This window comes from Bacillus sp. AM 13(2015) (assembly GCF_001518755.1).
Classification (GTDB): Bacteria; Bacillota; Bacilli; order Bacillales; family Bacillaceae; genus Bacillus; species Bacillus safensis.
In genome coordinates this window covers 56,890-171,845 of sequence record NZ_LKCP01000082.1, presented here as the reverse complement: position 1 = coordinate 171,845, position 114,956 = coordinate 56,890, and the positions used below count along the sequence as shown (strand labels likewise).

General features: G+C 40.6%; 121 protein-coding genes, 3 pseudogenes and 6 riboswitches (2 of these 130 only partly in view). Of the genes and pseudogenes, 30 read left to right on the top strand and 94 right to left on the bottom strand.

The window, feature by feature from the left end:
• Positions 1-177: the beginning of an ABC-F family ATP-binding cassette domain-containing protein gene (locus AOQ70_RS14510; RefSeq protein ID WP_039178203.1), read on the bottom strand. The gene continues 1,443 nt to the left of window position 1, outside the view; 177 of the gene's 1,620 nt are visible here — the first part of the coding sequence; its start codon is at positions 175-177; the stop codon falls past the left edge of the window.
• A 143-nt stretch (positions 178-320) separates the two neighbouring features.
• On the opposite strand from AOQ70_RS14510, the gene AOQ70_RS14505 reads away from it, so the two are divergent.
• Positions 321-596 carry a hypothetical protein gene (locus AOQ70_RS14505; protein ID WP_041084975.1) on the top strand — a complete coding sequence of 92 codons (276 nt, stop codon included), beginning with the start codon at positions 321-323 and terminating at the stop codon, positions 594-596.
• Positions 597-660: 64 nt separating this feature from the next.
• On the opposite strand, the gene lepB is transcribed toward AOQ70_RS14505, so the two are convergent.
• From lepB to AOQ70_RS14465, 8 genes are all read right to left on the bottom strand, one after another.
• On the bottom strand, positions 661-1,233 hold the full coding sequence (lepB, locus tag AOQ70_RS14500) for a signal peptidase I (RefSeq protein ID WP_029706712.1): 573 nt from the start codon (positions 1,231-1,233) through the stop codon (positions 661-663).
• A 211-nt stretch (positions 1,234-1,444) separates the two neighbouring features.
• Positions 1,445-3,337 (bottom strand): PTS fructose transporter subunit IIABC, encoded by a 1,893-nt coding sequence (locus AOQ70_RS14495; protein WP_059377000.1) that lies wholly within the window; start codon positions 3,335-3,337, stop codon positions 1,445-1,447.
• 13 nt (positions 3,338-3,350) lie between these two features.
• Positions 3,351-4,262, bottom strand: coding sequence for a 1-phosphofructokinase (pfkB, locus tag AOQ70_RS14490; RefSeq protein ID WP_059376998.1), 912 nt, complete (start codon positions 4,260-4,262; stop codon positions 3,351-3,353).
• The gene (locus tag AOQ70_RS14485) at positions 4,259-5,014 is read right to left on the bottom strand and encodes a DeoR/GlpR family DNA-binding transcription regulator (protein WP_039178192.1); all 756 of its coding nucleotides are present in this window, start codon (positions 5,012-5,014) and stop codon (positions 4,259-4,261) included. The genes pfkB and AOQ70_RS14485 overlap by 4 nt, the downstream gene beginning before the upstream one ends.
• 317 nt (positions 5,015-5,331) lie before the next feature.
• Complete coding sequence (locus AOQ70_RS14480; RefSeq protein WP_059376994.1) at positions 5,332-6,525, bottom strand: ABC transporter permease; 1,194 nt, start codon at positions 6,523-6,525, stop codon at positions 5,332-5,334.
• Complete coding sequence (locus AOQ70_RS14475) at positions 6,512-7,213, bottom strand: ABC transporter ATP-binding protein (protein WP_047203695.1); 702 nt, start codon at positions 7,211-7,213, stop codon at positions 6,512-6,514. Before AOQ70_RS14475 ends, AOQ70_RS14480 begins: the two co-directional genes overlap by 14 nt.
• Positions 7,210-8,307 carry an efflux RND transporter periplasmic adaptor subunit gene (locus tag AOQ70_RS14470; RefSeq protein WP_059376992.1) on the bottom strand — a complete coding sequence of 366 codons (1,098 nt, stop codon included), beginning with the start codon at positions 8,305-8,307 and terminating at the stop codon, positions 7,210-7,212. Before AOQ70_RS14470 ends, AOQ70_RS14475 begins: the two co-directional genes overlap by 4 nt.
• Positions 8,308-8,316: 9 nt before the next feature.
• Positions 8,317-8,943 (bottom strand): YIP1 family protein, encoded by a 627-nt coding sequence (locus AOQ70_RS14465; RefSeq protein WP_059376990.1) that lies wholly within the window; start codon positions 8,941-8,943, stop codon positions 8,317-8,319.
• 517 nt (positions 8,944-9,460) lie between these two features.
• Here AOQ70_RS14465 and AOQ70_RS14460 point away from each other — a divergent pair.
• Complete coding sequence (locus tag AOQ70_RS14460) at positions 9,461-9,838, top strand: Rok-like winged helix domain-containing protein (protein WP_034281609.1); 378 nt, start codon at positions 9,461-9,463, stop codon at positions 9,836-9,838.
• Between the two features lie 47 nt (positions 9,839-9,885).
• Here AOQ70_RS14460 and moaD read toward each other — a convergent pair whose 3' ends face one another.
• The 6 genes and pseudogenes from moaD to AOQ70_RS14430 all read right to left on the bottom strand — a co-directional run bounded on the left by moaD (position 9,886) and on the right by AOQ70_RS14430 (position 14,021).
• Positions 9,886-10,119, bottom strand: coding sequence for a molybdopterin converting factor subunit 1 (gene moaD / locus AOQ70_RS14455; protein ID WP_039178180.1), 234 nt, complete (start codon positions 10,117-10,119; stop codon positions 9,886-9,888).
• Positions 10,112-10,603, bottom strand: coding sequence for a molybdenum cofactor biosynthesis protein MoaE (locus tag AOQ70_RS14450; RefSeq protein ID WP_058837772.1), 492 nt, complete (start codon positions 10,601-10,603; stop codon positions 10,112-10,114). The genes moaD and AOQ70_RS14450 overlap by 8 nt, the downstream gene beginning before the upstream one ends.
• Complete coding sequence (gene mobB, locus AOQ70_RS14445) at positions 10,600-11,124, bottom strand: molybdopterin-guanine dinucleotide biosynthesis protein B (RefSeq protein ID WP_059377108.1); 525 nt, start codon at positions 11,122-11,124, stop codon at positions 10,600-10,602. Before mobB ends, AOQ70_RS14450 begins: the two co-directional genes overlap by 4 nt.
• Entirely contained in the window at positions 11,106-12,383 is a 1,278-nt protein-coding gene (locus AOQ70_RS14440; protein WP_059376987.1) for a molybdopterin molybdotransferase MoeA, read from the bottom strand. Before AOQ70_RS14440 ends, mobB begins: the two co-directional genes overlap by 19 nt.
• A 9-nt stretch (positions 12,384-12,392) precedes the next feature.
• Entirely contained in the window at positions 12,393-13,409 is a 1,017-nt protein-coding gene (locus AOQ70_RS14435; protein WP_059376985.1) for a ThiF family adenylyltransferase, read from the bottom strand.
• A gap of 31 nt (positions 13,410-13,440) precedes the next feature.
• A pseudogene (locus AOQ70_RS14430) lies at positions 13,441-14,021 on the bottom strand (molybdenum cofactor guanylyltransferase).
• An 84-nt stretch (positions 14,022-14,105) separates the two neighbouring features.
• Here AOQ70_RS14430 and AOQ70_RS14425 point away from each other — a divergent pair.
• A complete protein-coding gene (locus AOQ70_RS14425; RefSeq protein ID WP_059376983.1) occupies positions 14,106-15,023 on the top strand; it encodes a hypothetical protein in 918 nt (305 codons plus the stop codon).
• A 48-nt stretch (positions 15,024-15,071) separates the two neighbouring features.
• On the opposite strand, the gene rok is transcribed toward AOQ70_RS14425, so the two are convergent.
• The 3 genes from rok to ahpA form a co-directional block, all read right to left on the bottom strand.
• Positions 15,072-15,644: a transcriptional regulator Rok gene (gene rok / locus AOQ70_RS14420; protein ID WP_024426871.1), complete on the bottom strand. Its 573-nt coding sequence runs from the start codon at positions 15,642-15,644 to the stop codon at positions 15,072-15,074.
• A 470-nt stretch (positions 15,645-16,114) separates the two neighbouring features.
• On the bottom strand, positions 16,115-16,573 hold the full coding sequence (locus tag AOQ70_RS14415) for a TlpA family protein disulfide reductase (protein WP_059376979.1): 459 nt from the start codon (positions 16,571-16,573) through the stop codon (positions 16,115-16,117).
• Between the two features lie 82 nt (positions 16,574-16,655).
• Positions 16,656-17,198 (bottom strand): biofilm-specific peroxidase AhpA, encoded by a 543-nt coding sequence (ahpA, locus tag AOQ70_RS14410; RefSeq protein WP_003211758.1) that lies wholly within the window; start codon positions 17,196-17,198, stop codon positions 16,656-16,658.
• Between the two features lie 271 nt (positions 17,199-17,469).
• On the opposite strand from ahpA, the gene AOQ70_RS14405 reads away from it, so the two are divergent.
• On the top strand, positions 17,470-18,279 hold the full coding sequence (locus AOQ70_RS14405) for a mechanosensitive ion channel family protein (protein WP_024424726.1): 810 nt from the start codon (positions 17,470-17,472) through the stop codon (positions 18,277-18,279).
• Positions 18,280-18,301: 22 nt separating this feature from the next.
• Here the strand turns inward: AOQ70_RS14405 and AOQ70_RS14400 are convergent, their stop codons facing one another.
• The 14 genes from AOQ70_RS14400 to fadH all read right to left on the bottom strand — a co-directional run bounded on the left by AOQ70_RS14400 (position 18,302) and on the right by fadH (position 28,954).
• A complete protein-coding gene (locus AOQ70_RS14400; protein ID WP_024424725.1) occupies positions 18,302-18,544 on the bottom strand; it encodes a YkuS family protein in 243 nt (80 codons plus the stop codon).
• A 50-nt stretch (positions 18,545-18,594) separates the two neighbouring features.
• Positions 18,595-19,773: an N-acetyldiaminopimelate deacetylase gene (locus tag AOQ70_RS14395; protein WP_059376977.1), complete on the bottom strand. Its 1,179-nt coding sequence runs from the start codon at positions 19,771-19,773 to the stop codon at positions 18,595-18,597.
• Positions 19,774-19,807: 34 nt separating this feature from the next.
• The gene (gene dapD / locus AOQ70_RS14390; protein ID WP_039178160.1) at positions 19,808-20,518 is read right to left on the bottom strand and encodes a 2,3,4,5-tetrahydropyridine-2,6-dicarboxylate N-acetyltransferase; all 711 of its coding nucleotides are present in this window, start codon (positions 20,516-20,518) and stop codon (positions 19,808-19,810) included.
• A 109-nt stretch (positions 20,519-20,627) separates the two neighbouring features.
• Entirely contained in the window at positions 20,628-21,086 is a 459-nt protein-coding gene (locus AOQ70_RS14385) for a flavodoxin (protein ID WP_039178158.1), read from the bottom strand.
• Between the two features lie 16 nt (positions 21,087-21,102).
• Complete coding sequence (locus tag AOQ70_RS14380; RefSeq protein ID WP_047203683.1) at positions 21,103-21,996, bottom strand: WD40/YVTN/BNR-like repeat-containing protein; 894 nt, start codon at positions 21,994-21,996, stop codon at positions 21,103-21,105.
• Positions 21,986-22,462 carry a flavodoxin gene (locus AOQ70_RS14375; protein WP_059376975.1) on the bottom strand — a complete coding sequence of 159 codons (477 nt, stop codon included), beginning with the start codon at positions 22,460-22,462 and terminating at the stop codon, positions 21,986-21,988. Before AOQ70_RS14375 ends, AOQ70_RS14380 begins: the two co-directional genes overlap by 11 nt.
• A 123-nt stretch (positions 22,463-22,585) precedes the next feature.
• Positions 22,586-23,467, bottom strand: coding sequence for a LysR family transcriptional regulator (locus AOQ70_RS14370; protein WP_024424721.1), 882 nt, complete (start codon positions 23,465-23,467; stop codon positions 22,586-22,588).
• A 96-nt stretch (positions 23,468-23,563) separates the two neighbouring features.
• The gene (gene cbpB, locus AOQ70_RS14365; RefSeq protein ID WP_039178150.1) at positions 23,564-24,007 is read right to left on the bottom strand and encodes a cyclic-di-AMP-binding protein CbpB; all 444 of its coding nucleotides are present in this window, start codon (positions 24,005-24,007) and stop codon (positions 23,564-23,566) included.
• 146 nt (positions 24,008-24,153) lie between these two features.
• Positions 24,154-24,345 carry an antirepressor AbbA gene (gene abbA, locus AOQ70_RS14360; protein WP_003210802.1) on the bottom strand — a complete coding sequence of 64 codons (192 nt, stop codon included), beginning with the start codon at positions 24,343-24,345 and terminating at the stop codon, positions 24,154-24,156.
• A 149-nt stretch (positions 24,346-24,494) separates the two neighbouring features.
• Positions 24,495-25,010, bottom strand: coding sequence for a ribonuclease H-like YkuK family protein (locus AOQ70_RS14355; RefSeq protein WP_039178147.1), 516 nt, complete (start codon positions 25,008-25,010; stop codon positions 24,495-24,497).
• Between the two features lie 146 nt (positions 25,011-25,156).
• Entirely contained in the window at positions 25,157-25,399 is a 243-nt protein-coding gene (locus AOQ70_RS14350) for a YkuJ family protein (protein ID WP_003212254.1), read from the bottom strand.
• Between the two features lie 184 nt (positions 25,400-25,583).
• Positions 25,584-26,480, bottom strand: coding sequence for a manganese catalase family protein (locus AOQ70_RS14345; protein WP_024424718.1), 897 nt, complete (start codon positions 26,478-26,480; stop codon positions 25,584-25,586).
• A 424-nt stretch (positions 26,481-26,904) separates the two neighbouring features.
• Positions 26,905-28,125 (bottom strand): EAL domain-containing protein, encoded by a 1,221-nt coding sequence (locus tag AOQ70_RS14340; RefSeq protein ID WP_024426863.1) that lies wholly within the window; start codon positions 28,123-28,125, stop codon positions 26,905-26,907.
• A gap of 64 nt (positions 28,126-28,189) precedes the next feature.
• Positions 28,190-28,954 (bottom strand): 2,4-dienoyl-CoA reductase, encoded by a 765-nt coding sequence (gene fadH, locus AOQ70_RS14335; RefSeq protein ID WP_039178144.1) that lies wholly within the window; start codon positions 28,952-28,954, stop codon positions 28,190-28,192.
• A 138-nt stretch (positions 28,955-29,092) separates the two neighbouring features.
• Here fadH and AOQ70_RS14330 point away from each other — a divergent pair, with 138 nt between their 5' ends.
• The 4 genes from AOQ70_RS14330 (at position 29,093) to AOQ70_RS14315 (ending at position 32,365) form a co-directional block, all read left to right on the top strand.
• Positions 29,093-29,950: a metallophosphoesterase gene (locus AOQ70_RS14330; protein ID WP_059376973.1), complete on the top strand. Its 858-nt coding sequence runs from the start codon at positions 29,093-29,095 to the stop codon at positions 29,948-29,950.
• Between the two features lie 156 nt (positions 29,951-30,106).
• Complete coding sequence (locus AOQ70_RS14325; protein ID WP_059376971.1) at positions 30,107-30,604, top strand: L,D-transpeptidase family protein; 498 nt, start codon at positions 30,107-30,109, stop codon at positions 30,602-30,604.
• Positions 30,605-30,677: 73 nt separating this feature from the next.
• A complete protein-coding gene (locus AOQ70_RS14320; protein ID WP_039178137.1) occupies positions 30,678-31,955 on the top strand; it encodes an MFS transporter in 1,278 nt (425 codons plus the stop codon).
• Between the two features lie 194 nt (positions 31,956-32,149).
• Positions 32,150-32,365 (top strand): hypothetical protein, encoded by a 216-nt coding sequence (locus tag AOQ70_RS14315; RefSeq protein ID WP_039178134.1) that lies wholly within the window; start codon positions 32,150-32,152, stop codon positions 32,363-32,365.
• 179 nt (positions 32,366-32,544) lie between these two features.
• On the opposite strand, the gene AOQ70_RS14310 is transcribed toward AOQ70_RS14315, so the two are convergent.
• Positions 32,545-33,441, bottom strand: coding sequence for a DMT family transporter (locus tag AOQ70_RS14310; protein WP_059376968.1), 897 nt, complete (start codon positions 33,439-33,441; stop codon positions 32,545-32,547).
• Between the two features lie 113 nt (positions 33,442-33,554).
• Between AOQ70_RS14310 and AOQ70_RS14305 the strand changes: the two genes are divergently transcribed.
• Positions 33,555-34,472: an AraC family transcriptional regulator gene (locus tag AOQ70_RS14305; RefSeq protein ID WP_059376965.1), complete on the top strand. Its 918-nt coding sequence runs from the start codon at positions 33,555-33,557 to the stop codon at positions 34,470-34,472.
• Between the two features lie 92 nt (positions 34,473-34,564).
• Here AOQ70_RS14305 and AOQ70_RS19795 read toward each other — a convergent pair whose 3' ends face one another.
• On the bottom strand, positions 34,565-34,741 hold the full coding sequence (locus AOQ70_RS19795) for a hypothetical protein (RefSeq protein ID WP_180272404.1): 177 nt from the start codon (positions 34,739-34,741) through the stop codon (positions 34,565-34,567).
• A 235-nt stretch (positions 34,742-34,976) separates the two neighbouring features.
• On the opposite strand from AOQ70_RS19795, the gene AOQ70_RS14300 reads away from it, so the two are divergent.
• The gene (locus tag AOQ70_RS14300) at positions 34,977-35,438 is read left to right on the top strand and encodes a YkyB family protein (RefSeq protein ID WP_008356877.1); all 462 of its coding nucleotides are present in this window, start codon (positions 34,977-34,979) and stop codon (positions 35,436-35,438) included.
• Positions 35,439-35,474: 36 nt separating this feature from the next.
• Here AOQ70_RS14300 and AOQ70_RS14295 read toward each other — a convergent pair whose 3' ends face one another.
• The 3 genes from AOQ70_RS14295 to AOQ70_RS14285 all read right to left on the bottom strand — a co-directional run bounded on the left by AOQ70_RS14295 (position 35,475) and on the right by AOQ70_RS14285 (position 38,431).
• The gene (locus tag AOQ70_RS14295) at positions 35,475-36,383 is read right to left on the bottom strand and encodes a chemotaxis protein (RefSeq protein WP_024424709.1); all 909 of its coding nucleotides are present in this window, start codon (positions 36,381-36,383) and stop codon (positions 35,475-35,477) included.
• Positions 36,384-36,456: 73 nt separating this feature from the next.
• Positions 36,457-37,767: an MFS transporter gene (locus AOQ70_RS14290; protein WP_059377106.1), complete on the bottom strand. Its 1,311-nt coding sequence runs from the start codon at positions 37,765-37,767 to the stop codon at positions 36,457-36,459.
• A gap of 124 nt (positions 37,768-37,891) precedes the next feature.
• On the bottom strand, positions 37,892-38,431 hold the full coding sequence (locus AOQ70_RS14285) for an RDD family protein (RefSeq protein ID WP_058837782.1): 540 nt from the start codon (positions 38,429-38,431) through the stop codon (positions 37,892-37,894).
• A 301-nt stretch (positions 38,432-38,732) separates the two neighbouring features.
• On the opposite strand from AOQ70_RS14285, the gene AOQ70_RS19790 reads away from it, so the two are divergent.
• Positions 38,733-38,885 carry a hypothetical protein gene (locus AOQ70_RS19790; protein WP_180272403.1) on the top strand — a complete coding sequence of 51 codons (153 nt, stop codon included), beginning with the start codon at positions 38,733-38,735 and terminating at the stop codon, positions 38,883-38,885.
• Positions 38,886-38,948: 63 nt separating this feature from the next.
• On the opposite strand, the gene AOQ70_RS14280 is transcribed toward AOQ70_RS19790, so the two are convergent.
• Positions 38,949-39,833: a cation diffusion facilitator family transporter gene (locus tag AOQ70_RS14280; RefSeq protein ID WP_058837783.1), complete on the bottom strand. Its 885-nt coding sequence runs from the start codon at positions 39,831-39,833 to the stop codon at positions 38,949-38,951.
• 293 nt (positions 39,834-40,126) lie between these two features.
• Between AOQ70_RS14280 and AOQ70_RS14275 the strand changes: the two genes are divergently transcribed.
• Entirely contained in the window at positions 40,127-41,296 is a 1,170-nt protein-coding gene (locus AOQ70_RS14275; protein WP_059376961.1) for an aminotransferase A, read from the top strand.
• Between the two features lie 25 nt (positions 41,297-41,321).
• On the opposite strand, the gene AOQ70_RS14270 is transcribed toward AOQ70_RS14275, so the two are convergent.
• Together AOQ70_RS14270 and AOQ70_RS14265 are read right to left on the bottom strand one after the other, a co-directional pair.
• A complete protein-coding gene (locus AOQ70_RS14270) occupies positions 41,322-43,151 on the bottom strand; it encodes a PAS domain-containing sensor histidine kinase (protein ID WP_059376958.1) in 1,830 nt (609 codons plus the stop codon).
• Between the two features lie 156 nt (positions 43,152-43,307).
• Positions 43,308-45,431, bottom strand: a complete 2,124-nt coding sequence (locus AOQ70_RS14265; protein WP_059376955.1) for a peptidoglycan D,D-transpeptidase FtsI family protein — start codon at positions 45,429-45,431, stop codon at positions 43,308-43,310.
• Between the two features lie 337 nt (positions 45,432-45,768).
• Between AOQ70_RS14265 and AOQ70_RS14260 the strand changes: the two genes are divergently transcribed.
• The gene (locus AOQ70_RS14260) at positions 45,769-46,569 is read left to right on the top strand and encodes a CAP domain-containing protein (protein ID WP_039178119.1); all 801 of its coding nucleotides are present in this window, start codon (positions 45,769-45,771) and stop codon (positions 46,567-46,569) included.
• Positions 46,570-46,681: 112 nt separating this feature from the next.
• Here AOQ70_RS14260 and AOQ70_RS14255 read toward each other — a convergent pair whose 3' ends face one another.
• The 10 genes from AOQ70_RS14255 to AOQ70_RS14210 form a co-directional block, all read right to left on the bottom strand.
• Positions 46,682-47,554 (bottom strand): NAD(P)-dependent oxidoreductase, encoded by an 873-nt coding sequence (locus AOQ70_RS14255; RefSeq protein WP_059376952.1) that lies wholly within the window; start codon positions 47,552-47,554, stop codon positions 46,682-46,684.
• A 13-nt stretch (positions 47,555-47,567) separates the two neighbouring features.
• Positions 47,568-48,353: an SDR family oxidoreductase gene (locus tag AOQ70_RS14250; RefSeq protein WP_059376947.1), complete on the bottom strand. Its 786-nt coding sequence runs from the start codon at positions 48,351-48,353 to the stop codon at positions 47,568-47,570.
• A gap of 73 nt (positions 48,354-48,426) precedes the next feature.
• On the bottom strand, positions 48,427-50,388 hold the full coding sequence (locus tag AOQ70_RS14245) for a methyl-accepting chemotaxis protein (RefSeq protein WP_059376944.1): 1,962 nt from the start codon (positions 50,386-50,388) through the stop codon (positions 48,427-48,429).
• A gap of 116 nt (positions 50,389-50,504) precedes the next feature.
• Positions 50,505-51,533, bottom strand: coding sequence for a spore photoproduct lyase (gene splB / locus AOQ70_RS14240; protein ID WP_039178111.1), 1,029 nt, complete (start codon positions 51,531-51,533; stop codon positions 50,505-50,507).
• An 82-nt stretch (positions 51,534-51,615) separates the two neighbouring features.
• A complete protein-coding gene (locus tag AOQ70_RS14235; protein WP_044331928.1) occupies positions 51,616-51,858 on the bottom strand; it encodes a transcriptional regulator SplA domain-containing protein in 243 nt (80 codons plus the stop codon).
• Positions 51,859-51,958: 100 nt separating this feature from the next.
• Positions 51,959-53,677, bottom strand: a complete 1,719-nt coding sequence (gene ptsP / locus AOQ70_RS14230; protein ID WP_039178109.1) for a phosphoenolpyruvate--protein phosphotransferase — start codon at positions 53,675-53,677, stop codon at positions 51,959-51,961.
• Positions 53,677-53,943, bottom strand: a complete 267-nt coding sequence (locus tag AOQ70_RS14225) for a phosphocarrier protein HPr (RefSeq protein WP_003211078.1) — start codon at positions 53,941-53,943, stop codon at positions 53,677-53,679. The genes ptsP and AOQ70_RS14225 overlap by 1 nt, the downstream gene beginning before the upstream one ends.
• Positions 53,944-54,036: 93 nt before the next feature.
• Complete coding sequence (gene ptsG / locus AOQ70_RS14220; protein ID WP_039178107.1) at positions 54,037-56,136, bottom strand: glucose-specific PTS transporter subunit IIBC; 2,100 nt, start codon at positions 56,134-56,136, stop codon at positions 54,037-54,039.
• Positions 56,137-56,337: 201 nt separating this feature from the next.
• Positions 56,338-57,192: a glucose PTS transporter transcription antiterminator GlcT gene (gene glcT, locus AOQ70_RS14215; protein ID WP_059376943.1), complete on the bottom strand. Its 855-nt coding sequence runs from the start codon at positions 57,190-57,192 to the stop codon at positions 56,338-56,340.
• Between the two features lie 55 nt (positions 57,193-57,247).
• Complete coding sequence (locus AOQ70_RS14210; RefSeq protein ID WP_039178104.1) at positions 57,248-58,237, bottom strand: LacI family DNA-binding transcriptional regulator; 990 nt, start codon at positions 58,235-58,237, stop codon at positions 57,248-57,250.
• Between the two features lie 93 nt (positions 58,238-58,330).
• Between AOQ70_RS14210 and AOQ70_RS19785 the strand changes: the two genes are divergently transcribed.
• Positions 58,331-58,474 carry a hypothetical protein gene (locus AOQ70_RS19785; protein WP_180272402.1) on the top strand — a complete coding sequence of 48 codons (144 nt, stop codon included), beginning with the start codon at positions 58,331-58,333 and terminating at the stop codon, positions 58,472-58,474.
• 54 nt (positions 58,475-58,528) lie between these two features.
• Here the strand turns inward: AOQ70_RS19785 and AOQ70_RS14205 are convergent.
• From AOQ70_RS14205 to AOQ70_RS14180, 6 genes and pseudogenes are all read right to left on the bottom strand, one after another.
• A pseudogene (locus tag AOQ70_RS14205) lies at positions 58,529-59,622 on the bottom strand (M24 family metallopeptidase).
• A 103-nt stretch (positions 59,623-59,725) separates the two neighbouring features.
• Entirely contained in the window at positions 59,726-61,645 is a 1,920-nt protein-coding gene (locus AOQ70_RS14200; RefSeq protein ID WP_059376941.1) for a heavy metal translocating P-type ATPase, read from the bottom strand.
• Between the two features lie 289 nt (positions 61,646-61,934).
• On the bottom strand, positions 61,935-62,423 hold the full coding sequence (stoA, locus tag AOQ70_RS14195) for an endospore biogenesis thiol-disulfide oxidoreductase StoA (protein ID WP_039178098.1): 489 nt from the start codon (positions 62,421-62,423) through the stop codon (positions 61,935-61,937).
• 54 nt (positions 62,424-62,477) lie between these two features.
• Positions 62,478-63,794: a polysaccharide biosynthesis protein gene (locus AOQ70_RS14190; RefSeq protein ID WP_059376937.1), complete on the bottom strand. Its 1,317-nt coding sequence runs from the start codon at positions 63,792-63,794 to the stop codon at positions 62,478-62,480.
• A 112-nt stretch (positions 63,795-63,906) separates the two neighbouring features.
• Entirely contained in the window at positions 63,907-64,557 is a 651-nt protein-coding gene (locus tag AOQ70_RS14185; RefSeq protein WP_059376935.1) for a cell wall hydrolase, read from the bottom strand.
• A gap of 306 nt (positions 64,558-64,863) precedes the next feature.
• Positions 64,864-65,058 carry a hypothetical protein gene (locus tag AOQ70_RS14180; RefSeq protein ID WP_039178090.1) on the bottom strand — a complete coding sequence of 65 codons (195 nt, stop codon included), beginning with the start codon at positions 65,056-65,058 and terminating at the stop codon, positions 64,864-64,866.
• A gap of 167 nt (positions 65,059-65,225) precedes the next feature.
• Between AOQ70_RS14180 and AOQ70_RS14175 the strand changes: the two genes are divergently transcribed.
• The gene (locus AOQ70_RS14175; protein ID WP_003211747.1) at positions 65,226-65,414 is read left to right on the top strand and encodes a YkvS family protein; all 189 of its coding nucleotides are present in this window, start codon (positions 65,226-65,228) and stop codon (positions 65,412-65,414) included.
• 123 nt (positions 65,415-65,537) lie between these two features.
• Here the strand turns inward: AOQ70_RS14175 and AOQ70_RS14170 are convergent, their stop codons facing one another.
• The 6 genes from AOQ70_RS14170 to AOQ70_RS14140 form a co-directional block, all read right to left on the bottom strand.
• Positions 65,538-65,756, bottom strand: a complete 219-nt coding sequence (locus AOQ70_RS14170) for a hypothetical protein (protein WP_039178087.1) — start codon at positions 65,754-65,756, stop codon at positions 65,538-65,540.
• A gap of 259 nt (positions 65,757-66,015) precedes the next feature.
• Positions 66,016-66,513 (bottom strand): preQ(1) synthase, encoded by a 498-nt coding sequence (gene queF / locus AOQ70_RS14160; RefSeq protein ID WP_003211403.1) that lies wholly within the window; start codon positions 66,511-66,513, stop codon positions 66,016-66,018.
• A 15-nt stretch (positions 66,514-66,528) separates the two neighbouring features.
• Positions 66,529-67,260 (bottom strand): 7-carboxy-7-deazaguanine synthase QueE, encoded by a 732-nt coding sequence (gene queE, locus AOQ70_RS14155; protein ID WP_059376931.1) that lies wholly within the window; start codon positions 67,258-67,260, stop codon positions 66,529-66,531.
• Positions 67,253-67,693, bottom strand: coding sequence for a 6-carboxytetrahydropterin synthase QueD (gene queD, locus AOQ70_RS14150; RefSeq protein ID WP_059376928.1), 441 nt, complete (start codon positions 67,691-67,693; stop codon positions 67,253-67,255). The genes queE and queD overlap by 8 nt, the downstream gene beginning before the upstream one ends.
• A complete protein-coding gene (gene queC / locus AOQ70_RS14145) occupies positions 67,694-68,350 on the bottom strand; it encodes a 7-cyano-7-deazaguanine synthase QueC (RefSeq protein WP_059376926.1) in 657 nt (218 codons plus the stop codon).
• 159 nt (positions 68,351-68,509) lie between these two features.
• Positions 68,510-68,554, bottom strand: a riboswitch (PreQ1 riboswitch).
• A 71-nt stretch (positions 68,555-68,625) separates the two neighbouring features.
• Positions 68,626-69,669, bottom strand: a complete 1,044-nt coding sequence (locus AOQ70_RS14140) for a YkvI family membrane protein (protein ID WP_059376923.1) — start codon at positions 69,667-69,669, stop codon at positions 68,626-68,628.
• A 244-nt stretch (positions 69,670-69,913) separates the two neighbouring features.
• Between AOQ70_RS14140 and AOQ70_RS14135 the strand changes: the two genes are divergently transcribed.
• From AOQ70_RS14135 to motB, 3 genes are all read left to right on the top strand, one after another.
• On the top strand, positions 69,914-72,016 hold the full coding sequence (locus tag AOQ70_RS14135) for an ATP-dependent Clp protease ATP-binding subunit (RefSeq protein ID WP_059376921.1): 2,103 nt from the start codon (positions 69,914-69,916) through the stop codon (positions 72,014-72,016).
• Positions 72,017-72,395: 379 nt separating this feature from the next.
• Positions 72,396-73,190, top strand: a complete 795-nt coding sequence (motA, locus tag AOQ70_RS14130) for a flagellar motor stator protein MotA (RefSeq protein WP_024424680.1) — start codon at positions 72,396-72,398, stop codon at positions 73,188-73,190.
• Positions 73,183-73,953 (top strand): flagellar motor protein MotB, encoded by a 771-nt coding sequence (gene motB / locus AOQ70_RS14125; protein WP_039178076.1) that lies wholly within the window; start codon positions 73,183-73,185, stop codon positions 73,951-73,953. The genes motA and motB overlap by 8 nt, the downstream gene beginning before the upstream one ends.
• Positions 73,954-73,981: 28 nt before the next feature.
• On the opposite strand, the gene AOQ70_RS14120 is transcribed toward motB, so the two are convergent.
• The gene (locus AOQ70_RS14120; RefSeq protein ID WP_034281539.1) at positions 73,982-74,437 is read right to left on the bottom strand and encodes a MarR family winged helix-turn-helix transcriptional regulator; all 456 of its coding nucleotides are present in this window, start codon (positions 74,435-74,437) and stop codon (positions 73,982-73,984) included.
• Positions 74,438-74,641: 204 nt separating this feature from the next.
• Here AOQ70_RS14120 and AOQ70_RS14115 point away from each other — a divergent pair, with 204 nt between their 5' ends.
• Entirely contained in the window at positions 74,642-76,147 is a 1,506-nt protein-coding gene (locus tag AOQ70_RS14115; RefSeq protein ID WP_058838975.1) for an ATP-binding protein, read from the top strand.
• A 46-nt stretch (positions 76,148-76,193) separates the two neighbouring features.
• On the opposite strand, the gene AOQ70_RS14110 is transcribed toward AOQ70_RS14115, so the two are convergent.
• From AOQ70_RS14110 to AOQ70_RS14085, 6 genes are all read right to left on the bottom strand, one after another.
• A complete protein-coding gene (locus AOQ70_RS14110; protein ID WP_039178071.1) occupies positions 76,194-76,436 on the bottom strand; it encodes an aspartyl-phosphate phosphatase Spo0E family protein in 243 nt (80 codons plus the stop codon).
• Between the two features lie 300 nt (positions 76,437-76,736).
• Positions 76,737-77,267, bottom strand: a complete 531-nt coding sequence (locus AOQ70_RS14105) for a 1,2-dihydroxy-3-keto-5-methylthiopentene dioxygenase (RefSeq protein WP_024426834.1) — start codon at positions 77,265-77,267, stop codon at positions 76,737-76,739.
• Positions 77,268-77,283: 16 nt separating this feature from the next.
• On the bottom strand, positions 77,284-77,922 hold the full coding sequence (locus tag AOQ70_RS19980) for a methylthioribulose 1-phosphate dehydratase (protein WP_059376919.1): 639 nt from the start codon (positions 77,920-77,922) through the stop codon (positions 77,284-77,286).
• Positions 77,886-78,581, bottom strand: a complete 696-nt coding sequence (locus AOQ70_RS19975) for a 2-hydroxy-3-keto-5-methylthiopentenyl-1-phosphate phosphatase (protein WP_058838973.1) — start codon at positions 78,579-78,581, stop codon at positions 77,886-77,888. The genes AOQ70_RS19980 and AOQ70_RS19975 overlap by 37 nt, the downstream gene beginning before the upstream one ends.
• On the bottom strand, positions 78,581-79,801 hold the full coding sequence (mtnW, locus tag AOQ70_RS14090; protein WP_058838972.1) for a 2,3-diketo-5-methylthiopentyl-1-phosphate enolase: 1,221 nt from the start codon (positions 79,799-79,801) through the stop codon (positions 78,581-78,583). Before mtnW ends, AOQ70_RS19975 begins: the two co-directional genes overlap by 1 nt.
• Before the next feature lie 101 nt (positions 79,802-79,902).
• Positions 79,903-80,004, bottom strand: a riboswitch (SAM riboswitch).
• Between the two features lie 44 nt (positions 80,005-80,048).
• Complete coding sequence (locus tag AOQ70_RS14085) at positions 80,049-81,239, bottom strand: pyridoxal phosphate-dependent aminotransferase (RefSeq protein WP_039178065.1); 1,191 nt, start codon at positions 81,237-81,239, stop codon at positions 80,049-80,051.
• A 164-nt stretch (positions 81,240-81,403) separates the two neighbouring features.
• A riboswitch (SAM riboswitch) is annotated at positions 81,404-81,561 on the top strand.
• Between the two features lie 80 nt (positions 81,562-81,641).
• Here AOQ70_RS14085 and mtnK point away from each other — a divergent pair.
• Both mtnK and mtnA read left to right on the top strand, forming a co-directional pair.
• Positions 81,642-82,835 (top strand): S-methyl-5-thioribose kinase, encoded by a 1,194-nt coding sequence (gene mtnK, locus AOQ70_RS14080; protein ID WP_059377104.1) that lies wholly within the window; start codon positions 81,642-81,644, stop codon positions 82,833-82,835.
• 6 nt (positions 82,836-82,841) lie between these two features.
• A complete protein-coding gene (gene mtnA / locus AOQ70_RS14075; RefSeq protein WP_059376918.1) occupies positions 82,842-83,903 on the top strand; it encodes an S-methyl-5-thioribose-1-phosphate isomerase in 1,062 nt (353 codons plus the stop codon).
• Between the two features lie 24 nt (positions 83,904-83,927).
• Here the strand turns inward: mtnA and AOQ70_RS19775 are convergent, their stop codons facing one another.
• From AOQ70_RS19775 to AOQ70_RS14065, 3 genes are all read right to left on the bottom strand, one after another.
• Complete coding sequence (locus AOQ70_RS19775; protein ID WP_186304662.1) at positions 83,928-84,065, bottom strand: hypothetical protein; 138 nt, start codon at positions 84,063-84,065, stop codon at positions 83,928-83,930.
• 89 nt (positions 84,066-84,154) lie between these two features.
• A complete protein-coding gene (locus AOQ70_RS14070; RefSeq protein ID WP_059376914.1) occupies positions 84,155-84,646 on the bottom strand; it encodes a methylated-DNA--[protein]-cysteine S-methyltransferase in 492 nt (163 codons plus the stop codon).
• A 1-nt stretch (position 84,647) separates the two neighbouring features.
• On the bottom strand, positions 84,648-86,858 hold the full coding sequence (locus tag AOQ70_RS14065) for a PAS domain-containing sensor histidine kinase (RefSeq protein WP_039178058.1): 2,211 nt from the start codon (positions 86,856-86,858) through the stop codon (positions 84,648-84,650).
• 293 nt (positions 86,859-87,151) lie between these two features.
• Between AOQ70_RS14065 and AOQ70_RS14060 the strand changes: the two genes are divergently transcribed.
• Positions 87,152-88,171, top strand: coding sequence for an acyltransferase family protein (locus tag AOQ70_RS14060; RefSeq protein ID WP_059376912.1), 1,020 nt, complete (start codon positions 87,152-87,154; stop codon positions 88,169-88,171).
• Positions 88,172-88,198: 27 nt separating this feature from the next.
• Here AOQ70_RS14060 and AOQ70_RS19770 read toward each other — a convergent pair whose 3' ends face one another.
• From AOQ70_RS19770 to htpX, 5 genes are all read right to left on the bottom strand, one after another.
• Complete coding sequence (locus AOQ70_RS19770) at positions 88,199-88,372, bottom strand: hypothetical protein (RefSeq protein ID WP_175297136.1); 174 nt, start codon at positions 88,370-88,372, stop codon at positions 88,199-88,201.
• On the bottom strand, positions 88,365-88,529 hold the full coding sequence (locus AOQ70_RS19765; RefSeq protein ID WP_087975542.1) for a hypothetical protein: 165 nt from the start codon (positions 88,527-88,529) through the stop codon (positions 88,365-88,367). Before AOQ70_RS19765 ends, AOQ70_RS19770 begins: the two co-directional genes overlap by 8 nt.
• A 6-nt stretch (positions 88,530-88,535) precedes the next feature.
• Complete coding sequence (locus AOQ70_RS14055) at positions 88,536-89,054, bottom strand: DUF421 domain-containing protein (protein WP_039178055.1); 519 nt, start codon at positions 89,052-89,054, stop codon at positions 88,536-88,538.
• Positions 89,055-89,151: 97 nt separating this feature from the next.
• Positions 89,152-90,498 carry a TrkH family potassium uptake protein gene (locus AOQ70_RS14050; protein ID WP_082672267.1) on the bottom strand — a complete coding sequence of 449 codons (1,347 nt, stop codon included), beginning with the start codon at positions 90,496-90,498 and terminating at the stop codon, positions 89,152-89,154.
• A gap of 145 nt (positions 90,499-90,643) precedes the next feature.
• On the bottom strand, positions 90,644-91,543 hold the full coding sequence (gene htpX, locus AOQ70_RS14045; RefSeq protein WP_059376910.1) for a protease HtpX: 900 nt from the start codon (positions 91,541-91,543) through the stop codon (positions 90,644-90,646).
• 279 nt (positions 91,544-91,822) lie between these two features.
• On the opposite strand from htpX, the gene AOQ70_RS14040 reads away from it, so the two are divergent.
• The gene (locus tag AOQ70_RS14040; RefSeq protein ID WP_039178049.1) at positions 91,823-92,539 is read left to right on the top strand and encodes a DUF1836 domain-containing protein; all 717 of its coding nucleotides are present in this window, start codon (positions 91,823-91,825) and stop codon (positions 92,537-92,539) included.
• Between the two features lie 123 nt (positions 92,540-92,662).
• A complete protein-coding gene (locus tag AOQ70_RS14035) occupies positions 92,663-92,860 on the top strand; it encodes an alpha/beta-type small acid-soluble spore protein (protein WP_034281522.1) in 198 nt (65 codons plus the stop codon).
• Positions 92,861-92,896: 36 nt separating this feature from the next.
• On the opposite strand, the gene AOQ70_RS14030 is transcribed toward AOQ70_RS14035, so the two are convergent.
• The 4 genes from AOQ70_RS14030 to AOQ70_RS14015 form a co-directional block, all read right to left on the bottom strand.
• Positions 92,897-94,075 (bottom strand): anti-sigma-I factor RsgI family protein, encoded by a 1,179-nt coding sequence (locus AOQ70_RS14030; RefSeq protein ID WP_059376908.1) that lies wholly within the window; start codon positions 94,073-94,075, stop codon positions 92,897-92,899.
• Positions 94,072-94,827 (bottom strand): RNA polymerase sigma factor SigI, encoded by a 756-nt coding sequence (gene sigI, locus AOQ70_RS14025; protein ID WP_039178045.1) that lies wholly within the window; start codon positions 94,825-94,827, stop codon positions 94,072-94,074. Before sigI ends, AOQ70_RS14030 begins: the two co-directional genes overlap by 4 nt.
• A gap of 215 nt (positions 94,828-95,042) precedes the next feature.
• A complete protein-coding gene (locus AOQ70_RS14020) occupies positions 95,043-95,834 on the bottom strand; it encodes a TerC family protein (protein WP_059376906.1) in 792 nt (263 codons plus the stop codon).
• A 31-nt stretch (positions 95,835-95,865) separates the two neighbouring features.
• Positions 95,866-96,036, bottom strand: a riboswitch (yybP-ykoY riboswitch).
• Positions 96,037-96,113: 77 nt separating this feature from the next.
• Complete coding sequence (locus AOQ70_RS14015) at positions 96,114-96,728, bottom strand: DedA family protein (RefSeq protein ID WP_039178042.1); 615 nt, start codon at positions 96,726-96,728, stop codon at positions 96,114-96,116.
• A 246-nt stretch (positions 96,729-96,974) separates the two neighbouring features.
• Between AOQ70_RS14015 and AOQ70_RS14010 the strand changes: the two genes are divergently transcribed.
• Positions 96,975-99,395: a bifunctional diguanylate cyclase/phosphodiesterase gene (locus AOQ70_RS14010; RefSeq protein WP_059376905.1), complete on the top strand. Its 2,421-nt coding sequence runs from the start codon at positions 96,975-96,977 to the stop codon at positions 99,393-99,395.
• 241 nt (positions 99,396-99,636) lie between these two features.
• On the opposite strand, the gene AOQ70_RS14005 is transcribed toward AOQ70_RS14010, so the two are convergent.
• The 3 genes from AOQ70_RS14005 to AOQ70_RS19760 all read right to left on the bottom strand — a co-directional run bounded on the left by AOQ70_RS14005 (position 99,637) and on the right by AOQ70_RS19760 (position 100,816).
• On the bottom strand, positions 99,637-100,101 hold the full coding sequence (locus AOQ70_RS14005) for a MarR family winged helix-turn-helix transcriptional regulator (protein WP_095408317.1): 465 nt from the start codon (positions 100,099-100,101) through the stop codon (positions 99,637-99,639).
• Between the two features lie 356 nt (positions 100,102-100,457).
• A complete protein-coding gene (locus AOQ70_RS14000; RefSeq protein WP_024426818.1) occupies positions 100,458-100,622 on the bottom strand; it encodes a hypothetical protein in 165 nt (54 codons plus the stop codon).
• Positions 100,623-100,660: 38 nt separating this feature from the next.
• Entirely contained in the window at positions 100,661-100,816 is a 156-nt protein-coding gene (locus tag AOQ70_RS19760) for a hypothetical protein (RefSeq protein ID WP_099663201.1), read from the bottom strand.
• 192 nt (positions 100,817-101,008) lie between these two features.
• On the opposite strand from AOQ70_RS19760, the gene AOQ70_RS13995 reads away from it, so the two are divergent.
• Entirely contained in the window at positions 101,009-101,338 is a 330-nt protein-coding gene (locus tag AOQ70_RS13995) for a MerR family transcriptional regulator (RefSeq protein WP_024424656.1), read from the top strand.
• Positions 101,339-101,465: 127 nt separating this feature from the next.
• Here the strand turns inward: AOQ70_RS13995 and AOQ70_RS13990 are convergent, their stop codons facing one another.
• Positions 101,466-101,837: a cupin domain-containing protein gene (locus AOQ70_RS13990; protein ID WP_082700857.1), complete on the bottom strand. Its 372-nt coding sequence runs from the start codon at positions 101,835-101,837 to the stop codon at positions 101,466-101,468.
• A gap of 208 nt (positions 101,838-102,045) precedes the next feature.
• Between AOQ70_RS13990 and AOQ70_RS13985 the strand changes: the two genes are divergently transcribed.
• The gene (locus AOQ70_RS13985) at positions 102,046-102,909 is read left to right on the top strand and encodes a LysR family transcriptional regulator (RefSeq protein ID WP_059376904.1); all 864 of its coding nucleotides are present in this window, start codon (positions 102,046-102,048) and stop codon (positions 102,907-102,909) included.
• Positions 102,910-102,974: 65 nt separating this feature from the next.
• On the opposite strand, the gene AOQ70_RS13980 is transcribed toward AOQ70_RS13985, so the two are convergent.
• The 8 genes and pseudogenes from AOQ70_RS13980 to AOQ70_RS13950 all read right to left on the bottom strand — a co-directional run bounded on the left by AOQ70_RS13980 (position 102,975) and on the right by AOQ70_RS13950 (position 109,566).
• Positions 102,975-103,373: a hypothetical protein gene (locus AOQ70_RS13980; RefSeq protein ID WP_059376903.1), complete on the bottom strand. Its 399-nt coding sequence runs from the start codon at positions 103,371-103,373 to the stop codon at positions 102,975-102,977.
• Between the two features lie 290 nt (positions 103,374-103,663).
• The gene (gene mgtE, locus AOQ70_RS13975) at positions 103,664-105,022 is read right to left on the bottom strand and encodes a magnesium transporter (protein ID WP_059376902.1); all 1,359 of its coding nucleotides are present in this window, start codon (positions 105,020-105,022) and stop codon (positions 103,664-103,666) included.
• A gap of 208 nt (positions 105,023-105,230) precedes the next feature.
• A riboswitch (M-box (ykoK) riboswitch) is annotated at positions 105,231-105,395 on the bottom strand.
• A gap of 133 nt (positions 105,396-105,528) precedes the next feature.
• A complete protein-coding gene (locus AOQ70_RS19755; protein ID WP_180272400.1) occupies positions 105,529-105,669 on the bottom strand; it encodes a hypothetical protein in 141 nt (46 codons plus the stop codon).
• 76 nt (positions 105,670-105,745) lie between these two features.
• Entirely contained in the window at positions 105,746-106,264 is a 519-nt protein-coding gene (locus AOQ70_RS13970) for a PepSY domain-containing protein (RefSeq protein WP_039178030.1), read from the bottom strand.
• Positions 106,265-106,357: 93 nt separating this feature from the next.
• Positions 106,358-107,047, bottom strand: coding sequence for a PepSY domain-containing protein (locus tag AOQ70_RS13965; RefSeq protein ID WP_058838962.1), 690 nt, complete (start codon positions 107,045-107,047; stop codon positions 106,358-106,360).
• Between the two features lie 66 nt (positions 107,048-107,113).
• A complete protein-coding gene (locus AOQ70_RS13960) occupies positions 107,114-108,463 on the bottom strand; it encodes an ATP-binding protein (RefSeq protein ID WP_059376900.1) in 1,350 nt (449 codons plus the stop codon).
• 3 nt (positions 108,464-108,466) lie between these two features.
• Positions 108,467-109,152 (bottom strand): annotated as a pseudogene (locus AOQ70_RS13955) (response regulator transcription factor).
• A 210-nt stretch (positions 109,153-109,362) separates the two neighbouring features.
• Positions 109,363-109,566, bottom strand: coding sequence for a helix-turn-helix transcriptional regulator (locus AOQ70_RS13950; RefSeq protein WP_039178022.1), 204 nt, complete (start codon positions 109,564-109,566; stop codon positions 109,363-109,365).
• 752 nt (positions 109,567-110,318) lie between these two features.
• Here AOQ70_RS13950 and AOQ70_RS13940 point away from each other — a divergent pair.
• From AOQ70_RS13940 to AOQ70_RS13930, 3 genes are all read left to right on the top strand, one after another.
• Positions 110,319-111,278 (top strand): S8 family peptidase, encoded by a 960-nt coding sequence (locus AOQ70_RS13940; protein WP_039178019.1) that lies wholly within the window; start codon positions 110,319-110,321, stop codon positions 111,276-111,278.
• Between the two features lie 113 nt (positions 111,279-111,391).
• A riboswitch (cobalamin riboswitch) is annotated at positions 111,392-111,583 on the top strand.
• Positions 111,584-111,733: 150 nt separating this feature from the next.
• A complete protein-coding gene (gene metE, locus AOQ70_RS13935) occupies positions 111,734-114,022 on the top strand; it encodes a 5-methyltetrahydropteroyltriglutamate--homocysteine S-methyltransferase (RefSeq protein ID WP_059376899.1) in 2,289 nt (762 codons plus the stop codon).
• A gap of 139 nt (positions 114,023-114,161) precedes the next feature.
• Positions 114,162-114,632, top strand: a complete 471-nt coding sequence (locus AOQ70_RS13930) for a nucleoside deaminase (protein WP_058838958.1) — start codon at positions 114,162-114,164, stop codon at positions 114,630-114,632.
• 238 nt (positions 114,633-114,870) lie between these two features.
• Here the strand turns inward: AOQ70_RS13930 and AOQ70_RS13925 are convergent, their stop codons facing one another.
• On the bottom strand, positions 114,871-114,956 hold the final stretch of the coding sequence (locus AOQ70_RS13925; RefSeq protein WP_034281509.1) for an organic hydroperoxide resistance protein. The gene runs 331 nt beyond the window's last position; 86 of the gene's 417 nt are visible here — the last part of the coding sequence; its start codon lies beyond the right edge, outside the window; the stop codon is at positions 114,871-114,873.

Sequence of the window (114,956 nt, the reverse complement as noted above, 5' to 3'; positions counted from 1 at the left end):
ATGAACATCACCCGTTTGAGCCTCAATTTCTCCGGAAAGAATCTTTAGGAACGTTGATTTACCAGCTCCATTGGCACCAATTAATCCGTAGCAGTTGCCAGGAGTGAATTTAATATTTACTTCTTCAAATAGTTTACGATCAGCAAAGCGCAAACTAACATTATTTACTGCAATCATTTATTAATCCTCCATCACTCATTCATCATTATGAAGTATAACATGAATAACGTTTGATAGAAACGTCTCTCGCTAAGAACGAAGGCTTTTTGTCCATTATGGTATAATAAACGGGAATGATTGATTGAAGGAGTTCGGGCGATTTGAGATTACTCACACTGATGGAATACTGTTTATTGATTTTCTTTATGGGCATTTATTTATCTGCAACAGGCTTTAATGCGAAGGACTTTGGCCTTTATATTGGGCTTGTCCTCATTTACACACTGGTCCACATCTTTTCCAAACGCTTTTTACAAAAGCGTGGAAAAGAAAACCAAAAAATCGGATTGTTTCGATCCGTTTTAGCCATTACCGGATCTGTGTTCGCTTCGGTACTAGCCATTGTGATCATTGTTACAGTGCTCACGCCAAATTAAAAAACGACCCTTCTGTAAGGGTCGCTCGTTCAAGCACCTTTCTCTTGCCTCTGAGAAGGTGCTTTTATTTTGTCTGTCGAATGTCGCCAAACGGGAAGAAAACAAATTCTGATGTCCCGACAACCCGATCCTTTTCAATGAGGCCAAGTCCATTTCTGCTGTCCATGGAATTGAGTCTGTTGTCCCCCATCACAAAGTAATCGTTTTTCGGTACTTTCACTGGACCAAAATCTCCAGTTAAATGCACTTCATACTCTTTCGCATGCGCCTTGTTCTCTTTTAAATAAGGCTCATCTACTTTTTTACCATTAATGTAAAGCGTATCATCCTTCATTTCAATCGTATCACCTGGAAGGCCGATCAATCGTTTGACATAATGAATCTTCTGTCCATCTTTTCCATTAATAATCACGATGTCACCGCGTTTCACACCACCGAGATAGTTAATGGTTTTGTTGACAAACAGCTTTTCCCCGTCATGAAGTGTCGGTTCCATTGACTCTCCTTCCACCACATACGGTTCAAATATAAATGTACGGATGAGCAAGACGAGCGCAAGTGCAATTAAAATGGCTTTGATCCATTCAAACAGTGAACTTTTCTTCTCTGTTTTGGCTTGCTTCGCATCAGATTGAATTTCATTTTCGTTTTGTTTGTTTTCTTCGTTCAAAATACTGCTTCCTCCTAAGACTTTCTGCTAAAAGACTTGAAACGTGAATTGAATAACTTTACTTTATCATATGTCATTTAAAAATTCACAAGACAACCATCTAATTAGATATTTTTTCCTAATTCACTGATGATTAAACAAAAAGAAGCACCGTTTTTCACGATGCTTCTCTTCTGCATTACGCTTCTTGTTGAACCGGTTTTTTCAAAATACCCAGTAAAATCGCTGTCACAACGGCACCGATTAAGATGCTGATGATGTAAAGAACTGGATGATTTGTTACCCAGAAAACAAATAGTCCGCCATGCGGTGCAGGAAGCGTCACTCTAAAGAATTCCGTTAATCCACCAGCAACTGCTGCACCAATAACAGCTGAAGGAATCACACGAAGAGGATCTGCCGCCGCAAATGGGATCGCCCCTTCAGTGATGAAGGCTGCTCCCATGAAGTAGCATGTAACCCCTGCTTCACGGTCACGTTTTGAGAACTTATTTCTAAAGATCGTTGTTGCAAGTGCAATACCTAGTGGTGGAACCATTCCGCCTGCCATAATTGCAGCATGCGGTGCATAGTTGCCAGCAGCAATCATTGCAAGACCAAATGTGTAAGCCGCTTTGTTAATTGGGCCACCCATATCAATTGCCATCATACCAGCTAAAATAATCCCCATTAAAACAAGGTTTCCAGTACCTAATGATTCAAGCCAATGTGTTAATCCGTCCATCACCATTTTCACTGGTGTGTTGACAATATAATGCATGATAATGCCTGTAAAGAAAATACCGAACAATGGATACAGCAGAACCGGTTTAATCCCGTCGAGTGTCTGCGGTACGAATGTGAATACTTTTTTGAGCAGTACAACAATGTAACCTGCTAGGAAACCAGCAATCAGTCCACCTAAGAACCCTGCACCTGCTGCTGACGCCATAAATCCACCGACCATACCTGGCGCAAAACCTGGACGATCTGCAATACTCATGGCAATAAATCCAGCTAATACCGCAACGATTAAGGCAAGCGCATTATCGCCGCCAATTCCTTTTAAGACAGCTGCAAATGAATTAAATGAAGGGTCCTTAGGATCTGCTGAGTTAATTCCCCAGAAGAATGAAATCGCAACTAATATACCGCCTCCGACAACAAATGGAAGCATGTTACTTACACCACTCATTAAGTGCTTGTAAAATCCGCTTCTTCCTTTGCCAGATGATTCAGTTTCGTCTTTAGAAGAACTGCCGCCTGAACCTTTATAAATCGGCGCATCTTGATTGATGGCTTTTTCAATTAATTCCTGCGGACGGCGAATACCAGCTGTTACAGGGACTTCAATGACATGTTTGCCTTTAAAGCGTTCCATTTCAACTTGCTTGTCCGCTGCCACAATGATGGCTGGTGCTTCTTCAATTTCTTTTGCTGTAAGGGCATGTTTAATACCGCCAGAGCCGTTTGTTTCAACTTTAATGTCAACGCCCATTTCTTTTGCTTTTTCTTTCAAAGCATCTGCTGCCATAAATGTATGTGCAATGCCGGTTGGGCAAGCTGTTACCGCTAAAATTTTAGCAGGTTTTCCTTCTGCAGCTGGCTCTTCTTGAACTTCCTCTTCTTCTTCATCATCTTGATCATGTGTATTGATGATCTCAATGATTTCATCTTCAGTCGCCGCTTCAAGAAGCTGCTTTCGAATTTCTTCACGCATAAGAAGTGTAGATAAACGAGAAAGCGCCTCTAAGTGCGTGTTGTTTGCGCCTTCAGTTGCGGCAATCATAAAGACAAGATGACTCGGCTGGGCGTCTAGTGATTCATACTCTACACCAGCAGTTGAGCGGCCAAATGCAATGGCAGGCTCTTTTACACTTGCTGTTTTAGCGTGCGGGATGGCAATTCCTTCACCAATACCAGTAGAGCTCTGTTTTTCACGATTAATCACAGCTTCTTTATAGCCCTCTTTATCATTTAACTTGCCTGCTGTATCTAAAACAGTGACAAGCTCTTCAATGACTGCTTCTTTCTGCTGGCTGTCTAATTGAAGCTTAATGGTATGCTTCGTGAGTAGTTCTGTAATTTTCATGATGACTCCTCCTTTAAATGCGTGTGACTTTTACTTGTGGTAATAGTGTGTCGACAAGCTCTTTTGTGCCAAGCTCCTCAGAAAAGGCTGTAGCGCTTCCTGAAGTGACACCAAGCTTAAATGACTCTTCAATTGAAAGGCCTTTTGAAACGCCGGCTAAAAACCCTGCAACGACTGAATCCCCTGCTCCAACTGAATTAACGAGCGTTCCTTTTGGAACATTGGACTGATAGATTCCTTCTTTACTGAATAAGAGGGCGCCATCACCAGCCATGGAGACGATGACATGCTCAGCACCTTGTTCTAACAGCTTTTTCCCATAAGGAATGGCTTCTGCTGCTGATGAAATACTCGTCTCAAACATTTCACCCAGTTCATGATGATTTGGCTTCATTAAGAACGGTTTCATGTCTGCTGCTTTTTTTAACGCTTCGCCAGAAATATCAAGAACAACTCTTACACCTTGCTCCTGGCAAACTTCAGCAATACGCTCATATGTGTTATGAGGTAATGATGAAGGAATGCTGCCAGCTAAAACAACGACATCTCCTTCAGTCAATGAAGAAAATTGAGATAGAAACGACTCAAATTGCGCTTCAGTAATAGATGGGCCGAGTCCGTTGATTTCTGTCTCTTCACCTGTTTTTAGTTTTACATTGATCCTTGTATCTTCTGACACCTCGTGAAAGGCTGTTTGTAATTGTTCGTTCTGTAAAAAATTTTGAATATATTTGCCTGTAAATCCACCAATGAATCCAAGTGCTTTCGATTCAACACCATGACGTTTTAATAGCCTTGAGACATTGATTCCTTTACCACCTGGATATTTTTGATCATAGGTTGAACGATTTAAACCGCCGACTGCAAAATCCTCCACGTGTACGATGTAATCAACTGATGGGTTTAAAGTAACTGTATAAATCATGTTTTCACTACCTTTATAACCGTTTTTTCATGGTAATTATCGAATGAATCTTCTTTTGCGTCGTTTGTGATAATGGTGGCTTCCTGTAAACTAGCAAAGGTTGAAAACGATATTTCGCCAAACTTTGAGGCATCTGATAAGATATAGGTTTTTTTCGCCTGTTTCATGGCTCTTTTTTTCATGAGTGCTTCCTCTGGATCAGGTGTTGTAAAACCCGCCTCGGGATGAATGCCGTTTGTCCCAACAAAGCTTTTGTCAAAACGATAATTTTCCATCGCTGTTAAAGCTGCGGCTCCAACCATGGCTCCTGTTCGATGTTTCACTGATCCGCCTATCAAGTAAAAGGTAATGCCTTTTCTCATGAGGGCTTCAATGTGCATCACACCGTTTGTCACCACGACAATATCTTGATCTGGATCGATATATTCAATCATTTGCTGTGTGGTTGTACCAGCATCTAAATAAATACAGTCGCCCTGTTTTAAAAGAGATGCCGCCGCCTCTGCTACCAATGACTTTTCTTGAAGGTTTTTGGCAGATTTCTCAAATACATCTGGTTCAAGGCGAATACTCGAAATCTTGGCTGCTCCTCCATGAACCCTTTTAAGAAATCCTTTTTCTTCAAGGGCTGATAAATCTCTTCTAATTGTAGATTCAGACGCATCCGTCATCATCGTTAAGTCCTGTATTTTAATGACATCATTTTCTTCCAAGCTGTCGATTATGAGTTGATGTCTTTCCGGTGTTAACATGCGAACACCCCTTTTGAAAACGTATTCATTTTGCGCGCACCTTTATTGTAATCGCTTTTTTCAACATTATCAATACAAAACAATCAAATACATTCAATAACTATCAAAATCTTTCACCATGGTCATCTTACCTTTATATGTACCATTTGTAAACTGAAAAATATGTGACAATAAGATGAAGTCATGATATTAGCATTTCTATCATTTTTTATTTCATTCAATGGAACTAAAAAAAGCTTTTATGCGATTTGCATAAAAGCTTTTGATGGGTAATGAAGGCGAATGTAAACTGTTTGTATGCTTTTTTCCTCTCCGCATTATTCATACCTGAGCGATTCAATAGGGTCTAGTCTCGCTGCTTTATTCGCAGGAATTAACCCAAAAACAATACCAATGAGCATACTAAACAGTACGCCTCCACATACTACTTGCCAAGATACAAGAGACGGCCAGCCGGCAAATAGTGATACTAACGAAGCTCCGCCTAAACCAAGTGCAATCCCCATCAACCCGCCAATCAGTGTTAAAACGACAGACTCAATTAAAAACTGGACGAGGATTTGAGCCCTTGTTGCTCCCATCGCCTTTCGAATACCGATTTCTCTTGTCCTCTCTGTCACAGAAACGAGCATAATATTCATCACACCGATTCCGCCCACAAGTAAAGAGATCCCGGCTATTGAGCCAATGATCGTTGTCATAACGGATGTTATTTGACCAATCCCTTCTGCGATTTCTTCCATATTGATCATTTCGTAAGCATCTTCTGTCTGATGATTTTCATTTAATATGGCAGCCGCGCTCTTTCCTACTTCCTTCATTTGATCAGCATGTGCGACTTGAATAGACAACTTATCATATTCACTCATACCAAATGTGGAGGTGAGCATCGCAAATGGGACATAGATTTCATTCATATCAAATGAAAACATCCCTTTTTGTTTTGCTAACACACCGATGACTTCAACTGGCTGTCCGTTCATCCAAATCAGTTCGCCTAATGCCTTTTGTCCGTTGAATAGTTCTTTTTGTAAGCCATCTGAGATAAGAGCAGCTCTTCTGCCGCTTCTAAAATCAATATCTCTTAAATCCTGTCCTTCTGCGATTTGTAATGAATGTACATTTGTATACCCTTCATTTATACCGTTAACTGTCGCATCAACTGTCGTATCTTGAAACCTCAGCTGCATTCCTTGTGCAGTCGAGGAGGCGACCTGCTTCACCCCGTTGATTGTCCGAATGCTTTTTATGTCTTCCTCAGTAAATGCGGCTTCGAATAAGGCATTTGGATTTGCATTTAATTCTTCGTCAGAAGGCGTATATGTCATATCAATGGTATTGTTTGGACCTGAAATTGATCCTTTTAACATTTGCTCACCGCCTTGACCGATCGCCACGACTGCAATGACTGATCCAACACCAATAATAATCCCAAGCATCGTTAAAATAGAACGTAATTTATGAGCTAAAACCGAATTCAGCGCTATTTTGATATTTTCAAAGAGTTTCATTCATAGCGTCCCCTTGTATCCATCTATCTTCAACAAGCCGTCCATCTCTCACAACGACAGTCCGATTTGTATACGCAGCAATTTCTTCTTCATGGGTGACAAGCACAATCGTTGTCCCTTCCTCATTCAGCTGTGTAAACTGTTCCATAATTGAGATGCTTGTTTTTGAGTCGAGAGCACCAGTCGGTTCATCTGCTAAAATCAGCTGAGGCTTATTGACAATCGCTCGTGCAATTGCCACCCTTTGCTTTTGTCCTCCTGACAACTCACTTGGCATATGTTTCATTCGATCTGCCAAACCAACCTTCTCAAGTGCCAATTCCGCACGTTCTTTTCTTTCCTTTTGACTGATCCCAGCGTAAATCATCGGCAGTTCCACATTGCGCCTCGCATTTAACCTTGGCAGCAGATGAAATTGCTGAAAAACAAATCCAATGGATTGATTTCGAATGACCGCAAGCTCCTGATCCTTTGCTGCTGACAGCTCTGTACCTTGAAAATGATATTGTCCTCTCGTTGGGCGGTCTAAACAGCCAATAATATTCATTAACGTTGACTTTCCAGAGCCGGACGGGCCCATAATGGACATATACTCGCCTTTTTCAATGACAAGATTCATATCACTTAATACATCAAATGTTTCGTGTGCGACCTCATAGCTTTTTGTCACGTTGGAAAGCTGAATCATTCAGCATTCACTTCCATTCCGTCATACATGTCATCTGTTGGATGAGCAATGATTTGATCCTCTGCCTTGACACCTTTTGTCACTTCAAGATCATGACCTGACGTTTCCCCTATGACCACTTTTACTTTTTTCAGTTCATTTTTTCGAACAACATAAACGTATTGTCCATCAGTCTCTTTTTTTACCGCTGTTTCAGGAATTGTTTGCGCTTGGCGCTTATCTGTTTGAATTTCCATGATCATTTTAAAACCAGGCTTCGCCTCAGGTTTCTTTCCCTTTATTTCTACTTCAACAGGATATTGAACCGTTTGGTCGCTCGAAGTTGTTTCGGCTGCTGTCTGGACAGGAACAGCGCCTACTTTTTTCACGACTCCTTGCCAGCTCTTCCCGCGAATGACATCAGACGTTACCTTCACTTTTTGTTTCTTTTTGATTTTTATGGCATCATACTCTGAGATCAAACCCCGCACGATCATTTTTTTCTCATGACCAATATGGATGATCGGCTGCCTTTCTTCCGGCCCCCCTGCCCCGGTCTCTTGCTCAATGGAAATCACTGTTCCATCAATTTTACTATGTACGGTTAAGTCTTCTATTTGCGCCTTTACTTTTTCTTGGCTGATCTCTGCTTGCTTTTGTTCTAATTCAGCCGCTTTCAGTTCTAATTGAAGCTGATCTCGCTCGCTTTTGATATTAGCGCCTGCTTTTTTCTCATCTAATTCACTCAGCCGATTTTGCAATTGTTCCAGTTTTAATGTACTTGATTCAACGACTAGTGCTTGCTGCTGCTCCTCAAGCTCCAGTTCCTTATTTTCATATGTAAGAAGCGGCGTTCCAGCCTTTACCTTTTCCCCTTCTTTCACAGCAATTCCCTTCAATTTCCCCTTTTCCTCTTCTTCATAGATGAACTGCTCTTCAGAGAATGAAAGTGTCCCCGGTGTCATCACGGTAGATGTGATTTCTTTTGGCGTGAGTTTGACTGTTTTAATCGCTGCTGTAGAAACAGGCTTTGCTTGGTTTTTCGCAATATTAAATCCAATAAATAGTCCAATCACAATAATTAAAATAGATCCGATGATGATTTTCTTTCTCATAAAAACCTTCTACCCCCAGCTTACTGATATGTTAATTGCTGTTCCTACATATTGAAAAATTAACGATAAGATATAAAAAACGCCTATAATCACCCAAGAAATTCTCGGTGATATACGCCCAACTTGGATGAATAAAAAGCCAGTTAAAACAAGATTCCAGATCACAAATAGATCGATATTGGCTAACACCGCCTGCCATGGACCAGAAATTCGAATGAGCGCGTTTAACGAGGTAACCGTGATGTCTTTTGGAACATGAAAAAGGATGACTGCCAAATGAGAAATAATTGTCCCAATGATCGTAACGGGTGTAATGAACAGGACCGCTGAAAAAAGCTGCCGAAATGATGCATCACCTTTCGCTAAAAAAACGATGAACTTATATATAGCCGCATTGATGACAATTCCAAATACGAGACCAATGAGCGTCACCACATAAACAACAGGTACCGGCAAACTTAAATCTGCCCACATTCCCTTATTTACGAGCTCAGACAAATAAGTCACAACGACTGTTAAAATAAGCACACAAGATAAAGGCCACCAAACAACTGGATTTTCCCATACTCTTTTCAGGTGCTCTGATGGTCTTGTACTCACTCCAATGATCGTAGGTTTTTCCATGTTTTCTTTCATCAAATGTCATCCTCTCTATGTCAAGCAAGTATGCAAACGCACAATAACGCTCTTTTTCTTTCTATTTTATCAAAAGATTGCCAATAAGTGATCGAACATTTGATTTTCTTATTTTCGTTGAGAAAAAATTTTATCTATTATTCTATTTTCACGAAAGAAACCCTTCAAATGACCTCATGATCCGACCATATTCATACCAAGAATCGTGCTTTTACTGACCTAAAAACATTTTATTAAGTAAACAATATGTCTTTCGGAATAAATATCCTTTTCTTTTGGATTCGCATGGTCTTAGATAGACACAACAATTTTTTGTTAAAATAATCCTAGTAATTTCGACAAATCCCGGCTTTATAGGACTATGATTGGTTTCTTTTACAGAACAAATAAGTCTTTAGTATCAATACTTTCATATTAAAAAATTAAAAATAAAGGGATTTTACTTGATCAAAAGTTATTTTTTCATATAATGTAAAATAGAGGTAGGTTAAATGATAGTGGAAATGGAGTCAAGTGAATGTTAAGAGAAAAATTGAAAATGCAATTGATTTTACTGTATGAAAAGGAACAAGAAGCATGGCAATACTTTCGAAAGGAAAGAGAATCGATTTATCATGAGCTCAAATTACTTGATATGAAAGAAAGCAGACCTTCTAATGACAAAATATACTACGCTGCAAGATGTGTAGATATTATTAAAGAGAAAAAGGGAAGCATTGTGAGCACAAAAGAATTAAAAGAACAGCTTCAAGCCCAAACAGATTTCAATGTGAGACGAATCAGCGAATTGTATGATCTCATTCAGCAGCTCGATCCTCACATTTCTAAAGCAAGAAGGGGATGTTTTATTTACGAAGATCACACCCAAGTACCTCTACAAACTTTTCACACATAAAAAATTGGTTACAGCCGAGTGGCCATAACCAAATCCTCTAATATCTATTATCCACCACTTACAGGAGGAATGAGTGCAACAGTGTCCCCGCTACGCACTTCAGCATTTTCCCTCGTATATATTTCGTTGACTGCAACCATTACGTTTTGTGCAGCATCAACACCATATACCTCCTGTAATTCTATTTTAATCTCATCAACCGTTGTTTGATCTTTTTGAATGATGATTTGTTGTTTACCGGCCTTCTCAGCAAGGCCGGCGAACAATAATACATTAATCATGCTGATCACCTTCTTTCTCTGCAAGTTGAAGATTGCTAGGTTTACCTTCTGGATATGAAACCGTTTCAAGCTGATCGCCTATCCAGGCCTCTCCGTCTTCCCAATATTCTTTTTTCCAAATGGGAACGATTTCCTTGATTCGTTCAATGGCATATTCATTGGCTTCGTAGGCAGCCTTCCTATGAGGAGACGAAACGGCGATCGCAACAGCAATATCCGTTATCTCAAGTGTTCCAATCCGGTGCACAATCGCTGCTTCAGTGTCAGGCCATCGATTCTTGATTTCTTGTCCAATCTGCCTTAGCATGCTTTCCGCCATTGGTATGTATGCTTCGTAGGTTAAACGCAAAGTTTTCTTGCCGTTTGTCCATTCTCTGACCGTCCCGATAAACGTCGTAATCGCCCCTGCCTTTCGTCTTGTCACATGCTGAATCAATTCGTTTACCTCAATCGGGGTTTTTGTTATTTTAAAAAGTTCGCTCAAAACGTGCCGCCTCCCTTCAATAAGTGAAAAGCAAATGTCATCCCGCGCTTATCAAAAGCTGAAAACACAGGAAACGGGTAATTTTCGGTTAATTGATCTTCTTGAGAAAAATAAATAGCTGCTTGTATATTGGAAAGAGCGGAAAGGTCAATAAGCTCCTCTTCATTCTTTACACAAACGATTTTGCGATAAGGCGCCTGTTTGTACCCCTCTATGAGAACAGCGTCTAACGGGAGATGCTGACACATGTTGAGCAGCTGTTCTAACGTGAAGTCCTGCATCGAAAAGTGAAACTCACCTTCTCCTTCCACACCTGCGGCATAGGCACCTGCCTGAATATATCGATCAGTATCTTTTTCTTTGAAAAGACGATCTGGTGTCCCGCCATGTCCATGGTGTTTAAAGCAACCCAGCTTCAGTCCTTCACGTTCGGCCAGCTGACAGAGCTTTTCAATCAATGTGGTCTTGCCGCTATTTTGAAAACCGACCACCTGTAATATGATTAATTTGTCATCCAGCATGGAGACCCACCGCCTTTGTGCTGAAACAGCAGAACATCAACTTGATCACCTGCTTGAAAACCTCTTGTTCCCCCAGGCAGCATGATGAAACAGTCAGCCTCTGCAATAGAGGTCACTGCACTTGATTTATCAAGACCTGTCGGAGTCACACTGATCTGACTCCCAGTGAATTGAAGAGCCGCCCTGACAAAACGAGTAAACGGATTGGCTTTTGGAAAATCATGTGTGAGTTTCGCCTCTGCAAAAGCGGGAAACGGATTTTCTTTCATATACCATTTATAAATGGTCGGTTTCACAAATAATTCAAAGCCCACAAAACAGGCAGCAGGGTTTCCAGACAGCCCAAACAGCAATTGACCATTCGGCATTGCAGCCACAGTCGTCACACTTCCAGGTCTCATGGCTACTTTATTAAACAGTACCTTGGCTCCCAGCTTTTCATAAATGGCAGGCAGAAAGTCAAAATCACCCACAGACACACCGCCTGTTGTAATCAGAATGTCTACCTTGCTCATGGCTTCTTTTACTGCATGATAACTTTTGTCAAAATCATCGGAGACTCCGCCTAAATCTAGCGGATCAGCTCCGGCCTCAAGTACCTGCGCATAGACCATACTCAGATTACTATTTCTAATCTTGCCGTCTACCATGGCATCACTTACTTGAAGAAGCTCTGTGCCCGTAGAGATAATGCCAATCACCGGTTTTTTGACAACTGGCACTACCGCATATCCAAATGTCGCCAAAAGAGCCGTGACGCCAGAAGTGACAGCTGTTCCTTTTTTGACCATCACGTTTCCTTTGAGAACCTCTTCTCCTTGACGAGAAATATTGTCTCCCTTTTTCAGCGTTCTTTTCAGTGACATGAATGATTTGCCGTCTTTTTTGAAAGTCTTCGTCAGCTCGATCATGATGACGACATTTGCTCCATTTGGAATTTTTGCCCCTGTCATAATACGGATGGCCTGAAAGGGACCGATGGTTTTTGCTGAGACCATTCCTGCACCAATATGATCAATGACCTCGAATTCAACTGGATGCGCACTTGACGCTTCTTTTGTATCTTCTGCCCGAAGCGCAAATCCATCATACGGAGAACGATCAAATGCCGGAACATCATGGTCTGCCAAAATATCTTCTGCAATAAACCTTCCAAGGCTATCCTTTAAAGGGACCCATTCTATTTCTCCATGTTTTTCGTATTGGTGAACTTTCTTTATGGCCTCTTCTACTGGTATTGGCTGCCGTCTTTCCATCACACTTCACTCCTATATCCCTAGCAGTCTTGCTAGTAATGAATTGGCTTCTTTTTCATCATTTGTTCCATGGATTAATGCACGTCCTCCTTTGAAACAGACCATCCGGTAATTTTCGTAGCGTACATGGATTAAGAAGTCGTTTACTTCCACCTCACAAATAGATGAGAGCCGCTCTTTCATATGCTGAAATGAGAGTTTTGCTAAATCCTTTGAAACAATTTGAACGGTGTCACGTCCGCAAAGGACCGTCGATTTTTTACGCTGATCATGTAAATAAGGATAGGTTCTTGCGATGCCGCAAGTTGGACAGTTCTTCTCTTTAGTTAGAGATAAATCCATTTTAAATGATGTGGACTGCCAAAGATCAAACGTGACAAATTTCCGCTCGATTTGATCTTCATGCCCTGTTAAATATTTTAGTGCCTCTGTTTGCTGATAAGCAGAAACCATTTGAACAGCAGGTGAAATAATCCCCGCTGTATCACACGTCAAGCCGCCAACAGGCATTGCCGTGAACACACATGATAAACATGGCGTTTTATCCGGCAATATGGTCATATACATCCCCTGACTGCTCACACAAGCACCATATATCCACGGCGTCTTTGTTTCTAGTGATAAGTCATTCATCACCATTCTTGTCTCAAAATTATCTGTTGCATCAATGACGATATCTGCTCTCTGGAATAACGGCCTTAACAGCTCCGCCCCTGCATCTTCAATCAGAGCGTGTATGGTCACTTCATGATTGATCTGCTCGAGACGTTTTTTTGCCGCAGCTGCTTTTGGTACATGTGCCTTTGCATCATGTTCCGTGTAGAGCTGTTGCCGCTGTAAATTTGTAAATTCCACATAATCACGATCGACAATCGTAAGCGTACCGATGCCAGACCGGACAAGCCCTTCCGCAGAAGCTGTACCAAGTGCACCGGCTCCAACGATCAGCACATGACTTTCAGCCAGCGCATGCTGCCCTTTTTCCCCAACCGGAGGGAACAAGATTTGTCTTGAATATCGGTCATTCAATGCTGTTCTCTCCTCACCGTTTTTTTATGTATCATATCATACCGTTTTCAGGTAAATCGCTTCTTTTATTAATATTACGAAATTCGTTTGATGTCACGTTCAGTTCTTCCTCTGAAACGATACGCACATGAAGCTTTTGAAGCAAATCTTTAATGGCTAATTGATTCTCTTTTAAGCACGAGCGAATAAACGGCAGAGAGCGGCGGTGATAAAGTGCAAATAAAGGCTGTAATCTGCCTGAACAAGCGGGATGATGGCATCTGCGTGCTCACTGCAATAGGACGATAATACTTCCGCCGTTTTCTTCCGTATGAAAGGCATGTCACATGCCGTCACTAAATACCATTCTGCTTCTTGCTTTTGCATCGCTGTATATATGCCGGCAAGCGGTCCGCATCCGCGCACCTCTTCATCATCTAACCACACACTTTGTTCACCTCTTGCTTTGAAAAAAGGAAGAAGTGATGGATGACTGATGATGACAGTCTGCCCGTCTAAAAGCTGCTCTTTCACATGCTCATATAATGGTTTCCCTTGATACATATGACTTGCCTTTGGCTCTCCAAAACGTCTGGAAGCTCCTCCAGCTAAAATCACATTCACTACGTGCATCCTCTCATCCTCCTTTGATATGGTTGTTCTAATCGCACTCCTTTCGCATACTTTATTGGTAACATGAATAAGGAGGGTCTATCGATGAACAGGCGCCATGCTTCTCCCCTATTCCATGATCTATCTCAAGAAAATTTATACTTAAAAGCTGAAACTGCCAAATATCAACAAATGATCTCTGATTTACAGTCCTCATATACGTATTCTAAAAATAAGAAGCTAACTCAAGAATATCATGAGATGAAAAAGGATTACACGCAATTAAAACAACAACTGGATGAAATAACCAATGATCAACATGATGCTGCCTCAAAAATACAGGATCTCTCCTACAGCAAAACAGAATTGTTACATAAAATGGTCCTTCTCCATGAGATGCTGCAAAAGGAAACCTATCATAGAAGAAAAGAAACCGAAGAAAAACACAGGCTGCATTTGAAAGTTGTCAAATATAAGGAAATCTCGCAACAATTAAATGAACAGATAGAAGATCAAGATAAACGACTTGCAAAAGAGGAGAAAAAAGGAAATACTTTATCCGCAGTGATTGAAAAGCTGCAGCAAAATTTGGGCGATAAAAACGCAGAGCTCCATGTATTACAGGAAGGCGTCAGACACCTTCAAGAGCGTTTTTATGAAACGCAGGAGAAATTACTGCAAATTGAAAAAGCAAAAGAAGCGATTTTTTATGAAACGCTCACGAGCTATCAAAAACAGTTAGCAGAAAGCGAGGAATGGATCGCATCTCATTTTGCTGATATTGACCAGTCAGCACAAACAAATTCACAGCCATTCTCACGAGACCGCATCCTGCAAACGACAGAAGAAATCGAACCGATTTTGAAGAAACTCAACGAACAAGTTCAAACACTTCAGGAACAAGTCGATGCTGTGCAGCGTAATGGAGAAGTCATGACAGTCAAAATCGACGGCTTTAAAAAACAGCGTGATCACCTGCCTAAGGAACGCAAAATTGTCTATACAGTTGATCAAAAGAAGTAATTCTCGAATAAAAAAACTGCTGGCTTGACGCCCAGCAGTTTTTTTTATTTATTCGTCTTCTGTTTGAATGTCGCCTTCTAAAATATACTGTCCGCGATAAGGCTTCTTCACTTCAGGATACATTTTAATTAAGCTTTGCATAAACGTTGTCATATTTGGGATTTCAAGACCGCTCTCTTTTTCTATCTCTTTTTGAAGTTCTGAGCTTTTAATCGCTGCATTATGACGTTTTAACGTTTTAATCGCAGCTTCACGAAGCTTCGCTGCCTTTGAGCCAGGACGAGCTGTGCCTCTTCTGCGTCTTGTCGATCCTTCAGGAATACCTACAGGTGCACCGTTTAGCTGTCCTGTTCCTAAAGATGATGATTGTGGTTGTGCCGGCTGCTGGTAGCTTCTCATTTCTTGCGCAGCAAGCTCAGCTAATACAGGCAGTGAATCTGTCTTTCTTTCTGTACGTACTTCTTTTTTTGTATCTGACACTAGACCTGTTCCTTGACGGTCTAATTCTCTTAATTTTGCATAAATCGCATCGCGCTCAATTTGATATTCACGGATGACCTTTACTTCTGCCTCGTTTAATTGTTCCAATCGTAAACGTAACGCTTCCCTCTCATTAAACAATGGATTTCCCCCTCATCATATAAAAAATATTCTATAGTAAATATTAGATTAGAAAACTAATTTTATCAACTATTTTTTTATCATTTTACAGTTTGCTAACAGATAGGTATTTTCAACTAAAATTTTGCCAAGGAGGAAAAATCGGCACCCATTTCATTGACACCATAGGCTTTTGACAAACCTTAAAATATTGTAAAAAAATTGAATAAACGCTTATACTACTTGATTTATATAGTTATTTACCTAACTGAAATTTCTTTTGTGCAAAAACGTTCTGAATAGTAAAAAGTTAAAATCTTTACAATTTCATTTCAAAACAAAAATGTAAATAGGTCGTTATACCTTTTTGTTTCAGGGATATTTTTTAATAAACTCCCTCATTTTCTCTTTTCTTAGGAATAATAAACTCGTCCAGTGCAATACGCCGCCTGTTTTTGCCCATGAAAAAACCCCCATTTATGGGGGAAAGCCTATTCTGCAGCCTTTTCAGACTCAGAAAGCACTCGATTGACACGTTTTTCAAGCATTTTCATTCCGCTTCCGCCGGCTTGGAAGTGACGCAAAGCACCTGTTTTATCAAATACATAATATGCAGGTACATATTCGTTTTCAAAGGCTTCTGTTAGGTGATGATCACTGTCCACAAAGATTGGCTGCGTGATTTCATGCTCTTTCGCAACTTCTTTGATTTTTTCTAGATCTAGGTCATCTTCTGAACGAGGCATATGAACTGCTACAACGTTTAGTTGATCCTTGTACTCATCACGGAATTGATTGACTTGAGGCATTGCCTCTTTACAAAGATGACAGCTGACTGACCAGAAATGAATCAATGTTGGTTTGTCACCAATCAAATTTTCTTTTGTTACTTCTCCATTTAACCACTCTTTTGCACCAGTTAGTTCTGGCATTGGTTGACGTAATTTCATTATGAAGCGCCTCCATCCATTGTATGTGTCGAAACAAAAAGGTCTAACATCAGTTAGACCCTCCTGTTTCTTCAGTTATCAATTAAAGTGTTTTTTGACCAGGTTTCCAGTTCGCTGGGCAAAGTCCACCAGTTTGTAATGCTTGAAGAACACGTAATGTCTCATCTACATCACGACCGATATTGTTGTGGAATACTGTTTGGTATTGAAGTTCGCCTTCTGGGTTAATGATGAATAAACCGCGAAGAGCAATTCCTTCTTCTTCAATTAAAACGCCGTATTCTCTAGATACTGTGTGGTTAGTATCAGCAGCTAACGGGTATTTTAATTCACCTAGACCATTGTCTTTACGGTCTGTATTGATCCAAGCAAGATGCGTGTGGATTGTATCAGTAGATACACCGATGATTTCTGCATCTAAATCTTCGAACTCGTCATAACGATCGCTCATTGCTGTAATTTCAGTTGGGCAAACAAATGTGAAATCCATTGGATAGAAGAAAAGAACTGTCCATTTGTCATTCTTCATGTTTTCCTCTAAACTTACTTTACCAAATTCCTTGTTAGCAAGTACTGCTTCCATTTCAAAACGTGGAGCTTGTTTTCCTACAAAACGCTCTGCCATATGTAAATCCCTCCAAAAAATAATATCTTTATACAGTCTTCTTAGCTGTATATAAAATGAGAATCAAAACTTAAAATTCTCATTTAGTTAATAACTTCACAATTACAATTATAATACTTATGCGATTTTTAGTCAATATTAATTAATAATAAATTTAATTAACGATTTGTCACAATTCCTGCTTCACCTATCAAAAGTTTAACATGACTTGCAAAAGGGAACAAATGATTAGCTTCTCTTTTAGAGCATACATAGAAAGGTTTTGAAGATCATGAGAGCATTTCAACAAGTAGATTGGGTTTCCATTATCCTCAATAGCAGTATGATTTTGCTAAAACTAGTCGCCATTTTTGCTATTTACTTTATCATCAGAGCCATAGGAAACAAGATGATTAAGCGAGCCTATTCCACATTCGCTGAAAAGCATGAAGTCTCTTTATCAAGAGCTCAGACGCTGCAAAGTCTGACGTTAAATATTTTCGCCTACTTATTGATTTTTATTCTAGTTGTGATGATCCTCGACTTATTTCATTATAACCCGACAGCTTTGCTGGCAGGTGCAGGCGTTGTAGGACTTGCGATCGGTTTTGGCGCTCAAGGGTTAGTGAGTGATATTGTGACCGGATTCTTTATACTATTGGAAAAACAATTTGATGTAGGAGAATATATAACGGTCGCTGGATTTGATGGGATTGTCGAACAAATTGGACTAAGAACCACGCAGCTTCGAAGCTTTGACGGCACCCTTCATTTCATTCCTAATCGCAGCATACTGAATGTGAGCAATCATTCAAGAGGGACGATGCAGGCACTCGTTGATATTGAGCTGTCTCCGGATGAAAATGTGGATCAGATGATCACAGCCCTTCAAGCTGCCTGTGATGAGGTGCGGGAGGAAACTCCTCAAATTATCGAAGGTCCTCAAGTTGTCGGCGTGGAGGCGTTCGGTTCTTCTTCCCTTGTGCTACGCATCATAGCGAAAACCGAAACAATGGAGCAATGGCGGGTAGAACGAATCTTGCGCAAAAAAATGAAAGAAGTACTCGATATAGAAAAAGAGCAAAAAGAACCGGGATCATAATCTACCGGTTCTTTTTCTTGTTTTATTGAACACGCTGTTCTACTTCTTGGCAAATTTCATCAGCCGTCATACCTGATGCTGTAATAACAGATGCCTTTGTTGTTGTGTCTGAAATGCCAAGAACATTTGAATCTAATCCTGTGACGACATAACAGTCACACTGATCCATTTGCTGTTCATTTTGAATACGTACGACATCATACCCTTTTTGCTTCAATAGTTCTTCTACATCGGATAAAGATTGTTCTACACCAATTCTTGTCATAATCAAGAACACCTCCTGTTCATAAGGTGTACAGGAGGCAGCTCGATTATTCATTCACCAGCTTGCTTTTTAAAATAAGCCGTCATGACATTCACAGCTGTTTCAATCGCGTTTTCATCCGGCTGGAGCTTTGCATGATGCAGGCCGTATTCTGAATCGACCCCTAACCAAAACATGAAGCCGGGATATTTTTTCAGCATGTAGCCAAAATCTTCTCCTGTCATGGCTTCTCTGCATTCAATCACATTCGCAAGTCCTTCTTCGGCTACATATGACATAAATTCCTCTGTCAAATCCTTTGAATTGTCCACTTCGTAATAAGACGAAGGGTAACGAACAGTTGCTTTGCATTCGTAGCCAATTTCAATTCCTTTTGCCAATGCCTCAATTCGCTTTCTCACCTTGTCCATAGACTCTGGCGAAAGTGTGCGAATGGTACCGTCAAGCTTTGCATGCTGCGCAATAATATTTTGAGCCGTTCCTCCGGTAATCGTGCCCACTGTAATGACCGCACTATCAAGGGGATCAACATTACGCGAAATCACCGATTGCAACTGACCTACAAGAGCACTTGCAGCAACAACCATATCATTTGCTAAATGAGGATATGCAGCGTGTCCGCCTTTTCCTTCAAGCTCAATCACAAGCTCACTCGTATTGGCAAATAACAAACCAGGCTTTGTAGCAATTGTTCCAACAGGATATTCAGGTGCGATATGCAGCGCTGTAATAAAGTCTGGCGTCCATTTTTTGAGAACATCACTTGTAAGCATTGGTTCGGCACCGCCTGGACCTTCTTCTGCCGGCTGGAAGATAAATAATACGTCTTCTTTGATCGGTTCATGAACGAAATGATCGATGATACCAAGTGCAATGGTCATATGAAGGTCATGTCCACATGCATGCATCTTCCCTTCATGCACAGATTCAAATGGATACCCTGTTTCCTCTGGTATAGACAGGCCGTCCATATCTGCACGATAAGCAAATAAACGCGTTGGATTTGTCCCTTTCACTTTTACAAAAAGCCCAGTTCGCCATGTTTCAATCTCAACTCGATCTTTTGAATAGGTGTCCAAATGCTGAATAAGATACGCTTGTGTTTTAAATTCTTGGAAACCAAGCTCAGGGATTTGGTGTAAATCTCTTCGAATGGATATTAATTGCTCACGATTTAACAAGTGAACTCGCTTCCTTTCTTCTATACGAATAAGACGTGGATATCTCATCCACGTCTTTGTCTTCAGCTGCGAATTATATGAATTAAAGCTGACGCAGTTCTTGTTTAATTTCTGTCTTACCTTTTGTTTTTTCATCGATGTCTTTGATTTTCTTAGCAGGTGTACCCGCTACAACTGTGTAAGGCTCTACATCGTTCACAACGATCGCACCAGCAGCTACTACTGCACCTTTACCAATTGTCACGCCTTCTAGAACAACAGCGTTCGCACCGATGACAACGTCATCTTCTACCACAACTGGTTTGGCAGACGGCGGCTCAATAACACCTGCAAGAACAGACCCAGCACCGATATGACAGTTCTTACCTACTGTCGCACGGCCGCCAAGCACCACGTTCATGTCAATCATCGTACCTTCGCCGATTACAGAACCGATATTAATAGAAGCACCCATCATAATAACTGCATTATCACCGATTTCAACTTGGTCACGGATGATTGCCCCTGGCTCAATACGGGCTTTAATGTTTTTCAAATCTAACATCGGAATTGCAGAGTTGCGGCGGTCATTTTCCACGACAACATCTTCAATTTTGTCTTTGTTTGATGCTAGCACTTCTTGAATTTCACTCCACTCACCGAAAACAACTCCAGTGTTTCCTGTGATGAATGTTTTTGCATGTTCACCAAACTCAATACCTTCTAAGTCACCTTTAATATAGACTTTGACAGGTGTTGATTTTGTACTATTTTGAATAAATGAAATAATTTCATTAGCGTCCATTTGTTTCATGTATGTATGTCCTCCTCTTAATTTATACTTCATTACTGTACCAAAGGAGTGTTTTAATGACAAGTGAAAGAGTCATCTCCTCAATGGAAAATAAAACAAGCGGGACCGATTATCCCGCTTCTTGCTGGTGAAGCTGAACAAATTGTTTACCAAAAGAAATTAATTCGTCTTCTTCCTCTCCTTCTGGATTCAGCTCAATTTTAACTGATGGGAGGACAATGTCACCGCCAAGCTCCTTCACTTTTTCTTCGATTAGGTCAACAGCTCCGCAAAAATGTTCGTAAGATGTATCACCAGAACCGAATACTGCAAATGCTTTTCCTGTTAAATCAAGCTCTTCCATTTCTTCATATAAATCAATAAAATCATCCGGAAGATCGCCATCTCCCCATGTATACGCACCTAACATAATGTGCGAGTAATCATTAAGCAGCTCGGCATCAATATCCATCGCTTCATGCCGGTCCACGCTGGCTCCTGCTTCCGTTATACCTTTTTCAATTAAATCTGCCATCGCTTCTGTATTTCCAGACATCGTGGCATACACCAATAAAACCTTTTCTGTCACTTTTTCTTCCTCCTTATCAATGAATCAACGCTGGCTCCTCATACGGCCTGACAAACTTACTTTCATATAAACCCGCACAGAAAAAGTTTTCGTTTTGATTGGCTACACGAAAACCGTGTCCTTTGATCGTATCAAACCATTTGAGCTCTTTTTGCTCAATATCAAGCTGATACACTTTAGAAAATCCGTGTTCGTCTTGTGAGGTGGTCACATACACAATGCCATTATCCTCTGATACATCCAAAAATGATTCTTCTCTAGCAAAGGCCTGTGATTGAATATCATGCAGAATATTTGTATGTAAATCTAAAATTTGAACAGATCCTTTTTTGCCTTTTTTTGAACCTAATGCACAAACAAGAAGATGTTCATGACAGAGCAGCATAGAAGCTGTCATTCGGTGCTCCTCTCTGTTTAAAAGAAAAATCTGTTCACTCTGCAAGTCATACACCCATATTCCTCCGTGAACCTCATGAATCTGTGTTCCAATATAAAGGTGGTCACCTGCAGCACATAAAGAACGAATGACCGGCGGATGATTCACATGAGCAAATGGCTTCATAATTTCCCAGGAAATTCCGAAATCATTTGACACATAGATACTATGTTTTCCGTGCGCACATACAAACCCATCATTGCGTCCTGTAATAGACCAGACGACTGCGTTTGTTGGAAATGAAGATAAGGCCCATGTATTGCCTTCATCTCCTGATCTAATCACTGTGCCATTTTCACCAACACCGAATAAATAAGGACCAATATAGCTGATCGCATGAATTTTATGCTTGAGCTTAAACAGCTGCTGCCATCCGCTCTCCACACTATAGTGAAAAATACCTTCACGTTTTACAGCAACAAAGTATCCACCACTTTTAGATGCTGCAACGGCTGTTGCTCCTTTATGAAACATGATTTTCAACTCGTTTCTCAGACAAAGCGGCCCACGTTAAAAAGCTCACAGCAAATTCCTGACAGCACGCCACATCTTCATCTGTATCCGGTGCAAGCTCCATTTTTAATGTTTCAGGAAAAACAGATGCACCCGTTGATTTCAGCATGTCATGGAATGTATGGACAGCCTCGCAAAACTTTGGATAGCTGTAATCACCCGATCCAAAGACAGCTGCTTTTATGTGACTAAGTTCAAGAGTAGAGACCTCCTCATAAAAATCCTCTGCTTCATATGGCAAATCTCCATCACCCCAAGTATAAGAACCAATGAATACGTAATCGTATGAGGATAGGTCCTCTGCGTTCATATCATCAAATTCCATCATCTCTGTATGTATCCCTTTTCCTTCAAGTGTTTGCTTTAAGATCGCTGCCATATCTTCCGTATTTCCAGACATACTCGCAAATGCAATTAGTGCTTTCATCTATCGGTCACCTCATCTAAATGATAATCATTTTCAATTATTATATGTACACTTTAAATGATAATGATTTTCATTGTCAAATGATTTCATAAAAAAAAGTACCTCCCTATTCCAAGAAGGTACTTACACGGCATCATTTTCAAGCATTTCTTTAACCACACCAACAAATGCTTGTACCTGTTTTAACTGAAAAGACGCTTCATAGCCTAGCAGCCATGTGTCACGGCCGATTTGCTCTCCGTTCACATCAACAAGCGGTGTTTTATAAACACTTTTTTCGTGGTCATATAGAGTAACAGAAGGCAAAATGGCGTAGCCGATGCCGTGGTAGGCCATTTGTTTACATGTTTCAATTTGGTCTACTAAAATCGTCTGCTTTGGAGATACTTTAAATTTTTGATGCCACCAGTGCTGGATTTCCTGATAATACGTGCTGTCGCTTTTAAATTGGATAAATGGCCGCTCAGTCTTGATTAATTCATCTACGTCCTTGATCACGGAATCGACTAAATATAAATGATCTGTCATTAAGTATTCCTTTGTCCCCTTCCAATCAGGGTTTCCGCGGATGATTCCTATGTGCACGTGGTCTTCATACAAGCTTTTGAGCATTTCACTGCTCCAGCCGGTAACGAGTGACACCTTGGCATTTGGATATTTTTCGACATACCGTTTTAACACCTTTGGCAGCCAGTGCTGTCCAATAATCGACGCCACCGCAAGCTTGAGTGTACCATGAATGTCACCCTCAAGTTCATCAATTCGTTCTCTCACTCGATCCTGTTCAACCGTTACTTCTTTTGCAAATTGGATAATCTGTTCACCTGCTGAAGTCACGGTCAGCCCCTTTTGTGAACGAAAAAAGATTTTCGTTCCCCATTCCTTTTCGATTGTCTGCAATCTTTGTGATAATGCAGGCTGAGAGACAAAGAGCCGTTCCGAAGCCTTCCTCATATTCAATTCTTCACTTAGCACAACAAGCATATGTAACTCCTGAAGCTGCATGGGCGTCCCCTTTCTCTCTATAAGTTTTTCTTATTTCATATGCTCATTATATAAATTTTAACTTATGAAGGCAAAAAAAATAAGCTGGGCTCCAGCTCATTTTTTCGCGGAATGAATGACCTCATTTAAGCGCTTTAATACAACTCGTCGAGTAAAAATGCCTTCAAAGACTTGCTCCTCATTTACTACACAAACAAATCCATTATTCGTCACAGCGTGAACGCCTTTTATTACAGGATCTGTCGTTTTGAGTCTCGGAATATCTTTCAGCATAACCTCTTCGACCTTCAACTGGTCGAGCTTCTCAAATTCGATTCGTTCTAAACCGAAGATTTTATCCATAATCATATTCGTTCCAATTAACCCGTGTAAATGATAAGAAGCGTCTAATACCGGAATAGCTGTATATCCTGTTTTGGTTAGAACCAATAGGGCATGCTCAAGGTTATTGCCAATTTGAACATGTGCGACTTTATCTGCATCAATCATATGCTCGGCTACTGTGGACTCAAGCAATTGAGTCGGCTCTATCTCTATCATGTTTCTTCGACCCCTTTTCTCTCAATCATCAATCATACATTCCCCATTACAATTAAGCATAAACTAAAACGAATTTTGTCGAAAGATTTTTTCTGCATAAAAAAGATACTCAGCCCCCGAGTATCTAATAGAATGTTAAACCAATATTAATTCTCAAACCTTACTCTGTCATACAATGTGATCAATTGCTTATACGTATTGTCGTCGACATTTTTTGTTCCACATTCTATATCATTGATCTCACTGCTTAGTAATTCGACAGCATATTCCTGATTCAGCAATACGTTTAATAATAGCTTTTTCTCTTCTTCATTAAAACGATTTTCGATGACGCTCATTCAACATCAGGCCCCCTGTTTCATATATGCTTTTATATTGATTAGCAGGCTTTTGAATGTCTGCTTCCTCTCTATACAGCTAGAATAAGGAACTAGAATCGAATCGTCAACCGCACGTTTCGACAAGGTTTGGAGAAAAATGACGGAATTTATTTTGTGTATCGATTGGCATAGCAAAATGCTGCATATGAGTCGGGTTTTATTTTTGCTTCAATTCCCATAGCTGTGATCATTCCGGTCATTTCCTGGATCAGCTCTTTCGTACTTCCTTTTTTGCCAATATCCAGATGGGCTTCAAAACGAAGGTCTGCCCCTTCCTCAGCAAACGGAAGAAGCAAATCCATCAGTTCTGTTAAAGGCCCCTCAAGGATGTCTGCACATACCTTTTGGCTAAACGCTGTCTCTAATGAAATTTTTTCTCTAAGACTTTGCACGGGTCTTTCAATCACTTGTTGTGTGAGGCAGCCCCAAGCTCCTTTGCCAATCCGGTGGAGATGAATTGCAGTCATAAATGTTGTGACATTTTGATTGACCTGAGAATCCGTACCAATTGATAACACATAGGCGGATCTAGGGTCTTTTCGAATAAAGTCTTTCATTCTCATGACGACATCAGAAAACGCTAAACGATCTTCAGAAAGATTGTAGAAAAAAGAATCACTCACAGAAAGGAACTCCTTTTTAATGGTCTCTTATCCGAAAAATGCGCTGATTGATCATCTTCCATTTGTACATATCATCTATGATGATCCATGTATGCTGCCGCAATAAACGAAGGAATCCTCAGAAAAAACATTTCATACGATTCAGCTTAGGATTGTAGAAGCTCAAAAATCTCAATCGAAATCATATCAATGTTGTCAAATGGGAAAGTGTTTGGCTTATCCCCTTGTTGAAAAACAGTCAATTCAAACGTTTGATTCTTTTCGAAATACTTAACACTACAGATTTTCTCACCGTTCACTTCGAAATAACGCTGTGCCGGCTCGTTTGCAGCTTCTGCTGTCTCTTGAAGACTTTGCAGCCTTGTAATGATACCCATTAATTGTGACATTCTAAAAAAAGACTCCTTTCAAAAAAACAACTCAAGATGAACCCGTATTGATTATACACAAGTCCTACAAAGCATCATACCATAAAGTGTTCTCAGATGATATTTTTCCTCTTGAATTCAAAAAAAGAAAAAGAATCTGTTTTTTTAGTTTGAGTCTTTTTTCTAATCTCATGCACCATGATTTTTATAAACCAGCAGATCTCATCAGTCGTTTCGCAATTTCATCAAAATCCTCTTTTGATATGCCTGGAGCAAACTCTTCCGGTAATTCTCTATAATCTGGCACAGGTGCACCTTGCGGGGTGCCTTCAATGACTGTGAGCGGCTTTCCATCAATCGGGTGGCTGCCTTTCCAAATTTTATTGATATCCTTGTAGTCCGTATCACTAAATGTATACAGCTTTGTATGAACATTCTGATCTTCAAATTTTCTCGCTGAATCAAAGTATTTGTTATCAAGATTTGGGATTGGCAGCATCTTCCCTACATCTACTCCTGTAGCGACTTCTAGTGCCTTTGCATATGCCACAATATGCACGCCGCCCCTGACAAGTAAATAACCGATCATCTCTCTTGCTGTAGGGTGGTCCGTCATTTCATATACACGCATTTTGTGCGTACGTGCTCCGCATTCAAGGAAGAAATTATGAAGGAGGTCAAGAATCAGGTTGCCGCTTGAGAACACATTCTCTCCTGTCCAAGGTTTTGCCATTGAATCAAACGGATAGCCTGTTTGGGCTGTTTGAATAAAATGCTGTGTATTTCGTTTATCGACAGCTGCCTTCATCGGCGTCGTATCTGGGTCCCCGCCATGGGTGGTTCCGGTAATCATGAGATTGATGGCTGTGGTCACAAGCTCAACATGACCGAATTCTTCAGCTGTAATACTGGATACGAGGTCATAAAACGGTTTGAGTTTTCGTTTCCCTCTAAAGTTAAAGGATTGAAACATGTAATTATTTAATGTGGACATTTCACCGAATTTTCCGCCGAGTAATTCTTGCACAGCAGCGGCACCATTTGCATCTGGGTGATCTGGTCTTGGCAAATCAATGAGCAGCCGCGTGTCACGTTTGATCATGATGTTTCCCTCCTACTGTCTAACTATCATCACTTAAGATGTATGGAGGGTTTGGGCTGTCCTATGCATGAAGGGAAAGATTGAAGCACAAAAAAAACTTGGCGGGGGTAGCGCCAAGTTTTTTGGATCTTGATCTGATAGAGGGGTTGGGGAACAGAGAGTAGCTTCTCTCTATAACTAAATGATAATGATTATCAGTTTCATTGTCAACCATTTTTTAATTTTTCTTTTTTCTATCAAAAAAAGCAGCCTACGAGGCTGCTCAGATTGATGACAAAAGGCTAAGATTCCTTTTATTTACATTTCAGTGTATAGAAAACCTTTGAAGTCTAGGAAGGACGGGTACCGGAGCGAATTGTACATTCATGAGCACTGCCACGCAGGACTGACAAAGAATGCGAGGATTAGTCTTCACGCCGCGTCTTCAAATTAATCCATCTTGCTCATATAAATAGGCATATGGAAGGTCTATAAACAAATACATATCTCCCTCTAAAGGATAAGAAAACGTACGTATCCTCTCACCTGTTTCTAAATCACTATAAATATCGCTGAAAAATCCTTTTCCGCTAATTCTCATTTGAAGAATATTTGCTAGGAAATAAGGACGCCAGCTCCAGTTTTTTTCTATATACTCCGGCTGAAACAACCATTCTTCTTCTTTTTTGAACACATTTCCAGTGATTTGAAAGCCTTCTTCATTACACATATAAATCCGAAAGCTGCAATCTGTTAGTTCAAGTGCCAGTTTTTGAATGAGCTCATCATTTGTGCTGCACGATTTCTTTAAAGTCGTAACAGCTTGATGAATTCGTTTATAAAATGTTTCAGAATGTTCGTAGACAGCTTGCAGCTTCTTTTTCTCATGGGCAATAAATTGCTGGAATTCTTCTCTAAGCTGATCTTTTCGGTGGCTTCGATCGATTAATTCTCCTGCAGGCTCATGAAGATAGAACCCTTGAAAATATCTCCCGCCATTTCTCCAAGCATACTGTAGCTGGAAATTTGCTTCAATGTCCTCATAAATTAAAGCAGCTCCTATTTTTCTTGCAAGCAATGAAATGCTGTACAAGACATATTCATAGGAAGGAGATGGAGCCGATGCCTTTAATGCCTGTAAATCTATTTTTAATAAATCAGGTGAAAGCAAGGCAATCCGGTCCAGATTACTGCTTTCTTTTCCTATATTTGAGACGGCGATTTTAATCCCATATGTACGATAATACGTTAACGTATGGTATAGCTGTTCAATGTCGCCGCTAAACGTATGCTCTGCAAACTCAATAACAAACCGGTTAAGCTGAATGCCCCTTGCTTCATATTCCTTTAAGAGTTCTAAAAAGCTTTCCCCGTGATCCAGCATGAGGATATTGGCATCATGATTAATAAAAATGAGCAAATCGTCATCTGCTGTTGTGAAGAGATCAAGTGCTTGAGTCAGTACTTTGTGATCTACTTCCAATTTATATTCGTCAGGAATAGATGAATCCGTAAAGAAGGAGCCTAGGCTGACCGTTTCTGACTCAAGCTTCATTCTTCCTAGAATCTCATAGCCTATCACTTTTTGCTCTTCCGCACTGAATATTGCTTGATAGTGCGGGAAAACATCTTCAATATTCGTTAAAATATCCAATGGATCGACCATTTTCATCACCTGCTTCTCTCTTTGTGTGATTATACCACATCAAAAGCAGGTCTTACATCGTCAATCAAAATGGTGATTGGTTGAGCCATTGTCCCCCATCCATCGTAATACAATCTCCATTTATATACGACGCATGCTCCGATAATAAAAAGCTCGCAAGCGCTGCAATTTCCTCAGGTGTGCCCAGTCTGCCAAGAGGAACGCTATCTAATGTTCTTTGCGCTGCTTCTTCTGATTCCCATAGTTTATCTGCTCCGCCTGTTCTCTCGATTGGGCCTGGTGCGATGGCATTGACGCGAATTCGATATTGCCTCCCCCATTCAACAGCAAGCGTTCGAGTCAGGGACAACACGCCGGCCTTTGCTGCCGCCGAATGCGCCACGCCTACACCAGCACCCCATGCATAGGTAGCCACCATGTTAAGTATACTGCCCCTTTTCTTTTGCCGAATCCAGTAATTGCCCACTGCATGGCTGCAAAAAAATGTACCATTTAACACAATATCAATCACAGCTTTCCAGCCGTTAGGAGACAGCTTTTCTGCTGGCACTAAAAAATTTCCTGCTGCGTTGTTAATGAGGGCATCGACATCACCAAATGTATCCACCGCAAACTTGACCATTTGGTCAGCATCCTCTGGGTTTCGCACATCCATTTGGAAGTAAGCGACTGCTCCGCCCTTCTGCTTCATTTCTTTTGCCGTCTTTTCCAGCGTCTCTTCCGTTCTACCAGTAATCACAACATTCCAGCCTTCAGCTGCCAAATGGGCAGCCATTGCCTTCCCCATACCGCTTGATCCCCCTGTGACAATCACTGTTTGCTTCGTCATTTGTTCTCCCCCTTTGTATGATTTGAATGACTATTCATTCATTATTGTCTATCATATCATGATTGACCCTCGGTGCACCATATGGGAGATTATCCAAATATGATGCTATACTTAATTTTATTTATAAAGGAGTCTTATATGAAGCAGCTTTCCCGCAGACAATTTTTAAAAGGAGCAGCTGGTGCGAGTATTCTCGGTTTTTTGGCTACAAGTTGTGGATATGGATATGCCAGGTACATTGAGCCGCGCATGATCGATACCGTGTCACTGACCATTCAAGATGCTCAGCTTCCAGCTTCATTTGACCAGTTTAAAATAGCCCAATTTAGTGACGTTCATTTGAGTGATACATTTCCTGCGAAGGACCTAGAAGCCATCGTTCAGAAAATCAATGCTGCATCTCCAGATCTCATTGTGTTCACAGGTGATCTCGTTGATTTTCAAGCATCCACCCAAGAGCATGAAAAAGCGAAGACTTATTTGAATAAGCTTCATGCTCCGTTCGGTAAACTAGCCATCTACGGAAATCATGACTACGGACCATTCGGAGTGGAGCTTTATGAGAAAACAATGGAGGCTTGTGGATTTACATTATGTAAAAATGATGTGTTTCTATTAGAAAAAGATCATGCACATATTCAGATTGCTGCACTGGATGATCTTATGATGAGCGTGCCTGATTACGATTTGATCAAACGGGAAGTATCATCTGATTTATTTACGTTGCTGCTCGTCCATGAGCCTGATGCAGCATTAGAGCTGAAAACAACACCTATTAACTTGCAGCTTTCCGGGCATACGCATGGCGGTCAAGTGCAGCTGCCTTTCTATGGACCGATTCTCACAGCACCTTATGGCCGTACATATGTAGAAGGTTTATACGAAAGCGATCAGCACCGCATCTATGTCAACCGTGGACTTGGGACAACACGTCTCCCGCTTCGGTTTTTAGCCAAGCCAGAGTTAACCTTTTTTACCTTTACATCTCGTGTATAAATAGAAGCCAAACCGCCCTCTCCTGCATATGTATAATCAGAGTTCTTTTTCATGACAAATGTTAGGAGAAACCTTACTGGGCCTGATTCCGTCCATATAGTATGTCAAGTGACGGCATCATGGCTTCTTTTATTTGAGTAAAAGGAGTGTACTTTGGTGCTGCGATATACAGTGAAAAGAGGAGAAACTCTTGCTTCTATAGCGCTTGATTTTCGAACAACAACAGATGCCTTAAAGGCTGCAAATCCGTCACTTCAAGCTCGCCAGCCTGAACAAAATGAGGTCATCATCATACCTGGTTTGCCAGATCCTAATACGATCCCATACCGCATCTTTGTTTCGATTTCAACGAAACGTCTCGTTTTGTTTTCTGGATCACAGCTTATTCGTTCGTATCCGATTGCAACAGGGAAAATTTTAAATATGACACCGACAGGTTCTTATTATATTGTCAACAGACAGCCAAACCCAGGAGGCCCCTTTGGCGCTTATTGGCTGAGCCTCTCAAAAATTCATTACGGCATTCACGGTACGAATAACCCGTCTTCAATTGGTAAAGCTGTTTCTAGAGGATGCATTCGCATGTATAATCAGAATGTCATCGAGCTTGCTTCACTCGTTCCAAACGGAACACCTGTGACCATTAGCCAGTAGATGAAATCAATTGTACGAATGGTTAAAATTTTATATGATATAAAGTGGGATCTTCAGGTTAAGGAGCGTATTTATGGATATTTTTAAAAACAGAAATTTTGTTCGTCTCTTTTTTGCGGCACTTGCTTCGCAAATGGGGACAACAGTAGGCAATATGGCGTTTGCCTTTTATTTGCTCGACCATTTTAGTCATCAGCCCGCATACGCCACATTGGCTGAACTTATGTATTCTCTTCCTACCGTCTTTGTCTTTTTTATGGTGGGTGTGGTCGCAGACCGTTTTGATCGTAAAAAAGTCGCAGAGAACTGTGATTGGATACGAGCTGGGCTGACGATTGTATTATTCATTGTTATTTATTTTAATTCACTGCCACTTATTTTCTTGATCTTGTTTATTCGAAGTGCTATTACGAAGTTCTTCTATCCAGCTGAAGCTTCTCTCGTTCAGGCGATTTTAAATAAAGATCAATATGCAAAAGCCGCTGGCTTAAATCAAATGCTGTTTAGTTTATTTATGGTATTTGGCGTTGGACTTGGTGCCATTATGTATAAGACGATTGGACTTCACGGTGCCATTACAATTGATTTGGTCAGCTTTATTATTTCAGGCATCCTGATTCGTTCATGTAACATTCCAATTGAAGCGCGTCAGCCAAATGGACAAGCTGGCTGGAGAGGCATGACCATCAAAACGTCTCTGAAAGATTTTAAAGAAGGCATCCTATATATTTTAAAAAATAAATTATTGGCTTCTTTAATTTTTGGCTTTTTTGTTTTCGGTCTAGTCAATGGCGCATTTGCCGTTCTTCCGATGTTTACAATGAAATATGGACTTTCACCAGACCATTTTGAACTGCATACATCCTTCTTTACCATTGCGATCGGTGCAGGCTTGCTCGTTGGAAGCTTAATGGGCTCTGTCCTCGCTAAAAAGGTAAAGATGCAATATCTCATGTCGATTCCAATTTTGGTCGCAGGTATTTTGATTTTTGTCCTTGGTTCTACCCATACCTTATGGTTGTTTTATGTCACGTCATTTGTCATTGGTACATGCATTGGCCCAGTCAACATTGTCATTGGAGGCTGGCTGCCTAGAATCGTCCATCCTCGACTGATGGGTCGTGTGTCAGGATGGGTTGACCCGCTCACTATGTTTGCTCAATCGATGACATTAGGTCTGATTGCGGTATTATTTCCAAAACTCATCACAAATGTTTCTTATATTTATTACGGAATGGGCTTTATTATTTTACTTGTCTTCCTTTTTTACTTCATTACACTGCCAAAGTTTAGCAGAGAAGCTGACGACTTAGACGTGCAGCGTGAACTAAAAGGGCAGGGAGTTCAATAAGTAAATAGCAAAAAGGACTTTCTTTTCAGGAAAGTCCTTTTTGCATGGCTGAAACGTCCTTCATGCATTTTTCTGTTGAGAGAATCTGCTTGAAGCCTTGCTTTATTGATCCATTTTTTCATGTTTTTCACAATAAAATTCCTTTACATCTTTAAACGTTTTATAGTAGGATAGTCAGGTTGGAGGTGAAAGAAATGCTAAAAAGTTACTATTTTATTCATACTAAAAATGAACAGGGACAGTTTGTTGTACATACAGAAGATTGTGCATTTTTAGGCGATGCTGCAAGCCGTACGTTGATTGGCCTGCACATGAATGGCGAAAGCGCCATGGATGAAGCCAAACAAATGACGAATGAAACTGACTTTAATGGTTGTTTTTATTGCGCTTATTCTATTCATACAAAATAATTCATCCTATGCATCACATATACGCGCATATGGTGGGCTGCATATATAAAAAAATATCATTTGAGAAACTACCCATTTTGATAAATAGGTAGTTATCATGAACTAATAGTTCACTTTGTTTATATTTAATTCAGTCAATTCTTCTTATCATTCCTTCTATTGTTCATCGCCCACCCCGCTCATTTTTTCGGCTGATACAATGCCAAGAATAAAATCATATAGACAATACAAGCTGTCCCTATCCATTGGAAAAGTCCGAATGGCTCTTTTAACCAGAAAACAGTCGTGACGACTGCTGCAAGGGGCTCAACACTTCCAATTAAGCTCGACTCTTTTGGTGATAAGTATTGCAAACTTTCTATGTAAAACCAAAAAGCGATCATCGTTCCAAATATGACCACAAACAATAAATAGACATACGCTTCAAAAGGTAAATGAGTGAGATTGACCTTCCATGGAGGATGGATCAAGCTAAGGGCGCCTCCTCCTATAAGCATCGCCCAGCCGACAACCACTAGAGAGTCGAATTGTTTTAACAGGCTGATCGGATATAACGTATAAAACGAGAGCGCCACAGCCGATAGTATTCCCCAAATTACTGCCACAAATGGAACGGTTAATGTTGAAATAGAACCATTCGTCAATAAGAAAAACATACCCGCCAAAGCCAATACCACTGTAATCAAATCTCTTCTAGTGAAGGTTGATTGCCTGCGAATGACCAAATACACGATAATCATGACAGGGGCTGTATACTGCAGCAGCGTTGCCACAGCAGCATTTCCATGTTGAATGGATGCCATATAAGTATATTGAACAGCCAGCATACCCATTAGCCCAAATAGAAGGACTTGCATCGCTGTCCTCTTCTTTTGCCACACACCGAACAGATGTGTTTTTTCTTTTGTCATCACATGAACAAATAAAAGCAATCCCCCTGAAATGAGCAGCCGGACCGTCACAAGCCAATTGACATCAATCCCATATTGCTGAAACAATTTTTGTGAAATCGTTCCTCCTACACCCCAGCAGATGGCGCCTATGAGTACAAGTAAAATGCCCTTTCTCCTATTCATTTTCATTCTCCTCAATTCTTAACAAATCATGATAATATAGTTGATAGTAGTTCACTTTGTTACATATTGATATATTAATTGAACATAAAAATAAAAGAATATTGAGGAGAATTATGCACAACCATCATTTTCTGATTGACTACAACCTGAAAGAATTGACGGAGCATTCTACAACAACATGGCCTATTGCTATTTATCATACGAAAATTCGTCATCATAGAAGCGGCTATATCCCTCTTCACTGGCATGACGAGTTTCAATTTGTCTTTATTTTAGAGGGTGAGGCTGAATTTCATATCAATGAAGAGACATTATATGTAAAGCAAGGAGATGGCATTTTCATCAATAGTGGCTGCCTGCACATGGCAAAAGATCCGAATGGGACGGCATGTACTTATGTTTGTTTAAATGTCTCTCCCTACTTCATCACAGCGAATGAATTATTCACCACTTTTGTCCACCCCTATATGCATGCGAGCCAGACACCTTATATTTTATTCAACCGAAAAGATCACTGGCCAAAGCAGATCTATCAATGCATTCAAACCATTCAACAATTAATTGATGAAACTCCGGTATATTATGAACTTGAACTCAATATTCAGCTTATCACCATTTGGAAATGCTTATTACAAAACGGCTTCCAAATGAAACATGATGCGCGTAAACACGATAAAAATGAACGGATGAAACTTATGCTGAATTGGATTCACCAGCATTATCATGAAAAGATCCTTCTCGAAGATATTGCTCGTGCAGGACAGTTAAGCCGCTCAGAATGCTGCAGATCCTTCAAAGACATTTTAAAGAAATCACCCATGCATTATGTAAATGAATATAGAATTCAGCAAAGCCTCGTCCTGCTCCAAGAAACGAATTTCAATATTACAGAAATCGCCTACCAAGTAGGCTTTAACAGCACAAGTTATTTTATCAATTTGTTTAAAAGAATAAAAAATACGACACCTTTAGCATATAGAAAATTAAAACAGCTGGATTCTCTCCAGATAAAATGGATAGAAGAAAAATAATGCAGAAGGCGTCTTAAATGGCTTTTGTAAATACAAACGATGAGAATGGCTACATTTCAATCGCCCTCGCCTAATGCAGACAAGGGCGTTTTTTATTGCTGTTTTTGTTCTTTTAGTTTCTTAAAAATCACAAATTGATATACTCCGAATAGTACGGTGAGGATCATAATTGCTGTAAATAATTGATCGGCTGGAAGCAAGAAATATACGACAACAAAAGATAAAAGCAACACAAGATAACCTATATTGAATGCTTTTTTGAATGTCATGATATTACCTCCTTTCATTAATAACTTCTATACATACTATATAATCAACAGAAATAGAATCAGTTGAAGTTTTTTGGGGGGAGATTGGGGGGATTCGAACACACAAAATTTTTAACCCTCCATAATCCCTTTATACCAAAGGTTTTCTTTTTACAATATCTCTATTTGCAATTTACTAATAAAAACGTATAATTTATACTAAGCACAGGAAGACGAAAGACAAAGGAGAGAAAAAATGGACGATTATGCTCATACTAAAGACATAGAACCTACAGCAGAAAACATCGCAAAAGCCATTTATACTGTTAACCGCCATGCTAAAACCGCACCAAACCCCAAGTTTCTTTATCTTTTGAAAAAACGCGCGCTGCAAAAACTATTGCAAGAAGGTAAAGGAAGAAAAGTGGGCCTACATTTCTCTAACAATCCCAAGTATAGTCAACAACAGTCCGACGTGCTGATTGAAATTGGAGATTATTATTTTCACCTGCCACCAACGAAAGAAGACTTCGAATTTTTGCCACACTTAGGAAATTTAAATCAATCATATCGCAATCCGAAAGCGAATATGTCATTAAACCGAGCAAAACAAATACTTCAAACATATGTCGGTTTAAAAGAAAAACCTGCCGCCACAAAACAAAAATCACATTACACAAAGCCCGTCTTCAAACGACTCGGGGAAAGTTATTTTTAAACAGAAAAAAACCACTCATGCCGAGTGGTTTTTTGTTTAGATAATAAAATGATCGACCTTTTCAATCAGCTGATGAATTTCTGGTTTACTGATTTGATCATCTGCACCGATCGTTTCCCCTTTATGACGCAAATCTTCAGTAATTAACGAAGAGAAAATAAGAATCGGAATAGAATTTGTTAAAGGATTGTCCTTCAGCAGTTTTGTTAGCCTGTGGCCATCCATTTTAGGCATTTCAATATCCGTAATAATCATATCAATTTCTTCTGTCACACTGATTCCTTTGCTGACAAGATCCATGACATGATCATATGCCTGTTTGCCATCTTCAAAGGTCACAATGTTTTTATAGCCTGCTTCGGTTAATTCATTTGTTAATAAACGCATGAGAAGCGGAGAATCTTCAACGACATACAGCTTCTTCCCTGTTCTTCTCTCGTCTTTCTCACCGTCAAACATATGATACGTATCAACACCTGAAGCGGATTCAATATCATAAATGATTTTTTCGTAATCTGGAAGGAAAATCATTTTTTCATCAAGCTTAATGATGCCCGTTAAATGACGGTCCATCCCTTGATTCAGTGCAGTCGGCTTCTCAATCTCTTCCCAGCTGACGCGGTGAATTTGTGATACTGTTCCTGTATGGAACACAAATTTCCGTTGGTTGAATTCAGTCACAATATATTTCTCTTGTTCCGACTGATCTGACTCGACATTAAAAAAGGAAAATAGATTGATGACTGGTAAAATCTCGCCTCGTAAACTAATCATTCCTTCTACATCTTGGTGAGAGTGCGGTACAACCGTCACCTCAACTGGCTGAATGATTTCTCTTACTTTCATGACGTTAATGCCGAATTGATTTGCACCAATTTCAAACTTCACAATTTCCAATTCATTGGTACCAGAGTCAAGTAAAATTTCTTGTTTATTTAAAGCCACGGAAATCCCTCTATTCTTCAATATTAGATTGTACTTTTTATATCGGCAGCATAGGTAAAAAGTTGACGTTTCTTTACGCTTTCTCTCGAACGAATTGATGAATCACAAGTCCTATCGCTGCAAGGATGAGCAAAGACCCTAGTGCTAGGCGGCTTGCGAGATTTCCGTGCTCTGCAAACAGCAGGGTAACTGAGCCATAAATAATGGGCCCGATAATGGAAGACACCTTCCCTGAGAAGGCAAAAAGGCCAAAAAACTGTCCTCGCTTTTCCTTCGGTGTCAGTTCAATAATCAAGATTCGTGATGCCCCCCAACTTGCGCCAAGTGAAATCCCAAATAAACTGCCAGCTACCCAGAAGACCCATTCGGTTGTCGCTGTCACAGCTAGAATGAGCGCCACAATTAAAATGACATACACGACGGTGATCGAGCGTTTTGCCCCTATCGCTTTTGTGATATAACCAAACAGAAAGGAGCCAATGATACTTGAAATGGTCGACACAAGATAGAGTAAAATAAATTGCCCAGCTGTAAAGCCAATAATGATTTTGGCATAAACAGCCATCATCGCAATTGCTGTTTGTAAGGCATCATTCATAAAAAAGAAGGCGATCATAAAAATAAAAGCTGGCTTGTACCTTTTCATCTCTTTAAACGTGTGAACAATCTCTTTATACCCGCTGAAAAAAGATGTCTTTTTCTCTTGCTGAGGCAGCGGATGAGGATCTTTTACAAAAAAGAGAAAGGGTAGGGAAAAGAGAAGGAATAAAAGAGCTGTTGGGATAAATGCTTCATGAAACTGGTCATTGCCGACAAGTAAATAAACAGAGAGGCCGACAAGTGTCCCTAAATAGCCAACGGCGATACCAAATCCAGAAATAAGCGGGATTTCATCCTTTGTCCCAAGATCGGGCAAAATGGTGTCATAGAAAACAAGACTAGAATGATAGAAAAACTTTGCGATCACAAACAAGGTAACCACGACCAATAAAGAAACAGGCAGCCCAAACCATTCACTTGAGAAATCAATCCCAGCAAAAATCCCCATCAACACCGTACAAGCAATACATATGAACGTAAACACCGTAATGTAGCGTTTCTTTTTTCCTGTACGATCAATCAGCACTCCGTATAAAGGTGTAAAAATGACGAGAAAAAAGCTGGCTAGTGCGTTTGCATAAGAAATAAAGGTGCTGGCGATCTGGTCCATTCTCGCACTGTCCCCGATCGTTTCCTGCAAGTAAAACGGGAAGAAAATGGTGATCATATTTGATGAAAAGATCGTATTTGCAAAATCATACAACGCCCAGGCTAACACAGGTGCTGTCAAAAACAGCCCGAAGCCTGCCCCTTTTTTCTGTGCGGTCTTTTTTCCTGTTCTCAATCGATTGTCTCCCTTCTCTGCCTCTTTTTTCACTATCATTCTATTTTATGTGCTGTTTCCCTCTTCCATACAATAATCTATGAAAAAAAGCACCTCTTACCATATAGCAGAGGTGCTTTTTTCATTATCTCTTCACAACAATTGTACTTGCAATCAAATCGTGAAGTGCTTGTTTTTTCTCTGTGAAAAAAGCAAGGATATATCCAATATATAAGATCGGAGACAAAAAGCCTTTTGCAAAGAAGCGGCCAGTTGCACGCCCGAATGTGACCTTTTCGCCTGTGACTTTTGTGACTTTGATGCCAAGAGCCATCTTCCCGAGTGTTCCTTGTAATTTTGATGATTCCATGATGGCGTAATAAAGCCATGTCACCACGGTCCCCATCAAGACTGCCCCTATATAGAAAATGATCAGTCCCATAATAGCTTCCCATTCCTCATCCGTTATGACGGTTGAAGAATAGTAATAACTGTCGTCATCCATCATCAGAGCTGCACCTGGGCTTGAGACAAAAAAGACTGACGCCAAAATAAACATGATAAAAGCAATTGGTACTCCGATAATGATACCGTCCAAAAGATGTGCAAGAAAACGATAGCCTACGCCTGCTAGCTCAGGATGCTTCTTTTCTTGAATGTGTGGTTCTGTTATGTTGGTTTCCATCCTATTTCTCCTTTATTATGTATGTTTTCTATAAATTTCTTATAATCATTCGTTATTATATCCTATGAATATAGCAAGATCAATGCAGCTTTACACTTTTACATACATTTTAGATCAGTTTGATCTAAATGATTTATGTGAATAAATACTGAAAATTTGTGAAAATCATGGCACTTCTAGTTCTTTTACCTCCTGATTTTTTAACATTTTGTGATATTTTCGTCTTGTTTCCATTATTCTGTTGACATTGATTCTTCAAATGGTACAATAGTCAAGGATTTTTTAAAGAAAGGTGTTCATGATGGGAACTGTTGTATTATTAAAGAACAACGAAATGACTGTAATTGAAGATATTTGCGAAGCTGATTATTTAGATATGAAGCATGGTTTGTCAAACGATGACACAGCTTATATCTCTTGGTACGAAGACTACGATACTGCTTATGGATATTGATTTCATTTCATAGATGAAGCGTAAAAAAGGCGATACAACCTGAGAATAGGTTGATCGCCTTTTTTACGTTTGTAAACTTCTTTCACTTTCAGGTTCCACATGAATAAAGATTTGCGCATGCGGAAATTCGAGCTGAATCTTCTCTTCAATTCGATCACATAATTGGTGAACATCTTCAATGGTTGTCTTTCCATCTACAATCAAATGGAAATCAATATATTCCTCTGCACCAGACCGCCTTGTTCGAAAGTCATGATATTCAATAAATTCTTGACTGAATCCTTGAATGATCGATTCAATTGATTGTTCTTCCTCTGGTGTTAAACGAGCATCAACAAGCGGCGGGAAGGCTTCCTTCATGAGTTTAAACGCTTCACGCATAATAAAGAAGGCCAGAATCATTCCAATGATCGGATCTAGGAAATACCAGTCGGTTAATGCTACAAGCAATAAACTGAATGCCACCCCTAGTGACGTATACACATCCGTTAAAAGGTGCAATGCATTTGATTTCATGGCGACTGAATGTACTCGCTCCGCCTCTTTGTTCACAATTCTCGATACAACAAAATTGATGAGCGCGCCTAGCAGCATGACCACAATGCCAAGCACGGGCAGCTTAACTGGCTCTGGATGCATTAATTTGTGAACACATTCGTATATAATCCAAATGCCAGCAACGAAAATGAGCAGGGTCTCAATCGTTCCAGAAATATTTTCGACTTTTCCATGTCCATAAGGATGTTTAGAATCTGCTGGCTTTCTTGAAATACGAACAGAAATAAATGCAATAAACGACGCCATTAAATCGAGAAACGAATGAATGGCTTCTGATAAAACCGCAACAGATCCGGTTAAGAGACCTACAATGATTTTTAAGATGACAACAAATGTGTTGCTCAGCACGGATAGAAACGCGATTTTCGATGTCTTCGCTGATTGTTCCATCTATCGTCCTCCTTTAGGAGATCGTATGTCTATGAAAGCCATTCCCATGACCATGATTCTCACGTTCTTTCAGTTTACGCAGTTTTGCCGTTTTCTAATCATTCTCATCACAGCCTGTATTTTCTCTTGAGGTTACGCTATAATAAATGTTGCTCTTTCTTTAATATATCACTCATGCGGTGATGGATAGGAGAATAGACTACATATAACGCTATCCAGTGCCTTTCGCAGGTGACATTTATGCAGTGAATGGTAAAATAGGATAAAAACATAAATTTTTAAGGTGATGAGAAATGGAGCATTTGCTGAATCCAAGAGTAAAGGATATTGAAATTTCAGGCATTCGAACATTTTCAAATCTCGTATCGTCATATGAGGATGTCGTTTCATTGACGATAGGTCAGCCCGATTTTTATACGCCGCATCATGTCAAAACAGCTGCCAAAGCAGCCATTGACGAGAATTTCACCTCATACACTCACAATGCTGGTTTCTTAGAGCTAAGACAAGCGATCCAGCATTATATCAAGAAGAAAGTGAATCTTGATTATACTGCAGAGTCAGAAATCATTGTGACAACAGGTGCAAGTCAAGCAATTGATGCTGCGTTTCGAACCATTTTAACAGAAGGCGACGAGGTCATTTTACCTGGACCTGTATACCCCGGATATGAACCGATCATTCGAATGTGTGGTGCCATGCCCGTACATATTGACACAACGAATGCCGGCTTTAAATTGAATGCCAAGCTGATTGAGGATGCGTTAACGGAAAAGACAAAGTGTGTGGTTCTTCCTTACCCTTCAAACCCGACTGGTGTCACGCTTTCAGAAGAAGAATTGAAAGAAATTGCCCAGCTCCTTGAAGGAAAAGACATCTTTATTTTATCCGATGAAATTTACAGTGAGCTGACATTTGACCGGCCGCATCATTCAATTGCCTCTTTCTTAAAAGAACAGACCATTGTCATCAATGGACTGTCTAAATCTCATAGCATGACTGGATGGAGAATTGGCTTTTTATTTGCTTCAGCTCCAATTGCTAAACATGTATTAAAAGTACATCAATATAACGTGTCTTGTGCCTCGGCTGTCTCACAAAAGGCGGCACTTGAAGCTGTGACAAATGGTGTGGATGATGCACTGATCATGAGAGAGCAATATAAGAAAAGACTCGATTATGTATATGATCGGCTCATTTCTATGGGGCTTCCGGTGATTAAACCTTCTGGCGCTTTTTATATTTTTCCATCCATTGAATCGTTTGGGATGAGTTCCTTTGATTTTTGCATGGAGCTGTTAGAAAGTACAAGACTTGCGGTCGTCCCAGGCTCTGCTTTCTCTCCACTCGGCGAAGGGTATGTGCGCCTGTCTTATGCTTATTCACTTGAAACGCTGAAAGAAGGACTTGACCGGCTAGAACAATTTGTACTTGAAAAACGTTCCATTCATTCGCTAGATTGAAACAACGGCTCTCTTGCCGTTGTTTTTATTTTGCAGGAAACATGATGTGAAATACGGTGCCCTTTTCAGGCTGACTATCCACACGGATCGTCCCATTATGATTTTCTAAAATATTAAATGTGACCATAAGGCCAAGTCCAGTTCCTTTTTCCTTTGTGGTTAAAAAGGGCTCTCCAATCCGCTTCATCACCGCTTCAGGAATGCCGACCCCTTCATCACGAATGGTGACAAGTATTCCATCACTTTCTGCTTTAGCTGTGATGTCTACCTTTCCTCCGTCCGGCATGGATTCTACGGCATTTTTGATTAAATTGATAAACACTTGCTTGAGCTGATTTTGATCCCCGTTCATCAGGAGACCTTCCTCTATCTCACTTGTGTTCATTAAAATGCCATTTAAGTTCGCTTGTGTTTCTAACAAAGCCGTAACTTCGCTGATGATTTTTTTCAAATCAAGCGTCTGCATTGAGGACGTTTGCTGCGGTTTCGCCAGCATTAGCAACTCACTCAAAATAATTTCTATTCGGCTCAGCTCAGAGAAAACAATCTCGAAGTATTGATCGCGATCTTTTGTTTTCGGTTTAATGAGCTGTAAAAAGCCTTTGATGGCGGTTAATGGGTTTCTGATTTCATGTGCAATGCCAGCCGCCAATTGACCTGCGATCGATAATTTTTCTGAGCGGAGCATGAGCTCTTCTGTCTGCTTACGTTCGGATATATCTCTTAAAATAATTTGAACCGCTGTTTCTCCAAAGAATGTAGTTGGGATACAGACCATTTCTGTATAAATCAGCTTATGCTTAAATGTATGACAGCTCATCGTGACAATCTCGGAATCTGATGCTCTTTCAATAATACGAGATAAGCTCTTTTTGACCTTCTGCTGATCACAGGAATGAATTTGATGAAAGATATCCTTTCCTATTAATTTATCGTAATGCTCGGCTTCAAATAATTTAATACCTGATTCATTCATAAACACCCATTTGTGATCATGGATGACCGCAATCGTGTCAATGGAGTTTTGAATGAGCAGCTGATACCTTTCCCGGCTTTTTTGAAGAACAGTTTGGAATTTTTTACGGGATGAGATGTCCACGAGCAGCAAAAGCTCTGCCCGCTGATTTTGATAAATCGTCGGTGATGACTTTACCTCAATATGAATACTGCTCCCATCTTGACGCTTCCATATCTGTTCAATCATTCCGACTGGAAGGCCTTGCTGCAGCCTTGTTATGCGGCTTCTGACAATATCATGGTACTCTTCAGCAATAAAATCAAACGCGGACTTGCCGATCATGTCATCTCTTGCACTTACCCCCATTAATTGCAGCATCGCATCATTCGCATACACAATTTTCCCTAAAGTCGTAATACATAACGGATTTGGCAGCATGGCAATCAATTGTTCAGCTTCACCGACATTTTGGAAAGCCGGCAGACTGCCCAGCGACTGTTCTGCTACTTTTGATGCTTCTTGAAATGCTGCTTTTTGGGGCTTAGTATCCAGCACCCTCATTTTCAGGATCATTTCTCTACTTACTTCGTTGTCTAACCCATCACAAGCAACAAAATCAATGCTTGCTTCGACCCATACAGCTGTCAGATCACTTCTTAGCAGTCTAAAGTGGCAAACCTCTAGCATGTGCTGATTGTAAAAATAACTTTCGACGAGAAATTGATCTTCGGTATGAACAAAGTCTTTCAAAAAACACCCTAGTAAATCCTTTTGTTCATAGAGCAAAAGCTGCTTACAGTTGGAAGAAATGTAGAGAAAGCGGCCATTAGAAGAAAGAACGGCATGTAAATCGATGTTCGAATACAATTGATTCGAATCTTTCATTTGTTGTTCCATCGTCGTCCGACCCTCCTTTTCATTTTTTAGGGTTGTCCTTAGATTGATGTATAAAAAAGATTCGCTAGAAAACCCGTATTTTCCTTCTGTCATCGAGGGAAACGTCCATATTTTCAGCAAAAAGGGAGCACTTTCTGCTGCTGTGCTCCCTGCGGTTTATTGTTTTTCATATTTCTTTTGTAATTCAACGTACTTATCCACAATTTTACTTGGGATATTTTTAATGACAGGATCTTTATCTGAGACATAAGGTGTCACGACACTAAACGCTACCTCTGGATTAGAAGAAGGATAATATCCTCCAAAGGTTAAATTGTACGTGGCATTTCCCCACCAGCTGCGGTTGGCACCATAGTAGAAGGTTTGCGCTGTACCCGTTTTTCCCGCGACATCATGCTGACCAAATCGGCCAGCGGCAGTTCCGCCTGTTGATGTAACCATTTTCAGTCCCGTTTTTACGCGGTCAATATCTGCTTTCGAGTTGTTAATCGTATTCAGCACCTTCGGCTCATATTTTTTTACGACTGGGCCTACTTCATTCTTCTTCGTTGGAAGATGAACACTTTTCACTACTCTTGGCTGAATACGGCTCCCTCCATTGGCAATTGTCGACATGTATTGTGCCACTTGGAGCGGTGTATACGTATCATACTGACCAATTGCTTCATCAAGCAAGAGTCCGCCGACCGTCTTAGGATGCGTCTGCATCCCGCTTGATTCCTGCGGCAGATCGATCCCTGTTTTTACGCCAAGACCGAATTGCGCATAGTAGTTTCTCATTTTTTGTAAGTGCTCAGGTCTTGCAGGTAACGGTCCATTCTTTTGATAGGTGATGCCCGCCATTCTCATTGCAACATGGAACATGTAAACGTTGGAACTTTTTTGGAGTGCCCGAAGGTCGTTCACCCACCCAAGATTGTTGTAAGACTTCTTCGGCTTTCCACTTCCTGCAAAATAGAGCGGTGTATCCATATAGGATTGGTTGTGTGACATCCCGTCCTGATAACCGCCAAGTACTGTGGCTCCTTTGACAACAGAGCCCATTTCATACTGAGTCGTAAATGTTCCGATCGCATAATCTGTGACGTCTCTGCCGTCCATTTTCTTGCCCGACATGGCGAGAACATCCCCTGTGTGAGGATCCATCATGACGACAAAGGCACGATCCATCATATAGTTTCTCGCACTGGCCGATCTAAGCTCTGATTCGACGATTTTGTCGACTTCCTTTTGCAGCTCCATATCAAATGTCAGCGCAAGATCAAGTCCTCTTCGTCCTTCTGTCCGCTTGATTTCATCAAGCAGCTTCCCGCCAACCTGTGTATATTGAACGGTTGCTTTCTCTGGGTTCAGAAAATCCTCATATTGATATTCTAAATAGCTCTTCCCTACACGGTCATTTCGCGAGTAGCCTCTTGCCATATAGTAATCTTCACGTTCTTTAATAATTCCTTGCTCTGGTGTAGTTACACCGCCAAGTACATTATAAAGGGTCTTTTCATACGGATATTTTCTTGTCCAGTCATTGATGACGTTCACACCTGGCAGTTCATCAAGATGCTCTGAGACAAGTGAAATCTCTTCATATGTCAAACTCACGGATGAAGTCTGTTTTGATTCTTTCGTTTCATCGAGTAAAGCAACTTTTTCGTCCCCTTTTTTCTCTTCGTTTGGGTCCATTGCCTTCACGATTTGAGGTTCAAAGGCATATCCGCCTGTAAATCTACGGTAGATCGCTGCAACAGCTTTTTCCTCCGCATCCTTTTCGATCGCTTTGACTTCTTTCTTTGGGACACGCTCTACTTGAAGCGGATAGACATCCTTTGCATCGATATCCTTTTTCTCCGCTTTTGAAATGAGATTATCCGCTTCTTTCGGATGGCTCGCCAGCCAAAAATCCCGAATGTCACGCTCTCTCAAAAAATCAGTATCCATTTTTATATAAGTCGCAAGTTTTCTTGCTACCTTAATCTTATCCTTCGCTTTCACACCGCTTTCTGATGTATAAACGATGGCAGGTACACTTTCGTTATCAACGACGACTCTTCCTCTCGCGTCATACATTTTTCCTCTTGGAGACGGGTATGATGCCGTTTTGACCTCTGTTCGGTTGGCTTGCTTTTTATAATCTTCACCATTGACGATTTGCAGCACACCAAGCTTGATCACAAGTCCAGCAAATAAACTAAATACAGCGAAGAAAAAGAGATTAATCCTCCAGGCGTTCCGGCGCTTCATTTTTTTCTGCTCGGCAGCACCTTGATGCTGTTTCTCTCCCACTTATGTAGCTCCTCTCATCCTTTTCAATCTTTTACAATTACCACTCATTATTGTAACACTTTTGTAATAGTTGTTACAGCGAAACGAGTGAAAAAAAGCTGTCAATCCCTAATCTGCAAAAAAATATACTAACACTTTAAAATATTGGTATGTTTATGTCGTTTTCTTTAAATGGAAAAATTCCCTATCCTTTGATATGAAGCGGCTCTTACTATGACTTTAACAAAAATGACAAACTGGTATTGTCAATGGAGGATGCTGGTACGTTTATAACAAAAAGTCCATGGTATGATTTTTTGTGAGAAAACAAAACAAAGATTTTAGGAGGAGTTACAATATGAAGAAGAAATCATTCTTTTTTTCAGCGCTGACAGCTGCTGCACTCATCACATTCACTGGGGGACATTCGGCTGATGCGAAGGAGCTTAACCTGAAACAAGTGATAAACGTACAGCATCAAGCCATTGATCTTCATACATTAGCAGCAAAATTACATATCTCTTCAGATGTAAACAAGCTAAGCAAGTCAAATCAAAAAGAGATCGAAGCTCTATTAAACAAGCTGATCAAAAGCGGCCAGCCTGTTACTGGAACAAAAGTAGTAAAAGAAGTAAACAAAGCAAAACAAGAACAAAAACAAGAATCAGTGAAAAAACCAACTGCTTCTAAACCAAGCACTCCAGCAAAAGAAAACACAAACAGCAATAGCAACACAAAAGCTGACCAAAAAGACACAAATGCATCAAAAGCAGACAGCAGCTTAAATGCATTTGAAAAAGAAGTGGTCGAGCTTACAAATAAAGAGCGTGCAAAGCAAGGCTTAAAGGCACTTTCTGTGGATTCTAAATTAAGCAAATCTGCTCGCGCAAAATCTCAAGATATGAAAGATAAAAACTATTTCTCTCATACAAGCCCAACTTATGGATCTCCATTTGATCAAATGAAGCAATTCGGTATCACTTACAAATCAGCAGGTGAAAACATTGCTCAAGGTCAAAGATCTCCTCAAGAAGTTGTAACAGCATGGATGAACAGTGAAGGCCACAGAGCGAACATTTTAAACAAAAGCTATACACATATCGGTGTTGGTTATGTGAAATCTGGCAACTACTGGACGCAGCAATTCATCGGAAAATAATATTAAAAAAACCTGTCCTTATTTGGGACAGGTTTTTAATTTGTCTAGTTTTTCAGCAATGCGAGGGCTTGTTTACACGCTGCAAACTGTTCCACATAGGCGGGGCAGTTTTTTATTTGACCCATAATTTATAGATGCTTTGTGTCCCGCTGTTTTCTTCGCCCTGTTCACTCAGCTTTTCATAAAGTGACTTCGCAAGTGAGAGCCCTGGCATTTCTTCTCCCATCAGCTCTGCTTCTTCAAGTGCAATGCCCATATCCTTGATAAAATGCTTTACATAAAACCCTGGCGCGAAATCGCCTTTCAGCATTCTTGGTGCAAGGTTTGACAAAGACCAGCTGCCGGCTGCACCTGTTGTGATGCTTTTGAGCACCTGCTCTGGATCAAGCCCTGATTTTTCGGCATAAGCCATTGCCTCTGCGACACCGACCATCCCCGCTGCGATGGCAATTTGGTTACACATTTTTGTATGCTGACCGCTTCCTGCCGGTCCTTGATATTGAATGTTTTCACCCATTTGCTCAAATACCGGCAGGCAGGCTTCATAGGCAGACTTTTCTCCGCCGATCATAATGGCCAGGGTGCCATTTTGAGCGCCTATGTCTCCCCCTGATACAGGTGCATCTAATGCAAATACACCTCTTTCCTTCGCTTTCAACTCAATTTCTTTTGCAAGCTGAGGCTTCGAGGTCGTCATATCAATGAGATATGTTCCAGGCGCGGCATGTGCCACAAGCCCATCTTCACCTAAATAGATCTCTTCTACATCCGATGGATATCCCACCATTGTGATGACAGCATCTGCATTTTCTGCAATGTCCTTTACTGCCGGTTTCCATGATGCTCCTTTTTGAATCAATGCGTCTGCTTTTGCTTTCGTTCTTGTATAAACGATCACTTCATAGCCTGCATCCATTAAATGTCCTGCCATACTGCGCCCCATTACACCGATTCCTATAAAACCAACTGTTTTGATTTGTGCCATCACTTGTTCCTCCTTAAAGAGACTTTGTCAAGCCACCATCGATGATCAGTGTTTGACCTGTCATATATGTATTGGCTTCAGATAAAAGAAAAGCTGCATATGCTGCAAATTCCTCTGGCTGTCCATAGCGGCCAAGCGGGATCGCTTGTTCAGCCTGTGCTTTGATTTCTTCAACCGTTCGATTCTCTCTTTGTGCGCGGTGCTTTTCCAGCTGTTTGACGCGGTCTGTTTCAATTTTTCCGGGTGCTAACGTATTGATCAAAACACCATCCTTTGCCAGCTCCTGAGCGACTGTTTTTGTCCAGCCGGCTATAGCTGGTCTAAATGTATTCGACAGCATCAAGCCTGGGATCGGTTCTTTCACTGACATTGACGCAATGTTTAACACACGTGCACCACGTTTTTTCAAATAAGGTAATGCCTCTTTTAATAACCGAATATAGCTGAGTAAATGAAGCTGAAATGATTCGATCCAATCTTCATCTGTTAAGGTGTCAAGCGTTCCTGTTTTAGGTCCGCCTGTATTGTTCACAAGAATGTCTAGACGTTGCTCATCGCCAGCCGCCGCTTGAACAAGCGCCTTAATTTGCCTGGCGTCAGATACGTCACATACTTGATAAGTCAGCTGTCCTTTGGCAAATGGAGACAGCTCGTTGACTGTTTCTTTCAGCGTTTGTTCATGTCTTCCCGAGAGCATTACATCCGCTCCCTCTTTTGCTAGAGCAAAGGCAATCGCTTTTCCGATACCTTGACTGCTTGCAGCGACCAATGCTTTTTTTCCAGTTAGTTTGACATCCATGTAAGCACCTCCTCTCGTTCATTTTATCATACAAAAAGAACCTTGCTCACGTCGCAAGGTTCCTTTCCGCGAATCACACCTTAAATCGGTCAACCGCCTGACGCAGTGCCTGGCTTGATTCGTTTAGCATTTCAGTTGAGGTTTTCGTTCTTTCTAACGCTTGAACTTGTTCATCTGTAGACGCATGCACTTCCTCAGCTGAGGCAGCAGATTCTTCTGAAATAGCAGCAATACTTTGAATGGATTCACTCATCTTCTGCTGTTCTTCTGTCATTTCATTGATCTGTGTATGAATGCTATCGATTGAACCGACAAGTGCCTGCATTTCCATTGTGATGCTGCTGAGTGCCTCACCTGTTGCATTAATGGCATCACCTTGTTCCTCATTCATTCTACTTGCTGCTGTCATTGCTTCCGCCGCTTTTTTCGATTCATCTTGAATGAGTTTGACGGTTTCGCTAATGTGTTTTGTTGACTGTGCAGATTGTTCAGCAAGCTTTCTGACTTCTTCTGCAACTACAGCAAATCCTCGTCCGCTTTCTCCTGCTCTCGCCGCTTCAATACTTGCATTCAGTGCAAGTAAATTCGTTTGATCAGAGATTTCAGAGATGGCAGTCACGACGTTTTCAATATTTTTCGTTTTATGCTCAAGATCTAGCAGCATTTGCTCAACCTTTTTCGATTCATCGCTCGCTTGTGTTGATTTTTGGACGAGCACACCAAGTGCATCAAGACCTTTATAGCTTGCATCTTCAGATGATTTTGAGTTGGTTTGCATTTGTGTGGCGAGTTCACCCATATGGCGCACTTTCTCATACAATTGCTCTGATTTCTCATTAATCGTTTCTGCATCTGATGCCTGCTTAGTCGCCCCTGTTGCCACCTCTTGAATCGCCGTTGCAATCTGTTCGCTAGACAGCAAGGTCTCATTTGAAATTTGGGTCACTTCATCCGCTGATTCCACAACTTGATCTGAAGCCCCTTTCACTTTTTCAATTAACTCCCTGATGTCCTCGGTCATTTGATTAAAACTTTTCGTAAGGAAACCAATTTCATCTTGAGACTTCGTTTCAAGCGTGCTTGTTAAATCGCCTTCTGACACCTTACGAGCATGCTCTATTAGACGCTTGATTGGCGTTGTGATACTTCTTGCCAATAAGAAGCTGAGGATCATCGCAAGAATAATGGCAATGACGGATATAATGATGCTAGTCTGATTCATTTTTTCTGTAATCCAAAGCAGTTGCTTTTTCTCAAAGCTGACACCAACCGTCCAATCGGCTTCTTTGATTTTAGATATGACCGTCAGTTCTCTACTGTCATCAATACCTGAGTTGTCGATCGCTTTTTTCACAGAAGCGACCTTTGATATATTTTTTCCTTGCTCTGTTGGATGCGCCAAAAGGGTGCCTGTGCCATCAACTAAGAAAGCGGTCCCCTTATAAGGAATCTCTTGTTCATTGATATAGGACTGAATCGAGGACAGCTTCAAATCAAGTCCAGCGACCCCAATGACCTTTCCATCTTTGACAATCGCCTTCGTGGCTGAGACAATCACTTTTTTCGTTGCTTCATCAACATATGGATCTGTCCAAACGACCTGATCAGGCTTTTCGGCTGCTTGTTTAAACCAGCCTTGTTTAGATGGATCATAGCCTTCGCCAAGATCGAACTCTGGGAAGCCGAGCATTTTGCCATCAATTGTTCCAATATAGGTAAACGAAATGAGTTTATCCTGTTCCTGCAATTTTTTTAGTGCATCTGTTTCATAAGCTAATGTTTGTTTTGTTTGTTTTTGCGCAAATTCTTCAGTCATTGTACTTGTTGCCACTTTGTTAATGGTATTGCCGTAATTATCAAGCTTTTCTGTAATAATGTCTTTCAGGCTTTCTGCCGTTGCTGCTGCGGTGGTTTTTGCATCTCGTTCAATAAGTGGTCTTAACACTAAGTTAGAACCCACTTGAACAGCCACGACGGTTAAAATTAAAATAACTGAGATGAAAACAGCTATTCTCACTTGAAGTTTCTTAAACATCTCCTCACACCCCTACATCTACTTTCACACCTTATTTTATATATCGGCAAAATGGGTAAAGCATTCAATAGTTGTAAGAAAATTTAAATAGAAAAAGCAAGCCCTATAGGCTTGCTTTAAGTAAAATATTCAATCTTTGCAGACGGAAAGTACTGATCAATATATGATTCTAACGTCTCTCTTAGTTCTTGTTCCTCATCTTTTTGGTAGATATATTTCCCAATCCCATATCTCCCCCACTTGTATCGTCTTTTTTCTTCATCTAATTCTAATTTAGATTTCGGGTAGTTTTTTTGAATCACACGCTTTGCTGGTTTTGTAAAGCGATGCTGAATCATTTCAAAGGTGATATCGTCTCTCACATCATCAGAAAGGGCTGCATCGAGCTTTTCAAATAAAACTTTATATCCTTCCTGCCAGCCTTCGTGGATGTAGATGGGAGCAATAATAAAGCCAAGAGGATAGCCTGCCTTTGCGACCTTAACAGCCGCTTCAATCCGCTGATCAAGCGGTGATGTGCCAGGCTCGAAATATTTAATGACATAATCGGCATTAATACTGAAACGGAATCTTGTCCGGCCATTATGCTTTGCATCTAACAGATGATCAACATGATGGAATTTCGTGACAAATCGAAGCTTTCCTAGGTCGGTTTGCCCAAAGTATTCAATCGCTCTTTTGAGAGTGTGTGTCAAATGATCAATTCCTACGATGTCTGAAGTACATGATGCTTCAAATCTTGTGATATCTGGCGCTCGCTCGTTCATGTACTGCTCAGCTTGATCTAATATTTCTTCTACATTGACGTATGTTCGAATGTAGGGCTTACTTCCCATTGTTGTTTGCAAATAGCAATAATGACAATGTCCCATACATCCTGTTGCAAATGGGATCGCATACTCTGCAGATGGTTTAGACGAGTCAAACTTCAATGTCTTTCTCACACCAATGACAAGCGTTGACTTCGCGTTACGATATTTTTGCAGGTCATTTTTCCCCGGAATATTTCTTACCTGGTTGTGTGAGGTTGTTTCTCTTATTTCGATTCCCATACCCTCGAACTTTTCCTTCAGCTCTCGTCCTAACGGGTACTCTAACGCCCGGGGTTCAATGTAAACAAGCTGGGGGACGAAAGGTTTGATCATATTAAGCACATCCTTACCTTTAACGTTTTTATACCGTTACTTTAACCGCACAGGATGGCTTTTATCCTTTCTAAAATCTCCCTTATTCAAATAAGTCTTGATAAAGTGCTTCTGCTTCTTCATATGTTGGAAAAACAGCATCATCAGGTGCTAGTGGATGATACGTTTCAAGTAAAAAGAGGGCAAGCTCTTCTTCGTTGTATGGATGTGAAACAATTTCAGCTTCTTTAATTTGTGCTACGTTTGCAGCATGTGGATTTCGATAAATCACATATACTTGATCACCTGGTTTATAGTCTGAGAAAGGCAATCTGGTCACCTCCATTTTTTAATAATAGGGTGCCCTTCTCACTGCCCAATATGACTCAATATGATAAAATTCGACAAAAAAACCAGACAGTTTCACCTGTCTGGTTTTCATTCACTTAGTTCTGTTGAAATGTTTTCTTGACGAAATCAACCACTTCTTCTGTTGTGCTAAGTGATAAAATATGCTCTTTAAATGATGCAGCTTCTTCCTTAGATAGCTTGCTTAGCTGTGTTCTAGCTGGAAGAATGGATGTTGCACTCATTGAGAATTCATCTAATCCTAATCCAAGTAGAAGCGGGATTGCGATTTCATCTCCTGCCATCTCACCGCACATGCCGACCCATTTACCCTCTTTATGCGCTGCTTCAATCACAAGCGTAATGAGACGTAAAATCGCTGGGTTGTAAGGCTGGTAAAGATAAGACACTCGTTCGTTCATTCGATCAGCAGCCATTGTGTATTGAATCAAATCATTCGTTCCAATACTGAAGAAATCTACTTCTTTTGCAAATTGGTCTGCGATGACAGCCGTTGATGGAATTTCTACCATCATTCCGATTTCAATGGAATCAGAAACGTCTGTACCAGCGGCAACCAATGCTTCTTTTTCTTCAAGTAAAATGGCTTTTGCTTCTCTAAATTCTGATAATGTCGCGATCATAGGGAACATGATTTTCAAGTTTCCATATGTACTTGCACGAAGTAAGGCGCGTAGTTGAGTTCTGAAAATCTCCTGCTCTTCCAGGCAAAGGCGAATAGCTCTATAGCCAAGGAACGGGTTCATTTCTTTTGGAAGCTGCAAGTAAGGAAGTTCTTTATCGCCACCAATATCTAGTGTGCGAACAACCACTGCTTTCCCTTCCATCTTCTCTAGAACGGTTTTATACGCATCGAACTGCTCTTCTTCTGTAGGAAGCTGGTCTCTGCCCATGTATAAAAATTCAGTACGGTACAATCCGACTGCTTCGCCGCCATTTTCAAGTACACCTTTTACATCTTCAGGTGTTCCGATATTTGCAGCAAGCTCTACGTGAACGCCGTCTTTTGTAACCGTTGGCTGGTCAACAAGTTTCGCCCATTCCGCTTTTTGAGCTAAGTAGTCTTCATGCTTTTTTTGATACGCTTTCACTTCATCTTCAGAAGGCTGAATGATGACGTCTCCAGTAATACCATCCACAATGATTAGATCATCGTTTTTCACCGTTTTTGTTGCTTCTTTTGTCCCAACAACTGCTGGAATCTCCATAGATCTTGCCATGATCGCTGAGTGAGAAGTACGACCGCCGATATCTGTCGCAAAGCCTTTAACAAATTGTCTGTTCAGCTGAGCAGTATCAGAAGGTGTTAAATCTTCAGCTATAATGATGACTTCTTCAGAAATCATGCTTGGATTTGGAATGTCAACGCCTAGCAAATGTCCAATAACACGTTTTGTGACGTCGCGAATATCCGCTGCACGTTCCTTCATGTATTCGTTGTCCATTGCTTCGAACATTGTGACAAACATCGTCGCTGTTTCTTTTAAAGCAAATTCAGCATTTACTTTGTCAGCACTAATTTTATCCTTTACTGGGTTAAGCAGTTCAGGATCACTTAACACAAGAAGGTGGGCAGAAAAGATATCTGCTTTGTCTTGGCCAAGTTCTTTTAGCGCATGTTCTTTAATTGCTTCAAGTTCTTGTTTAGAAACATGAATTGCTTCTTCAAAACGCTTCACTTCTGTCTCTGGATCGTTGATGTCTTTTTGGTGAACTGTTAAATCTGGTTCTTCCAGACGATATGCTTTTGCAATTGCAACGCCTGCTGAAGCACCGATTCCTTTCAGTTGTTGCATTACTCGCCTAGGCCTTCACTTTTCATTGTGTCTTTAAGCGCAGCAAGTGCATCATTTTCATCAGAACCAGAAGCAGAGATTGTGATTGTAGCACCTTTCGCAATTCCTAGAGACATTACACCCATAATAGATTTCAGGTTCACTGTTTTACCATTATATTCTAAGTTGATATCAGCATCATATTTACTAGCAGTTTGTACAAGAACTGTTGCAGGACGTGCGTGAATTCCAGAATCTGCAGTTACTTTGAATGTTTGTTGAGCCATTTTTATCAATCTCCTTTTTATACAATTAATACATCCACAATATTATATCATACTGCCGAGCTTGTCATCTAACAAGAACGGCAGTTATGAAAATTATTTTGAAATTTTCATGATGTTTTCTTGTCCAGCTTTGATTTCACCGGATTCTTGAAGGTCAATAAATTGTCCTTCACTTAAGTTGGTAAATACAATTGGTGTCATCAAAGATGGTACTTCAGACTTAATTTTATCAATATCAACCTCTAAAAGTTTTTGACCGATTTCTACTTGATCTCCCTCTTGTACAAATGCTTCAAATCCTTCTCCTTTGAGGCCGACCGTATCAATTCCGAAGTGGATTAAAATTTCAAGTCCACCGTCAGATTGCAGGCCAATGGCGTGTTTCGTCGGGAACACATTTAAGATCTTCCCTCTTACCGGTGAAACAACCGTTCCATCTGTTGGCAAGATAGCGAAACCGTCACCCATCATTTTCCCTGAGAATACTTGATCTGGTACATCTGTAATTGGATGAAGCTCCCCTGTAATTGGTGAAGCAAAAATTTCTTCACCTTGTTCATTTTGAAGCGGCTTTGCAATGACTTCTTCGACCTGCTGGCTGACTTCTTCTTTTGCAGAAGGGTCTTTCGCTGGACGAGGCGTGCGGCCTGCAATAATATCCTGCATTTGTGTTTTTAAATTATCAGAACGCGGGCCGAAAATTGCCTGGATGTTGTTCCCTACTTCGAGAACACCAGAAGCGCCAAGCTTTTTCAAGCGGTCTTTGTCCACTTTCTTCTGATCATTGACAGTAACACGTAAACGCGTGATACAAGCATCAAGGTGCTTAATGTTTTCTTGATCACCCATTGCTTCAAGGATTTCATAAGGCAAGTCATTCCCTTTTTCAGACTTCGCCTCACTTGCTCCGTCTGCTGCTTCATCCTCGCGGCCTGGCGTTTTCAGATTAAATTTGCGAATGGCGAATCTAAATCCGAAGTAGTAAATGACAGCAAGTACGAGACCTACTGGAATGACAAGCCACCAAGCGGTTCTATTCGGCAGGATACCAAATAGGAAGAAGTCGATTAACCCTCCTGAGAAGGTCATCCCGATTTTCACGTTTAGAATATCCATTATCATAAAGGATAATCCAGCAAATACACAGTGAATCGCAAATAATATCGGTGCTACAAACAAGAATGAGAATTCAAGCGGTTCAGTGATCCCTGTTAGGAAAGAAGTAAGGGCCGCTGATCCCATAATTCCTGCTACAAGCTTTTTATTCTTTGGTTTTGCTTCATGGTAAATCGCAAGAGCTGCTGCTGGAAGACCGAACATCATGAACGGATATTTCCCTGTCATGAATGTACCAGCTGTCAGCTGAACACCATCTTTGATTTGCGCCATGAAAATACGCTGGTCACCACGGATAATATCTCCTGATAAGCTCTTATAGCTAAAAAATTCATACCAGAATGGTGCGTAGAATATGTGGTGCAGACCAAACGGAATTAATGAGCGTTCAATGACTCCGAATACAAAGGCAGCCAGCGGCTCATTTGCTGCAAGCAGTCCTGTTGAAAATGAGTTCAATGCACCTTGGATTGGCGGCCAAATGACTAGCATCAAAAGCCCTAAAATAAGTGCTGAAATAGAAGTGACGATTGGAACAAAACGCTTACCTGCAAAGAAGCCAAGGTATTGCGGAAGCTCAATCTTGTAAAATTTATTAAACATATAAGCGGCTAATACCCCGACGATAATCCCGCCAAAAACGCCGGTAGACAAGGTCGGTATACCGAGCATATTCACATATGCTGGATGGCTTTCCTTAAAGAACTTAGCCAATTTGATTGAATCGGATGGAATAGATCCGTTAGCCATTAATACGGCACTCATCGTTACGTTCATGACAAGGTAACCGATGATAGCGGCAATCCCTGCCACTCCGTCTCCATTTGCAAGACCGATGGCAACCCCTACAGCAAATAATAGCGGAAGATTCGAGAAGACGATGTTCCCCGCATTCTCCATGACACTTGCAACAAGCTGAATTGTATCATTGCTTAAAAATTGAGCTACATCAATCAGCTGCGGATTTTGCATCGCATTCCCAAGTGCTAGTAAAATACCGGCAGCAGGAAGGATCGCAACTGGAAGCATAAGAGCTCGTCCAATTTTTTGCAACACACCAAAAAGTGATTTAAACACTGGTTGAACCTCCTTTTGTTTTCGCTTACAACATACATTTGGGCTGCTCCCTGACGTACATTTCATAATTAACCGTTTACATTTCACTTTCAAATGCAAAAAAGGCATGGTGATATAAGGTTGCGCAAATAACAGGATCTTATCCTGTATTTACCTTAAGTCACTCATGCCTGATCGAATCAGTTACACGTTTCAAGGAAACTATGAAATTTTATTTGTCAATCTGTACAGATGAAGTGTCAAGTAGACAGCCTCAGCATCCTGTACAGGCTTTTTCAATGCATGCTGCAAAATTTTGATCATTTTCCAAGCAGTATTGTAGCATAAAGGATATTCATTTTTCAATAGATGAAGCAATTTTTCTGGCTCCTCTAAAGATTCTCCCCGTTTAATACGCTCAATTGAAAACGTAATATGGCGTAATAAGCGTAAATAATGAATACTTTCTCTGTCTACTTTCATATGAAATGAATCTTCTATAACTTGGACCATTTGTGTAATCAGTTGCGAATGACGGTTGACCTCAGATAAAGGCCTATTCGTCAAAGCTGAATGGATATGAAGCGCTATAAAGCCGATTTCTCCTTCTGGCAGCTTCGTTTTGACATCTGGCCGCTCGTTAATCAGTTCAACGACTTCCTTTGCGACCTCGTATTCTTTCGGGTATAGCGATTGCGTCTCAAGCATAAATGGGTTCGTGATATCATAGCCTTGCTGCACCCGCTTAAAACTAAACGCAATATGGTCGGTCAGTGCAACATGAATATGCTCATTCAAGCGTTGTCCCATTTTTTCTCGTATATGATAAATGACGTCATTGGCAAGCTCGATCATGTTCTCATCAATATGATGAAGCAGTTGTTTATATTCTGTTTGTTCTTTCGTGTTTTTTAACACAAACATTTTTTCAAACACGTCTTGATCGAAAACATCCCCCGATTTTTTACCGAAGCCAATCCCTTTCCCAATCAGAACTACTTCGCCCAAAGAAGGGTGCCTTGCGATGATGACATTATTATTTAACGCTTTATCAACGGTGAAGGATTCCATGAACATCCCCACCTCCTTCTTTTTCAATCCCTCTTATCGTACAAAACAGATGAAACGTGCGTCAACGATTGTTTTTCAAAACGGTAGTTGTTCGCTCAATCAGACGAAATGGCAGCATTCTTTTTTCTGATTTCTCTCCCTTTAATGCCCGGTCAAACAAGTCAAACGCTTCCTGCCCCATTTGTTTGAGGGGAATATGAATGCTGGAAATCCCTAGCGCCTCACTCAATTGGTTATTTTGAAAGCTAAGTATGGCTGGTGATTCGCCTACTTTTATGTCATGACGCTGCGCCTCTAATAAAAAGCCTGCAGAAACTTCGTCATTTGTAATGAATAAAGCTGTAGGACGATTTTTCATTTTCTGCCATTCTGCAAATAAGTGCTTCCCATCAAGCAGGGATAACTTCCCTTCGATGATCCATTCCTCATCAATGGTCTGCCCGAGCGATTGCATCATGTCTTGATAGGCCTGAAGGCGCGACTCGCTATTTGCTCCTTCTGTTCTGGCGAGAACGATCGCAATTCGTTGATGTCCGCATGCCGCCAAATGATGCAGGCCCTCCTTAAATGCATGATCATGCGCAATTGACACGGTTGAGCACTTATCGTGCGGCGCAGGATGACAAAATATAATCGGTCCTGATTCCTGCCACTTTAAAATATGCCTATCACTTAACGCATTTGAACAAAATATTAAACCATCCACACGGCGCTCTTTTAAACTCATTAACGCTTCTTTTTCTTTTAATGGATCATATCCTGTTTGAAATAAAGCAAAATGCATGCCGCGCGCCTGTGCTTTTTCTGCAATACCTGTGACGAGTGCGCTGAAATAAGAGTGTTCAATGTTTGGAAGGACGATGCCAAGCATATTCGAATAGCCCTTCGCTAAATGGACCGCCTGGATGTTTCTCGTATACTTGAGCTCTTCCATCGCTTGTAGAACACGTTCCCTTTTTTCTTCTTTAACATAAGGATGCTCATTCAACACACGTGATACGGTTGTCACAGATACGCCCGCTCTTTTCGCAATCTCCCTTATGTTTGCCATTTTTTCTCCTACTTTCTCTTGATATGGTAAGCGTTTCATACTTTAAGATGTATGTGAGCTGAACAAATCACTGGATGGAAAGGGGAATTCAAGATGGGTTTCATCATATGGATTATATTATGTATGACTGTTTTGTTTTCTGCTCGTTTTGCATTACATCCTTTAGGAAAAGAACATAAAATCAAACCGTTTGAATCAATTGATGATTTTTTTGTTGATAAGGATCGAGAAGAGTGATAAAAAATCACGATGACGCTTCCAAGACCTGGACGTTCATCGTGATTTTTTTCATTACTTAATGATTGTCAGCTCTTTCGGATAATTGGTTAAAGTGACTGGACCATCTGCCGTAATGAGAACATCATCTTCAATTCTTACGCCGCCGACTCCCGGGACATAAATTCCTGGTTCAATCGTATACACCATACCTTCTTGCAGAAGGTCGTCATTTGCCTGACTCATTGAAGGAAACTCATGAACAGAAACCCCCAACCCATGTCCGAGGCGATGCGGGAAATATTCACCATATCCCGCTTCTGTGATGAGCCCGCGGCTTTTAAGTCAAGATCACCGATTCTAACGCCGGGCTTACTCATTTCAAGTGCTGCCATTTCTGCATTTAAGACGGTTTGATAAATGTCCTTTTGTTTTTCAGAAGCTTCCTGATAGATGAATGTTCTTGTGATGTCTGAGCAATATCCATCGACAATGACACCAAGGTCAAATAACACAAAATCGCCTTTTTTTAAGGCTGCCTGCCCAGGATTTCCATGAGGCTCGCCTGATTTTTCACCAAAGAGAACCATGGTTGAAAAGGACATGCCTTGAATGCCTTTTTTCTTTAGTTCATATTCAATGACAGCGAGAACTTCTGTTTCCGTGATTCCTTCTTTTAAGGCGTTAACTCCAATTTTTACACCTTCATCTGCTAATTGAGCCGCTTTTTTGAGTGTAGCAATTTCAGATTCATCTTTAATCAGTCTGAGCTGATTGAGCTCATCTTCAGCCCGGACGAACATTTCTGCCCCGGTGACAGCTTGGAGCTGCTCTGCTCTTTGAAGCGGTATCGATTCTTTTTCAATCGCAAGACGCGCGGCATGAACACCTCGTTTTTCTATCGCTGATTGAATGAAATCAAATGGATTCTCATGATCTTCATATCCAATGATATCGCCGGACCATCCTGCATTTTTTGCCTGCTCGACTTCCATTTTAGGCAAAATAAAAAATGGTTCTGCCTCTTGAAACACAAACAGCCCCATCACTCTTTCATGCGGCTCTGTGAAGTATCCAGATAGATAAAACACATTTTCCTTTGTATGTATAAATGCACCTTGAATGTCTTCTTTCTTAAGCCAAGAAGACAAGCTCTTCATTCGGTTCATCATGATCCTCCTCACACGTTTTACTACTGGTCTATTGTATCAGTTTTTGCTGTATTTCGCACAAAAGCGCACTGGCATATATCCAGTGCGCCTTGATGATTAATTAAGATGCACGAAGTAGACGCAGACCATTTAAAATGACCAAAATCGTACTTCCTTCATGCCCGATGACGCCAAAAGGCAAATCAAGCACTTGTAAGAAATTCGCACAAATTAACAGACAGATCACCGTTAATGAGAAAACAATGTTTTGCTTAATGATTCGATTCATTTTTCTTGAAAGACGGATCATCTTTGTTAGGTTATTTAAATTGTTCTTCATTAAGATGAGATCCGCTGTTTCTAAAGCAACGTCTGTGCCTCCGCCCATCGCAACCCCAACATCTGCTGTAGCGAGTGCTGGCGCATCATTGATTCCGTCTCCTACCATGATGATTGAATTACCTTGTTTTTTTAATTGATTGACCTCATGTACCTTTTCATCTGGAAGACATTCAGCCACGACAGTTTGGATACCAGCTTCCTGCGCAATAGCTTCAGCCGTTTTTTGCTGATCTCCTGTCAGCATGACGGTTTGGATGCCTAAATCATTTAGTTCTTGAATCATTTTTTTAGCTTCAGGTCTGATTTGATCCTTAAGGCCAAGACAGCCAACAACTTCTTCACCCTTTTGAACGTAGACCACTGTGTATCCTTGCGCCGAAAGGTCATCACCTGTCTCTTCCATCTCGCGGTTGATTGACGCCTTACCAGCGAAGTCTTTCTTCCCAATCCGCCACGTTTCCCCATTTAATTGTGCTTTCACACCAAATCCAGAGGTTTCTTCAATGGTGACATGGACTGATTTATCTGTTTGGTGCTCCTTTGCCATATCAGAAATTGCTTTCGCTAATGGATGGTTTGATTGACTCTCAATTTGATAGAGCGCCTGATAAAAAGCAGATTCATCCTGTCCTTTAGCGATGACGACTTGCTCTACGGCTGGCTTCCCGTTTGTAATCGTCCCCGTTTTATCAAAAGCAATCATGCTACTTGTGCCTAGTTTTTCTAAAAAGACACTACCTTTGACAAGCATTCCATTTCTCGCGCCATTTGAGATCAATGACAGTGCTGCTGGCATTATGGATGCGACTAGAGCACAAGGTGAAGCAACGACCATAAACACCATTGCCCGGTAGAAGGTTTCACTCATGCTCCAGCCGAGTACAAAATGAGGCAGAACCATTAAAATTGCGACGGTGATCAGCACACCTTTTACATAGGCACCCTCAAATTTTTCAATAAATGCTTGGCTTGGCGAAACACTTTCTTGAGCAGATTCGACAAGTTTAATAATTTTATGGAAAAGCGTTTCTTCATTATGTTTAGTGACTTCCACTGTTAAGGAACCATTTAAGTTCACTGTTCCTGCAAATACGTCTTCCCCCTGCCCCTTTTCCTGTGGAACAGATTCGCCTGTAAGTGCAGATTCGTCCACACTTGTTCTCCCGCTTAAAATCACACCATCTGCTGCAATGCGTTCCCCAGCTTTGATCATAATACGGTCACCAGGTGTTAATGATGAAGCGGCGATTTGAATGGTCGTACCATCTTCTTCAATTAAAGTTGCTTCATCTGGTGCAATGCTCATTAAAGCTGTTAAATCTTTCTTGCTTTTATTTGACGTATACGTTTCTAGCGCACCACTCAGTGAGAAAATAAAAATTAAAATAGCGCCTTCTGCCCAATAGCCGATCAGAGCTGAGCCTATTGCTGCGAAAATCATTAAAAGTTCCACATTCAAGGTCTTAGACGAAATCGTTTCTTCAATTCCTTCTTTCGCCTTTGCAAAACCACCAATGACAAATGCCAGGATGAAAAGAGGAATGCTCCACATGCTCTCATCTTTTAGAAACCATCCAATTAAAATGAGAATCCCCGATATTCCTGCTGCAATTAATTCTCCGTGCTGTGCCCATTTATGTAAGGACCATTTCGATTCCTTTTGATTTGTCGTTTGGTAAAGTACTGTATTCTCATTCATGATTGTTTTCTCCTCTCTAATTGATAATCGTTTTCACATTATCAATCGTTGCCCGTTTCTTATTCCATCTATATTTTCTGCTGTTTCAAGCTTTTTATTGGTCTGTAACTCATTATAACAGGTTCTGAACAATTTTCAATTAATAATTATTATAATTTCTTTTTGATAATAATTATCATTATTGATATAGACCGTTCCTTCTTCTTCTGAGCACAGTGTATTCAGATGAAAAGCAAATGAACACAAAAAAGAACCAACAGAATTGGTTCTTTCACAGAAAGGATTGGTTCTACGAATTCGTCCACTCTTTAATTTGTTTTTTCGTCAGTGGACCTACATGATTTTTCACCACTTCTCCTTTTTCATTAATCAAAAAGGTCGTTGGAATGGTGATAATTTGATACTTCTTCATCATTTCTCCGTGTTCATCTAGTATGATCGGGAATGTAAACCTTCTGTCTTTCACAAATTGGGCAACAGCATGTTTACTTTGTTCAGCACCTAGTAAATTCACGGTCAATATGTCAACATCACTCTGATTTTCTTTCACAATCTGTTCAAATTCGGGCAGCTCCATTTTGCAGGACGGACACCATGTTGTCCAAAAATGCAAAATGGTCTTTTTCCCTTTTGCGGGAACCATCTGCATTTCACCAGTTAATGTCGGTGCCTCTATTCTTGGCGCCATCACAGGCTCTTTTGCTTCCGCTGCTGCGCTCATTAGAAATAGCAGCATGGTCATCATTAGAAGACTGGCGGGTAGATGTTTACGATTCATCAGGATCTTCCTTCCCAGTTTTCTTATAGCTTGCCCTCTCGATGGCGATGACATTCAAGCTTTTTTCAATGTAAGAAACATTGAAACGCCGAGCTCCTTACAAATCGTCGCATAATGCAGGGCAGTCAAAAGCAGCATGCCTGTGTTCATCCCTAAAATGACCCCCATCATATTCAAGCTTTCCATTGAACCGAGGAAATACACCATAGAAAAAGAAACGACATGCACCCATATATTATGTAGGAACACATCTTTGATGAGCCCCATACCGATTAAACACGCTTGAAACGGCATCACAAACAGGTGGCATAAAAAGTATGGCCAAAGCAGCTGTAAATAGACAGCAGCTTGCGGTGAATCAAAAAAAAGCTGTGTGAGCGGGTAAGCAAAATAATACATGACCATCACTGCCGGCACCCCGTATCCAAACGTTATGAGAATCGCCTGTCTGACCCGTTTTTTCACAAGATCATACTGACCTAAAGCATAGGCTTCAGAGACACTCGGAATCATCACAATCATGATCGAATGAGCGACAAACGCTGGGAAAAAACCGATCGACATCGCGACACCAGCCAGCATGCCGTAATGATCAACAGCAAGTGTTCCAGAGATGCCTGCTGCAACGAGCGCTCCTTTGATTAAAAATGGTTCAACCGCATTAGCGATCGCATGAAAGATGCGCATGCCCGTTGTCGGTATAGAAACGGCTAATAGGCGCTTTCGCACATCAATCCCTCTTAATTCAACAGACCTGACATTCACAGCATTTTTCGCCATGACGTATTGGGAGTATAAATAAATAAAGACGACAAGATCACTCGCAACAATGACACCGATGGCGATGAGTACTGCTGTTTCAATATCAAACGAATACCAATGAAAAAACAAAAATAAGCAGATCAGCTGGATTGTTTTCTTCATCATATTGGCTAGAGCGATTCTGCCCATTTGCTGCTTTCCCATAAAGTAGCCGCGGGCAATGGAGGTAAACGCAATAATCGGGATAAGTGACAGCACTAGGCCCTTCATAAGCGGATGATACGACTGAAACACTGGAATGAAAGGCAGTACAATGGCTGCTATACCTGTTGTTGTACTTGTCACCACAAGCGTCATTTTAAAGGCATGACGAAGCATACTTTTGTGGAGACGCTCATGTGATTCTGCAATGAATTTAGAAATGGAGACTGGCAGCTCTAAGCTAGCGATCACAAGGACAAGCATGATGATTGGAAGGATACTCATATATAAACCCATTCCATGTTCTCCAAGCTCTCTCGCTAAAATCATATTGACTAAAAACTCGATACACTCCGCAATAAAAGCTGCGACAGATAGCAGAATGACCCCTTTTACAAATCGATTCATGTAGCCTCCCCTTGTCTAAAGCAAATTCTTTTCACATTCTATGAGACAAGTCCAAAAAATATTTTAATAATTGAAGACAAAAAAGAGCAATCTCATTGATCGCTCTTTTTCTTTATACGGCAAATACGTGACGTCCGATGCGTTCTACAATTTTGCGGGAACGAATCCAATGATCTGTTGCCGTTTTTGGGTTATAAAAATAGATAGCCTTTGTTGTTCTGTCATGCTCTTTTACTACCTGCTTCACAGCTTTAATGGAATCTTGATCTGCCTTATCATGAATACTTCCATTCGATACTGGCTGGAAAGCATTTCGCTGATAGATCACACCTTTCACGCTGTCAGGAAAAGAACGATGCTCCACCCTGTTTAAGACAACGCTTGCCACCGCTTTTTTCCCTTCGTAAGATTCACCTTTCGCTTCAGCGTGAACCAATCGAGAAAGCAAATCCATTTCTTCATTAGAATACTGTTTACCGCTTGCCTTATTCGTCGTTTCAGATTTTACTTTTTTCTTTTGCTTCGGTTTTGAAGACTTTTCTTCTGTTGACGTACTTAGCATTTTCACTTTTGGCTGACGCTTCTCTTCAGAAAATGCTGGGATGACTTGATCGTGACGTTGATCTATATATGAAAGCTGATGTTTAACAGGTGCTTGTGAAAGTTCGTGACTTAATGTGCCTTGCTGCTCTTGTATATTGTCCATCTTCATTGCTGCAACGAGCATAAGGATGACAAAAAGAGCTGTATGAATTTTAATCATTCGCCTTTTTCCTCCTTTAATTAAAGTAGGCTGTAAGATACTTGTCCACTCTAACAAGACCTCATTCTATTTTCACGCACAAAGATTTACATGCCTGTCCAAATTCCGTCATTAAATGGCATGTCCTAGTTTTGCGCACATAAAATGGAATTGTTAGCGCTTAAAAAGGTCCCTTTTTCACCTATCATCATCCTTATGCTCCTGTTTATGGGTTATTACATTTTCTTTTCATATGTATCAAAGTGGTTTGAAGTGTGACAAAAGAACGAAAATAAAAAAGCTTTCTCTCATCAATGAGAAAAAGCTTTAGCTTCTTGCTTCTGTAAGATATTCAAAAATAACATCTCCACCATGTTTGGCGATTCCGCGAAAATGTTTAAAATCATCTTGATTCACCAATACAGAACGAAACGTTAAAAAGTCATCTTTTTGGATGGTCACCTGTTTTTCCGTCCCATTCCGTAAAGATTCGATGATTGTGAGGATTTGTTCTTCAGTCAAAAAAACCGCTCCTTTTCAGCCATGATCAAATATTAAATATACCATTCGTTAGAAGAGCATACAACGAAAACAAAACAAAAACGTCTTTATCCTTTACATTGGTATGAAAATATTGCAAAATACTTTTTAATAGGGAATGAAATCTGTTTTTAAAGGAGAGGGATCGGTTGAAGATTGCAAAAATTGGAAATGTGATCGAATTTAGAAATGGTTTAACAGGTGTAGTTGAAAAAGTGAATGAAAACTCTGTCATTGTGGATGTCACCATTATGGACAACTATAGAGATTTAGAACTGGATTCACTAACAGTCGTTAATCATAAAAACTATAAAATCATCAAAGACTCCGTACATTAATTTGCAATCCTCAATACAGACGCTCGGTACATACGTATATATAAAGCAAATTTGGCTCGTTTGACAACTTTGCTCTATTTGAACAATCACATATGAAAAAGACTGATACCACTTAAAGAGGGGTCAGTCTTTTTGCGTATGAAAGGTTTGCATTTCCGCCTTCGTCTTGTACATCTCGACTTCCTCAGGGGTGATCACTCCTTTATCAATCAAGAGGGCAATCACTCCAAGCAATGTGGAGGCACTCCATTTATACCGTTCTTTGTTTTGATGTTCAAGCATTTGAAGCTCTTCTCTAAGCTCCATAAGCAGCTGTTCTGCCCGCTCTTCTTTGTTTGCCAAATCCAACGCCTCCATTTACCATTCAATACCCCTATTTTATCTTAAATCAAATGAGATAAGCAAAAAAAGCATGATTCACCTTTACAAACATACGTTCTGTCATGTATAATATATTTACGAGCTGGTAGCCCCCAGCCGTCCTAGCAAGTTCTATTCCCATTCGTATGAGAAGAGTGACATGACTCTTCTCTTTTTTTATGATTAAATCGCTACAATCCCAAAAAAAAAGACATGCATCTGGCATGTCTTTTCCTATTTATTAGCGATTATCAATCGTTTCTGGATACATATCATGGTTCATCATACGATACGATGCCATTTCTTCATACTTTGTCCCAGGTTTCCCATAGTTCGTATACGGATCAATTGAAATACCGCCTCTTGGCGTAAATTTGCCCCAAACTTCAATATATCTTGGGTCCATCAATTCGATTAAGTCGTTCATAATAATGTTCATACAATCCTCATGGAAGTCACCGTGGTTACGGAAGCTGAACAAATATAATTTTAGGGATTTACTTTCGACCATGATTTCATTTGGGATGTAGCTGATATAAACTGTTGCAAAATCCGGTTGTCCTGTTTGCGGACATAGTGATGTAAATTCTGGGCAGTTGAATTTTACAAAGTAATCTCTATTTGTATGTTTATTTGGGAACGTTTCAAGCACTTGTGGTGCGTAATCAAACAAATAATTGGTTCCTTGGTTTCCTAGTAACGTGACACCTTCTAATTCTTCCGGTTTTCTTGTCGTCATGACATCTCTTCCTTTCTATACGCCTCGTTTATTTCCCCACAATAACGTGTGCAGCTGCGGCAGCACTCTTACGCGGTTTAAGTCTGGATCTTGTGCGACTTGATCTACAAGCGCTTCATATTTCTTTAATAAATGCGTCAATAAGTACGCATCATCACCTGTCGTCGTGTCGTCATTTCCTACCTGCAAATAAAAAGGAAGCTCAGGGTATTTCGCATGAACATCCTTCGCATACGCTAGATCACGATCATCAAAGATCACGACCTTCAGGCTTGCATGCTGCAATCTATTTCCGTTTTTCAGCTCATCTATGATACGTGTTAGTTTCGTAAAATCTGTTTTCATATTCGAGCTTGGCGGCTTAGGGGAAATGGTTAAATCATCAATTTTCAAAAACCATTCCTGATACATCGTCCCTTGTGTTTCAAGCGCTGTATCAATCCCCTCTTCATGCAGTAAATCAATGAGGGATTCCATTTGTTTTAAAAGCGCCGGGTTTCCTCCTGAAATGGTGACATGAGAAAAAGCCTGTCCGCCTATTCTTTTTAATTCTTTGACAATGTCTTCTGCCTCAAGCCACCGAATATCATGCTTCGCTGAGCCGTCCCATGTAAAGGAGGAATCACACCAGCTGCAAGAGTAGTCACAGCCAGCCGTTCTGACAAACATCGTTTTTTGTCCAATCACCATTCCTTCTCCTTGAATGGTTGGACCAAAGATTTCTAATACAGGAATCGCTTTAGCCATTGATCTCAACTCGTTTCGGACGGTAAATGCAGTAGCTTGTTGGTGTTTCTCTGACAAAGACTTGAACACATGTTGGCTTGTTCGCTAAAGTCGATAAATACGCTGCGACTTTGTCATATACGGTCTTTGCCACCACCTCAGTGGTTGGCATCGCGTATCGATCGTTTGATGAGAAATCCTCGTGATCATTGAGCAGCGTGTGATCGTACTGCCCATGAATGAGCTTCTTCAATGTACTAAAATTGACAAGGAAACCCGATTCATCTAGGTCGTCGCCCGCAATTGTGATGTTGATGGTGTACGTATGACCATGAACACGGCTGCATGCGCCCGCATCTTCTCGTGGGATGAAATGGGCAGCCGATACATGCATGTCTTTATTCAATTCAAATGAAAATGGATGATCGGTTTGTGGATAGATTTGAGAAAGCATTTATTTTGCCTCCTTCATTTCCATATAAGTGTCATAGCCGTTTTTCCGCAGCTTACACGCAGGACATTCTCCGCAGCCATCAGAGATGATGCCGTTATAGCAAGTGAGCGTTTCATTTTTCACAAATTCCAGTGCATTGAGCTCATCTGCCAGCTTCCATGTTTCTGCTTTATTCAGCCACATCAGTGGTGTATGAATCACAAATGGTTTTTCCATTGCTAAATTCACTGTGACGTTGCATGATTTCACAAACTCGTCACGGCAATCTGGATAGCCGCTAAAGTCTGTCTCACAAACACCAGTGATGATATGTCTTGCTCCAATTTGATACGCCAGAATAGAGGCAAAGGATAAGAACACTAAGTTTCTTCCTGGCACAAATGTAGAAGGAAGCTCTCCTTCTTTTTCCTCAATGTCAATGTCATCTCTTGTTAAAGCATTAGGTGCCAACTGATTTAAAAGTGACATATCTAATAAATGATTCTTCACACCTAACTTGTCAGCGATTCTTTTGGCGACATCAATTTCTTCTTGATGACGTTGATTATAATGAAAGGTCACTGTTTCTACCTCTTCAAATTGTTGAAGTGCCCATAATAAACATGTCGTACTGTCCTGTCCCCCGCTAAAGACAACGACTGCTTTTTCATTTTTCATTTTCTGTTCTCCTCCTTTTGCAGATGCGTACAACCGTACAACACTGCATCTGAAAGGCTCCTGAAAACCCCTATTTTTCTCAAAAGAAAAGACACCTTTACATGTGTATGAGGTGTCCCAGCCATAAAAAATAAAAAATGCCACATCCAAGGATACGGCAAGTCCTTAGTTTTTTATAGAGGGTTTTGCTAGAACCTCTCCCGTCTTCACGGATTTTTGTTCAATTTTCACAGAGGATAGTGTACCACATATTTTTCATGCAGGCTATCCTTTCTTTACTTACCTAGCGGTGCAGGCACTTTTTTTAGACAAAGAAAGAGGATAAAAAAGATGCTGACATAGCCAAAAACCGGGTAAACCGTTGATATCAGTGTACCGTAACCAATTTTACTAATCACATAGCAGCATATGAGAATAAGGGATATCGTAAAGATGCTGTTCATTCGGATATATGCCCTTACTTGTCTCTCCAGCCCGTATAAATTGCCTATGACGGATGTAAAAACTTCACCGAAGATGACAAATAAATAAATGAGATGAATGGAGTTTGCGACTTGATACACCACCTGGGCCATTGGAATATCAAACGCCTCCAGCATATTTAATGAAGAAAGAGATAAAAAGCAAGCAAGCAAAATGAGTGTCAGCATGACGCCCCCAAGCACCGCTCCCTTTTTAATGACTGCTTCAGAGGTCATTTCATTTGCAACGGGTACTAACACTGCCTGTGACAGTGCTAAATTAAAGGCACCATAGGACACTGCTGAGAGTATCCACTCGCCCTCACCCATTTGCAGCGCAAGAACATAACTTTCACTGCTGCTAAAAACAAATGAATCAAGAAACACAATCAATGAAAAGAAAATCAGCATTGGAACGACAAGGACGTTAACACCAAATAGCCCTTTTGAACCTTTAAAGAGTACAATGACGCTCAGAATGATCGTCAAAAAGATCCCATACTCCTTCGAAATGCCAAGCTGTTCTTCAAAAATAGCCCCTGCGCCTGAAATCATGACTGAGGTAACACCGAGTAAAATAAAAAACATCACAATATTAATATATCGACTCGCAGCTGCGCCAAATAAAAACCGGTTCATATCTTGATAAGATTCTGCTTTGATTCGTTTCGAAATCAGCATCATTTTTGCACCAAGGCCAGTAAAAATAACACCGCTAATCAGGATTCCTAATAGTCCAACCCAGCCAAAACGAACAAAAAATTCTACGATTTCTTTTCCTGTCGCAAACCCAGCTCCAACCACTGTTCCTACATATACAAAGGCAAGCTGAAAAGCGGATTCATTTGAACGTTTCATGTGACCCCTCCGCACCCATCACTTTCGATTGTCTCTTTTTTATCCTATGAGACAAGTTCCTTGAAAAGAAGGACAAACCATGATTAAATGCAAAAAAGGATTTTTATCCGTCTTTGAGCAAAACAGTTGAAAGTCAAAATAGGTCAGAGTATACTATAGTCAAAGATGGTCAAACAACAGACCATTTTCTTTAACATTCATTGGTCAAATAAAGTCAAACTTTATTTTAAGGAGGTCATGGCAAATGCGTTGTCAACATTGTCAAGTAAATGAAGCAACTATTCGCCTGAATATGCAAGTAAATTCGTCCCGGAGCCAAATGGTTTTATGTGAAGACTGCTATACCTCTTTGATGGAGCAGTCAAAAATGAAAATGGGACCTCAGCTTTTTGGAGGAAGTTCATTCTTCTCTCAACAGGCAGGTCATGCCCCAAACATGGAGCAGCCAAAACAAAAAGGCTTACTCGATGAGCTTGGCCGTAACTTAACAGATGGAGCAAATGCTGGCTTAATTGATCCAGTCATTGGCCGTGATGAAGAAGTCGCAAGAGTCATTGAGATTTTAAATAGAAGAAATAAAAATAACCCTGTTCTTATTGGTGAACCAGGTGTTGGGAAAACAGCGATCGCAGAAGGACTCGCACTGAAAATTGCGAGCGGCGATGTACCAAATAAATTAAAGAACAAACAAATCTATTTATTAGATGTTTCTTCACTTGTCGCAAACACAGGTGTACGCGGTCAATTTGAGGAAAGAATGAAGCAGTTAATTAAAGAACTTCAGAGCCGTAAAAATATCATCTTATTTGTAGATGAAATCCACCTTCTTGTGGGCGCAGGATCTGCAGAAGGATCAATGGATGCTGGAAACATTTTAAAACCAGCCCTTGCAAGAGGCGAACTGCAGCTAGTAGGTGCGACGACATTAAAAGAATATCGCCAAATTGAAAAAGATGCTGCACTCGAACGACGCTTCCAGCCCGTTATCGTGGATGAGCCAACACCAGATGAAGCGATCGACATCTTAAAAGGCATTCAAGATAAGTACGAGGCCTATCATGGTGTCACCTATTCAGATGAAGCCATCAAAGCGTGCGTTCAATTATCTTCCCGGTATATTCAAGACCGTCATTTGCCGGATAAAGCCATTGATCTAATGGATGAAGCTGGTTCAAAAGCGAACCTCTCCATTGATGCTGCAAGTGAAGATGAACTGACAAACCGACTTGCGCAAATTGCCGCAGAAAAACAGGCTGCGCTAAAAGAAGAACAATATGAAAAAGCAGCGAAGCTTCGCGACGAAGAAGAAGCGATAGAAGCAAGACTTCAAAACAAAACAACTGACAAAGAGCATATTGTCACAGCAGAGGACATTCAGGCCATTGTGGAACAAAAAACAGGCATTCCTGTCGGCAAACTGCAAGCAGACGAACAAACCAAAATGAAAGAAATTGATGTCCGTCTAAAAGCACGAGTAATTGGGCAGGAGCATGCGGTTGATAAAGTGGCGAAAGCCGTGAAAAGAAGCAGAGCTGGATTAAAATCGAAACATAGACCGACAGGCTCCTTCCTTTTCGTAGGACCAACAGGTGTCGGGAAAACCGAATTGTCTAAAACGCTGGCTGAAGAATTATTCGGTTCAAGAGATGCGATCATTCGTTTAGATATGAGTGAGTATATGGAAAAACACTCTGTGTCCAAACTCATCGGTTCTCCTCCTGGTTATGTTGGACATGATGAAGCTGGCCAGCTGACTGAAAAAGTGCGCAGAAAACCTTACAGCATCATTTTGCTGGATGAAATCGAAAAAGCACACCCAGATGTACAGCACATGTTCCTTCAAATCATGGAAGATGGCCGTTTAACAGACAGCCAAGGTAGAACGGTCAGCTTTAAAGATACAGTCATCATCATGACAAGTAACGCAGGCAGCGCAGATAAAACGGTCAAGGTCGGCTTCCAGTCTGATCAGGACGAAGCGATTGAGGAACAATCACTCATTGATTCGCTCAGCAGCTATTTCAAACCAGAATTTTTGAACCGTTTTGACAGCATCATTCAATTTGATTCACTAGACAGAGAGGACTTAGTGAAGATTGTTGATCTTCTGCTCAATGAACTGTCAGAGCAATTAAAAGAACAAAATTTAACAGTCCATGTCACAAATGAAGCGAAAGAAAAAATCGCAGAGCTTGGATATCACCCTGCATTTGGTGCTCGTCCACTTCGAAGAACCATCCAAGAGCACGTTGAAGATCAAATGACAGAGATCCTGCTTGAAGAGGAGCAGCTTTCTGGATTTACTGTGGATGTTGAACATGACGAAATCGTCGTAAAAAAAGGATAACTACATCTTCAGGATGATATGCACCTCCATCATGTTGCGGCGGCTAAGTTCCATCTGAACGCTGACGCTCCCCCGCCTCTTTTCCTTTACGATAAAAGAAAAAGAGGTGGATCACATGATGAATTGGAGCTACGATCTTGTCAAAATCATGTATGAAGAAAAACTAAAAGAGCTGCTTCATTTAGATGAACCAGCACAAAATGATTAGATGGAGACTCCCTTTATATGAGAGGGAGTTTCTTCTTTTTACATATACAGAAAGCGCTTTCGTCAAAAATTCTTCACAGAAACTGTCTTAATTTTATATTCTGACTAAAACCCTTCTAGAACACACCGATATTAACTATAGAAAAAGATAGTTAAAGGATTTGGTGAGATAATGGACAAAACATCGTTAATTGGTATTATTTTAGCATTTATTGCACTAGGTGTCGGTATGGTTTTGAAAGGTGTGAGTCTAACTGCTCTTCTCAACCCGGCGGCTATATTAATCATCATTGTTGGGACGGTTGCAGCTGTTGTCATCGCATTCCCTTCTAGTGAAATTAAGAAAACACCAAAATTGTTCGGCAAAATTTTCAAAGACAGCCAGCTTCCAACGATTCAAGAAATGATCCCTCTATTTTCAAACTGGGCACAAATTGCGCGTCGTGAAGGCCTTTTGGCATTAGAAGCAAGTCTTGAGGAAGTCGATGATGATTTTCTAAAGAACGGGTTAAGCATGGCAGTTGACGGCCAAAGTGCTGAATTTATTCGAGACGTTTTAACAGAAGAAGTTGATGCCATGTCTGAACGACATCAGTCAGGCGCATTAATCTTTACACAAGCTGGTACATACGCTCCGACACTAGGGGTACTTGGCGCCGTTGTCGGACTTATTGCAGCACTTGCCAACATGGGAGATATTGAAGCACTTGGACATGCAATCAGTGCTGCCTTCGTCGCCACACTGCTTGGGATTTTTACCGGGTATGTATTATGGCACCCATTTGCCAACAAATTGAAGCGTAAATCAAAGGAAGAAGTAAAGCTTCGTCTAATTATGATCGAAGGCATTCTTTCTGTTCTTGAAGGTCAATCTCCAAAAGTCATTGAACAAAAACTTCTTATGTACTTACCAGCAAAAGAACGTGCAAATCTTGTCATTGAAGAAGGAGAAAATCAAAATGGCTAGGAAACGTAAAAACCATGATCATGAAGACCATGTAGATGAATCTTGGCTTATCCCTTATGCCGATCTTCTGACACTTCTTCTCGCCCTCTTCATTGTGCTTTTTGCATCTAGTTCGATTGATGCGGCAAAATATGAACAGATGGCTAAGTCTTTTAATGTTGTTTTTACTGGCGGTACTGGTGTCATGGATCAATCCAGCATGCAAAGCACGGAAGAAACTGAACATAGCAACCAAGTCAAGAAAGCAGCCGAGGAAGAGAAAGATGAAGAAGCCAAAGCAAAGGCTCGAGACCAAGCGGTTCTCACAAAGGTCAAACAGCAGGTCGATTCATTCATTGCAAATAAAAAACTTGGTTCCAAGCTCGAAACAAAGCTTACGGATGAAGGACTTCTCATTACGATTGAGGATAGTATCTTCTTTGATTCCGGGCGGGCAGTTATTCGATCTCAGGATGTCCCGTTAGCAAAAGAAATCTCAAAGCTGCTCGTCATTAATCCCGCTCGTGACATCGTCATTAGCGGACATACAGATAATGTACCGATCAGAAATTCAGAATTTGAATCAAACTGGTATTTAAGCGCCATTCGTGCTGTGAACTTTTTAAATATTCTTCTTGAAAACAGCAACCTAGATCAAGAGAACTTTAGTACAAAAGGATACGGCGAATTCAAACCGATTGCCTCAAACGATACAGCAGAAGGCAGAAGTAAAAACCGGCGTGTAGAAGTACTCATTTTACCGATTGAGAAAAAAGCGAAATAAAAAAGGAAGCCAGCGGCTTCCTTTTTATTTATTCTTGATGATCATATAAATGCTTTGCACGCAGCCCTACATGTTTGAGCATATCGATGCAGGCATCTTTCTCTTCTTCGCTCAGGACACTGATCATCTCATGAATTTCTTTCGCATGATCTGGGAAGATGTCATCAAGCAAAGCTCGTCCCTGCTTTGTAATATGCGCAAATGTCACCCTGCGGTCTTCTGCACAAGCCTTCCTGCTGAGGAGTTCTTTCTTCTCCAATTTATCGACCACATACGTGATGCTGCCGCTTGCAAGTAAGATCTTATCACCGATTTGCTGAAGCGGCTGATCACCTTTATGATACAGCAATTCTAGCACAGCAAATTCAGTTGGATTCAGCCCGTGCTTCACAATATGTTTGTTCATGTGATGATTAATTGAGCGATAGGCACGTGATAATACAATAAATAATTTCAATGATTTTTCAACATTATGATTTTCCATTTTTTATCATCCTTTATGAAATGCAACCCACTAATGTGACATTAATAAACAATAAGTAAAATGTCAACATTTTGATCCATCTTTAGCACGAAAATGAGACCAGAACGAATCACCTAATTTTTTAAAAATCACACAAGTCATCGTAATAAAGATAGGTTCAATGCTATAATAAGTCTATTAGGTAATACGTTGGAGCGATGAATGATGAGTATACTCAAAGGGTTTTGGAAGAAGATCAGACTTTACCTTATTTTGGTCATGCTTCCAACCCTAATCATTAGTTATTTTATCTACGAAAAAGAAACTGAAAAAATCGATTTAAAGAACAAACAAACCGCTACACTTATGTTAAATATTCACAAAAACCAAATGAATTATTTAATAAGTGAAACAGAAGCGAGATTAACTTCCCTTGCCATGGGATTTGACCAGCCGGTTGAGACGAAAAAAGTACAAAACATCCTAGAGAAAATTTATAAACAAGAACCTCGTTTTTCAGGTCTGTATCTCCTAGACAAAAAAGGAAATGTAACAGCAAGCACCACCCCGTTAAAGGAAAAAATCAACCTATCATTCAGAGATTACTTTAAACGCATTCAAGTGACCAAGCAGACCGTGATCACAGACAACTATGTGAGCCGAATTACAAAACAGCGGATTCTCTCCATTTGTGTGCCTGTTCTCGATGAAAATGAAGAGGTCACCAATGTGCTGATTGCCGCCATTCAAATTGATTATTTAAGAAATATTATGAATGTATTGAATCCTGATCTTCATTTTAAAATGCTGAATCAAAATGGACATGTCGTGTTTACAAGTGGTCCACAGCCAGTACCTGAGGGCGGCAGCACCGTGTCTACATATTTAGATGAAAACAGCTGGAAGCTGGAGGTCTTTCCGCAGCGTGCTTCAACAAGTGAAGTGCTGTCTGTGATGCTCATCCCTTTATCCAGTGCGTTTATTTTATTAAATATTTTATTCACACTAGTCCAGTATATCGTGTTAAGGCGGCAAACTCAGCAGGAGCGTCATCAAAATGAAGCGCAAAAGCTTGAATTGATCGGAACACTCGCAGCAAGTACAGCACACGAAATTCGCAACCCATTAACTGGGATCAGCGGATTTATCCAGCTATTGCAAAAGAAGTATCATTCAGAAGAAGATCAGCTCTATTTTTCTGTCATCGAGGAAGAAATTAAACGGATCAACCAAATCGTCAGTGAATTTCTTGTATTAGGAAAACCAACGGCAGAAAAATGGCAGAATAACTCTGTTAAAGAAATTGTAAGTGAGATCATGCCGATCGTTTTCTCTGAGGCAAACCTTTATAATGTCGAAGTGGACCTACAAATCAATACGATTCAAGATGTGGGCGTGTATTGCACGAAGGATCATATTAAACAAGTCGTTTTAAATGTAGCAAAGAACTCTTTAGAAGCGATGCCAAACGGCGGTCATTTGAAGATTGTGATCGAAGCTGAAAAAGAACATGTCATCATTAAAGTAGCGGATACAGGTGAAGGCATACCAGAAGAGATGTTAAAGCACATCTTCCTCCCCTTTATTACGTCGAAGGAAAAAGGCACGGGTCTTGGGCTTGTCGTGTGTAAACGAATCATTTCGATGTATGGCGGAACAATTGATATTCATAGCGAAGTGAATAAAGGAACGACTGTTATGATCATGCTTCCTTCTGCTCACTCAGCATAGCTGAAGATGTCAGCCGGTTTTGCTTATGCAAGACCGGTTTTTCATGTCAATAAGAGGGGCGGTTCACAGATAAAAGACTCATTTGAGACACAAGATCATGAAAGGAGGGGGCAGATTGTTTCTCATGAAAAAGAAGATGCTGATACTCATTCATCAGGTTGTCCAGTTCTTGACTATATTTAATTGTCATCTCACCAGTGTACCCTTCCACTTGAGCAGCTTCTACCATCTGTTTTCTCTTCTCATCAATGGACATCAGCAATTGTTCTTTCCTTACATAAATATTCATGATCTCAGCTCCCGCAATGATTTCGACTGTCTATGCTCAAAATGATCCGACACCAAAATTATACTTTATTTGTAAATTAAATTAAATATGCTTATTTTATTTAATTTTTTACAGCCTAAAGACCTTTTACCCAATCAAATTTGGGGGTAAACTTCAAATTTGGACAGGACTGTCACATTGATTAAACAGAATTTTATCCTATACAGAAGATCAAAATCAACTATTTTCTTTCACATTTTATGTCTAATTTCCTAAAAAAAAGCTGATCTTCCGCCTCATGCGGAATGATCAGCTCTATCATTAAACCGTTTCTTCCTCGTAAATTGGCACCCAGCCCTCAGTTGTGACAAATATGCGAACTGCGACCACTTTGCGATCCTCTTGAAGTGTAAAGTAATGACGGATGTTTGGCGGAACAGAAATTAAATCACCTGGGTTCAATCTTACATCAAAAAAGACGCCATCCTTGCCTTGAATAGCAAAGATTCCGTGCCCGCTCACAATAAAGCGTACTTCATCATCTGTATGGTGATGCTCACGTTTAAAGTTTTGGAGCAGCTCATCAAGATTTGGCGTGGCATCAGATAATGAAATCACATCCTGCGCTTTGTACCCTCTTTTTTCAGAAATACTTTGGATTTCCTTTTGGAAAACAGTCAAAATCTCTTCCTTTTCCTCATCGGTTAAATCATACTTTTCTGATAAACGGTTTGGCAGCTTTTCAATATCCCAATGCTCATAAATAACCCCTTGGTTTTCTAAATATGATGCAACCTCTTGCTCGTTCTCAAGTAATGTGTTCTCTTCATTGTGAATCAAAATCGTCGCCATGTGCTTTTCCTCCTTTTTATCTTACAAGCTGCTGTTGATACAGCGCTAATTTTAAGTGATAGCTAAATAAAAATTCATATGCTTCTAATACTCGTTTTGCTTCAAAGGCTGTTTTTCCCCAGACCGTGATGCCATGATTGCGAATGAGTACAGCACCAGATGACGCCTCTAGTGTCAGATGTTTGGCAAATTGCTCTGCAAGATGCGGAATATGAGCTGGATTTTCAATAATCGGAATCGACACTTCTGCATCCTCTTCCCAATAACCAAGCGCTTTGATGATTTCGTTGCCTTTAAAACGAATCTCTCCCTTATCCCCATACAGCTCTGACATCACATTATTATCAATGGTGTGGACATGGAGACAGCAGCCTGCTTTCGTCCGTTCATACACGTACGTATGAAGCAGTGTTTCAGCTGATGGCCTAAGCGTCTCGTTCGGATCATGGGGCTGGCCTGCCGCATTTACTAGCACAAAATCTTCATTTGTTTCTTTTCGTTTATCTTTGCCGCTTGCCGTCACCAAAAACGTGATTGGATCATCCGACACCTTGATCGATAAATTACCGCTTGTTCCGAAAAACCAGTCTCTTTGGGCCAGTTCACGTTTAACGTCTGCTAGCTCCTGCCAGCGTTTGCTCTTTGCGTCTGCCATTCCTTCACTTCCTTTATTTGAACAAATTGCGCGTGTAGATCAACAAATGTGTCAAACTCCTTATGTACGAGCCCGAGCTCTTGACATTCATTGAGCAAGTAGTCGCGCGCAAACGTAAGATCTGCATGTTTCGCCGCCTCCACATCAGTCACTGAATCTCCGATCATGATGATGAAATCATCCTCATGAGTCAGGTTTCGAATGATTGAGGGCTTGCAGCATCCGCATCCATTTTGACATTGCGTATCGCAGGCATGCGGCCATTCAATCTGAATATGCTCTTCCCCAAATGATGCATGATTGCAATAAATATCGTCTCGATCGACAATGCCTTCGAGGATGGGGTAGACAAAAAAGTCCATCCCCCCACTAAGTACATAGAAAGGAATGTCTGCTTTTTTTACCTCATCCACAAATTCCTTAAATCCTTCTCGAATCTCTGTATCCTCTAAAATAAATGATTGAATGGCTTCCTTCTGATCACTTGTCAGTAATTGAAACATCTGCCCGACGCCTTCTTGAATGGTAATTTCCTTTGACAGGACACCATCCTTCAGTTTCGTCCATTCACTCGGTGCAAACTGTTTCATGATGCGGATGATATTATCATTTTTTGTAATTGTTCCATCAAAATCACAACACACAATTGGTTTTTTCATTATTCTGCTACCCTTCCCCAAAGATCAAGTGCCGCTTTTAAGTCTTGGCAGGAAGCCGCCTTATCTTGGATAGACTCTTCCTGTATAACGGCATCAATGATCGAACGAAATGCCTTCCCTCCGCCGATGGCTCCCCGCGGATGTCCGTGAATGCCTCCACCTGCGTTAATCACATGATCAATTCCAAAATCTTTGATCAATACTGGAACCATTCCTGGATGAATGCCTGCTGACGGGACAGGGAATGTTTTTTGAACCGTATCCTCTTTCACGCAAGCTTCATAGATTCCAAGGGCATCCTTTTTCGGAAGTGCAACCGATCCATAAGGTGAGGGAAAGAGGCTCAGATCAGCGCCAGCATATCGGTTTAATTTGCCTAAAAGAAGAGAATGCGAGAATCCATATTCAGTAGAGGATGTCAATGCACCACTCACTGCGGGATGCGCCATAATAGGCAGTGGAATATCTGGATCCTCAGCTAAGCTTTGCATGACATCAAGACCGTAAGCAAAGACATTGAATAAGAGCGCATCTGCTCCAAGTTCAGCGGCCTTTCTCGCTCGATCCCTCAGGTCAAAGGTTCTGCCCGTTAAATTGACAGCATACAGCGTGCGGTGTCCTGTCTCTTCATAGGTTTCTTTTAAAATCTCTTTTCCTTCTTTGATTCGCTCTTCAAAAGGAGCTAATGGACTTTCAAATAAAATTTCATCGTCTTTGATGAGGTCAACCTCGCCTAATGCCTGTAAACGGAGCTGCTCTTTTAAATCCTGCATATCACGGCCGATAACACCTTTAAAAATACTCATCAATAATGGACGATCAAATACATTTACCTTATTTCGTATGCCATCAATTCCAAATGCCGGTCCTGGCAGGCTTTTTTTAAATTCTTCAGAAAATTGGATATCGACTAGCTTCACTTTTCCGTCTAGTGAAAGCTTTCCAAAAATCGTCGTGAAAACAGCTGGTAAATCTGCTGAAAAGTTTGCCTCAGGATAAGCAATGGTCACCTCTGATTGATAAAGGCCATTTTCGGCTGGAGCAGCCTTTTCTAATACTTTTTCAACTCGGCCTTTATGCTTTTGAAGCTGCTCCTTTTTGAGCTGAGGCAAATCCGTCCATGATCCAACTGTTAAACCAAGCGCGATCTGCTCCGCTTTTCGATTTATTTGTTCATCCTCTCGATGTGTTAATACGTATGTTGCCAGTAATTCACTCACTAGGAATCCCCTTTCGATTGCATCATGCATATGTTCAATAAAAAACCTCTTCAAGTGCTTCTTGAGCGCCTTAAAGAGGTTATTTCGTGTTATTCATCCGAATCTTATCTCTCAGCGCTTGCTGCAAGAATTAGCACCGTGCTTCATGGAAGTCGGTTGCCGGGCTTCATTGGGCTAGTCCCTCTGCCTACTCTTGATAAGAATATTCAATTTTCTTAAATATTGCCTGAATTATCGCACCATTTTTTTATGTTGTCAATGGCTTTTTTTCAAACAGCTTCAAGGCAGCGATGCGCTGAGCAGCTTCTTGTAACCGCTCCTCGCTTGTTAGAAGCCCTACTCTCACGTACCCTTCACCGTGAGCACCAAAGCCATTACCTGGCGCTACAACAACATGCGCTTTTTCTAATAATAAATCAGAAAAGGCTTCAGATGTATATCCTTCTGGCACCTTTAACCAAGCAAAAAATGATCCCTTTGGAGCACTGACTTCCCAGCCAATTTCTTTGCAGGCAGCTATCCACACATTCCGTCTTTTCTCATATCGGTCATTTTGCACCCGTACGCACGTTTGATCGCTTAATAGGGCTTCCGCTGCTGCATCTTGCGTGGCTTTAAACAACGAGACAAACAAATGATCCTGATAAAGCTCAATCGCTTCAATAACAGACGGATTACCTGCTGCAAATCCTACTCTCCACCCTGCCATATTGTACGTTTTAGACAATGTGTAAATTTCTATTCCCGTCTCTTTCGCTCCATCTACTTGCAGAAAGCTGATCGGCTTTTCTCCATCAAATCCAATGCCGCCATATGCAAAATCATGAACAACACAAAGCTTGTGATCTTTCGCAAATGTCACGGTTTCTTCAAAAAATGAACGGCTTGCCGTAGCCCCCGTCGGATTGTTGGGGTAATTTAAGTACATTAATTTCGCCTTTTTCTTATCATCCTCAGGCAGCAAATCGTAGTCAGGTAAAAAATCATTTTTTTCAAGAAGTGGCATGGTCACCATATGAGCTCCAGCAAGTACAGCACCTGACCAATAATCAGGATAACCTGGGTCAGGGACGAGAAGCGTATCACCCGGATTCAGCAGGCATTGAGGCAGCTCAACAAGCCCTGCTTTCCCGCCAAATAAAATCGCAATTTCCGTCTTTGGATCAAGCGTAACGCCATATTCTCTTTCATAAAAAGCGGCAGCGGCCTTTTTTAATTTCGCTGTTCCACGGAATGAGGAGTATTGATGATTTTCAGGTTTTGCTACCGCTTCCTGCATGGCTTTTACAATGTGCGGAGGAGTTGGCTGATCAGGATTTCCCTGCCCCAAATTAATGATATCTGCCCCTTCCTGCACTTTTTTCTGCACCTTTTGGACAAGGGACGCAAAAAATTGTTTCGGTAATTGTTTCAACACATCTGATTGCTGGAATTCCATTTCTTCACCTTCTATTCAAGTTACGTAACAATACAATCACTGTAATGGATTGTTTTATGAATTGTAAAGCAATTTTGAAAAAAGATTGACATGTAAAGCGCAGCTCTGATAATATCTTGAATTAAGAAATGCAAACAGACACGAAACAATTACATATTGATTTCTCTTATCGAGAGTTGGGCGAGGGATTTGGCCTTTTGACCCCAACAGCAACCGACCGTTAATACCACTGTGAAGTGGGGCGCAGCAAGTAACGCGCCAAGACAATTGTCTTATAGGGCACGGTGCTAATTCCATCAGACGTATGTGCTGAGAGATAAGAGAGGCTTTGAGCATACACACCATCAAGCCTCTTTCTCTCAGGAGAAAGAGGCTTTTTTATATGATTTGGAGGGGAAGCAATTGGTTACACTTACGGCATCATATGAAGAACTAACAGAAAGCTCGGCAGTTGCACTCGCAATTAGACTTGGCTTAATCCAAGAAAGCAGTCATTTGACTTGTACTGAAATCGGCGACGGGAATTTAAATTACGTCTTTCATATTTATGATCACAAACAAGAAAAAGGATTGATCATCAAGCAGGCGTTGCCTTATGCAAAGGTGGCTGGTGAGAGCTGGCCTCTTACATTAGACCGGGCAAGAATTGAAAGTGCTGCCCTGATCAAACAGTCAGAATATGCGCCGCATCTCGTACCAGCAGTCTATTATTCAGATACAGCTCTTGCAGTGACAGCCATGGAGGATCTCTCACACTTAGAAATCGTCAGAAAAGGGCTAATTGACGGAAAACAATATCCGCATTTATCTGATCATGTTGGAGAATTTTTAGGAAAAACACTTTTTTATACATCTGACTTTGCGACAAATCCTAAAATCAAAAAACAATTTGTGAAGCAATTTACGAACCCTGACCTGTGTGATATCACAGAAAAACTTGTCTTCACAGACCCTTTCTTTGATAGTGAAACAAATGACTTCGAAGAAGAATTAAGAGAATCAGCAGAAGCGCTTTGGGCAGATCTTGAGCTGCAAGCCAAAGCAGCAGAATTGAAGCGTATCTTCCTCACATCAGCTGAAACATTGGTTCATGGAGATCTTCATACAGGCAGTATTTTTGCAAATGAGACTGAAACGAAAATCATTGATCCAGAATTCGCGTTTTACGGTCCCTTTGGATTCGATATCGGCCACTTTATCGCCAATTTGTTCCTGAATGCTTTATCTCGCGAGAATGAACACGAGCAGCAGCACCTTTTTGACCATGTCGTCAATGTATGGGCAACATTCAAAGAAGTGTTCACAAAAGCTTGGAAAGAGGACAGCATTGAAGCATTTAGTGTATCGGACAGCTTTTTAGAAACAACGTTTGATCGGATTTTAAAAGAAGCGACAGGCTTTGCCGGCTGTGAGCTTGTCCGCCGAACAATTGGTCTTGCTCATGCCGCTGATCTTGATGCGATTCCATCACCAACTAGACGGATTCAGCAGAAAAAAGCAGCACTGACACTTGGAAAAACATTTATCAAACAATATCATGCAGTGGAAACAGCGTCTGACCTCGTCGCATTATTCCAGCCATCTGTAAAGGAGTGACGGGTTTTGTCAAAAGAATTTGAAGTCCCCCGTTCTGTCGAATGGGAAGAAAACCGTATTCACATTTTAAATCAGCAAAAATTACCGGCCGAAACCGTCTTTGAGCATTTATATACGAAAGAAGATGTGTATGATGCAATTGTGACATTAAAAGTACGCGGAGCGCCTGCGATTGGCATTACAGCAGCATTTGGACTGGCGCTTAGTGCGCAAGCCATTGAGACAGAAGAAATTGATGTTTTTAAACAAGAAGTGATTCGGATCAAAGAATATTTAAACAGTGCTCGTCCAACTGCTGTAAACCTCGCCTGGGCATTAGACCGGCTGCTGCAGCGCATTCAGCGTGCAGCGTCAGTGAATGCAGCTAAAACAGATCTTGTCCATGAAGCCATTCAAATTCAAATTGAAGATGAAGAAACATGCAGACAAATCGGTCAAAATGCACTCCAGCTCTTTAAATCAGGTGACCGTATCATGACCATTTGTAATGCAGGTTCCATCGCAACGAGCCGGTACGGAACAGCCCTTGCTCCTTTTTATTTAGCCAAAAAGAAAAATCTTGACCTTCACATTTATGCATGTGAAACACGCCCTGTTCTTCAAGGCGCTCGTCTGACAACATGGGAGCTCATGCAAGGCGGCGTGGATGTGACACTCATTACAGATAACATGGCCGCCCATACGATGAAAGAAAAGCAAATTTCTGCTGTCATTGTTGGAGCTGACCGGATCGCCCGTAATGGAGATACAGCGAATAAGATTGGAACGTTAGGTCTTGCCGTTCTAGCCAAACATTTTCACATTCCGTTTTTTGTAGCAGCACCGCTTTCAACCTTTGATGTATCCACCCGTGACGGGTCAGATATTCCAATTGAAGAACGCGACCCGCTGGAAGTAAAGGAATTAAACGGTGTCCCCATTGCACCGCCCGATGTTCAAGTATTCAATCCCGCCTTTGATGTCACTCCTCATCATCTTATTTCAGGCATCATTACAGAAAAGGGAATTATCACATCGAACTATGCAGAAGAGATTGATGCTCTTTTCGCCGAAAGTATCTCCCAATGATCGTAAAAAAGCGCCGTGTTCTTGTCATTTAAGAGCACCGCGCTTTTTTGTTTCTTGATTCGTTTTTGTTAAGATTTCTTTTTTCTGTTCTTCCGTCAAAACGTTCATTTTGACACATAGTGACGTAACGGCATACACTTTACCTTTTTTGCCCCAAAACATGCCAGCGCCCTCCTTTTTCCCTCAACCAACTTTTTTAGCTTAATAAAAGGATATGTCGCTCAGGAAAAATTCGGAACAGGTCAATCGATTTATTTTTGAACAAATGGGATGCCTTCTAATTCAAGGAGGACCGCTTTCATGTCTGTCTTCGATCCTGCATAGCCCGTCAGAGACCGGTCTTTTCCAATCACCCTGTGACACGGAATAAAAATAGGTAATGCATTTCGTCTGTTAGCTTGTCCGATGGCTCTTACAGCCTTGGGATTGCCTATCGCTTCTGCAATGTCTGCATAGCTTTTTGATTCACCATATGGAATGGCCGACAATGCTCCCCACACCTGCTCTTGGAACGGAGAACCTGTTTGCTTGAGCGGGAGATCGAACACTTGACGCTCTCCCTTGAAATATTCATCTAGCTGCTTTTTCGCTTCTTGTAAGACAGGCGTATCTGCTTGCTTTAGATTCACTGCCTGCTTTTTTGCTAAAAACGGCTTATCATCAAACATCACCTCGATGATGGCACCGTCCTTTTCTAGTATGTATAATGCCCCGATGGGTGCGTGATAGACGGTATAATACACGTTACTGCTCTCCTTCTTGTTTCTGCTGCCTTAGTGGAAGCGTGAGATGGAAGACGGTTCCTACGCCTTCCTCACTTTCTACCTCAATGGTTCCTTGATGCTCTTCAATAATTTTATAACTAACCATTAACCCAAGTCCAGTTCCTCTTTCTTTCGTTGTATAAAAAGGCTCACCTAGACGCTTTAGCTTATCCTCCGCCATTCCGCAGCCTTCATCACGAAGTGAAATGACAATATGCTCCTCGCCCTTTCGCTGAATGCTCACATAGACATTTCCTTTGCGCGGCATGACTTCAATTGCATTTTTTAAAATGTTAATAAAGACCTGCTTTAATTGGTTTTGTTCACAATATATCAGTGGTATCTCGTCCAGCACATTGAGATGCATTTGAACATTGCCAAGATTCGCTTGTGCGTGCAGGAGATCCATCGTATCCTTCACAATTTGCACCACATTTTTTTCTTCATATACAATGGCTTGCGGTTTCGCTAAAATCAAAAATTCAGTGATGATGGATTCTATTCTTTTCAGCTCTGATGTGATGACATTAAAATAGAGCGAATACTCCCCTTCAATATTTCCTTTTAATAGCTGAATGAAGCCTTTTAATGCTGTCATCGGGTTTCTAATTTCATGAGCAATTCCAGCAGCAAGCTCTCCGACCACATGAAGGGTATCTGATTTTCTCACCCGCTCTTCTAATTCCTTCCGCTCTGTCACATCTCTAAAGATGGCCAAATTCATATTATGGATAATGTTACGTTTAAAAGAGAATTCCAGTATACGCTGATCTGGATGGTTCAGTACAAACGGAACCTCATTGTCCATTTCATCTAATGACATCGCCTCGGCTGGTTGAGCCAAATTTTCAATTTGATAAGGGGCAAGGATGTGGAAAAGATTCATTTCTGTTAAATGATCGTCCTTCAATTGAAGCAGCTCGCTTGCAGATGGATTGACTTCAATGATTCGGTATTGATTATCAAAAAGAACAATGCCGTCCATTGACCCATTAAATACTTTACGGAATTTGAGCTCACTTTCGCGCAGTTCCTGCTCCATTCTTTTTCGATCACTTACATTACGTAAAATGGTTAGGTGCTGTCCTTCTAATACCGCATGTTTTGATGTAAACTCAAGCTCTTTATACTGCCCATTTGCCATTTTGAACAATAGCTCTTCCCTTATTTCATGATTGCGGATATAGCGTCTTCTTGTTGGTCTATATCTCTTATCAGATTTGACGAGAAAGTCGGTAAGTTTTTTGCCAATCAGCGAGTGCATCGGTAATTCAAAAATTCGACAGGCTGATTCATTGGCTCTCACAATCTCTCCATCATCCGCCCATATGATGATGGCATCCATTGCATTTTCGAAAATTTCTCTAAAGCGTTCTTCACTTTTTAACAGTTTCTCTTCCATCAGTCTTTTTTCTGTAATATCCCGCATGATGGACATATAAAAACCACTCATCACATTTGATGTAATGGTGAGTTCGAATAATTTTTGCTGGCCAGATTGAAGGGTAACAGGAAGCTCCCCTTTTGCTTTCCCTGTTTCTTTAAGTGACGTTAAAAGATGCTGCAAAGCTGGAAGATTATCTCCTTCAACAAATTCATGCAAATACCGATCGGTTAAATCAGTCTTTTGCAGCTCAAAGCTCTGACAAAAAGAATGATTCGCATCAATCATGCAGCCATCCTGATCAAATATGACCATCCCGTCAATGGCTCGGTCAAACAAATCTTTGAACAGCTGCTCATTCATGGAGCGTTCTCGTTCTAATATTTTCTTTGAAGAAATGTCTCGCATGACCACTATATATTGCTGATTCATCGTGTCATGCTCTGCGACAAATTCAATGTATTTTGTTTCACCACTTTCAAGCTGAATGGAGATTTCTCTTTTTAACGTACCTTTTCGAAAAAATAGATCGAGTGAGCATTCAACTTTATCTTTCGGGATGCCGTATAGGAAATCTAGAACGGATTTATTGAGGAGGTCTTCTTTCGGTGTCTGTACAAGCCTGCATGTTGCTTCGTTGGCTTGGATGATGTTGAGGTGTTGATCAAATATAAAAATGGCATCTAGCGTCTTATTTAACAGCATTTTTTGCTGCATCAACTCAGTTCGCAAATATTCGTTCTCTTTTTCTAATTTTCTGATATCTCCTGCAGGGGTTAATCTATTGCCATCGAGCGTTTCAGTCATTCTCTTACACTCCTTTTCCAGCCTCATTCCTCTACAATATTTCTACAATATTTTCATTGTTCCTTCATTCGACTCATAAAAAAAGATAACTTTTTACACGAAGACTGTCTCATTTATTTCATTTGGATGACAGGATTGTATAACAATTCACTTTTCTTACGCTTCTTTTACAACCGTTCTACAATTTCACATCAAATAGCGAATTAAGCGAAAATGTATTTTAGAATGGGGCAAATAAGGGAACAGTGCACTTAGAACATTTATGTTTGAAATCGAGCAGGAAAGGTGATGTTATGGCATCTTCACGAGATAGTTATTTTGATAATGCAAAATTCCTTCTGATTTTTCTAGTTGTTTTTGGTCATTTGTTACGATCATTCATTCACGATAATGACTGGATGCTCTATTTATACAAGTTTATTTATACCTTTCACATGCCCGCCTTTATTTTAGTTTCTGGCTTTTTTGCAAAAGGTTTTAGAAAACCGGGCTTTATGAAAAAAGTCGCCGTTAAGCTGATCATCCCATATTTAATCTTTCAGGTGATCTATTCGGTTTACTATTACCTATTACAGGATCAAAGCATAACCAATTTAAATCCAATTGATCCGCAATGGTCCTTATGGTTTTTAATTAGTTTATTCTTTTGGAATTTGCTGCTTATTCCTTTTTCAAAACTACCGTTCCACTGGGCGATGATCGTCAGTTTATCGATTGCATTACTTGTCGGTTATGTGGACAGCATCAGCAATACACTCAGCTTATCACGTACGTTTGTCTTTTTGCCTATGTTTTTAGCTGGATTTTATTTAAAAAAGCAGCATTTTGAATTCATTCGTACAAGCAAAGGAAAACTGGCAGCACTTTTTGTATTGATTGCTGTCTTCCTGTTTTGCTACTTCTATGAATTTGATTATTCCTTCTTATTTGGCTCAAAGTCGTATGCTTCTCTAGGAGATGAAGGAATGATTGCGGCGATGAAACGAATGGCTTGGTATTTGCTTGCATTTGGTGCTACATTCAGCTTCTTTGCATTAGTTCCAACACGCCGTTTCTTCTTTACAAAATGGGGAACAAGAACGTTATATGTTTATTTATTACATGGCTTTGTGATCAAGCTGCTAAGAACCACTTGGTTTGATGACTGGGCGCTAAATGCAGCAAGTGTTCTTATTTTATTGCTGCTGACCATTCTGTTAACCTTTACCCTGTCTAGCACTTTTGTTAAAACCGTTGCACAGCCAGTGATTGAGCTCAAAATGAACAACTTCATGCGAACGATCACCGGCAGGCAAGGGAGTTATATCAAATAAAAAACGATCCTTATTGGATCGTTTTTTCTATTTCTTATTCTGTTTACATGCAGCATCTTTCTTTGGCTTCATCAACGTATCAATCCATTTGCTGCTGTTGATATCTCCAAGCTCACTGCCAAATTCCTCTTCTAAAATATCTGGGTCCATCGGCTTTTTATGATCCTTCATCTCTTTGCTCTTCATATGCTTCTTAGTCACGAGATGCTCCCCCTTGTTTCCCTTTATGAGAATTACGGTTTGCCTGACGATCTCTTGATTGTTCGTCAAATTGGGTTTGCCCTTGATCATGTGCCATGCTTTCTGTCGGTGTCATATTATTTGTTAATGCTTCATTTTTCGCTGCTTTTCTTTTCATCTGAATTCAGTCCTTTTTTGGCAGGTTTAGTTCTTCTCTTAATTGGTCAAGGAATTCCTTCATCTGCTTGACCGTCACTGGCTTTTCCTCAGGTTTTAACTCATAGCCAATTTGTCCATTGGCTTCTAGCGTGGCTTTTTTGAGACTGCTGATGTCAGTGATGCCTTGCTGCTTTAAACGCATTCTAAATTCGTCCCTTGTGAGCCTTGTTTTCTTCAGCTTATGATCAAGCATTTCGCCATCCTGTAAAATCACGACCGATTTGCCTGAAAGCAACTTTTCAAAGAAATCAGATTGAATCGACAGTTTTTCCATAATGACAAGTGCCACAATAAAGATGGTAGCTGCATAAATGGTTTCAAGTAAATTATGCTCAATAAAGGGTTGGATAATAATCGATCCGATTGAAATCATAATCACTGTTTGTTGTACAGTTAATTGACTAATGGATTTAGGCCCTGCTATTCTCAGCAGCAAGGTACCAACTAGCAGCATGACAATTGCTTTCCATAACACATCCAGCACGTCTCGTTCACCTCTTACCTATAGATTGCGAACATCCCATGTGATTTAGCCAGTTAGATAATGGAAATAAAAAAACAGCATTCAAATTGAATGCTGTTTAGCCAATGATGACGCGCTCTTTCGGATAATGATAATTCGCTTCGCTTTCTCTTCGGCCGATTAAATATAAAAAGCTTGGAATACCGATCCGTCCAATAAACATGACAACCATGATGATACATTTACCAAACACAGTGAGATCTGATGTAATCCCAAGCGACAGTCCCGTTGTTCCGAAAGCAGAGCAAACTTCAAATAAATTTTCAAGAAGTGTATTATGCTCTGTTAAGGATAACAGGAACGTAGCGCCAAAAACCAAAATAAAGGCCATCATGGTCACCATAAGGGATTTATTAATATCCGCTTGATGAAGCTCCCTCTTGAAGATTTTTATGGACTTATTTCCCCTAGCATAATGAAACAATGCGAGTAAATTAAGGGCAAACGTAGTTGTCCGAATTCCGCCCCCCACAGAGCTTGGGGAAGCCCCGATAAACATGAGCATACATAAAAATAAAAGCGTCGGTTCGGTCAGCTGCGTAATATCTAACGTTGTCAGCCCCCCGCTTCTTGTTGCAGTCGATTGAAACAAAGAGTAAAACAAGATTTCGTGCCAGCTTTTCCCTACGAAGCTAAACCCGGCTTCAAGTGCATAGATTCCAAGCGCTCCAACAACGACAAGACCGCCAAACGTGAGCGTTGTGATTTTTGTAAACAATGAGAACGATGCGTGCTTTCGGTCCTGATTGAACAAATAATCCTTCACTTCCACGAGCACAGGAAAACCAATCGCTCCAAAGATGATCAGCAGCATTGTAATAAACTGGACGAAATAATCATCTTTGTAAGGGATAAGCGAGCTCCCCGTAATATCGAAGCCCCCATTGGTTGTCGCACTAATACTCGAGAAGAAGCCATGTAAGAAAGCTCCTTGCACATCATAATATTTGAGAAAATACATGCTTAATATCAGCCCGCCGACAAACTCAATCAGTAAAATTAAATATAAGACCTGCTTCATTAGTTTTACAATTCCAGATAAATTGCTCTGGTTTTGATCTGCCATGATAAGTTTTCTTTCTTTAATCCCAATTCTTTTTCGCATGACAAGCCATACGAAGGTACCGAGTGTCATAATGCCAATGCCTCCGATTTGCAGAACAAACGCAAGGATCCACATCCCTGTGACACTAAATGTTTGTGAGGTGTCGACAACAGTCAGTCCTGTGACACTTACAGCGCTCACCGCTGTGAATAAGGCATCAATGAATGTCCATTTGACTCCCTCTTGATGAGCCACTGGAAGGCTGAGAAGAATAAGCGACACGGTTACAGCAAGAAAATAATAAAGGGCAATCAACTGAAACGCTGACAGCCGGTCAATTAGCTTTTTTATAGGATTCATTGTCATTCCTTCTTTTATCTATCTTTTCGAATACCTTTATCATTTTAATGAAAAGAGACATGATTTTAAAGCTATTTTATGCTTTATTTTCTTTTTCATCAAAAAGAAAAAAGACATCCTGTAAAAGAATGTCTTTTCGTCCTTCTTATTTTGCTTCCAGTCTTCTGATTCTTTCGTTTAAATCAGGGTGTGTTGAGAAAAGAGAAGCTTTTCGTTTACCGCTGATTTTTAGCGTAGCGACTGCTGTTTGATCATCATCTTTGATTCTTGACGTGTACGCCTCAAGTGAACGAAGCGCATGAATCATTTTATCTTTACCCGCAAGGTCGGCTCCGCCGCGGTCTGCATGGAATTCACGGTGTCTAGAATATGCAAACACGACAAGACTTCCTAGGATAGAGAAAATGATTTGGAAAACAATCACAGCGATAAAGTGAACAATCGGCACAAGCTCTTCACGTGAAACAAAACGGCTTGCGATCCATGCCGCAATTCTTGAAAGGAAGACAACGAACGTGTTGACGATTCCTTGAAGCAGCGTCATCGTCACCATGTCACCATTTGCAACGTGAGCGACTTCGTGGGCGATTACACCTTCAACTGCTGCATCATCCATTTCATGAAGCAATCCAGTTGATACCGCAACAAGTGATCTTCTCTTCGAAGGACCTGTTGCAAATGCATTGACTTCAGATGATTGATAAATACCAACCTCAGGCATTTTAGAAAGGCCTGCTGCTCTTGAAAGTCTGTGCACGCGGTCAACAAGCTGCTGCTCATCATATGTTAATGAATCCTTTTCTGGATTTAACACACGTACACCCATCATCATTTTTGCCATCCAACGAGACATTGCAAGTGACATAAACGAGCCAACAAAACCAACAACTGCACTGAATACAAGCAGTGCAACAAAATTAATTCCACCGTCTGCTCCTATATAAGAACCAACACCAGTTGCTGCACTAATAACCGACAGTACAATACCAATCGTAGTGATAACAAGAATGTTCGTTAATATAAACAGAAATATTCTCTTACCCATACATAACCTCCGCTGTCATATTAAGTTCAAATGAACTTATTAATAAAATTATAAAAATAAACGTCTCAAATTGCAAGGAAAAAGGAATCACTTTCTCTGTTTATCATAACGGCTAAAGCCCCGTCACATCAATATTTACGACATTTGCCCCAGCATAAAAGTGAACAAATTGTGACGCGCCGGCTTTGATTTTGAGTTTATTTTGCATTTTCATCAAAAAGAGACTATGATGTTGAATTAGATCAATAATCACGTTTTGACGTACAAATGAGGTGGAACATGGTTACTTTTAAATTAACGAGAATTGACATGACAAGACTTCTGTATTCTCTAAAAGGAGAGGGAGATCTGACTCCGCTTCAGCTTTTGAAACTATCTGTAAAAAATGGCAAGGATCATGACTATGATGAATTAAAGATCCCGTCTTTTTTTGAGAAGCTTGAACGGCGGAAGCAAAAATCAGAGCATGGTCTGTCTACAAATGAAATTGTTGAGCTTGGCAACTTGTGTGAGCTGACTTCTCTTAAATCGACGGCGATTCAAAATTGGATCAAACGTGATATTAAAGATATGATTGGCCATCCAGAGCTTGGCAAAAAATACTCTATTGATCAGGTCGTTATTTTATTAATTGTCAGGGATTTAAAATCAGTTTTTGACTTCGATACCATTCGTGTGATCTTATCTGCGTTATTTAACACCATCACAGATCGAACAGATGATATTATTAGTCCAATCCGTTTTTATGAAGCATATGCGCACGTCCTTGATTTTATTTATCACCATACACAATTTCCATTAAAGGAAACAAATTTACGAGAAATAACCGAGGAGCAGACAGACAAGCTCCATGACGAGTTTACAGAATTGACGAAGAGCCAATGGCATTTGATTAAAGGGATTATCAGTTCTACCGTCTTCTCTGTCTTTACTTCTCATTTGCAAAGCACAGCTCAAGAAATGATGTATAATACGCTGCAGCTGAATAAGGGATGAATAACAACCGAGGTGACTTCCATCACCTCGGCTTTTTTGTACAGCAATTGCCAGCATAATTGCACGCCGTTTTTTTCAAAATAAGAAGGCGCAACAAACATGAGGTGAAAGGAGGAATATGACATGGCAAATCGAAATCAACTTCTTGTTCCTGGAGTAGAACAAGCTTTAGATCAATTTAAATACGAGATCGCGCAAGAATTTGGCGTCACTCTCGGTTCAGATACAGTCTCACGTGCTAACGGTTCTGTTGGTGGTGAAATCACAAAAAGACTCGTTCAACAAGCTCAATCACAAATGGGCAATCAATCTAAATCATGACATGGTGAAATACGCCGGAGCTATTCTGGCGTTTTTTTATTGTTCATATGTGTGCTCATGCCGGTTCTCGCGATAAGGAAACGGTGCACCTTTCCCTTTTTGCTTTGCATGTTCTCTTTTTTGTTCAGCGGAAGGATTGTTCAGATCCCTGCCGTTTTTTTTTGCGTGTTTTTCCGCATCACCACGTGATGGTCCGTTCCAGTGTCTTCTTTCATCACGATCAGTTGAGTGATTTTTTTTTTGCTCTTTATCGAAAGAAGGAACCTTTTCTTCCTTTATTTTGTTGTCTTTGCTTTCATCCTCAGGTTTTTGAGGCTTTTGAACAGATCCTTGCTCTTCCCTCTCTGCTTCCTTCTGCTCTTTGTCCTCAGCTTCTGGAGCCTCTTGATCTGGCTGCATCTCTTTGCCATCGTCTGTTTTTACGTCTTCTTGTTTGTCTTGATCTGCTTGTTCTTCATCATGTTTCTTAGGATCTTCTTCCTTCACAGCATCGTTCTCTGCTGCGTCTTCATCCTTTTTGATATCTTCATGTTCTTTGTCTTGCATTTCTTGATTTCTAATATATGTTCCTGTTGAAATGCCTGCCTTTTGAGCTTTCTCCCTTGTTTCCAGGTCACTTTCCACAGTTTCCAGCTTATAATTGCGTTTTTGATATTCACCAGAAATGGTGTTAATTTTGCTTTTTACGTTTGTTTTATATGTATTGTCCTGCTTGTTTTCATAAACGGTTGAAATATAAATACTTTTAGAGTCGTTCACATATCCTTTTTTGTCACAGTCATCTATAATTTCCTGCACGACTTTGGTCATGTCGTTTTTTTCTAAATCCTTCATACTCGCCAGTACTTGCTTCGCATCTTTATTCAGCGGTGTGACACCGATCACTTGATAATTGTGATCAAGCTTCAGCTCAAAGCTTGGGTTAATGTCAATTGTCATATACGCATATGCTTTTTGACTTGAGAAAGATGGCATCATAGTAAAAATTACGACAATAATCGCTGCTATTGATAGAATTCCTGCATTTAACGGACGTAAACGAAGCAGGTCAAAAAAACCGGCTCTTTTTCTTTCAAGACGTGATTCATTTGGAAATGTCACTTCTTGGCCGATTTCATAGTTTTGCTCTTCATATTTTGTCCGCAGAAATTGTCCATCAGGGGTCAGCAGCGTGACATATTTTTTGTTTTTCTCTACTATAATGCCTCTTCTCATGAATTAAGCACCCCTTTAAGGTAATCTTTCAAATACACATAATCACCTGTCATAATGATCGCCATCGCAATGATATATTTTCTATTTCTCTCAATCGTTTTGCGGCTGACTTCCACTAGCTTTTCCAGCTGTTTGACCGGCAATTGTTTTTTCTGAAATAAAATCGTTCTCAGCTCATCGTGTTCAACGAGTGTATGGGCTACTTTAATGGCATTTTGCCTGGCATCTGCATGCTTTGGTGAATGCTCAAGCAGCTCTTGAAACGTGAGACCGTATACTTTCAGTCGTTCTTTAAAATGTTCAATCTCTTCTCTTCTATGTTCTTGTTCAATTAAACGCCTATATTCATTTGCAGAGAGCTCTGCTTCAATCATGCTTTGAGAGTATTCACCATTCTCACTTTCTTGCAGGTCCATTTGAACCGTTGGCGCATTTCTTGCTTCTTTTCGAATATAGTCAATCACTTTTCTTTTAATAATTAATTCTGCGAAAGCAAGCAGTGAGTTTCCTTTTTCGGCAGAGTATTTTTCTATCGCTTCATTAAAGGCAATTAAGCCTATGCTGAATTCATCATCTTTTTCATCTATATATCGTTTACAAACGGATGAAACCGTCTTAGCGACAAATGGTTTGTATTGCTCTATTAATGCATTTTGCAGTTCGCTATCACCTTGTTGAATACTGATAGCCGACTGCTCTAATGTTTGCTTTTTCTTTCCTTTTTTAAACAAAAGGCTAAGCAATGGTTTCACCTCAGTTCTCCCTATATTACTCATTTATGATAGCTAATTTATGAGGGAAGCGCAAAGGAAGAAATGAGGAATTCATTTCCTGTTACTCAATTATGACATGTATGTCATCATCTACTTTACAATGTTTCGTCTAAAAGCAAAGAAATAAGGGGGTATCTCCCCCTTATTTGTAATATACGTGTTATGAAAATGAAATGATATTTCTTTCAAAAAAACTACTCTCCCAGGCGTGCCTCTTGTTTCTCCTCGTTTTCCTGCCCGCCTTTTCTTGATGGACTTGATAAAAACCAGCCAAATGCTGCAATTGCGAGAAGCACGGTCCAGAAAATGATTTTCCATAATGCTGAATGGATAAAATGAGACGATACGACCCCAATGGCTGGATGTGACAGTGTATAAAGCGTGAGCTTCACACCCACCCATCCGACAATGACAAATGCTGCTGTTTCTAGGCTCGGTCTTGTTTTGAGCAGTTTCACAAAGACCGTTGCTGCAAATCGCATAATAACAAGCAACAATATACCGCCTAAAAGAATGACAATAAATTGACCGCCATCGAGTCCACCGATTTGCGGAAGACTTGTTTTCGGCAGTGTCACAGCTAAAGCGACTGCCGCTAAAATGGAATCAACAGCAAAAGCAATGTCGGCAAGCTCTACTTTCACGACTGTTGCCCAGAAGCCGCTTTGTTTCATATTTGTTTCAGTTTCCTTTTTCTTAAATACGTGCGATTTTAAAATATGGTGAATGGAAATATAAAGAAGATAAATTGCGCCAATGGCTTGAACTTGCCATACATCCACTAAAAACGAAATAAGAAACAGAGAACCAAATCGCATGACAAACGCACCTGCAAGTCCGTAAAACAGTGCCTTTTTTCTTTGTTTTTCAGGAAGGTGTTTGACCATCACGGCCATGACCAGCGCGTTATCAGCTGCTAAAATCCCTTCTAATCCAATCAGTACGAGTAGAACCCACCCGTACTCTAAAATAATGGCTGCATCCATCATCATTCCTCCTTGTTTTTATCTATTGTCCCACAACAGACAAAGGCTTATGAATGCAAAAAAGACCTTTGCCTGTAATGGCAAAGGTCTTGCTAGACATGTGTTATGTAGAATCATGCCAACAAAGCCGATGAACATCAGTCCATGTAATGACGACTTTGTTTCCGGTAAAAACCGGACGCTACTCCCCTTTGGCGGGATTTAGAATATTTAGATTACTTATATCTTAATCAATAGACACTGGATTGTCAACAGGTGAAATTCACTTCGATCCATTGATTAGGCAGTTGGCGTTTCTGTTTTTCTTTTTCTTCGTTTTAGCAATAAGTAGAGAACAAACAATAACACCACACCGATCCCAATTGGTAAAAGATATGGATCTAAGATGGCGCCAACCTCTTTCCAGTTCTCTCCGAGCATAAATCCAAGATACACATACACAAACGTAATTGGTGTAATGGCCAAAAACGTATACAGGCAAAAGACCCACACATTCATCTTGGCAATACCGCACGGGATGGAGATAAGTGTTCTGACCCCTGGTATGAACCGGCCGCTGAATGCGACGAATCCGCCATGCTTTTCAAAGAAAGCATCAGATTTATCAAGCGACTCAGGTTTTATAAAAAAGTACTTTCCATATTTATTTAAAAAGGGTCTGCCGCCATAACGCCCTAACCAGTACAAGGTCAAAGGACCAGCCACGCCGCCAATGGAGCCGGCCGCCACAACACCGATAAAAGCCATGTCCCCTTCTGAGACCCAGTAACCCGCAAGAGGCAAAACCACTTCAGCAGGTACAAATTCAATGCATAATGCGAGGAAGATGCCAAAGTATGACAAGTTCTTAAAGGCATCAGCTAAAGAAATAATAAAATCTTCGATGTTTATCAATCCCTTTCAAACATAATCATTTGACTGATTCTATCTCTTTTAGAATCACACCATATATTAAACGAATAAAACCGAAGAAACGATTCGCTTTTCGTCGTTTTTTTACATTAAATTTGATTTTACTATAAAAGAAGGGTGAAAAAAACGTTGATTATTGTATTTAAGTGAAGGAAAGGTGAACACAGAAGCCGTTCGATCCGATATATTAAGTATATGTCTGTTTTAAAGTACTGGAGGTTTTCTTACATGACCCATTTAACAGGAAGCTACAATGGATGGCTTGTCTTTCTGTCAATCGCTGTCGCCGCTGTTGCCTCCTACTCAGCTCTTCATATAGCCAGCAGGGTAGCACAATCAAGCGGTGCAAAGAAAAAGGTATGGCTGCTCATTGGTGCAATGATCATGGGAATGGGGATATGGTCGATGCATTTTATTGGCATGATGGCATTTCAAATGCGTGTTGGCATCACATATGATACATACTTACTGATTTTATCGATTTTGGCCTCATTTATCGGATCCTTGATCGCTTTTTCAATATGCATTCAAAAGCAGCTCTCTAGAAGACGGCTGCTCATTAGTTCAATCACCATGGGTTCAGCTATTTGCAGCATGCATTATCTTGGAATGGAATCAATGGCCAATGTCTCAATCAGCTATGATCCAGTCCTCTTTTTTCTTTCGTTTTTCATTGCTGCCATTACCTCCTACTTCTCACTGAAGCTCTTCTTTCGTGTTGACCGCACTAAAAGTAAACGGGAGAATTATCTTTTAAAGGGTCTTGGTTCAATGTTGATGGGCGGTGCTATAGCAGGTATGCATTATACTGGTATGGCTGCCTCTACCATGTTTTATCATACAAATGGACAGGCCGCTGAAGGTGGTTTTTTTGAAATGTCGCCATTCAGTCTGTCGCTTTTCATCGGATTGATGACACTGATTGTCCAAACGCTGATGATCTTTGGTGCCTATATTGATCACCGGATCATGACACAGTCAGATCAGCTGAAGGAAAATGAACAGCGGTTTCAATCGCTGATTAAGCATAATATAGACGGTATTATCGTGTTATCTGTCCATCGAAAGGTGCTTTCTGCAAATGACTCAGGTAAACAAATCTTAGAGTTGTGCAATTCTAAGATTGGTGATGATGTCAGCCAATATGTGATGCCTACTGAATTGTGGGAAGAATTTATTTCTCAGTCAAAAAAAGCTATTACACGCGAAGCAGAACTGAAAGCAGCAGATCGTTTTTATTATTATCATGTCACTTACATACCTGTCCATGTAAACAATTCACTCGACAGCATTTATCTTGTTTTAAAAGATTTAACGCAGCAGCGGATAGCAGAAAAAGAAATTCATGTGATGGCACATTATGATGCATTAACAGAGCTTCCTAACCGCCGCCACGGCATTAATCATTTAAATGATGTTCTCTCCGCTCAAGAAAAGTCAAAAACATCAACAGCGGTTCTGTTTCTTGACTTAAATCGTTTTAAAATTATTAATGATGCACTTGGGCATAACATCGGAGATTTACTGCTGAAAGCTGCCGCAAATAGACTGACACAATGTTTACCGGACAATGGCTTTATCGCAAGACTTGGCGGCGATGAATTTTTAATGATCTTTCCTCACATGGATCATGATACATATAAAGTCGAACAATTTTCTAAAAATATCATTCATCAATTTGAACGTCCTTTTTTCATCCAGAACCATCAACTCATTACATCCATCAGCATTGGAATCGCTATCTCTCCGCAAAATGGCAAAGACGGAATGGAGCTGATGAGAAAAGCCGATATGGCCATGTATTTATCCAAAAAACATAAGCAAAGCCGTTATGAGTTCTTTACCGAATCCATGGAAAGATTGAGTGAGGACAGGTTAAACCGGGAGCTGGAGCTGAGGGATGCCATTCAAAGAGAACAATTTGTCCTTCACTACCAGCCGCAAGTCAGTGCCAAAACAAGAAAGATGACTGGGGTTGAAGCCCTTTTAAGAATGAAGGCACCAGATGGTTCCTTAAAGTCACCTGAGGCTTTTATTGAGCTGGCAGAGGAATCAGGACTGATCATCGATATTGGCAGATGGGTCATTGATACGGCTGGCAAGCAGGCAAAAAGGTGGTATGACGATGGGCTAAAGATCCCTGTGGCTGTGAATTTATCTGCGAAACAATTCAATTCTGAAGACTTAATTGATTTGATCAAGCTGACACTGAAAAAATACGACCTGAAACCGTCCCTCTTGGAGCTTGAAGTCACAGAAAGTATGACAATGGACAATATCAAGCAATCAAAACAAGTGCTGACATCGCTAAAACAGCTTGGCGTCCGCATTAGTATTGATGATTTCGGTACAGGCCACAGCTCCTTAAGCTATTTAAAGGATTTACCTATTCATCGGCTGAAAATTGATAAATCCTTTATTGAGGATATTTTAAGTGATTCAAAGTCAGAACAGATTACAGGGGCTATTATAGCGATGGGACACCAATTATCTCTCGAAGTGATAGCAGAAGGTGTTGAAACATTTGCACAGGCCCAGCTATTATCTGCCCAGGGCTGTGACGACCTGCAAGGGTTCTATTATGCCAAGCCGCTGCCAGCAAGCGATATTGAAAAATTCATCGCCTATCCGGCGCATCTTGATACATAAAAAAGGTGCCAATCATGGCACCTTCCAGCGTGCAGACAAACCCTCGCATTCGGTGTCAGTCCTGCGTTCCGGTGCTCACGAATGCTCAATTCGCTCCGCTCCGGTACTCGTCCTTCCTAGACTTCAAAGGTTTTCTGTCACGCTGAGCTGAGAACTGAGAAGAAGACAAAGGGCTAAAATAAAGATCACTTTAGCCCTTTGTCCACAATTGAAAAGGTGCCAATCATGGCACCTTTTCGTTTTATCTAAATAATAAATGCTGACTGTGAATACCTGCTTTTTTCAATAGACTAATCAGTTGCTCTTGTTCTTCACGCGTCAGACCAGAGAATGCACGCGCAATCCGAAGAGAGTGGATCGGATAAATCTTGTCAAGATAGCTTCGCCCTTTATCCGTTAAATGGGCATAAACCGAACGTTTATCCTTGGGGTCCTGTTCTCTTTCAATGAAACCATTTCGTTCTAATTTGTCAATTACGTACGTCACATTCCCGCTGACAAGCAGGAGTCTTGAGCCGATTTGCTGAAGCTTTTGAGCACCTCTCGTGTACAGTAATTCAAGTACGGCAAATTCAGTTGGATTAAACCCATGCTCTTTGCTGTCTCTAATACTGTGTTCTGAAACGCTTTTAAATGCTCTTGCAAAAACCTTGTAAAGCGTCATTGAGCGTTCTACTTCTTCTTCATTAAACGATAGTCTCATCACATATCTACCTCTTATAATATTTTTTTAACTTCAAGGCTGTCTTGCGGTGCAGTTGGAGCCTTTCGTAAAAAATAGAAGTACGTTTTTGAAAACCTTTCAACCACATAAGTGACTCCATTCGTGTTATGTATAAGTTTTCGATATAAACTTTTAAAATCCTTCTTATTTTTCACAATCATCTCGAAAAAAAGCTTTTTCAGCAAACCATCAAGATGCGACACACTTTAACATAATCTGTAAAGAATCTATGGTTTCTTGCACTTCATTCGCCAAATTTCTACAAAATTCAATATTGCTATAATATTAAACACAAAAAAAGAACCCTTTATGTGACATACGCACATTTCAAGGGATTTTTACAAACAGCGCTCTGTTTTGTTGAAAAAGAAATGATACTCTTTTTTTAAGTCACTAATTGTCATGTTCTTGGCCGCATCAGGGCTGTAAACCCCCAATGAACATAGCTGCTTCGTATAATAATGTCTTTCTTTTGCTAAAGCTTCTTTTAATATACGCCGCACCGATTATCCCCTCCTATCAAGTGATTTGGATCGGGTGCTTATGAAGACCTCTTATACAAATCATTTTGCATGGCTCTTAGAAGCGCATGTGCATTCTGACCTGCAGCCTGCATGAATTGCTCGAGCAATTCATCCCTCTTCACATCTAATGCGATGATTTCTTTTGCCATACGAATGATCTGTGCTTGCTCCATTATATGCTCCTCCTCCTATGTCAACTCACCATGATTATATGCCGACGTAAGATGCATTGCACATTACCTGTTATCTTTCCTTCCATAGTTTTTTCATTTTTTTCGTTTTTGTGTTATATTTTCTAACAAACGATAGGTTTTTTTACTTCTCGTTCTATATAATATGAAGAAAAGACTTGCAGGGGTGAGTATATGACGCAGGAAGATGTATCTTATAAAGATAAAAAAGTCATTTCAATCGGGATTGTCAGTGAGTTAACAGGGCTTTCCGTCAGGCAAATCCGATATTATGAGGAACGTAAACTCATTTACCCCCAGCGCTCAACAAGAGGCACACGGAAATATTCTTTTGCAGATGTTGAACGTTTAATGGACATCGCCAATAAACGGGAAGACGGTGTGCAGACAGCTGAAATTTTAAAAGACATGAAGAAAAAAGAACAAGCGCTAAAAAGCGGACAATTTAAGAAAAAAATGCTTGAAGGCCAGATTAATGCACACTTTCGGTATAAAAATCGTTAAACAAAAAAGAATCGCTTACTCTTTAAAATCAAAGCTTTGTTCGTATTGATTGTTGCAATTGCTGAATGAAAAAGAGACAGCGATTGCTGCCTCTTTTTTAACTAACGCACCTGTTAAGTGCAACGAGTTAGTGTTCATCGATTCGTTCAGGAATCGAAACGGTTCGTTCATTGACCACATTCCCAGTGTTTAGAGTCGTTTTAGGTTCAATTAATAACAAATGAACTTCTTCTTCAGCAATTGGCTGATGTTCAATTCCTTTAGGAATCACAATAAACTCCCCTTCATTAAGAACTATTTCTTTATCCCTGAAACGGATGACCAGCTTCCCTTTACATACAAAAAACATTTCATCCTCTTCATCATGGTGATGCCAAATGAATTCACCTTTAACTTTTACCATCTTAATGTATGAATCGTTCAATTCTCCGCTTATTCTAGGATTCCAATAATCATTTATTTTTAAAAATTTCTCTTGGACATTCGTCTTTGAAATCAATAGATTTCCTCCTCATTCATTGGAAACGTCTGTTTTTCTTTTCCCAGATAAAATTCCCTACCTCACCATCCTCCTCATGATCAGATACCAAGGGACACAAATAGCATCAACCTCTTATATCTTTAAGTTTACTTATTCCGTTGGATCACGTAAAATCAAAAAATAATGTATAGTTGATCACAATTTGTGATGCAAAAGGAGAGTTATTTTGGATATTAAATCTTTGGAAGTGTTTAAAGCCGTTGCAATTGAACAAAGCATCACAAAAGCGGCACAGAAATTGAATTATGTGCAGTCCAATGTTACTGCACGAATCCAACGTCTTGAACAAGAATTAGGAGTTCCTCTTCTCTATCGATATCATAAGAAGATATCTTTAACACCTGCAGGACGCGAACTATTGCCCTATGTAAACAAATTACTCTACGATTTCGAAGAAGCGATAGAGGCAGTAAAGCTTTCCTCTACTCCGCGGGGAACTTTACACATTGGATCTATAGAGTCAACCGCTTCTACAAGATTGCTAAAAATTTTTGCCGAATATCATAAGAATTTTCCACAAGTAGAATTGAGTATGTATATGGCACCTACAGTAGATCAAGTTAACGCGATTCTCAACTACAAGGTAGACGGCGCATTGGTAGATGGGCCCATTCTTCATCCGGAAATTATGGAGTATCCTGTATTGGACGAATCCCTGGTCCTGATTACAAGCTACTCCTCGGAGCAATTCCAGGTAGAATCAATTTTACACGAACCATTGCTCTCGTCATTCGCTCATTGCATCTATTTAGGCCGTTGGCAGCAATGGCTAGAGAGCAGCGGTTATCCTCCTATGAAAGTAATGGAATATGGTACTTTAGAGGGCGTGCTTAAATGCGTTGAAAACGGACTGGGAGTTACCGTATTACCAAAATCTATGGTTGAATCCCGGGTGCAAGGCGGCTTTACCTGTCATCCATTACCGGAGCCACATAGAATAGTACCCACTGTGTTTATAAGGCGCCGCGATTCTTACATGACCAGTGCCCTCTCACACTTTATGGAGTTAATGGGTATAACTGATTTGTGATAAAAAAGAGGATAGGAGAGCTAATTTTTGTCAGCTCTTCTATCCTTTTAAATATACCTTGACTTTTATTTAGAGGATGCCTCAGACCCTTCAACAACCCCTACAAAGTCAATTCGCACACCGCCTCTTTCTGGATCTTCTTTCACCCGGAGGGCAAGTGCCTTTTTCTTCCCGGTTTTTGCATCTTCATAATTCGCATGGAACACATGAATGCTGGCTTCTTCCAATTGAAAGTCCTCATAAGAAAGTGTGTCTATGCCCCATTCTTTTTTCAATTTCAGAATGTCATTTGGGCTCGGGACCGCACCTTCGACGTAGACGTCTTCCATTTTTCTTTTATTTCCTTCAGTGATGGCTTCAAGCATATGCTCTGCAGCCACTAGCCTCCGATCTTTCCCCTCGTCTTCCCTTTGACATGCATTCAGCAAAAGCAAACACATCAAAATGAATAAAAACTTCTTCATGTTTCTCTCCCACCTTCTCCTTAAAATGTAAAGGATGGAAGCGCTATATGCAATCTTTATACAAAAAAAGCCTGTAAAACGTCATGTTTTACAGGCTTAGATTGTGGACAAAGGATGGTCCTTTGTCTACCTTTCAGCGCGATCTGAAAACCTTTGAAGTCTAGGAAGGACGAGTACCGGAGCGGAGCGAATTGAACATTCGTGAGCACCGGCACGCAAGGACTGACACCGAATGCAAGGGTTTGTCAGCGCGCTGAGACTGTAAAACATCATGTTTTACAGTCTTCTTGCTACATAAGTGTATGGAGGAACGCTGTCGCAATTCCAAAATAGATGAGTAGTGATAAAATATCATTCAATGTTGTAATAAGCGGCCCAGATGCAATAGCAGGGTCGACGTTTAATCTGTGTAAAATAATAGGCACGATCGTACCTGCCATCGTTCCAATAATCAGTGTGGCAAGTAGTGAGGACCCGACAACAAAACCTAAAATCATATTGCCCTGCCACACCATTGCGACGACTGTAATAATGATGGAACAGACAATCCCAATGTAAATACTTGTTCGGAGCTCTCTAAAAATCAGGCGTACAGTGGTTTTTTTCGTTAATTCCTCTTTTGAAAGTCCTCTAATGACGACCGCTAGCGACTGTGTCCCTGTATTCCCTGTCATCCCAGCAATCATTGGCATGAAGAAGGCTAAAGCGACGACTTGCTGAAGGGTATCTTCAAAGTAATTTAAAATACTGCCTGAAATCAGCCCAATGAATAAGAGCAAAATGAGCCACGGGAGACGTCGGTATGCTGCAACAAAAGCGGGCGTGTCGAATGTAATATCTTTACCGGAGGCTGCGAACTTCTCATAGTCTTCTCCCGCCTCTTGGATGACGACATCAATGATATCATCGACTGTGACGATTCCGACGAGGACATTGTTCTCTTCCACGACAGGAATGGCAAGAAAATCATACCGTTCAATCAGCTTGGCGATTTCTTCCTGATCCTGAAAGGCTCCAACGGCAATGACTCTTGTAAACATAAGATCCTGCACTTTTTCATCTGGTTCACCTAAAATGAGATCACGGTACGACAGAACCCCTACAAGCTGCTTTTGATCGTTAATGACATATAAATAGTTGATCGATTCTGCAATTTCAGCAAAGCTTTTCAGCTTCACAACTGCGTCCTGAACCGTATAGTGCTGAGGAATCCATACGTACCGGTTGGTCATAATCCGGCCTGCTGTCTCAGCAGGATAATTCATGAGAAGCTGGACGGCCTTTGATTCCTCTGCCTCCATGTTTGATAAAAGCTGATCTTTCAGCTCATCATCCATTTCATCAAACAAGTTGGCTAGGTCATCGTTATCCATTTTGTTTGTGACGAAGGTGGCTTTGTCTTTCCCTACTTTTTCAAGCACAATTTCTTGGTACTCGCGCTCAAGCTCACCCATCATTTCCGTCACATCATCGACTGTTAAAAAGCTAAGGAAGCGGCCGCGGTGTTTTTCTGGAAGTTCTTTAAATAAATAGGCCATATCATATGGCTGAAGTTCTTCCATAATGTTTTTGAATTCTTTGCGTTTGCCATCTCTTAACAAAATAATGATTCTTAAAATGAGTTCATCGTACGTAATGTTCTGTATCATCGCTGTTACCTCCCCAAAGTCAGGAGATACCCGAATCCCTTAGAATGTGCGGGGGTCAGGATCTCCTCTGTCTGATGCGTCAATCTGATCTTTTGACATACTCTCTATGTGTCTCGAATCGGGATGATCCATCCCCACACCTCCTTTTCTCATAAAAAAGCACCTTCAACCGAATGAAGGCGCTTTGTAAGCATGACAAAATAAACACTTGCTCCTTCAATCGTAGAGCTTTAGCACTGTATGGCATAGGATAAAATCCAGCTGCATTAAAAATCACCTTATGTCGATGATTTCTGTTGACCCATTGGCGTCTTTGGACATTTTTGGGCAGCAGCGTATCTCCATACAGGAGCCTCACCTAACGAAGTCTCATATTGTTAACACACTGAGATTACAGAAAAAGCGGAATGATGTCAATAAGCAAGATGCCAAGTATTCTTATGTATTCGCTTACTTTTCAAAAAAAGAGCGATGGACAACTCTTACCATCGCCCTTTCATGTCTTTTTATTCCTCTTCCGGCTGATTCATATCCTCTTGGGAGAGGAGATGAAAGGAATCATGCAAAAACAAAGCATATCCTTCTCCATCAGGATGCGGAACGTATTCCGCATAATCCATTGTCTGCTCTTCTTCTTTTTTCTTCATATTCTCTCGCCTCCTTTCCCGTAGTTTGTCCCAATGAAAAAACCTTACACATGAAAGTGTAAGGTTTGATGATGGCTTAATCATCCCATTCTTGCTTCAGGATTTTGCCCGTTTTAGCGGAAATCTCAAAATCAACTTCTTCGCCGCTAGGTGTTGTGATTTCAACTTCATAGATGTACACACCATTTTCTTTATCTAGATCAGAATCGGTGACTGTGCCTTTTACTTTTGCAAGAGCAATTTTTTCAGCTTGTTTTTTCGTGATCTTCACATTCTGTTTCTTTTCTTTGACTGGATCATTCAGCGCTTTTCCAGTTTTTGCATCGACATATACTTTATATTCAAAGCCGCCTTTTTTAATCTCGACCTCATACACCCATTTTCCTTTTTTACGCTCAAGATCCACATCGTCTACATAGCCTTTCACCACTTTTAAGGCTGCTTTTTCAGCTTGTTTCTTTGAAACAAACGACGATTTCTTTTGCACGACTTGCTCGGCGTTTGCTGTTTGATTTGTATTTTGCGCTTGAAGTGTGAAACCACCTGCGACAAGAGTTCCCGTTAATGCAGTAGCTACTAGTACTTTTTTCATCATGTTCATTTCCTCCTCTTTTTGATTTCTTCTATATCTTAAGAAAACAAGATGATAAAGGAAGGAAAGAAAGATGAGAATATCATGAGAAAAGGATTAGTTTTCGTACGTAATGCCCTCAATGTCTCCTGTATAGGCGTTCACAAGTACCTCTGCCTCTCTGCCGTCAGGCAAATCCAGCTCCACCTCAAATACGAGCATACCGCTGAATGTTTCAAGATCGGCATCATCCACTGTTCCGCCAACTTCTTTGACAGCAATTTGGATGGCTTCCTCGACAGTGATTTTTGTGAGCTTCTTTTCTTTAGAGGTTGGTTTTTTCTTTTCTGCTTCAAGCACCTTGAATGACTGTTTGTCGACCTCGACTTGATACAATTCTTTTTTTGATTGGATGGTAAAAATAAAACGATCTGTCGTCTCTTTTTTTTGAATGACGGTTCCGCTCACCTTTTTAACAGCCGCCTCTTCTGCCTGGAGCTCAGCATTTTTTTCATTCGGCTTCTGATAGCTTTTTAACTGTCTAATTTCTTTCATTTGACCGCTTGCAGAAGATGCAATGATTTGGTAGATGCCATTTGCATTTTCCAGCGTCAATGTATAGTCCTGTTTATGGTTGATTAGATCAATATGTGTAATGTTTCCATTGTAGTCTTTTGAGATCATTTTTTTCATTTCTGCTTCACTTAATATTTTATGATCAATGGTTTGGATCATGAGCATTGCAAAGGCCGCAAGAATTGCAAGACATCCTGCGAGCGCAAGCACCATTTTCGTTTTTCTAGACATGCAGCGCCTCCTTCCTATTTCCTATTTTATAAGGAGGAAATGAGAAATTGATGAGAAAAGACCCATTTATTTCTGAAAAAGAATGGTCATGGCTGTCCCTTCGCCGATACGGCTGTCTACCTTCAGCTCGGCCCCATGTTCTTCTGCAATTTGCTTCGCAATTGAAAGACCAAGACCGGTTCCGCCTGTCTCGCTGTTTCTCGCTTCATCCACACGGAAAAAGCGGTCAAAGATTTTCGGCAGATCCTCTTCTTTTATACCGATTCCTTGATCAATCACTGAAATAAATGGCTTGTCTCCTGACCATCCGCAGGTCACATCAACTGGCTCTCTACTATATTTGACCGCATTATCAATTAAGATGGTCAAAAGCTGTTTGATTTTCTCTTCGTCTCCTTCTGCGATCAGCGGCTGATCTGCCTGCACATGAAATTGAATCGTTCGATTGGTGGCCACTTCAAGTGTATGACATAGCTGCTTGCACAAATGACCAAGATCAACCGGCTTCATATCCAAGTATAACGGCTGACCGTTTTTCGCCAATGTCAGTAATTGATCTGTCAGTCTTTTCATTTTTTTCCCTTCATCATGAATCGCTTGGGAAGATTCTTCTACAACCTCTGGACGTGTTTGCCCCCAGCGTTTTAGTAAATTGCTGTAGCTCATAATGACGGTAATCGGAGTCTTTAATTCATGAGAGGCATCATGCAAAAATTGCTGTTCTTTTTCATAATGCTTCTCGAGAATCTCGGACATTTCATTAAAGGTTTGTCCCATTTGATATAGTTCATCCTTTGAATCGCCTGTTAATTCAATTCGTTTAAACGCCTTCTCTTTCATACTTGCCTTCATGGTACTCGTTATTCTGCTAATCGGCCGGACAATTTGCTTTGTTAACACGTGGCCTGCAAAATAGGAAAGCACAATAAACAAAACGCCGGTTGTGATTAAAATCATTTTTAATAACGCTAAGTTCTCTTCCGTATTTTCGATTTCTTCATATACTTGAAGCGACATAATCTCACCATTTGTCCAAATGACCGGAATAGCAGCGAACGCAACCATATGCTTATTGTATTCTTTGATTTCAGCCGTCTGGCCAGATTCGTATGTAAAAGGCAGTGAGCTAAACGTTGATTCCTTTGTGACAGTCAGTTTTGACTCTCCCGATTCTGTCACGACACGGATCATGCCATTTTGAGGCAGGTACGCCTTCAGTAGCTCCGAGGACGGAAGACCCTCTTCCTCTGATTTTTTTAAAGCAATGGCAATATTTTCAGCCACCTCAGACAAACGGGACATATCTTTTTGCGTCAAGGTCATCGAAAAAATAAAATAAATGGCTGTATGAAACAAGAGCACCATTAAAAACAAAGACAACGACGTATAAAGCTGAATCTTATTTTTTAATCTCATTCTTTATCCTTTCATCACATAACCCACACCTCTCACTGTGTGAATCAGCTGTTTTTCGAATGGGTAATCGATTTTTTTCCTTAAATAACGGATATAGACATCAACCACGTTTGTATCACCAAAATAATCAAAACCCCAAACCGCTGTTAAAAGCTGATCTCTTGTGAGCACTTGCTGCTGATGGTTCAGTAAGTGGACAAGCAGATCATATTCTCTCGGCGTGAGTTCAAGCATTTGCCCAGCCCTTTGTATTTCTCTTGTTTTCTCGTTGACCGTTAAATCTGCTATGCTCAGCTCTGTCTCCTTTTCTTCTTGTGCATGTATATTCAGTCTTAGCTGCGCGCGAATTCGTGCTAATAATTCTTCTATGTCAAAAGGTTTTGTTATATAATCATTCGCCCCAAGATCGAGCCCGCTTACCTTGTCAGGGACACTCCCCCTTGCTGTAATCAAAATAATAGGTGTCGCTGTATTTGTCTTTCGAACCCTTCTCAGCACTTCAAGACCACTTAACTCTGGAAGCATGACGTCAAGCAGCACCAAATCGAAGCTGTCTTCTTCAAGAGCCTGAAGCCGGCCATTCCTGTCTCTTTGACTGTCACCTCATATCCTTCATATTCAAGTTCAAGTGACAGCACCCTTGCGATTTTCTTTTCATCTTCGACTACGAGTATCTTCCCTTTGTTCATCTCTATCTCTCCTATCTGAAAGGCAAGCTTGTCTTTCCATTATTATATGTTGCCTTTCTCATTTGGAACAGTCACAATCTTCACATCTATTTTTTCATAAAAGAAGAAATATATTGAATGAAGTTGTTTTTTAACACAGTAACCGCACATCAATTGAAAGGAAAATAAAACGGCTAACCACTCAAAAAAAGACCTCATCTTGAGGCCTGTTTACTTTTTTATAGGTCTGCTGACAAAGAGCTGATCTACTGAAGTTCCTAAAACAAAAGCTATGTCAAAAGCTAATTGCAAAGTGGGGTCATATTTATCATTTTCGATCGCATTAATGGTTTGTCTCGACACCTTACAAAGTTTAGCTAATTCTTCTTGAGACAATTTATTAGATTTTCTTAGCTCTCTAATATGATTCTGCATTTAATCACCATATTTTTTTCTGTAAATGAGGAATGTGAATACATATATTATTGAAACCACAGACAGGAACGCGATAGGTGAAATCCCAATACCCTGATTTGAGTTCCCTTGAATCGTTAGAAAAATATTTTGTGCGACTTCTAATAAAAGCATACCGAAAACCACAATAAACGCATAAGATTGAGCTTTCGAGTAAATAAATCTCTTTCGTTCATCACCCTTTTGAATCATCGAAGTGATCAAAATGAACAATCCGATCAATAATATTATAACTGAATAGACAACCTTTACGTAATCCAATCTTTAGTCCCCTTTCAAATAAAATGTCAAATAGTCTTTACATTTATAATCATAGCATTAGTCCCTTAAATGTCAAATACTTTTTACATTTCTTATTCTTTATAAAGTTATCATTGAAAAGCAATAATCTGCTCTCATGGTTTATCTATTTTCTTCTCTTCTTTCATCTATTGATTCTTTTTCAATCTGCCTATTTTAGTTCTATTCACCCATTTTCATCTGTACAGGTGCAACCTCACTATGCAGCATTTCCTTCTTTTTCATATGATATCAAGAGTTTTCTTCAAAAGGTGAGCTCTTTCGTCAATAAGTGAGGAGAACTGCACTTTTGATAATAGATTAATTATTTGAAAAATTATTACAATTGACCCTTTCCGATCAAAAGTTTCTTTTATACAATAACATTACGCAGCCTGAATCTACTTTGAAAACAAAATAAGGAGGGCTTTCTTATGAAAGGTGAAATTCGCTTAATTCCGTATGAAGTAAAAGCCAATGTGATGGAAGCGAAAGAGACGCCGGAAAGTATTCAGGAGATTAAAGCACCCGAACTTTGGTCAAGTGGCTTCAAAGGAAAAGGCATAACCATTGCTGTCCTTGATACAGGCTGTGACACAGAGCATCCCGACTTAAAAGATCAGATTATCGGAGGAAAGAACTTTACCGATGATGACGATGGAGATGCTGAAAATGTCAAAGACTACAATGGGCATGGTACCCATGTAGCAGGAACGATTGCCGCAACAGATCAAAATGGCGGAATTTTAGGGGTTGCCCCTGAAGCCAAGCTGCTCATCGTGAAAGTTCTTGGCGGTGAAAATGGCAGCGGAAAATACGAATGGATCATTGATGGCATCAACTATGCTGCAGAGCAGAAGGTTGATATTATCTCCATGTCTCTCGGTGGTCCAAGCAATGAGCCAGCCCTGCAGGAAGCCATTCAAAATGCGGTGAAAAGCGGTGTGCTTGTTGTGTGCGCAGCAGGAAATGAAGGGGACGGGGACGAGCGTACGGAAGAGTTCTCCTACCCAGCAGCATACAATGAAGTCATTGCCGTCGGTTCTGTTTCCCTTGCTAGAGAATCCTCTGAATTTTCTAATGCCAATAAAGAAATCGACCTCGTCGCTCCAGGAGAAGACATTTTATCCACTCTCCCTAACCATAAATATGGCAGACTCACAGGGACTTCAATGGCTGCCCCTCACGTAAGCGGTGCACTAGCCATTATCAAAAATGCCGAAGAAGAAGCGTTCCAGCGCAAGCTGACAGAGCCTGAGATCTATGCTCAGCTTGTCAGAAGAACCCTTCCATTAAAACAGTCGAAAGCCCTTGTAGGGAATGGATTTTTATATTTAACTGCGCCTGATGTCCTTTTAGAAAAAACATTGGAAGCAGATCTTTTATCTCTATAGCTTAAATAGAGGTCCTGAGAAAAGTAAGAATTTTCTCAGAGTATTTTTTAATTAAAATTATTCAAAATTTACTTTGACGAAATGAAGTGAACGTTATATAATCGAACACAATAAATTCATAGTTTGAGAGTCGGTAATTCGATTACACGTCGAATTTTAATTGGGAAGACCGGTGAAAATCCGGCGCGGTCCCGCCACTGTGAGTGAGGAGAGCTTTTCTCAGTAATCCACTGTCATTAAGATGGGAAGGATGAAAAGCTTGCAGATTCACCAGCCAGGATACCAGCCGCTCTATCACATCAAACCCCCTACGGTTGATAGGAGATGTCGGAAAAGCGTCAGTGATACTCACGCCTTATTTCGCACACACATTTTGTCTTTTAAACCAGACATTTACCTCATCAATCTTGATCATGAGCGTAAATGTCTTTTTATATTTAGAGGAGGAATTGGAATTGACAATTGTTAAAACAAGTAATCTAGGCTTTCCGCGAATTGGTTTAAACAGAGAATGGAAAAAAGCACTTGAGTCTTACTGGAAAGGTCAAACAGACCGCGAAACCCTCTTAGGCACACTGGATGAACAATTTTTAACTGCCATTAAAACACAAATCGATCAACAAATTGATGTTGTACCTTCTGGAGACTTTACCTTCTATGATCACGTACTGGATACTGCTGTTATGTTCAATTGGATTCCAGAGCGCTTCCGCAGCTTAAAAGACCCGCTAGATACATACTTCGCGATGGCAAGAGGAACAAAAGATGCCGTCTCAAGTGAAATGACAAAATGGTTTAATACAAACTATCACTACATCGTTCCAGAATACGAAAAAAGCACAGAATTTAAACTCACACACAACAAACCGCTTGAAGCTTACGAAAAGGTGAAAAAGGCATTTGGTGTTGAAACAAAACCGGTTGTACTCGGTCTTTATACATTTGTCTCACTTTCTAAAGGTTATGAAGCAAATGAAGTGAAAGAAATCCACCAGCGTCTAGTGCCGCTTTATACGCAGCTTTTAAAAGAACTTGAAGAAGCCGGCGTCAAATGGGTTCAAATTGATGAACCTGCACTTGTCACAGCTTCAAGTGAAGACGTAAAATCCGTAAAAGAAATTTATCAAACGATCAAAGAAGCCGTACCTGGCTTGAACATTCTTCTTCAAACCTACTTTGATTCAGTAGATGCGTATGAAGAGCTTGTCACATATCCTGTTGAAGCAATCGGTCTTGATTTTGTCCATGATCAAGGGCGCAACCTGGATCAAGTGAAAAAGCACGGCTTCCCGAAAGATAAAATTTTAGCAGCTGGCATCATTGATGGAAGAAATATTTGGAGATCAGATCTTGGGGAAAGATTATCCTTTATTTCTGAAGTCATTGCTGAGGCTCAGCCGAAAGAAGTGTGGCTGCAGCCATCAAGCAGCTTACTGCATGTACCAGTTGCCAAACACCCAAGTGAACAGCTTGAAGAAAAACTATTAAACGGACTATCTTATGCCACTGAAAAGCTGGCTGAATTGACATTATTAAAAGAAGGTTTAACAAAAGGAGCAGCTGCCATTGATGCCGACATTAACGAAGCAGCACAAGCACTTCTTACCTTAAAAGAGTTCGCAAAAGGAACAAATGCGGATCTCACAGCGGAACGCAACAATCTTTCATCGAAAGATTTTAAACGTCCAGTTGCCTTTGAAGAACGCCTGCGTATCCAAAACGAATCTCTTGAGCTCCCGCTTCTTCCAACCACAACGATTGGCAGCTTCCCGCAGTCTGCCGAAGTGCGCAGTGCTCGTCAAAAGTGGCGCAAAAATGAGTGGACAGATGCAGAGTATGATGAATTTATTAAGAAAGAAACAAAACGATGGATTGATATTCAAGAAGAAATTGGCCTGGATGTGCTCGTACATGGAGAATTTGAACGGACAGACATGGTTGAATACTTCGGTGAAAAGCTAGCCGGATTTGCCTTTACAAAATTTGCTTGGGTACAATCCTATGGATCACGCTGCGTGAAACCGCCAATCATTTATGGAGATGTAGAGTTTACAGAGCCAATGACAGTGAAAGAGACAGTTTACGCACAAAGTTTAACAGAGAAAAAAGTTAAAGGAATGCTGACAGGACCTGTTACCATCTTAAACTGGTCTTTCCCAAGAACGGATATCTCTCGAAAAGACATTGCTTTCCAAATCGCTTTCGCTTTGCGTAAAGAGGTAGAAGCTTTAGAGGCAGCTGGTATTCAAGTGATCCAAGTGGATGAGCCTGCGCTAAGAGAAGGACTTCCGCTCAAAGAAAGTGATTGGGCAGAATATTTAAACTGGGCAGCAGAGTCATTCCGTTTATCCACATCATCCGTTCAAAATGACACACAAATTCATACACATATGTGCTACAGTAACTTCGAGGATATTGTCGATACGATCGAAGACTTGGATGCTGACGTGATTACAATTGAACATTCACGCAGTCATGGCGGATTCCTCGATTACTTAGAAAAGCACCCATATTTGAAAGGACTTGGACTAGGCGTTTATGACATCCATAGCCCGCGCGTTCCATCTGTTGAAGAAATGAGCGAAATCATTGATGATGCGCTAAACGTTTGTCCAACAGATCGTTTCTGGGTGAATCCGGATTGTGGGCTAAAAACTAGACAAGAGCCTGAAACCATTGCTGCTTTGAAAAACATGGTCACAGCTGCTGAAGTCGCTCGTAAAAAGCTGGCGCAGCACGCATAATTGAATGCCTCTCCCCTGCTGAACGTGGCAGGGGTTTTTTATGTGCAAATTGGCCTGTTCGATCTTCTACTATGAAGATTTCTTTTCTAGCATGATTCGTTTATACTAGAGAAGTCAGTCGAACAAAGGGAGGAAGACAATGAATCACGAAGATTTTTTACAACGCGCAATTGATCTTGCAGTAGAAGGAGTCAATAGTGGAACTGGCGGCCCTTTTGGAGCAGTCATTGTCAAGGATGGTCAGATTATTGCAGAGGGAAGCAACAATGTGACAACGAGTAATGACCCTACCGCACATGCAGAAGTCACAGCCATTCGAAATGCATGCCAAACTCTACATACATACCAATTAGAAGATTGCACTCTATACACAAGCTGCGAGCCTTGTCCGATGTGCCTTGGCGCTATTTACTGGGCTAGACCAAAAGCGGTGTATTTTGCTGCTGGACATCAGGATGCAGCGGATGCTGGTTTTGATGACTCGTTTATTTATGAAGAAATCAACAAAGAATACGAATCAAGAAATATACCATTTTACAAGCTGACACCTCAAAAAACCCTTGCGCCATTTGAAGCATGGAAAGCATACGATAAAAAGAAAGAATATTAAAAAAAGACACCTGCTCGTAAGCAGGTGTTGCGAATTGTTGACAAAGGGCTAAAATGGTTTTTATTTTAGCCCTTTGTCTTCTATTCAGCGTGATAGAAAACCTTTGAAGTCTAGGAAGGGCGAGCACCGGAGCGGAGCGAATTCGACATTCATGAGCACCGGAGCGCAGACCTGACAAAGAATGCGAGGGTTTGTCTACACGCTGAGACACCTGCTCGTAAGCAGGTGTCTTCTACTATTACTCCGCCACTTCAAGCTCTACTTCAATGTTCCCTCTTGTTGCTTTTGAATATGGACAGAATTCATGTGCAGCATGGACAAGCT

Bases quoted from the DNA above. Each gene is read 5' to 3' on its own strand.
- AOQ70_RS13980 (WP_059376903.1), bottom strand. From the start codon at position 103,373: ATGAAGAAGTTTTTATTCATTTTGATGTGTTTGCTTTTGCTGAATGCA.
- AOQ70_RS14200 (WP_059376941.1), bottom strand. From the start codon at position 61,645: ATGAATGAGAATACAGTACTTTACCAAACGACAAATCAAAAGGAATCG.
- AOQ70_RS14110 (WP_039178071.1), bottom strand. From the start codon at position 76,436: ATGAATATTTATGTAAGGAAAGAACAATTGCTGATGTCCATTGATGAG.
- AOQ70_RS14400 (WP_024424725.1), bottom strand. From the start codon at position 18,544: ATGACAAGAATTGGTGTAGAACAATCTTTATCCGATGTAGAAGAACTA.
- AOQ70_RS14235 (WP_044331928.1), bottom strand. From the start codon at position 51,858: ATGGAGGTGACCAGATTGCCTTTCTCAGACTATAAACCAGGTGATCAA.
- queE (WP_059376931.1), bottom strand. From the start codon at position 67,260: ATGGCTAAAGCGATTCCTGTATTAGAAATCTTTGGTCCAACCATTCAA.
- AOQ70_RS14020 (WP_059376906.1), bottom strand. From the start codon at position 95,834: ATGGATGCAGCCATTATTTTAGAGTACGGGTGGGTTCTACTCGTACTG.
- AOQ70_RS14320 (WP_039178137.1), top strand. From the start codon at position 30,678: ATGGATATTTTTAAAAACAGAAATTTTGTTCGTCTCTTTTTTGCGGCA.
- AOQ70_RS19790 (WP_180272403.1), top strand. From the start codon at position 38,733: ATGGGAACTGTTGTATTATTAAAGAACAACGAAATGACTGTAATTGAA.
- AOQ70_RS14330 (WP_059376973.1), top strand. From the start codon at position 29,093: ATGAAGCAGCTTTCCCGCAGACAATTTTTAAAAGGAGCAGCTGGTGCG.
- abbA (WP_003210802.1), bottom strand. From the start codon at position 24,345: ATGAGCGTCATCGAAAATCGTTTTAATGAAGAAGAGAAAAAGCTATTA.
- AOQ70_RS14380 (WP_047203683.1), bottom strand. From the start codon at position 21,996: ATGTTTCATAAAGGAGCAACAGCCGTTGCAGCATCTAAAAGTGGTGGA.
- AOQ70_RS14425 (WP_059376983.1), top strand. From the start codon at position 14,106: ATGAACAGGCGCCATGCTTCTCCCCTATTCCATGATCTATCTCAAGAA.
- AOQ70_RS14470 (WP_059376992.1), bottom strand. From the start codon at position 8,307: ATGAGAAAGAAAATCATCATCGGATCTATTTTAATTATTGTGATTGGA.
- cbpB (WP_039178150.1), bottom strand. From the start codon at position 24,007: ATGATAGAGATAGAGCCGACTCAATTGCTTGAGTCCACAGTAGCCGAG.
- AOQ70_RS14485 (WP_039178192.1), bottom strand. From the start codon at position 5,014: ATGTTAACACCGGAAAGACATCAACTCATAATCGACAGCTTGGAAGAA.
- AOQ70_RS14305 (WP_059376965.1), top strand. From the start codon at position 33,555: ATGCACAACCATCATTTTCTGATTGACTACAACCTGAAAGAATTGACG.
- AOQ70_RS19760 (WP_099663201.1), bottom strand. From the start codon at position 100,816: ATGGAGCAAGCACAGATCATTCGTATGGCAAAAGAAATCATCGCATTA.
- AOQ70_RS13970 (WP_039178030.1), bottom strand. From the start codon at position 106,264: ATGATGAAAAAAGTACTAGTAGCTACTGCATTAACGGGAACTCTTGTC.
- AOQ70_RS14280 (WP_058837783.1), bottom strand. From the start codon at position 39,833: ATGGAACAATCAGCGAAGACATCGAAAATCGCGTTTCTATCCGTGCTG.
- AOQ70_RS14105 (WP_024426834.1), bottom strand. From the start codon at position 77,267: ATGGCGACGATTTTGATTCACAATGAAGAGAACACATTACTTGAGAAC.
- AOQ70_RS13950 (WP_039178022.1), bottom strand. From the start codon at position 109,566: ATGCAGAATCATATTAGAGAGCTAAGAAAATCTAATAAATTGTCTCAA.
- AOQ70_RS14035 (WP_034281522.1), top strand. From the start codon at position 92,663: ATGGCAAATCGAAATCAACTTCTTGTTCCTGGAGTAGAACAAGCTTTA.
- AOQ70_RS14285 (WP_058837782.1), bottom strand. From the start codon at position 38,431: ATGGAAACCAACATAACAGAACCACACATTCAAGAAAAGAAGCATCCT.
- queD (WP_059376928.1), bottom strand. From the start codon at position 67,693: ATGCTTTCTCAAATCTATCCACAAACCGATCATCCATTTTCATTTGAA.
- AOQ70_RS14120 (WP_034281539.1), bottom strand. From the start codon at position 74,437: ATGGAAAATCATAATGTTGAAAAATCATTGAAATTATTTATTGTATTA.
- AOQ70_RS14260 (WP_039178119.1), top strand. From the start codon at position 45,769: ATGAAGAAGAAATCATTCTTTTTTTCAGCGCTGACAGCTGCTGCACTC.
- AOQ70_RS14460 (WP_034281609.1), top strand. From the start codon at position 9,461: ATGTTAAGAGAAAAATTGAAAATGCAATTGATTTTACTGTATGAAAAG.
- ptsP (WP_039178109.1), bottom strand. From the start codon at position 53,677: ATGCAACAACTGAAAGGAATCGGTGCTTCAGCAGGCGTTGCAATTGCA.
- glcT (WP_059376943.1), bottom strand. From the start codon at position 57,192: ATGTTCATGGAATCCTTCACCGTTGATAAAGCGTTAAATAATAATGTC.
- AOQ70_RS14375 (WP_059376975.1), bottom strand. From the start codon at position 22,462: ATGAAAGCACTAATTGCATTTGCGAGTATGTCTGGAAATACGGAAGAT.
- splB (WP_039178111.1), bottom strand. From the start codon at position 51,533: ATGATCAAACCTTTCGTCCCCCAGCTTGTTTACATTGAACCCCGGGCG.
- dapD (WP_039178160.1), bottom strand. From the start codon at position 20,518: ATGAAACAAATGGACGCTAATGAAATTATTTCATTTATTCAAAATAGT.
- AOQ70_RS19795 (WP_180272404.1), bottom strand. From the start codon at position 34,741: ATGACATTCAAAAAAGCATTCAATATAGGTTATCTTGTGTTGCTTTTA.
- AOQ70_RS14085 (WP_039178065.1), bottom strand. From the start codon at position 81,239: ATGGAATTCCAGCAATCAGATGTGTTGAAACAATTACCGAAACAATTT.
- AOQ70_RS14040 (WP_039178049.1), top strand. From the start codon at position 91,823: ATGGTTACTTTTAAATTAACGAGAATTGACATGACAAGACTTCTGTAT.
- AOQ70_RS13995 (WP_024424656.1), top strand. From the start codon at position 101,009: ATGACGCAGGAAGATGTATCTTATAAAGATAAAAAAGTCATTTCAATC.
- AOQ70_RS14345 (WP_024424718.1), bottom strand. From the start codon at position 26,480: ATGATCAAACGTGACACGCGGCTGCTCATTGATTTGCCAAGACCAGAT.
- AOQ70_RS14030 (WP_059376908.1), bottom strand. From the start codon at position 94,075: ATGAGAAGAGGCATTATAGTAGAGAAAAACAAAAAATATGTCACGCTG.
- AOQ70_RS14225 (WP_003211078.1), bottom strand. From the start codon at position 53,943: ATGGCTCAACAAACATTCAAAGTAACTGCAGATTCTGGAATTCACGCA.
- mgtE (WP_059376902.1), bottom strand. From the start codon at position 105,022: ATGATACAGAACATTACGTACGATGAACTCATTTTAAGAATCATTATT.
- ahpA (WP_003211758.1), bottom strand. From the start codon at position 17,198: ATGGCAGAGCGTTTTGTAGGAAAACAAGCTCCACGTTTTGAAATGGAA.
- AOQ70_RS14190 (WP_059376937.1), bottom strand. From the start codon at position 63,794: ATGAATCGATTTGTAAAAGGGGTCATTCTGCTATCTGTCGCAGCTTTT.
- AOQ70_RS19755 (WP_180272400.1), bottom strand. From the start codon at position 105,669: ATGAAGAAAAAAGAAGAAGAGCAGACAATGGATTATGCGGAATACGTT.
- AOQ70_RS14395 (WP_059376977.1), bottom strand. From the start codon at position 19,773: ATGAGATATCCACGTCTTATTCGTATAGAAGAAAGGAAGCGAGTTCAC.
- AOQ70_RS19980 (WP_059376919.1), bottom strand. From the start codon at position 77,922: ATGGCAGACGCAAAGAGCAAACGCTGGCAGGAGCTAGCAGACGTTAAA.
- AOQ70_RS14300 (WP_008356877.1), top strand. From the start codon at position 34,977: ATGGACGATTATGCTCATACTAAAGACATAGAACCTACAGCAGAAAAC.
- AOQ70_RS14135 (WP_059376921.1), top strand. From the start codon at position 69,914: ATGCGTTGTCAACATTGTCAAGTAAATGAAGCAACTATTCGCCTGAAT.
- AOQ70_RS14405 (WP_024424726.1), top strand. From the start codon at position 17,470: ATGAGAGCATTTCAACAAGTAGATTGGGTTTCCATTATCCTCAATAGC.
- htpX (WP_059376910.1), bottom strand. From the start codon at position 91,543: ATGGGTAAGAGAATATTTCTGTTTATATTAACGAACATTCTTGTTATC.
- AOQ70_RS14060 (WP_059376912.1), top strand. From the start codon at position 87,152: ATGGCATCTTCACGAGATAGTTATTTTGATAATGCAAAATTCCTTCTG.
- AOQ70_RS14465 (WP_059376990.1), bottom strand. From the start codon at position 8,943: ATGAAAGAAAACATGGAAAAACCTACGATCATTGGAGTGAGTACAAGA.
- AOQ70_RS14245 (WP_059376944.1), bottom strand. From the start codon at position 50,388: ATGTTTAAGAAACTTCAAGTGAGAATAGCTGTTTTCATCTCAGTTATT.
- AOQ70_RS14255 (WP_059376952.1), bottom strand. From the start codon at position 47,554: ATGGCACAAATCAAAACAGTTGGTTTTATAGGAATCGGTGTAATGGGG.
- motA (WP_024424680.1), top strand. From the start codon at position 72,396: ATGGACAAAACATCGTTAATTGGTATTATTTTAGCATTTATTGCACTA.
- AOQ70_RS13940 (WP_039178019.1), top strand. From the start codon at position 110,319: ATGAAAGGTGAAATTCGCTTAATTCCGTATGAAGTAAAAGCCAATGTG.
- AOQ70_RS13965 (WP_058838962.1), bottom strand. From the start codon at position 107,047: ATGTCTAGAAAAACGAAAATGGTGCTTGCGCTCGCAGGATGTCTTGCA.
- AOQ70_RS14210 (WP_039178104.1), bottom strand. From the start codon at position 58,237: ATGGCAAACATAAGGGAGATTGCGAAAAGAGCGGGCGTATCTGTGACA.
- AOQ70_RS14370 (WP_024424721.1), bottom strand. From the start codon at position 23,467: ATGCAGCTTCAGGAGTTACATATGCTTGTTGTGCTAAGTGAAGAATTG.
- AOQ70_RS19775 (WP_186304662.1), bottom strand. From the start codon at position 84,065: ATGTTTTGGGGCAAAAAAGGTAAAGTGTATGCCGTTACGTCACTATGT.
- AOQ70_RS14010 (WP_059376905.1), top strand. From the start codon at position 96,975: ATGACCCATTTAACAGGAAGCTACAATGGATGGCTTGTCTTTCTGTCA.
- AOQ70_RS14495 (WP_059377000.1), bottom strand. From the start codon at position 3,337: ATGAAAATTACAGAACTACTCACGAAGCATACCATTAAGCTTCAATTA.
- fadH (WP_039178144.1), bottom strand. From the start codon at position 28,954: ATGACGAAGCAAACAGTGATTGTCACAGGGGGATCAAGCGGTATGGGG.
- AOQ70_RS14350 (WP_003212254.1), bottom strand. From the start codon at position 25,399: ATGTCACAATTAATGGGTATCATTACAAGGCTGCAAAGTCTTCAAGAG.
- AOQ70_RS19785 (WP_180272402.1), top strand. From the start codon at position 58,331: ATGGGTTTCATCATATGGATTATATTATGTATGACTGTTTTGTTTTCT.
- AOQ70_RS19765 (WP_087975542.1), bottom strand. From the start codon at position 88,529: ATGAAAAGAAAAGCAGCGAAAAATGAAGCATTAACAAATAATATGACA.
- AOQ70_RS14480 (WP_059376994.1), bottom strand. From the start codon at position 6,525: ATGAAACTCTTTGAAAATATCAAAATAGCGCTGAATTCGGTTTTAGCT.
- AOQ70_RS14415 (WP_059376979.1), bottom strand. From the start codon at position 16,573: ATGAAATTACGTCAACCAATGCCAGAACTAACTGGTGCAAAAGAGTGG.
- AOQ70_RS14115 (WP_058838975.1), top strand. From the start codon at position 74,642: ATGAGTATACTCAAAGGGTTTTGGAAGAAGATCAGACTTTACCTTATT.
- motB (WP_039178076.1), top strand. From the start codon at position 73,183: ATGGCTAGGAAACGTAAAAACCATGATCATGAAGACCATGTAGATGAA.
- AOQ70_RS14185 (WP_059376935.1), bottom strand. From the start codon at position 64,557: ATGATTAAAATTCATACAGCTCTTTTTGTCATCCTTATGCTCGTTGCA.
- AOQ70_RS14340 (WP_024426863.1), bottom strand. From the start codon at position 28,125: ATGGTCGATCCATTGGATATTTTAACGAATATTGAAGATGTTTTCCCG.
- AOQ70_RS13930 (WP_058838958.1), top strand. From the start codon at position 114,162: ATGAATCACGAAGATTTTTTACAACGCGCAATTGATCTTGCAGTAGAA.
- AOQ70_RS14475 (WP_047203695.1), bottom strand. From the start codon at position 7,213: ATGATTCAGCTTTCCAACGTGACAAAAAGCTATGAGGTCGCACACGAA.
- queC (WP_059376926.1), bottom strand. From the start codon at position 68,350: ATGAAAAATGAAAAAGCAGTCGTTGTCTTTAGCGGGGGACAGGACAGT.
- AOQ70_RS14065 (WP_039178058.1), bottom strand. From the start codon at position 86,858: ATGACTGAAACGCTCGATGGCAATAGATTAACCCCTGCAGGAGATATC.
- AOQ70_RS13960 (WP_059376900.1), bottom strand. From the start codon at position 108,463: ATGAGATTAAAAAATAAGATTCAGCTTTATACGTCGTTGTCTTTGTTT.
- AOQ70_RS14050 (WP_082672267.1), bottom strand. From the start codon at position 90,498: ATGAATCCTATAAAAAAGCTAATTGACCGGCTGTCAGCGTTTCAGTTG.
- pfkB (WP_059376998.1), bottom strand. From the start codon at position 4,262: ATGATTTATACAGTTACTTTAAACCCATCAGTTGATTACATCGTACAC.
- mobB (WP_059377108.1), bottom strand. From the start codon at position 11,124: ATGCTGGATGACAAATTAATCATATTACAGGTGGTCGGTTTTCAAAAT.
- AOQ70_RS14140 (WP_059376923.1), bottom strand. From the start codon at position 69,669: ATGAAACGTTCAAATGAATCCGCTTTTCAGCTTGCCTTTGTATATGTA.
- AOQ70_RS14270 (WP_059376958.1), bottom strand. From the start codon at position 43,151: ATGGAACAACAAATGAAAGATTCGAATCAATTGTATTCGAACATCGAT.
- queF (WP_003211403.1), bottom strand. From the start codon at position 66,513: ATGACGACAAGAAAACCGGAAGAATTAGAAGGTGTCACGTTACTAGGA.
- AOQ70_RS14250 (WP_059376947.1), bottom strand. From the start codon at position 48,353: ATGGATGTCAAACTAACTGGAAAAAAAGCATTGGTCGCTGCAAGCAGT.
- moaD (WP_039178180.1), bottom strand. From the start codon at position 10,119: ATGATTAATGTATTATTGTTCGCCGGCCTTGCTGAGAAGGCCGGTAAA.
- stoA (WP_039178098.1), bottom strand. From the start codon at position 62,423: ATGAATCGTAAACATCTACCCGCCAGTCTTCTAATGATGACCATGCTG.
- AOQ70_RS14310 (WP_059376968.1), bottom strand. From the start codon at position 33,441: ATGAATAGGAGAAAGGGCATTTTACTTGTACTCATAGGCGCCATCTGC.
- AOQ70_RS14275 (WP_059376961.1), top strand. From the start codon at position 40,127: ATGGAGCATTTGCTGAATCCAAGAGTAAAGGATATTGAAATTTCAGGC.
- AOQ70_RS14315 (WP_039178134.1), top strand. From the start codon at position 32,150: ATGCTAAAAAGTTACTATTTTATTCATACTAAAAATGAACAGGGACAG.
- AOQ70_RS19975 (WP_058838973.1), bottom strand. From the start codon at position 78,581: ATGAAAAAACCAATTGTGTGTTGTGATTTTGATGGAACAATTACAAAA.